Below are 114,335 nucleotides of genomic sequence, written 5' to 3' on the forward strand. Positions count from 1 at the left end.
AGGCGAAAACCGCGTCCAAGCCTCAAATGTGTAAACCATGTCCCCGGTTTACTATGTAAACGATGTCTCCGGTCGTACACCCGCGAAGAGGCCGGATCAGGCAATAAAGAATCAGGCGTAAAAATCAACCGCACTGTCGCCAATTACCACCTGTTGCTCATCAGGCCGGGCAGCATCGGCAACCTCCCCCTGCCCCCCCCCACCGCCACTCTGCGCCCGCCGCGCTGCCACCCCGGACAACTGCGAGCCCTCCTGCTGAGCCTGCTGCTGTTGCTGCCCACGCGACTGGTCCGCCACGTTGACATCCGGCTGTGCCAGCCCCTGCTGGGCAAACAGTTCACGCAGGCGATGCATCTGGCTGTCCAGCGCATCACGCACACCCGCGTGACCGCTGATGAACGTCACCTGGGTGGCTTGGTCCGCCGCCACATTGACGCGAATGTCCAGGCGCCCAAGTTCAGCCGGCTCCAGCTGGATATCCGCCGACTTGAGGTTTTGGCTGGACAGGTACATGACCCGATTGACCAGGCCTTCGGTCCAGGCGCTCTGGTTCATCGGCAGGGGCTGGTGCAGTGGGCTACTGCTCACGGGCACGGCATTGGCGGTCTTCGCCGTAGCAGCCTGGGTCAGGCTGGCCAGGCGGTTGGCGAAGTCATCGATACGCGTATCGCTACTTGCCTGCTTGGTGTCTTTCAGGCCGTCTTCAAGCAATGCGCCAAATGCCTTGTCGCCGGTCTCGGATTGCCCGGCCTCGGCATCGACCTGTTCCATCAAGGTCGCCAACGGATTGACGGCCGGTTGACCATCGTCGGGCTGGGGTTGGGCAGCATGGGTAGAGGTGGTGCCTTTGGCCTGGGCGCTTTGCTCCAGCGCCAAGCGCAAGGTCGGCAAATTGGCCAGCGGGTCGGCGTCGGGATCGAAGGCCTCGACTGCCGGATCCTCCGGCAATGGCTCGGAGATGTTCGTTGGCGGCTGCTGGACAGCAGCCTGCAGCACCGGCGCCACCGCTTCGGCCTGGGCTTGCAGCAGTTGCGCCCCCGGCTGCGCATCGGTCACCTGACCGGCTACCAGGCTGGCATCCAACGAACTCGAATCACTGCTCGCCGCATCGCTATTGGCTTGTACCTGATCGTCGGCTGGCAACTTGTTGCCGTCATCGGCAACCGCCGGTTTCTCGGCAGTGTCTTTTTTGCCGCCCTGGGCGTGCTCCGGCTTGTCCTTGGGCTTGGCCTGGGCGACTTTGTCATCGCGTACCGGCACCTTGTCACGGGCCTGGCTGGTCATGACCTGATCGAAGCCGCCGCCCTGCACGCCCGCCCCTTGCGACGGTTTATCCGCCATCGAGACACCCGCGCGCGACGGCTTGCTCAGGGTGTTGGCTTGCAACAAAGGATTGGGTGCGACAGGCATTGATGGGTCTCCGCGCCAGAAACAAAGGTATCGTCTGGACACAGACAGGCAAAAGTCGCGCCAATTGGCAGATCAGCCTGCGGAAACCCGCTCGCGTTCACCCCGGTAGAAACGCTGCACCTCCAGATACTCCTGGTCGATGCGGTTGACCAGGTCTTCGATGCCATACAGCGGCCGCTCCTTGACCCGCTCCTCCAGCTGATGGCACAGCTGGGCAAGGCCGACAGCCCCCATGTTGCTGCTGCTGCCCTTGAAGCTGTGCGCAGCCATGCCCAGCTCGTCGGCATTACGGGCGCCGTGCAACTGGCTCAAGCGCCGCTCGGAGTCTTCCAGAAAGGTCTCCAGCAGCTGCAAATAGCCATCTTCCATGACCTCCTGCAGGTCACTGAGCACTTTGTGGTCAATATGCTTGTCAGTCACTTGCTCACTCCTTGATCAAGCCAGATTATGCCTCAGCCGCCAAACAGCTCACCAATCGAACTGTACCCAAGCGCAACGGCCGCCTTCTCGCCACCCGGCGTCACTGCCGAGGCGCCTTACCAGATGCAGGCCGCGACCACTCAAACCCTGCTCGCTGGCCGGTCTCGCCAGCACACGCTGCACGTCGAATCCCGCACCACTGTCGCGGACCTCGATCATCAGACGCCCACCTGCGGCCAGCGGTTCCACGTTCAAATCGATACGCACAAAACCTTCGACCAAAGCAGCCAGACGCCGGGCGCGCTCCTGATAATAGTCGGCAAACCCGTGCACATCACGCTTGAGCCGCGAATCCAGGCCCAGCACGCCATGTTCCAGGGCGTTTGAATACAACTCGCTGAGTACGCTGTGCAGGGCGCCGGTACGTGGACGCAGGCCATGAATTTCCTGCAACAACTGCACCAGGTACGGCACCGGATTGAAGCGCTTGAGGCTTTCGCTGCGCAGCTCGAACCCTAGCGACCAGTCCAGCGGGCTGGAGCGCCCACTGTCAGAGTAGATGGTCGGCGCGGGCACTCGCTCCTGGGCGGTAAACATGCGGATGTCGCACAGGCTGATATCATCCCGGGGGCTGCCGCCAAAACGCTCCAATGCCAGCATCACTTCGTCGAACAACTGCACCGGATCGCGATTGGCAGCCAGCACAGCACGCAGACGCTCGACGCCGAACAAGCATTCCTGCTCGTCCGCCGTGTCTACCACGCCATCGGACAGCAGCAACAACCGCTCGCCCGCCGCCATTGGCAGTACCTCGGTACTGTCGTCGAAGCGTTCCGCCGCGAGAATGCCCAATGGCAGATGACGCGAAGGCAGGCTCGACAGCACTTCGCCGCCCGCCGAAAGCCGGTAACCGTCCGGCATGCCGCCATTCCATATCTCCACCGTACCGCGCTGCACACTCAGGCTGAGCAGTTGCGCGCAGCAGAACATGTCCACCGGCAGGATGCGTTTGAGCTTGGCATTCATCTCGCGCAACATTTGCGCCAGGCCATGGCCCTTGGCCGTCATGCCATAGAACACTTCCGCCAGAGGCATGGCGCCGACTGCGGCGGGCAGCCCATGGCCCGTGAAATCTCCGAGCAGTACATGCATGTCGCCTGACGGGGTGAAGGCTGCCAGCAGCAGGTCACCGTTGAACAGGGCGTAGGGCGATTGCAGGTAACGAATATTGGGCGCCGTGATGCAGCCGGAATGGGCAACCTTGTCAAACACCGCCTTGGCCACCCGCTGCTCGTTCAGCAAGTGGTGATGGTGCCGGGTGATCAGGTCACGCTGCGCCAGCACGGTCGCCTGCAGCCGCCGCAGACGGTCCATGGCTCGGATCTTGGCGCCGAGTATCACCGCGCTGTACGGCTTGGCCATGAAATCGTCGCCACCGGCCTCCAGGCAACGCACCAAAGCATCCTCCTCGTTGAGCGACGTGAGAAAGATGATCGGTACCAGCGCTTCGCCAGCCAGCACCTTGATCTGCCGCGCCGCCTCGAAACCGTCCATCACCGGCATCAAGGCATCGAGCAGTACCAGTTGCGGACGCTTTTCGGCGAACAGCGCCACCGCCTGCTCGCCGTTTTCCGCCGTGTACACGTGATGCCCCTGGCGCCGGACGATTTGCGCCAGCAACAGGCGATCCGTGGCCCCATCTTCGGCCACCAGTACGGTCAGCGGCTGATCAGCCGGCATCTGGGCGCTCAACTGATATCGAACAGTTTTTCGAAATTGGAGATCGCCAGGATCTTGCGCACGTCGGAGCTGGCATGCACCACACGCACGTCCGATTCGTCGCCGCCGGCGTGATCGCGCAACAACAGCAACATGCCCAACGCCGAACTGTCCAGGTAAGTGGTGTCTTTCAGGTCGACGACCACCGAGTCGGGCTTTGCCATCTGACGTTCGTAGGCATCGCGAAACTCCTGATGCTTGCCGAAATCGAAGCGCCCCTTGATCTTGATCGTGAGCTTTTTCCCGTCCTGCGAAAAATCAGTCTCGACTGCCATGCTAGCGATTCCTTCGATGATGGCGAATGCAACTCTTCAAGGTTTAGCAGGCGGTGGGAGCCGCTGCAAGCTAGAGATGCCCCTGCCGGGGCAAGCGCTGCGACAGCTCGTCGAGCAAGCGCTGTTCGCGCTTGTCTTCCGCCCGCCGCGCCTCGTCCATGTAGCGCTGCACCAGCTTGCGCAGCCCCTCCACGCGGGCATAGGCCTGCTGCCAGGTGCCACGGGCATTGTTCAGGTTGTTCTGGTGCCAGGTCAGGCTCTGGCGCTGCTGGGTCATGGCCGTTTCCAGCTGCCCCAGAAAGCGCTGGTAATTGACCAGCCAGCTGCCGTTGACGCCCTGGCCACCGCGGTTAATCCACTGCGCCTGGTACCCCTCGCGAAAGGATTCAAGCTCCGCCAGCTTGGCCTGGGCCTGTGCCACCAGCTGCTGGAAATGCCCAAGCCGCTGCGCTGCCTTGCGCTCAGCCTCTTCGGCCATGTTCACCACGGGCGCCAGGCGCGCGGCACGGCTGGGTAAGCTCATGGCTTATCAGCCGTTGGCCGGCGGCATGAACACTGCCCCCAGCTGCTGACGGCTCTGACCCATGCCAACATTTTCGTCCAGCCCCTGGCGCAGGAAGTCCACCAGTTTAGGCTGCAGGGCAATGGCCAGGTCGGTTTCCGGGTCACCACCGGCCACGTATGCGCCGACGCTGATCAGATCGCGGCTCTGCGACAAGCGCGACCACAGCTGTTTGAACTTCTGCGCCTGACGCAGGTGGTCGGCATCCACAACCTGCGGCATGACCCGGCTGATCGAGGCCTCGATGTCGATGGCCGGGTAATGGCCTTCTTCAGCCAGGCGCCGAGACAATACGAAGTGGCCGTCGAGCACGCCGCGCGCCGAGTCGGCGATTGGGTCCTGCTGGTCGTCGCCCTCGGACAGTACCGTATAGAACGCGGTGATCGAGCCGCCACCCGCTTCGCCATTGCCGGCACGCTCGACCAGCTTGGGCAGCTTGGCGAACACCGACGGCGGGTAGCCACGGGTGGCAGGCGGTTCACCGATGGCCAGGGCGATTTCCCGCTGGGCCTGGGCGAAACGGGTCAGCGAGTCCATCAGCAGCAGGACGTTCTTGCCCTTGTCGCGGAAATATTCAGCGATGCGCGTGCAATACATGGCCGCGCGCAACCGCATCAACGGGGCATCGTCAGCCGGCGATGCAACTACCACCGAGCGTTTGAGGCCCTCCTCACCGAGAATGTGCTCGATGAACTCCTTTACCTCGCGGCCCCGCTCGCCGATCAGGCCGACCACGATGATCTCGGCCTCGGTGAAGCGGGTCATCATGCCCAGCAGCACCGACTTACCCACACCGGTACCGGCGAACAGGCCCAGGCGCTGGCCACGGCCTACCGTGAGCAGGCCGTTGATGCTGCGGATGCCCACGTCCAGTGGTTGGCTGATCGGATCACGGTTGAGCGGGTTGATGATTGGACCGTCCATCGGCACCCAGTCCTCGGCCTTCATCCCGCCCTTGCCGTCCAGGGCACGGCCGGCGCCGTCCAGCACCCGGCCGAGCATGCTCATGCCCATCGGCAGGCGGCCGCTGTCGTCCAGCGGCACCACCCGCGCGCCCGGCGCGATGCCGGCGATGCTGCCGACCGGCATGAGGAATACCTTGCTGCCGGCAAAGCCCATGACTTCGGCCTCGACCTGCACCGGGTGGTAGGTGTCGTCATTGATCACCAGGCAGCGCGCGCCCACGGCGGCGCGCAGGCCTTCGGCCTCCAGAGTGAGGCCAACCATACGCAGCAGGCGGCCTTCGACCACCGGCTGCACCGGCAGCTCGATGGCCTCGGCGTAGCCGCCCAGGCGCTTGCCAAAACTGGTCCGTTCAAGGCGCATCGGTGGCGCCCAGTTCGATCGACATATCCGGCGCTGCCGGGTGCAGGCCCTGGTCGTGCAGCTGGTCGAACAGCTGGGCCACGGCCTTTTCGATACGGGTTTCCATGGTCGCGTCAATGCGACTGTGCGCGGTCTCAATGCGGCAACCGCCCGGCAACAGAGCGTCATCTTCGAGCAACTTCCAGCTTTCCTCATGACGTTCGCGCAAGGCCTTGGCCAGCTCGAAATCCTGCGGATTGAGATGAATGCGGATGTTGTCCGCGCCCATCGGCAGCAGCTTCAAGGCTTCACGCAGCACCTGGGTGATCTGGCTGGAATCGCTGCGCAGCTCGCGGCCAATGACCTGGCGGGCCATGTGCGCGACTAGGTGCACGACGGTTTTCTCGATCTGCGCGTCCTGCTCGGCGATCGGCTCGAGCAGGTGCGCCATCACTTGCTCCAGGCCGGCCAGCTTGGCGTTGAGCGCTTCCTCGGCCTCCTGGCGCACCTTCAGCTGGGTGCTATGGAAGCCCTCGCGCTCTCCGGTGGCGAAGCCTTCGTTGTAGGCTTCCTGACGGATCGCTTCGAGCTCTTCGAGGGTCAGCGGCTGGACTTCCTCCAGCGGCACTTCCTCGACTTCTTCCTCGATGACCTCGGGCTCAGGCTCCGGCTCCGGCTCCGGCTCCGGTTCCGGGTCGAAGCTGGGCAATGCCCAGACATCGACGCCTTCCAGGTCACGGGCACGAATCAGGTCGCTGGGGTGGTGTTCTTTGCTGGACATGTTTTCAGTACTCGACAACGACCGATACAGTCTCTGTGGGAGCGGGCTTGCCCCGCGAACACCGGCGAAGCCGGTGCCATACCCTGCTTCGCGGGGCAAGCCCGCTCCCACAGAGATGAATGCTGCCTACGGAGTTAGATCATTTCCTCGGCACCCTTGCCACCGAGCACGATCTCGCCGGCCTCGGCCATGCGTCGGGCGATGGTGAGGATTTCCTTCTGCGCCGTTTCCACGTCGCTCACGCGCACCGGGCCTTTGGCTTCCAGATCGTCACGCAGCAGCTCGGACGCACGCTTGGACATGTTCTTGAAGATCTTGTCCTTGACCCGCTCGTCGGCGCCCTTGAGCGACACCACCAGCACATCGGAGGACACTTCGCGCAGCAACGCCTGGATACCGCGGTCGTCGACATCGGCCAGGTTGTTGAAAACGAACATCAGGTCTTCGATCTGCTCCGACAGGTCGTTGTCGATCTCGCGGATCGAGTCCATCAGCGCACCTTCCACGGAGCTGTCGAGGAAGTTCATGATGTCGGCGGCACGCTTGATGCCACCCAGGGTAGTGCGCGCGGCATTGGAGTTGCCCGAGAACTGCTTCTCGAGGATTTGGTTCAGTTCCTTCAGCGCCGCCGGCTGCACGGTGTTGAGCGAAGACACGCGCAGGATGATGTCCAGGCGTACCTTGTGGTCGAAATTGCTCAGCACTTCACCAGCCTGGTCGGGGTCGAGGTAGGCAACCACGATGGCCTGGATCTGCGGGTGCTCGAAGCGGATGACGTCGGCCACGGCACGCGGCTCCATCCACTTGAGGCTGTCCAGGCCGCTGGTGTTGCCACCGAGCAGGATGCGGTCGATCAGGCCGTTGGCCTTGTCCTCGCCGAGGGCCTGGTTGAGCATCTTGCGGATATAGCCGTCGGAGCCCACGCCCAGGCTGGTCTGGTCGCCGACGATCTCGACGAACTCGCTCATCACCTGCTGCACCTGCTCGCGGTGCACGGTGCCCATCTGCGCCATGGCCACGCCGACCCGCTGCACTTCTTTCGGGCCCATGTGGCGCAGCACCTGGGCAGCATCGGTCTCACCCAGCGAGAGCAGGAGGATCGCCGCCTTGTCGGTGCGGCTCAGCTTGGCGGTAACGGCTCGGTTGTCACTCATCGGCGTTGATCCACTCTTTCACGACCTGGGCCACACGGCCTGGATCTTCGGCCACCAGGCCTTTGATTGCGTTGAGCTGTGCCTCGTAACCCTCGCTTGGGCTTGGCAACAGAATGCTTGTCGGGCCACCCAGACTGACGCGGTCATTGGCCAGTTCGCCATCCAGACCGATCATCCCGCCCAGCTCCATGTCGCTGTCCGTCGCAGCAGCTTGCTTGCCGCCGCCAGTGATGTTGTTGAGTACCGGGCGCAGCACGCCGAACACCAGCACCAGGATGAACACCACGCCCAGCACTTGCTTGACGATGTCCCAGAACCACGGCTGCTGATAGAACGCGATGTCGGCGATCTCTTCGCCACGGTCGGCGGCGAACGGTACGTTGATCACCGTCACGCTGTCGCCACGGCTGGCATCGAAGCCCACCGCGTCCTGCACCAGGCGGGTAAAACGCGCCAGGTCTTCGGCAGCCCAGGGTGCGCGGGTGGCCTCGCCGCTGGCGTCGAGCTTGACCTGGTCATCGACCACGACCGCCACCGACAGGCGGCTCAGACGACCCTGCTGTTGGCGGGTGTGGCTGATCGAACGGTCCAGCTCGAAGTTCTTGGTGGTTTGCACACGCTTGTCAGCCGGGTACGGTGCCAGCATCGGCTGACCGGTGGCCGGGTCCATGATCTGCTGGCCGTTGGCATCCACCAGCGGCTGCCCGGGTTGAATGGCACCAGCAGCCGGCGCGGCGGTGGTGGCATTTTCCGGCGCCGAAGCGCCGGCCGGTGGCTGGTTGCTCAGCGCACCGGGCACGCCTTGCGGGCCCGAGCTGCTGGAACGTTGCTCATTGACCGCCTGCTCGCTGCGCAGCGCCCCCTGGTCCGGGTTGAACTGCTCGGACGTGGATTCGGTCGCGCTGAAGTCGAGGTCGGCGGAAACTTCTGCCTTGTAACGGTCGTTGCCTAGCACCGGCTGCAGAATGTTGTGCACGCGCTGGGTGAGCATGCTCTCCATGCGGCGGCTGTAGTCGAACTGCTTGCCGGCCATGGTCAGCGCGGTGTCCTGCAACTGCTCGGAGAGCAGGTTGCCTTTCTGGTCGACCACGGTGACTTGCGATTTGTCCAACTCAGGGACGCTGGTAGCGACCAGGTTGACGATGGCCATCACCTGCCCGGCTTCCAGGGCGCGGCCTGGGTACAGCTCGACCAGTACGGAAGCACTTGGCTTGCGCTCGTCACGCACGAACACCGAGCTTTTCGGGATTGCCAGGTGCACGCGCGCAGCCTTGACGTTGTTCAGGCTCGAGACGGTACGGGCCAGTTCGCCTTCGAGGCTGCGGCGATAACGGGTGGCTTCCATGAACTGGCTTGTGCCCAGGCCTTGCTCCTTGTCGAGCAGCTCGAAGCCGACGTTGCCGTCACTCGGCGCCACGCCCGCGGCCGCCAGCTTCAGGCGCGCCCGAGAGAGGTCGTCGGCCTTGACCAGCAGAGCACCGGAGTTGGGCTCGACATTGTAGGGAATGTCCGCAGCGGCCAGGGTATCCATGACCTGCTTGGTGTCCATGCCAGCCAGGCTGCCATACAGCGGACGGTAGTCCGGCTGCTGCGACCACAGCACCACGGCGAAGCCGATCGCCACGCTCGCGGCCAACCCGACCAGCAGGCCGACCTGACGCAGCATGGGCATCTGCGAGATGTTTTCCAGAAACGCCATGCCGAACAGCGGCGGCTTGGACGCTGGCGGGCCACTCTTGGCGGGTGCGTTATCGACGACTGCTTCAGCCATGACTTACTTCCGTCCTCAAACCGGCATCTGCATGATGTCCTGGTACGCCTGGACCAGCTTGTTGCGTACCTGGGTCAGCGCTTGCATGGACACACTGGCTTTCTGCGAGGCAATCATCACGTCGGTCAGGTCGACACCGCTCTTGCCGATCTCGAAGGCATTGGCGAGCTGGGTCGACGCCTGCTGGGTTTCGTGCACCTTGCCGATGGCCTGGCCGAGCATGTCGGCAAAGCTGCTTTGGCCTGGGGCCAGCTCAGGCGCAGCAGCGGCTTTGGGCAACGACATGGCATCGGCCTGCATGGCCCGCATGTCCAGCATCAGACGGTTGAATTCAACACCTTGGCTCATGAACTTCTCTCTCCGGCGGCCGCATTTTTTTGACACTCATGCGGCGGATAGCCCAGAACTAGCAACAAGAGTGCCAGCCCGCTCCGTGCACCATTAATTTGCTGGATCAGCCGTACAGGCTGGCTTCCACATCGAGCCCGGCATCGCGCATCTGCGCCAGCTTGTAGCGCAGGGTGCGGGGGCTGATGCCCAGACGTTCGGCTGCCTCTTTGCGTCGACCGCGCTCGGCGCGCAGGGTGTCGATGATCATCTGGAACTCGTGGCGGCGCAGGTCGTCGCCCAGGCCACTGGAATCGCCAGCCTGCTCGACGACAACTGGCACTACTGCCGACAAGGGAATGACGCCCGCCAGACAAAAATCCGCCGCTTCGATCACACCGCCCTGCTGCAGGATCAGCGCCCGCTGCAGGGCGTTGTCCAGTTCACGCACGTTACCCGGCCAGGCATAGGCCTGCAGGCAGGCCTGCGCAGCGGCGGAAAGGCGCACCGGCGCATGCTTCATTTTCGCCACGTGCCGCGCGAGAAGGCGCTCGGCCAACGGCAGGATATCGCCACTGCGCTCACGCAGCGGTTGCCAGGCGAGCGGGAACACCGAGAGTCGGTAGAACAGGTCCTCACGGAACCGCCCCGCCGCTACCTCACCCGCCATGTCGCGGTTGCTGGTGGCCACGACGCGGATATCCAGTGCAATCGGCTTGCGCCCGCCCACCCGCTCCACTTCGCGTTCCTGCAATACGCGCAACAGCTTGGCCTGCAGGCCAAGCGGCATTTCGGAAATCTCGTCAAGCAACAAGGTGCCACCCTCGGCCTGCTCGAACTTGCCAGCCTGCGCAGCGATGGCACCCGTGAAGGCGCCCTTCTCATGGCCGAAGAGGGTGGCTTCGAGCATGTTGTCCGGAATGGCCGCGCAATTGATCGCGACGAAGGGCTGCGCTGCCCGTGGCGACTGCTGATGGATGTAGCGCGCGAGGACTTCCTTGCCGGTACCCGACTCACCCGAAATAAGCACGGTCGAATCGCTGCGCGCGACACGCGACGCCAGCTCCAACAGTCGTCGGCTGGCCAGTTCGCAGGCCACCGGGCCTTCACTATCGGCCCCACCCAGACGCCCGGCAGCATGGCGCTCGACCAGGCTCAGCAGCGCATTGGGCTCGAATGGCTTGACCAGGTAATCCACAGCGCCCTGGCGCATGGCTTCTACGGCGCGCTCCACCGCAGCGTGGGCAGTCATCAGCAGCACCGGCAATTGCGGATGGTGGCGGCGCAACTGCGCCAGCAGTTGGTGCCCGTCCATTCCCGGCATGTTCACATCGCTGACCACCAGGCTGTACGCTTCGCTTTCCACGGCGTCCAATGCCTCTTCGGCACTGCCCACGGCACGATAATCGAAGCCACCGATTTCCAGGGTATCGCCCAGCGCCTGGCGCAACACGCGATCATCTTCGACCAGCAGCACCTTGATGACCATTACACGACCTCCACAGGCTGCCCGCCAATCAACGGTAACTCAACCGTGACACAGGTGCCGCGCCCCACCTTCGAACGCAGCTGCATTGCGCCCTGATGCGCGCGCACTACGGCCTTGACCACCGCCAGGCCGAGACCAGTGCCGGTGGCCTTGGTGGTCAGGAACGGCTCACCCAGACGCCCTATCAGATCTCCATCGATACCGCTGCCAGCATCGCTGACGCACAGCCGCAGAGCGTGCCCGCGACGGAACAGGTGCACCTTGAGCCGCGCCGCGCCATCGCTTGCCTGCAGCGCGTTCTCGATCAGATTGAGCAAGGCGCCGACCAGGGTGTCGCGATTGCACAGCAATTCACCCAGGTGGCTGTCGCACTGCCAGCGCACGGCATGCCCCTGCACGTGCGGCTGGGCTGCTTGCTGCAAGGCCTGGAACAGCCCCTTGGGCGTCAGCCGATCACCCAGCGGCAACTCACCGCGGGCAAACACCAGCATATCGCGCACCTGGTGCTCCAACTCGTGCAGACGCTCCTTGAGGCTGCCGGCGAAGCGCTGGCGGGTCTCTGGCGCCAGTTCGCGCTCGGCATCGGCCAGGTGACTGGCGTACAGCATGGCTGCCGACAGCGGCGTGCGGATCTGGTGGGCCAGCGAGGCGACCATGCGCCCCAGCGACGACAGACGCTCGTGCCGCGCCAGCTGGTCTTGCAGGCGACGGGTTTCAGTCAGGTCGTTCAGCAACACCAACTGGCCGGGCTCGGCGTCCAGCGAGCGGGTGGCAATCGACAGACGCCGGCCATCGCGCAGCGAAACCTCGTGGCCATCGTCCTTGCGCGGGGCGAAACTGCGGGCGATCACTTCGCGCCACAACTGGCCGAGCAACGGTTCACCGAGCAGTTCGCAGGCCGCCGGATTGGCCTCGCGCACCCGGCCCTGGTCATCGATCACGATGACTCCGCCAGGCAGCAGGTCGAGCAGGTTTTGCAGGCGATTGGCCAAGCGCTCCTTCTCGTTCAGCTCGGCCATGCGCTGGGCGCCGACCACCGCCAGCTCGCCCTTGAGCTCGCTGACACGGGCTTCGAGCAGGCTGTAGGACTGGTTGAGCTGAGTGGACACCTGGTTGAACAGGGCGAATGCCTGCTCCAGCCCCTGTCGACTCTCCTGTTCGACCGGGGTGCGCCCCTGCGGATCAGGGACTCGGGAAAAGTGGGCGGCCTGGGGCATCGTGCTCTCTCGTGTGGCTGACCGTCATAAAAACGGTGTGATGAGAGCGGTGTAGCAATAGCCGTGCCGGGGATGGGGGTTTATTGGGGGAGTGTTGCGGCGGGTGCGTGACTTGGGATTTGCAGTGATGCACAAATCGAGCGCCGCCCGCGCGGCGCTTCGCGGGGCAAGCCCGCTCCCACAAGTCTACCTTTGGCCAGTTATGTGTGGCATCGCCACTACCAGCCTGGTGCTTGACTTGGCATTGAGTAGACTCGAATAGCGCCTGACTCAATATCGAGCCGGGCAAACAAGGCGGACAGTGGAGATACCACAGAAATAACTGGCCAGAGGTAGACAGTGGGAGCGGGCTTGCCCCGCGAAGCGCCGCGCGGGCGGCGCTCGATCTCAAGGGCGCCAGAGCATTCGCGACTAGCCCCACCTAAACCCCACCTCAATCTTCCGCCTGGTCCTCGCCACCCTGCCGGCTCATGCCGTACTTGCGCATCTTCTCCACCAGCGTCGTACGACGAATACGCAAACGTTCAGCGGCACGCGCCACAATACCGTTGGCATCGTCCAGCGCCTGCTGGATCAACCCCTGCTCCAGGCTGCCCAGATAGTCCTTCAGGTCCAACCCTTCAGGCGGCAACATGGCATGGCTGGAGAAATTCGGCGCATGGCCGTTGATCGCTACGCGCTCTTCGAGGTCGCTGCGCAGGCTGTCGACCAGCTGCTCGTCCTCGTCGTCGATGTAGCGGAATTTCTTCGGCAGCTCCGACACGCCGATCACACCATACGGGTGCATGATCGCCATACGCTCGACCAGGTTGGCCAGCTCGCGCACGTTGCCCGGCCAACCATGCCGGCACAGCGACATGATCGCAGCGGAGTTGAAGCGGATAGAACCGCGCTTTTCGTGCTCCATGCGCGAAATCAACTCGTTCATCAGCAGCGGGATGTCTTCCACGCGCTCTCGCAACGGCGCCATCTCGATCGGGAACACGTTCAGGCGGTAGTACAAGTCTTCGCGGAAGGTACCGTCCTCGATCATGCTTTCGAGGTTCTTGTGCGTCGCGGCAATGATGCGCACGTCGATGCTCTGGGTCTTGTTGCTGCCGACCCGCTCGAAGGTACGCTCCTGCAACACGCGCAGCAGCTTGACCTGCATCGGCAGCGGCATGTCGCCGATCTCGTCGAGGAACAGCGTACCGCCGTTGGCCAGTTCGAAGCGCCCGGCACGGCTGGTGATGGCACCCGTAAAGGCGCCCTTCTCATGGCCGAACAGTTCGCTTTCGAGCAACTCGGCCGGGATCGCCCCGCAGTTGACCGGTACGAACGGCGCTTCGCGGCGCTTGGAGTGATAGTGAAGGTTGCGCGCCACCACTTCCTTGCCGGTGCCGGACTCACCGAGGATCAGCACGCTGGCGTCGGTATCGGCCACCTGCTGCATCATCTGCCGCACATGCTGGATGGCACGACTGGTGCCGACCAGGCTGCGGAACAGGTTAGGCTCGCGCTGGCGACCGCGCTCACGGGCCTGGTCGTACATCTCGCGATAGACCTGGGCACGGTGCAGCGAGTCGAGCAGTTGGCTGTAGCTCGGCGGCATCTCGAGATTGGACAGCACGCGACGGCGCAGCTCTTCCGGGAAGTCCGCAGAAGAAATTTCGCCAATCAGCAACACCGGAAGGAACTCATCCCACCCGGCCACTGTCTTAAGCAACCCCAGCACATTGCCTGGAGCATTCACGGTTCCAATCAGCACGCAGAGGACTTCACGGCTCGAAGACAACGACTCCACCACCTGCTGCCAGTCCTGGCTCGAGCAGGGCAGGTTTTCTTCGCCGAGAAAGTTCAGAACCACCGCCAGATCGCGGCGGCGGGTGCTGTCGTCATCGATCAGGAGAATCTTGGTTTCACGCCACATGCAATAGCAACTTCCCTAGTCATATCGGCGCCCGAAGGCATGCTCGACATCATTCTGACTGAATGGTCAGTGTTCGGACGTCTGAAATTCGAATACAGCCACTAGTAAAGTCAAAAAAAAGCACACAGTCAAATTAATGGCGCACGACTTTTAGGACATCTGTGGTCAACTGAACAGATGGTATACCTTGGCAGCGTTTTTCGCCTGACGGATTTGCGTCATTTCATCGACTATGGATTGACGTTCGCCACTTGCAACCTCGATTAGTTGGCGGTAGACGCTCAGCAGCTGCTCGAGACTCTCGCGCACTTCTGCTTCATTTTCACGTGCCTCGACCAGCACATCCTCTACGCATAGGCGACACTCGAGGTCGAGCTCGCTCACCGCATCCCAATTTCGCCCTGCCAATGCCACAAGCAGCGCTTCACGGGTGTGCTCAATGCGCTCGATGACCTCGCTCATGTCATTCTCCTTGATCAGCCTTCTGGCTGCTGGTCGGCGATCGCATCCCAGCCCTCTTTAACCGTGATCAACAACCTCGCCACTTCGTCGATGATCGCCGGGTCGCTCTTGGCATTTGCCTCGATCAGCCGGCGACTCATGTAGGTGTACAGGTTATCGAGCTCGGAAAGGCTGTCCGCGTGCTTTTCGAGATCCAAACCTTCGCGCAGACCGCCGATGATGTCGATCGCCTTGCCGATCAGAATGCCCTTTTGTGGGATATCGTTGCGCGCAATGGCGCCCTTAGCCTGAGCCAAGCGATCGAGACCGCCCTGCAGGAGCATTTGCACCAGGCGGTGCGGACTGGCTTCGGACGTTTGGGCAACACCATTGACTTTCTGGTACTGCCGAAGGGCCAACATCGGGTTCATGGATCTACCTCGTTGCCGCGAAAAAGGTTGCTTGTATCCTGTGTATCGCCGGTACGTCAAAAAACTTTAGGCCGAAAACAAAAAGCCCGGCGCGCTGATGGACGCTGCCGGGCTTTTGTCACTCACATTCGATCAGGAGTTTTTAGCCTGGGCATTGATTGCCTCGAAGATCGAAGTGATCTGGTCAGCCTGGGCTTTCATCTTGCCCAGCGCCGTGTCGAGCGCCACGTATTTCTTGGTCAGCGACTCGGTCAGCGACTCGGTACGTCGATCAAGGGCAGCCTGCTGATCACTCAAGTTCTTGGCGACCTTGTCCAGACTGGCCTTGCGTGTTGCCAAGCTACCGTCGACAGCATTGTAGGGGTCGATGGCCTTGTTCATTCGCTCGAAGATGCCATCGGTCCCGGTAAAGAGGTTTTGCACCTCACCACCCAGTTTCTTGTCATTCAATGCAGCCGTGAACTTGGTGCTATTGAATTCCAGGGTGCCATCTTTCTGAGTGTTGATGCCCAGTTGACTCAAGGTAGTCAGCTGATCGCCCGCCCCCACCTCCGAAAGCACACCACGAATATCGCGCAATAATGAACGGGTGGTCGGGTCGTTGGTCAGCGAACCCAGTACCGTATTGCCATCGTCATCGGTACTGGTACTGGTCAACGAGGTGATAGCTTTCTGCAACGTGTTGTAAGCATCTACGAAGCCTTGTACCGAGGCCTTCAAACCATCGTTGTTGGCAGCCACAGTCACTTTGGTTGCCACGCCAGCGGCGCTGGCGCCTGTCAGTTCAAGCTTGATACCACTGATCGCATCGCTGATGGTATTTGAGGCGCTCTTCACCTCAAGACCGTCGATCATGACCACAGCATCCTTGGCGACGGCGGTGATATAACCGGCGCCGTTATCGGCCATGGATTGGGTACCGTCGATCTTCAGCTCGTCGATACCACTTACCGAGATATCCGATTTTGCACCTGTGGTTGTAGAACCCAGCACCAAGCGCGCACCGTCGGCACCGGTGATGATGTTCGCGGAAAGACCGTTGGCACCTAGCTCCTTGTTGATCTGGTCACGCACACTCTGAAGAGTGGCATCAGGCCCCACCTTGATGGTGTAATCCTTACCGCCCTGATTTATAACCAGGTCCCCTTCAGGAATGATGGCATCGGGACCACTGAAGGCCTGGCTGGCGACCTTGGAACTAGTGGCCAGATTCTTGACTTCGACGTTATAGGTGCCCGCCACTGCGGTGTTACTGGCAGTAGCCTTGACGACAGTATCGCTGGCGGAAGTCGCCGCGAAGGCATTGAACGACGGCGCAGTCTTGTCGTTCAGCTTGGTCATGGCTGCAGTGAAAGCCGTGAGCGCGCTGCGAAGCGCACCAACCCCGGAAATGTACGCAGTATTGTTACTGGTCTGCCGAGTGATCTGCGCCTGTTTGGCGGCAGTGTCGGAATTGACCAGGGCGGTTACGATCTCGGTGATATTAAGACCGGAACCCAGGCCTGTACTGGAAGTAATCGGGCTTGCCATGCTGTAGTCCCTCTCGTCAACGCGTCCACCCCACTCCTGCAGGGTCGACATGCTTCACTTCATTGGTGCTCGCCGCCATTCAGACCTTGGCGTCGAACAGAACACTATTGACATCACTCAGGCTGTGAGCGATGCGCAGCGCCTCTTCCGAGGGCAACTGCCGAATCAGCTCACCGCTATCGCTGGCGATGACTTTGACAACGATTTTGCCGGACTCTTCGTCCGTGGAGAATTCCAGGTTGCGTTGGGACGCCTTCAGGAATTTCTCGATTTCCGAGACAGCACTCTTGACCTTGGCGGCGTCTTGTACCGCATGGGAGTCTTTCTGCTCATCGACGGCCTTGCTTGCTTGCGTCGACCGATTTACCGACTTGTCGGTAACTTGCTCGGTCGGACGTGCGACCGGATAAGACAGGTTCAGCTTGGCACTCATGTCCATGCCCACCACCTCGCAATGAAAAGGCGGGGAAGCGCCTCATTGTGCACTCCCCCGCCGACGACCATCAACGATTACTGAAGCAGCTTCAGAACGGCGGATGGCAGCTGGTTGGCCTGGGCCAGAACAGCGGTCGAAGCTTGCTGCAGCGTCTGCTGCTTGGTCATTTGAGCAGTTTCAGCGGCGAAGTCGGTGTCTTGTACACGGCCACGGGCGGCTTCGGCGTTTTCGTTGATGTTCTGCAGGTTGTTGATAGTGCTGGTCAGACGGTTCTGGGCGGCACCGAGGTCAGCACGGGTGCTGTTGATGGTCTGCAGAGCGGAGTCGATTGCGTTTACGGCGGCGCTGAATGCGGCACTGATAGCAGTGTCATCACCAGAGATGGCGATCGTGCCACTGTCTACGGACAGGGTGGCAGCGGTCAGGTCAGCCAGGGTGATGGTGATCTGGTTCTCAGAGCCGGTGTTCGAGCCAACCTGGAAGCTCATGGTAACGCCGCTGTTCAGCAGGTTTTTACCGTTCAGCTGGGTGCTATTGGCAATACGGGTCAGCTCGTCCGACATCGAAGCGAACTCTTTGTTCAGAGCGGCACGGTCTTCGGTGCTGTTCGACGAGTTGTTGGCCTGTACTGCCAGTTCACGCATACGCTGCAGGATGTTGGTCTGCTCTTGCATCGCGCCTTCAGCGGTCTGGGCGATGGAGATACCGTCGTTGGCGTTTTTGATCGCCATGGTCTGGCCACGGATCTGCGAGGTCATGCGGGTAGCGATCTGCAGGCCTGCAGCGTCGTCTTTGGCGCTGTTGATTTTCAGGCCGGAGGACAGACGGGTCATCGAGGTGCTCAGCGCATCGGAAGCACGGTTCAGGTTTTTCTGAACGCCCAGAGAGGTGGTGTTGGTGTTAACAGTCAAAGCCATGACGATTTCCTCGTAAGTTGGGTACTACGGCTTCCGGCCTTGGCAATTCGCCGGGTGTGGCACAGAGAACCTTCGTAATAGTTATCGTCGTCAGGGCGAGTTGCTTTAGGGAATTTTCAAACTTTTTTGCTGGCACCCTGCCAGCCCAAAGAAATCAAGGAGTTGACGCCAGATTACAGGCGTCACTACCGCGCATCTTGGAAATAAAAACGCCGCCATCGGGCGGCGGCGTCAAATACGCGATGAACGGTCATTCACGCCGCTCGATGATTGCCGAACCCCACGACAACCCCACACCAAAGCCACTCAGGGCAACACGCTTGTGCTGCGATCCGAGCACGTGCTTCTCCAGCAGCAGCGGGATGCTCGACGACACGGTGTTGCCAGTCTCGACCATGTCCTTGACGAACTTCTGCTTGTGCTCGCCCTCAATGAAGCGGGCCGAGACGGCATCGACGATTGCCGCACTGCCCTGATGAAGGCAGTACAGGTCGATGTCGCTTGCCTGCAACGCGCTCGCCTCAAGCAACTGCTGCAGATGCGCAGGGACTTTGACCAAGGCGAAATTGTAGACCTGACGGCCATTCATGAAAAACTTGCCGTCTGTCGTACGCAAATGCTCTGCACCACCACCATCACTGCCGAACAGCGATTTGCCCAACTGCCATGAGGCATTCTCACCCATCCAGGTAGCAGTAGCAGCATCACCGAACAGCATGGTGGTATTGCGATCTTCCGGGTCGACGATCTTTGAATACGGATCAGCCGTAATCAGTAGGCCGCTCTTCAACCCCGCGGCCTCCATGAAACCTTTCATCGCATACAGGCCGTACACATAGCCGGAGCAACCCAGCGAGATATCGAAAGCGGCGATAGCGGTCGACAGGCCCAGCTTGTGCTGCACGATCGCAGCGGTGTGCGGCAGGCCTTCGGCATCACCATTCTGGGTAACGACGATCACGGCGTCGATGCAGGCCGGGTCCAGCGATGAATTGGCAGCGAATAGGTTTTTGGCAGCCTCGACGCAAAGGTCGGAGGTTTCCTGAGCAGAATCCATCCGTGGCAAAAAAGTCGAACCGATCTTGCCGAAGATAAAATCCTGGTCTTTGCCGAATTTCGCGCCCTGGGCGTAGTTGTCCAGGCCCTCGGTAGGCACGTAACTCGCAATGCTTTTGATGCCAATCATTGTGGCTTCCCAGTAAATATGGCGGAATTTCAGGGTTGCGGGGACCGCGACAACCGGTCGCCTGCCACGCCATGGCAGCACCCTATAGGTTCAATAGATTAAAGATGCACGTTTCGACTGCCAAGTCACGGTTGCAGGCACAATCGCAAAAATGCAGCCGGGGCACCAGCAAGATCGCGTAAAAGCCCATCCACTCGTGGCATTTTTTTTGCTTTGACCGGGCTTTGCGCCAATACATTGTGGCTCACTACCCTGAGTCACCATTACAGCGATTAGGCTGGCAGGCGCCATCAAGGAAGCCTCACTCATGAGAGTTGCGAACATCATTATCGGCTCGCTCAGGGAATTCCCATGACCGAATCGAACACGGTCAACCTGCCTTGCGACGATTCGACAACCCGAAGCGTTCGCCCCAAGCCCGTATTTTCCGTTGTCATAACCACCTACAACAGACCAGACCTGCTCGGCGACGCACTGGCAAGCTTGTCCAACCAGGCATTTAGTGACTTCGAAGCGATCCTGGTGAACGACAAAGGCTCCCCGGTTGAGTCCCTGCTGGTCGGGCTGCCCTTCCCTATTACCTATGTTCGTCAGGCGCACAACCGGGGGCCCGCCGCTGCTCGAAATACGGCGCATCGCCTGGCCCAGGGCGATTACATCGTTTATCTCGACGACGACGACCTGTTCAAACCCGACCATCTTGAAACGCTCGCCCAGGCCATCGAGCACTACCCCACCCAAGTGATCTACAGCGATGCCATCTTCATCATCGAGGACCTGGTTGATGGGGAACGAATCGAGCGGCACCGGGAACAGCGCTATACACATGGCGCGTTTTGCAGAGAACGACTCCTGATCAACAATTACATCCCGGTCAATACCTTTGCCTTCCCTCGCCGGCTGCTGGAGTTATTCAACGGCTTCGACGAGGATTTGGAGGGCTTGGAAGATTGGGATTTTTTGATGAATCTGTCCAACCACGCCCACTTTCGCCACATTGCACGAGAAACTGTCGAGGTTCGCATGCGCAGCCCCAAGCCGGTTGCCGTTCGCCGCTCGGAAGTCGCAATGCGTCATTACCCCGCCCTGCATAGACTGCTTTACGCACGCCACCCGGCCCCTGCCAGCGAGACTGTCAGCAAAGGCAGAGCGGCCTTGCTTCGTCACCTGGACACACGGTTCAGCCAAGGCCATCATTTGAACAATTGGCTTGAGCGCCGCGCATTGACGCCCGTTCAGAATGAATTGGTCAGGTCCCGCTTGGCCTCCCGCGAGGCCACACCCAGGTTCGTGTTTGCGGTAATCGACCTGCACGCCGACCTGACCAGATTGACAGCCACCCTGGATTCATTGGAGCTTGCAAGAGCGCAGTACCCTCAACTGCAGCCGATGGTACTGTCCGTGTCGGGCGAGGCAATTGAACACTTTGCCGAAATCGCCGTGCATGTCACGCACGGCAACTGGATAGAGACCCTCAACCAATTGATCGTCCAGACCGACTTCGATTGGCTGGGCCTGATCCACGCCGGGGATGAACTCATCGCTGGCGGGCTGTTGCTCAGCAGCCTGGAGCTGCTGGAAGCGCCGGATTGCCGCGCTTTGTATTTCGACCTGATGTATCGCCAGGCAGATGGCGGACTGGGTTTGGCGCTTAGACCTGACTTTAACCTGGATTATCTGCTCAGCTTGCCTTCGGTCATGGGGCGTAAGTGGTTTTTTCAGCGAGACACGTTAATTGAAAGTGGCGGCTTCCATGCTTCTTTCAGTCAGAATCCTGAATTTGAACTGATAGTGCGATTGATATCCGCTGCAGGCATGCACGGACTCGGGCACATTGCAGAGGTGGTGCTAAAGACGGACCTGCCGCCGATTCAAGCATTGGCGGAGGAAAAGCAGGCGATCCTCGAGCACTTGTCAATTCGCGGATACGAAAACGCTAAGGCGCAATTCGAGCAAACCGGCCATTACCGCATCAACTACGGCCATACCGCGCAGCCGCTGGTATCCATCCTCATTCTGGCCGGTAGTAGGCTCAACCCCTTACAGCGATGCGTGGAAAGCCTGCTGGAGAAGACTCAATACAGTCACTATGAACTGCTGCTGATCCGAGACAAGCCAGCGGCGAGCGACGTCACTGGCTGGCTGCAAGCGCTAGAAGGGCTGGGGGAAGCCCGCCTGCGCGTGATCAATTCCCCTGCGCTCACCTCGGCCGCTGCTCTGGATGATGCCCTTGGGTACTCCAACGGCGAGTACGTATTGATGCTTTCGCCAGACACCGTGATTATCGAGGGCGGTTGGCTGGGTGAACTGCTTAACCATGCGCAACGCCCGGAAGTTGGCGCGGTGGGGGCGAAACTGGTATCGCCTGAAGGGACCGTCGTCCATGCCGGCATGATTCTGGGCCTGGAGGGTATCGCAAGCCCTGCGTTCGCAGGTGAGCCAGTTGATTCTGCTGGATACCTTCAACGCCTGCAGGTCGATCAGAACTACAGCGCAGTCAGTAAAGACTGCCTGATGATTTCCCGCGAAACGCTCAACTCCGTAGAGGGCATCAATAAAAGCCCATCGACGCACTACTTCGATGTCGATCTTTGCTTGAGGCTCAGGGAAGCAGGATTCTTGAACGTATGGGCCGCCAACGCGTTGCTTTTATCAACTGCAACCCGTCAGCCAGCGCCTGCCGATGATGACACTGCCATGTACCAGCAATGGCTACCCGAACTTGCTCGCGACCCCGCTTACAACCCAAACCTTGCACTCTCCCACGTAGGGGGCTTTAGCCTGACCGACAACGCCCTCTCCTGGCGCCCTTTGTCATCATGGAAGCCACTCCCCACGGTACTCGCTCACCCCACCGGCCCTGCTGCCGATCGCCACTACCGCGTGACCAAGCCATTGCAGGCGATGACCGCAAGCGGGCTCATTGAAAGCGTCTCTTCGCAGACATTTTTGCAACTCAGTGAGCTGGAGCGCCTGCGGCCGGACAGTATCATCGTGCAAGGTGGACATGACGATAATCCGCTGCAAAGACTGCAACAGATCAAAAAGTTCTCGGGTGCATTCAAGGTGCTGGACCTTGGAGAATGCTCGGCTTCCTGGCTGTCTGAGCCCGCACTCAAAGCCAACGTGGTTAATGCGCTGACTTTCGCTGATCGCATACTTGTACCCGACGAAACAATGGCAGAGGCGATCAACAACACCTCAAGTGAGGTCATGATTGTATCGAGCCGCTTGCCCGGCCTCGAATGGGGCGCACTGAACAGCGTTCGCGATGCAGGGCACCGGCCACGAATAGGGTATGCGGCCAATCCTCAGTCAAGAACAGATTTGCAGCTGATCACGGAGGTGATCAGGGATCTTGCACAGGATGTGGAGTGGATCATCATTGGCCCCTGCCCCTCTGATTTGCGCCGTTATGCCCACGAGGTTCATGATGAAATTCATCTTGAGCAGTTCGCGCTCAAGCTCGCCCAATTGAACTTGGACCTGGCGCTGGTGCCCTCCAACGAAAGCCTGGTCAACCCCTGCAGAAACCAATTGCAGACACTTCAATATGGCGCCTGCGGGTATCCAGTAATTCGCAGCAAGCTGGTCACTGCTCGCGATAACCTGCCCACTGCCTCAGCCATCAACACCAGCGCAGCCTGGATCAGCGCGATTCGGATGCATTTGAGCGAAAAAGATGCTTCAGCGCAGCTAGGGCAGTATTTGCAAGGCATCGTTCGAAGTGAGTGGCTGCTGCAGGGGCCAGTATTGGAAACGTGGAAAAAGGCCTGGCTACTCAGGTGACAACCTCCCGCCCCCGGCATTCTTTTGGGAACTGCCGGGGCGGGGGTAGTTAAAAACAACGCCGGATCAATCGGCCAACCAACCCCACTCCCAGTGTTTTAGATTTTCACCACGCAGGACGAAGTCTTGCATGACTGCCGCGTGCAACTCATCACCCATGCGATAGCTGGCTACAGGGTCGGCGAGGTGCGAACGAATGGCCTCGACCCATTCTTGGGTACTGTTGCTGTAAATCCGCGTACACGGCAGCGCGCCACGGTAGGCCTCGGTATCCGTGCAGATCACTGGATACCCACAAGCCCCATACTCCAGCAGGCGCAGGTTGCTCTTGCAATCATTGAAAATATGAAATTCCAGGGGCGCCAGCGCCAGGTCCAGATTTAAACTGGCAAGCTTCGCAGGGTAGTCAGCAAGGCTGACCAATGGATGGAATTCGTGAATATACGGACGGAGCTCATCGGGGCACATACCGAAGAATACCCAATGAACTTCATTGGCGAGGTGCCGAACGGTTTCGGCAATTATTTCCAGATCACCACTGTGGCTGGTACCCCCACCCCATCCTACACGGGGTTTGGGGCCTGTTGCTCTCTCACTTTTGAGGTGAGCCCAGGCATGCGGGTTTAGCATGTTCGGGACAACGCGGAAATCATGGTGCATCGATGCCAGTGCATCGGCCAGCGCCTGGGTTGTTATCACGACGCGATCGCAAAGGCCGATTGCGCCACGCAGATGTTTTTCTATATTGGCCGATTTGTTACGGGCATGTTTATTTTTCTTCGGCGCTTCGAGCACATAGTCGTCGATTTCATAAATACGACGCGCATCGGAATATCTCGCGAGGCGCTCGATGTCACGAACGGACTCTTCGTTATGCCGTAGCTGGACCACGATGATGTCCGGGTTCATCCGGGCGAGCTGTATGGTCCCCGGCATTTCATAAGCAACCCGCCCAACGACACGCCCTGCTGCTTCAAGCGTGTTGAAAGGCTCAGTGACTCTGTACCCTCCCACCGCCGAAGCATTCACCGGCAGGGCAAGAACCGAAGGAAGCGTTCGTGCGCAAAACGGATCCCAGCTACCTTGCGAGCTCGGGTCCAAACTGAAGTTAACGCGCCCAAGCCCTAAGTTAGGATTATAGGCAGGGTCGCGGACGACTCTTGATCGCCACCGCTCGAAAAACGCCGACTGCTGATTGAGGGTTGCATTGGCATGCGGATCCGCCGATACAGCGCCCATCGCCCGCAGGCACGCATGCGGCGTCCATACCACCAGATATCCTTGGCCTGCGGATCTCAGGCAGAGGTCGACCTCACCCAGACCACTGGCAAACTGGGCACAATCCAGGCCACCCAGGGAATCGAGCACAGACTTACGCACCATCAAGCAATCACCTGATACCGCCGTCCAGTTCTGCACAACCTGCAGTCGCTGTAAGTAGCCACGGCTTTCGCCGTCCTCGCCTGCACAAACCAGCCCCACCCCACCGTTGCCCCCCAGTACTAGACCGGCGTGCACCACCCTGTCATGCACGTCCAATACCTTGGCACCCACGATTGCAACTTCTGGGCGCTGGGCATGGTTGAGCATCTCGCCCAGCCAATGGCTATCGCAGACCTGCAGGCTTGCTGAAAGCATCAAGAGGTATTCACCTCGCGCAACGACGGACGCTTCGTTGATCATGAGCGCTGCGTCTGGATCACCTTCCAGACGCAGCACGCGCAACATGGCCCCACCCACTTCTTCCATGGCCTGCAGCCAGTCATTGAGCTCCGGCGCTACAACGTCCGACCCAACCACCAACAACAACTCATAACGTGAATAGGCTGTATGCTCCATGACAGACATGATGCAGCGCTGCAAGACGTCCAGCCGCTGATTGCACGGCACCACAAGCGTGACCATCGGCGTGTCGGCATGCGTGTAATCGATCCGGTTCAGTACGGCCACTTCATCTTGACGAATTTGATGCTCGATACCTAGCCGCTCAAGATGCTCACTCACCACACGCGCGCTCTGTGCCACCACTGCCGGCTGTGACAACCATTGAGCAAAACCGACACTGGAATGCACCTGGATCTGAGCAATGTGCTCAACGACCTGCGGCCCCTTGCTTTCGACCAACCGCCAGAGCAAGTCATGACTGGCGAGGTCTGCAAAGCGGGCGTCCAAGCCGCCGACAGCGAGGGCTTCGGCACGATCGAACGCCAGCGTGCGACCCGTGTAGGGGTAGCTGCGCATCAGATCGATGTTGAAATCCGGTTTGAATATCGGTTCACAAGGCTCGCCGTCGACCCACACATCTTCATCACTGTAGATACATGCAAGCCCCGGCAGCACGGCTATACGCTCGGCCAGGAGCAACAGATTAGAGTCGACAAGCCTATCACCCGCCTGCACCAGGTATACCCAGTCGCAGTCGTGCAAGCCTGCAATCACTTGATTGAGTTGCGCAACCCAGTCCGCTTCCGGCGCGTAATGGATAACACCCGGCCAATCGCAGCCGTCGGTGTTGGAGAACACGACACAGTGCTGGGCCGGATAGTGTTGTGCTTGAACGCTGCGCAGGGTGTGAGCCAGTTCATCAGCGCTGGCAAAAGGATCCAGCACCAGCACGCTGATTCTGGGAGCACTGCCGCATGCCTCCAGGGTGCGTGGAAGCAACTGGATCTGAGCAGGGCTCAGCTGACGCTCGGCGATCCACTCCCGGTAGAGCTCAGCGTAACTTTCACTCGCGCTACCGATGCGGCGGTCCATGGTGTTCTGCCAGTTGCCCACCACCAATACCAGATTGATTTCTTTCCACTCATCCGAGACCTGAGATACTCCAGTCAGCTGCTTGTAGCGCACCCAGCCTTGCGCTGGCGCCGCCTCTCCACCGCGGATCTGCAGCATCTGCCGCAACCATCCCCACTCCAACACCAGCGTGGACTGGACCTCAGGCTGCTTGCTCAGACGCCCTTCATGTAAACGCTCTATGAGCAATACATCACTGACCAACGCCAGTGGACCTGCTCGCATCAAGCAGCAGAAAAGCGCCATATCCAACAAGGCCACGAACCCCAGCGCATCCTGAGTCAATACGCCCAGCAATGCCAGCGTCTGATCTTTACGCATCAACGCAGAAGAAAAATTGCCCAGAAAATTGGCAGGGTGATCATTGAGTACCGACAACACATCACTGCCATTGAACAAGCAGTCATGATTGACGAATCGTGCGTTGGCCAGCCTCATTGGGAGAATGTAGTTGTTCTCATCTGCGAACATGCGCTGGGCGAGTACGAGGGTAACGTCTGGGTGATCGACAAACACCTGAGCCTGGCGCGCCACACAAAGAGGGAAGAGCCGATCGTCATCGCACAGCACCTTCACCAGCTCACCGCTCGCCGCTTCCACCGCCTGTACCAGGTTGCTGACAAAACCCAGCCGCTGGGGGTTGCGAATGTAGCGTATCGATTTGCCGCTCTGCTCCTGTACCGACTGCACAATCGCCTCGATCTCACTCCCCTCGCTGTCGTCGCATACGACCACCTCAAGCGCTTCGTAGGATTGCCCCAAGGCACTTTGCAGCGCCATGGCCAAGAAGCGGGGATTAAAAGCCGGGATAACGATGCTGACGAGAGGCTGGGCGTTCACGTTTGGGCCTTGAAGAGATCCCACGCCAGCTCGGGTGCTCTGGCGTGGCGAGACAGAAGGAGACAGCAGGAGGGAGAATCAGATGTAGTTGACCAACGACAACCCGGCAACTTTAGCGTACGCCTGCAACGACGCCTGCAGCATGTTGGTTTGCATCTGCAGACGCAGCATCACTTCAGCCGGATCACTTTCCCGGATCGAACTCTGCGTCTTGGTATTTTCGGTGCCCAATGCTTCGTTGGTCTCAGCCTGCACATCCAGCGCCGCACCGCGACCACCAATGGCACTGACCGACGATGAAACCTGGTTGATTGCACTGCCGATGTTGCCGACTGCCGAGTCGAGGGAAGCCAGGAAATTCTGCCGGGCGACCGGGTCACTGTCCTGCGGGGTCGTCAACGCAGTACGCAGCTTGCTGATCGTATCGAGCACGTTCTGCGTCTGATGGGTATCAACTTTGACCCCGAACGAATCACCCGCACTCGGCACGCCGGAAAGCTCGAAGCTGACACCCGCTGCCGTTGCAGTGGTGCCATTCGGCCCGCCCAGCGCGCCAGAAGCCACCGGACGGCTATCAGCCGTAACGGGGGAGGCATAGAGCTCGAATGTACTGGCACTGGTGAATTTCAGCACCGCGCCGCCCGTAGGGAACGCGGCCTGGTACCCGGCCTGGTCGGTAATGGTGGCGCCGGTCACTTGTTCCGTCGACGTGTTACCAGCACTACGCGTACCGGAAATGGCATCGGCCCTGGAGCTCAAGTTGAAGGTATGACCGGCGATAGCGGCATCTTCATTACCCTTGTCGGCGTCCTTGAATGTGATATCCAGGCGCAAGTCGACACCTCGAAAGTTCACCGACAGATTGTCGCCGCTAGGGTCGAACTTGCCACCCTGGCTCGCCTCGAGCGTCACGTCATTCCCACTGGCGTCGAGGACCTTGAACTGGGTGCTACTGGTGAACTCGATGGTGTACGGTTCGCCGCTGCGGAACCGATCGTTGTAAGCGCTGCTGCCCGATACCTGGCCATTGGACAGGCTCACGCGACCATCGTCAGGGGTTGGCGCTGTTTGAGCCGTTTCGCTGCGGCTGGTATTGAGCGCCTGCTCGAAGGCGTCATAGCCGGTCTCGTTGGCCGCAAGGCTGAGCATGTCACCTACTTGAAGGTTCAACTTACCCTGGTCGCCCTGGTAGCTGTAGGTACCATCGGCATTGCGCACATAAGGCGCGGTGTCGCCTTTGGATCCGGAGAACAGGTACTTGCCGTTCTCATCCTTGCTGTTCATCAGCGAGAAGAGTTGATCCTCAAGCGAAGCCAGCTCATCAGCATTGGCCTTGCGATCAGAGTCAGTGAAGGCACCGTTACCCGAACTCACCGCCAGTTCGTTGACCCGCTGCAGGATAGTGCCAATGGAATTCAAAGTGCTCTCGGCGGTACCCAGCGCATTACGCACATTGGTAATGTTGCCCGAATACTGCTTGAGCATGTTCTGCTGCTGCTCCAGCTGCAGCAGCCGCGCCGCGCCCACCGGATCGTCCTTGGCAGTACGCACGCGGATGCCATCGCTGGCTTCCTGCTGGGTCTTCACCGTGTTGGCGAAGTTCTTCTGATAGTTGGCGCTGTTGGTGTTGTAGAACTGCGAAGTAGAGATGCGTACGCTCACGATCTACGGCTCCTTAAAGACTGTTGATCAGGGTGGCGAAAGTTTCCTGGGCCGCCTTGATGATCTGCGACGACGCGGTGTAGTACTGCTGGAACTTGATCAGGTTGCCGGTCTCTTCGTCGATCGACACGCCCGACAGGCCGTTTCGGCTGTCTTGTGCAGAGGTGTGCAAGGCCGTGGTGGCATCGCTGTCCATCTGCGCCTGTCCAGCCTTGCCGCCGACGTTGGACACCAGCTTGGCGTAGGCATCGGTGAAGCTGATGCCCTTGCCATCGGCGCCGACCTCGACGGTGGACTTGGTCTGCAGGTCGAGCACCGACTGGCCGTTGCGGTTGTCCGCCGAGCCTGCGCCGGTCAGCGCCACGGTGTAGCTGTCGCCGTTCTTCGGGGCGCCGGAGACGCTCATCTCGAAGGTGAAGTTGCCGCCCAGCGAGTTGCCGTTGCCATCGACCATCGGCACCGACAGCTGCAGCTTGTTTTCCTGGCCCGGCACGATGGTGCCGCTGCCAATTTCGGTGCCCTTGGCGTCGTACATCTTGTACGCCTGGGGCGAGGTGGTTTCGTCGCCGAACACCAGCTTGACCGGGGTCGAATATTTCAGGCCGTTCTGCAGCTGGGTACGCTGCGCGGCGTCGTAAATGTCCAGCTCGGAGGTCAGCGTCGGCTGGGTGATCACGCCGGTGCCCTTGTTGCCGGAACCGCTGGTGGCGGTCAGCGGCGAGGCCAGCGCCAGGCGCTTGGGGTCGGTGAGCACGGTGTCGATGTTCGCTGCGGCATTGCGCGTCGGGGTGATCTTGAAGCTGTCACCGGCGCTCAGGCCGCCGCCATTGAGCGACAAGGTGAAGCCATCGATCACCGGCGGCGGGTTGGTACTGAGGTCGAAGCTGCCCATGTCGGTGCCGTCGGGCAACTTGCGCACGTTGTAGCCGGTGGCGCTGGTGAAGGTCACCTGGTAATCGCTGGTGGACAGCTTGCCGGTGTCCTTGATGGTCACATCGAGGTTGCCGGAGCCTGCGCTGTTGCCGGTCTTGGCGATGCTGCGCTGGGCGATGGCGGCGGCGCTGTTGATGTCGCCGAACAGGGTGGCGCCGAAGTCGCCATTCTTGTCGATGCCTTGGGCCAGCTGGCTGTTGATTGCATCGGCCACCACCAGGGCCACGCGACCCAGCTCGTTGAGCGCAGGATCGAGGGTTTCCTTGCGGTAGCGCAGCAGGCCGCCGATTTCACCACCGCTGGTGCTGCTGGTGATGTCCATCTTGGTCGAGCCGCGATTGAGGATCAGGCTCATGCGGGTCGGGTCGGTGGCACTCGGCTCGACGCCGATCGTCTGGGTGGTGTTACCCAGCACCAGCGCCTGGCCGTTCTTCAGGTAGATGTCGTAGTTGCCGTTCTTCTGCTCTACCACATCGGCGCCGATCAGCGCCGTCAACTCGCGCACCGCGCCATCGCGCTGGTCGAGCAGGTCGTTGGGCTGGCCATTGATGGCGGTCAGCTTGGAGATCTGGCCGTTGAGGTCGGCGATGGTCTTGGTCAGGTTGTTGACCTGGTTGGCCATCGACCCCAGGTTGGCGTTGATGTTGCTGTTCTGCTGGTTGAGCTGCGACGCCAGGGTATTGAAGCGCTTGGCCAGGGACTGGGCGCTGGTCAGCAGCAGCTGGCGCGAGGCGTCCTCGGTCGGCTTGGCGGCGGCATCCTGCATGGCCGTGAAGAAGCTCTGCAGCGCGGCGGTGATGCCGGTGTCACTGCTGGACAGGGCGGTATCCAGCGGCGTGATCTGGTCGAGGTACGAGGAGGCTTCGCTGCTCAGCGAAGTGGTGGTACGCAGCTGGTTCTCAAGGAACGCGTTGTACACCCGGCGCACATCGGCCAGCGTGGTACCGCTGCCGATGAAGACCTGGCCGACCTGCTGGCCACCCTTGGTCTTCTGCACGTTCTGCTGGCGCGAGTAGCTCTCGACGTCGGCGTTGGCGATGTTGTTACCGAGGGTGTACATCCCCGATTGCGCGGCGCCAAGCCCCGACATACCAATGTTGATCAAACTCGCCATGGTTCCATGCCCTTAAAGTTTCGTTGTGGTACCGAGCGCTGCGTATTGCTCGTACGACTGCATCTGTCTTGCTATCTGCGAGATCTTGCTGGCGTAATTCGGGTCGGTGGCGTACCCGGCCTTTTGCAACTCTTGCACGAACTGTTCTGGTTTATCGGCTGCCTTCACCGCATCTTGATAGCGGGAATTGTTCTGCAGCAGGCTGACCAGGTCGTGGAAGCTGTCCTGGTAGGAATCGTAGGAACGGAACGCTGCGGTCTCTTTGACGAACTGGCCGTCGCGGAACTCGCTGGTGATCGCCCGCGCCGAATCGCCTTGCCAGTTGCCGCTGGCCTTTATGCCGAACAGGTTGTGGCTGCTGCTGCCATCGCTGTTGCGCATCACCGACTTGCCCCAGCCGGTTTCCAGCGCCGCCTGGGCCACCAGGTAGCGGGGGTCAATACCAATGCGCTTGGCCGCCTGCTCGGCCATCGGCAGCATGGTGGCGACGAATTCGTCGCTGTCGGCAAAGGCCTTTTTCGGCGCCAGCGGTGGCTGCGCCACGGCGCGGCCAGTAATGCGCAGGCCGTTGTCCGGGACGGCGATGGCCCTGGCCACTTGCTGCCCGTCCCGCGCCGGCACGGCAGCAGTATTGGTGCTGGCAGCCGGGTTGCTGGCCGACGGGACGATACCGGCCAGCAGGCGGTCGGTGAGTTTGCCCGGCAAGGCCAGGCGTCGCGAATTAAGCGCGGCGACGTCGTTGCGGCTGGCCGACTGGGCGGCGTGCACCGGCTCGGCCACCTTGTTGCCCCACAGCGTCGGCGCATTACCCTCGATGCGCGGGAATGGGCTGGTGTTCGCGGGGGTGCTCTTGTTCTTCGAGAGCTGGCGCACTAGCACGTCCTGCAGGCCGATACCGCCGCCCTCGCGGGACATGCTCACGGCCAGCTGCTGGTCGTACATGTCGCGGTACTGCTTGACCGTCTCGCTGTTCATCGGGTTGTCGTCGGCCAGCACATCGCTGGCCTTGCGCGAAGCCTTGAGCATCTCGCTGATGAACAGCGACTCGAACTCCTGGGCCACCTTGCGCACGTTGGCGTCGCTGTCGCGGTCGCCGTGCTTGAGCGAACTCAGGCGATTGAGGTCGGTGTAGGCGCCGCTGTCGGCGGTGCTGGAAACCAGGCTTTTCGAATTCATCCGTGGCGTCCTCAGATCACGATCAGGTCGGCCTGCAAGGCGCCGGCCTGTTTCAGGGCTTCGAGGATCGCCATCAGGTCGCTGGGCGCCGCGCCGACCTGGTTCACCGCGCGGACGATTTCATCCAGCGTGGTGCCCGGGCCGAACTTGAACATCGGCTTGGCTTCCTGTTGCGCATTGACTCGCGAGCGCGGCACCACGGCGGTCTCACCGTTGGAGAACGGCCCCGGCTGGCTGACGATCGGGTCTTCGGTAATGGTCACGGTCAGGCTGCCGTGGGTCACCGCCGCTGGCGAGACCTTGACGTTCTGGCCAATGACGATGGTGCCGGTCCGCGAGTTGATGATGACCTTGGCCACGGCCTGGCCTGGGTCGATCTCGAGGTTCTCGAGGATCGAAAGGTAATCCACGCGCTGGCTCGGGTCCATCGGTGCACTGACCCGTACCGAACCGCCATCCACGGCCTGGGCAACACCGGGGCCGAGCAGCTCGTTGACCTTGTCGACGATGCGCTTGGCGGTGGTGAAGTCGGGGCGGTTGAGGTTCAAGGTCAGGGTATTGCCCTGGTTGAAGCCGCTCGGCACGGCACGCTCGACCGAGGCGCCGCCGGGGATACGGCCCGCCGACGGAACGTTGACGGTGATTTTCGAGCCGTCGCGGCCTTCTGCGTCGAAGCCGCCGACCACCAGGTTGCCCTGGGCGATCGCATAGACGTTGCCGTCGATACCCTTGAGCGGGGTCATCAGCAGGCTGCCGCCCCGCAGGCTCTTGGAGTTACCGATCGACGACACGGTGATGTCGACGACCTGGCCGGGTTTGGCGAACGCCGGCAGGTCGGCGTGCACCGACACCGCGGCGACGTTTTTCAACTGCACGTTGCCGGAGCCGGCCGGCACCTTGATGCCGAACTGCGACAGCATGTTGTTGAAGGTCTGCAGGGTGAACGGCGTCTGGGTGGTCTGGTCACCCGTGCCGTTGAGCCCCACCACCAGGCCGTAACCGATCAACTGGTTGGAACGCACGCCAGAAATGCTGGCGATGTCCTTCAGGCGCTCGGCATGGGCACCGAACGCACAGGACAGAAGCAAGGTTGCGGCAATCAGCTGCCTGACGTTGAACATGTTCATCCGTACTCAGAATGGCCAAAGCGGGCTGATGAAGAAGCGGTCCAGCCAACCGGGCTGGCTGGCATCGGCGAACGAGCCGGTGCCCGAATAGGTGATGCGCGCGTCGGCCACACGGGTGGACGGCACGGTGTTGTCGGTGGCGATGTCGTCGGCGCGGATCAGGCCGGCGATGCGCACCAGCTCCTCGCCGGTGTTCAGGGTCAGCCATTTCTCACCGCGCACGGCAATGATGCCGTTGGGCAGCACTTCGGCGACGGTCACGGTGACCGAGCCGGTCAGGGTGTTGCCCTGGGTGGCCTTGCTGTCGCCCTTGGTGGTGCGGTCACCGCTGTAGCCAGCTTCGAGCGACAGGTCGCCACCACCGAACGGGTTGTTGGTGTTCGGCGTGGCGCCGAACAGCGAGGTCAGGCCGATGTCTGCCTTGCTGTTCTTCTGGATCTGCGAGCCTGCGTTCTTGCTCGCCGAGGTTCGTTCGTTAAGGGTGATGGTGATGATGTCACCCACCCGGAACGCCTTGCGGTCGGTGTACAGGTTCTGATCGAAACCGGCCTGGTAGATCGAACCGTTGTTGGCCGCGGCCGGCAATGGGGTGCGCGGCAGGACCGGCGCATAGTACGGGTCGTTGGGCTTGGGCGTCGGCGCGACGCAACCAGCCAGAACCACCACCCCCCCCAGGGCGAATACGGACAACAAACGCTTCATGACGCATACCTCACGGTGTAACGGAACCTGGTGGGCTTACAGCTGCTGGGTGACGAACGACAGCATCTGGTCGGCAGTGGAGATGACCTTGGAGTTCATCTCGTAGGCACGCTGGGTGGTGATCATGTTCACCAGCTCTTCCACGGTGCTGACGTTGGAGTTTTCCAGGGTCTGCTGCAGGGTGGTGCCGAAGCCGTTCAGGCCCGGGGTACCGACCTGCGGCGCGCCGCTGGCGGCGGTTTCCAGGAACAGGTTTTCGCCGATGGCTTGCAGGCCGGCCGGGTTGATGAAGTCGGCGGTCTGGATGTTGCCGATGACCTGCGCGGCCGGGTTGCCGGCGGTGGTGATCGACACGGTGCCGTCCTGGCCGACGGTGAAGGTCTGGGCGTCGTTTGGCACGACGACCGCAGGCTCCAGGGCAAAGCCGTTGGCGGTGACGATCTGGCCATCGGAGTTCAGGTGGAAGGTACCGTCACGGGTGTACGAGACGGTGCCGTCCGGCTGCAGAACCTGGAAGAAACCACGGCCATTGACCGCCATGTCCAGCGGGTTTTCGGTGGTCTGCAGGCTGCCGGTCTGGAAGTTCTTCTGGGTGCCGACGATGCGCACACCGGTACCGACCTGCAGGCCTGACGGCAGTTCGCTGTCCTGGGTGGACTGCGCGCCTGGCTGGCGTTTGATCTGGTACAAAAGGTCCTGGAATTCAGCGCGGTCGCGCTTGAAACCGGTGGTCGAAACGTTGGCCAGGTTGTTGGAAATGACCGTGAGGTTGGTGTCCTGGGCGGACAGGCCGGTTTTAGCGACCCAAAGAGCCGGAAGCATCAGTATTCTCCTCGTGCGCCTGTTTTACGGCACCCGTTCAAGTGTGGTTAGCCGATTTGCAAAACACGCGCCATGGCTTCATCGCCTTCCTTGGCCGCGTTCATCATCTTCACGTGCAGTTCGAATTGGCGGGACAGCGCCAGCACCGAGGTCATTTCCTCGACGGCGTTGACGTTGCTGCCTTCGAGGAAGCCCGACACCACCTTGACATTGACGTCGGCTGCCGCTGGCTGGCCATTGGTGGTGTGGATCAAGCCGTCGAGGCCCTTGGTCATGCCCTTGGTATCCGGGTTGACCAGCTTGATGCGGTCGACCTCGGCCATCACCCGCGGGTCTTCACCCATGGAGCGGATGCTGATGGTGCCATCGGAGCCGACTTCGACTTTCTGCTCCGGCGGAATGGCGATCGGGCCGCCGTTGCCGATCACTGGCATGCCATTGCCGGCGCGCAATACGCCGAGGGCATCGATGTTCAGGCTGCCGGTGCGCACATAGGCTTCGCTGCCGTCCGGGGCCTGCACGGCGATGAAGCCCTGGCCGCTCACGGCCACGTCCAGGTCACGCCCGGTCTCGATCATCGGCCCTTCGCTGAAGTCGGTGGCGGGACGCTCGGTCATGGCAAAGGCCCGCGACGGAAAGCTGTCGCCGAACACCGGCATCGAGCGCGCCTGCTCCAGGTCACGCTGAAAACCATTGGTGGAAATGTTCGCCAGGTTGTTGGCATGGGCCTTCTGCGCCAGCGCGTTCTGGCTGGCGCCGGTCATGGCCACGTAAAGCATCTTGTCCACAGTCATCCTCCGCTGCACTGGCGATCGCTTGCCGCTCGCCGTTGCTGTGCAGGCACTAAAGCAAGTTCCGAACCAACTTTTATATATTGAGAAAAAGCCCGTGAATACGGGCTTTTGCGGGATAGGGCACTCAGGGCAACGCCGGTTATCCGGCGCCAGGTTGCCGATTGCGGCAAACCTGTACCGGCCTCTTCGCGGGGCAAGCCCGCTCCCACAGGTTTGATGGCGCAACGCGATTCCCTGTGGAAGCGGGCTTGCCCCGCGAAGAGGCCGGCACCGATTTCACCGATCCCGGCACCCACCATTGTTGTAAGGGCCGGCAAACCGCTTCCAGCCCTCCCCCGGCGGCCACTGCGAGCACACCAGGCGCCCATCCACCTGACTCTCCCAGCGCCACCACGGCGCCGGGCCGGCCTGGACCTGGTACAGACAGAACATCGCCAGCAATGCCACAAACCACTTCTTCATGCTGCCTCCGGCAAAAACGACGAACCCCTTCACGACAAAGGGGTTCGCCTTCACGCCATCAACCCGCGACCATCAGGTCATCTGGATGATGGTCTGCATGATGGTGCTTTCGGTGGAGATGGTCTTGGCGTTCGCCTGGTAGTTGCTCTGCGCCTTGATCAGCTCGACCAGCTCCTGGGTCAGGTTGACGTTGGAGCCTTCCAGCGCGTTGGACTCGACGCCACCCAAGGTACCGGTCTTCGGCGCATCGATGCCGGGAATACCGGACGAGTAGGTTTCAGTCCAGCGAGTACCACCAATCTGCTGCAGGCCCTGCTCATTGGCGAAGCTGGCCAGGGCCACCTGGCCGATGGCACGCGACTGCTGGTTGCTGAAGCTGGCGAACAGCACACCGGTGGAGTCGATGCTCAGGCTCGACAGGATGCCGGTGGCGTAACCGTCCTGGGACTGCGACATACGCGCGGTCTCGGTGTTGTAGGACGTGGTGCTGTTCATCGACAGCTTCATGCCGTCGGCATTGCCGGTCGCACCATTGGACGCCCAGTTGCCCGACGCATCTTCAACCGCTGGCACCCAACCGGTCATGGTGAAGGTGTTGTTGGTCACGGTGAACGACGAACCTGCCGGGTGACCCGTGTTGTCAGCCGACATGCTCTTCACCGAGCCATCGCTGTTGAAGCTGATGGTGCCGGTCAGCGGCGTGGTGGAGGACGGATCGAACGGGTTGCGACCGTCGACCAGGGTGTACATGGTCCACTCGTTGGTGCCGGTCTTGCGGTAGTACTGCTCCATGGTGTGTTCGTTACCCTGGCTGTCGTACACCTTGGTCGGGAACGACTTGCTGTAGGTCGTCTCGTCGGTCGGATCGAAAGTCAGGTTGGGGACCATGTTGCCGGTGCCATCGTCGATTTCCAGCGGGATGTCTTTGGCCGAGGAATTCAGGTTGATACCTTGGTCGATCAGGCTGGTGGACTTGGGCTGCAATGCCGAGGTGTCGATCTGCAGGTCGGTCAGCACGCCCTTGGCGATCTTGCCGGTGGAATCAGCGGCGTAGCCTTGCAGGCGCAGGCCGTCCGAAGTGACCACGAAGTTGTCCTTGTCGGCCTGGAAGGCACCGGCACGGGTATAGACGCGCGAGCCGTTGTCGGACAGGACGAAGAAGCCCTGGCCCTGGATGCCCATGTCCAGCACGTTGCCGGTGGTGTTGACGTCACCCTGGGTGAACTGCTGCGACACCGCCGCCAGGCGCACGCCGTTGCCGACCTGATTCTTGCCCACGCCCAGGCGGTTGGCGCCGGCGTAGACGTCGGCGAACTCGGCGCGCGACGATTTGAAACCGGTGGTGTTGACGTTGGCGATGTTGTTGCCGGTAACGTCCAGCTGCTTGTTGGCTGCGTACAGACCGCTAAGGCCGATATTGAAAGACATGAATTCGCTCCTGTGCCGCGCTAGCGGGCCTTAGATACCGATGGTTTGTACGTCGGAGAGGGAAACCTTGCCGACACCCGCGAGGTTGAGGACCATTTCGCCGGTGGCGTTGAAACTGACGCTGGTGACCTTGGCCGGCAGCAGGGTGTTCATCTGCACCGACTGGCCATCCACGGTGGTGCTGGCGGTGAAGGTGTAGGTGCCCGGATCGACCTTCTCGCCGCTGTTGTTGGTGCCATCCCAGATGAAGTCGGCATAACCGGCTTTCTGCTCGCCCAGCTCGATGGTCTTGACGGTGTTGCCGTCCTTGTCCTTGATGGTGACCTTCGCTTCGCCGATCGCCTGCGGCACCACGAACTGTGCATTGAAACTCTCGGCGGTATCGACCACGGCCTTGTCGTTCTGCACGACCACCGAACGGCCGACCAGCGACGACGCCTGCAGGGCCTGAGACGAGGCCATGGCGTTGGTGATGCTGGTGACCGAATCGTTCAGCGAGGTGATGCCTTCGAGGCTGCTGAACTGCGCCAACTGCGCCACGAACTCGCCGTTGTCCTGCGGGTCCAGCGGGTTCTGATGCTGCATCTGGGTAACCAGCAGCTGCAGGAACGCGTCCTTGCCGAGCGTGTCGGTACCGGTCTTGGACGCGGTATCGGCGGTTTTTTTGGTGGTACTGCCTACACCCGATGCCGTCAGGACATCGTTGAGGTTCACACCGCTGGTGCTATCGACTGCCATGGTCTGGATTCCTTATCACTGACCCAGGGTCAGGACTTTCTGCATCATGTTCTTGGCGGTGTTCATCAGCTCGGCGTTGGTCTGGAACGCCCGGCTGGCGGAGATCATGTCAGCCATCTCCTCGACCACGTTGACGTTCGGGTAGTAGACGTAGCCGTCCTTGTTCGCCGCCGGATGATTGGGCTCGTAGCGCGCTTCCAGATTGCTCTGGTCTTCGATGATGCCCTTGACCTCCACGCCCTGCCCTGCCTCGCCCTGATCTTCGAACAACGACTGGCTGCCGCCGGCCTGGGCATTCTGGAAGGTAGTGGCGAACACCGGGTGGCGCGCACGGTAGGTCTGGTCGATGCTCGACGAGACGGTCTCGGCGTTGGCGATGTTCGAGGCGACGGTGTTGAGGCGGGTGTTCTGCGCACTCATGCCGCTACCGGCAATGTTGAAAACGCTGGACAGGGACATGGTTATTCTCCGCGCAGGGCCGATACCAGCCCTTTGAATTTGCTGTTGAGCAGGGTGAAGCTGGCCTGGAAGCCCATGGCGTTTTCCGTGTAGTTCGCTTGCTCGATCTGGGCGTCCACGGTGTTCTGGTCGATCGACGGCTGGCTCGGCGTGCGGTACTGCAGCGTGTCGTCGGCCATCGCCAGGCCTTCAGCCTCGATGTGCCGGCTGTTGGTGCGGTCCATGGCGAAGCGGCCACCGGTTTGCTGCTTCTGGCTTTCGGCGGCGAGCACCGAAGAGAAGTCCATGTCACGCGCCTTGTAGTTGGGCGTGTCAGCGTTGGCGATGTTGTTGGCCAGCACTTCGGCGCGCTGGGCGCGGAAGCCCAGGGCCTTTTCATGGATGCCAAGCGCCTTGTCGAAACTGATGCTCATGTCGGGGAAACCTTCGAAGGTTGACCGGAAACTTGTTGGCCAAGCTATAGCAAGGGCTGTGCCAACAGCTTGGAAGCCCGAAAATACTGGGCCACGACACGCATCATTGACTGGGTGCTGCCAGAAAAGCGGCAAAGTGCTTCCGCATGGCGGGAGGAAAGCGGCAATTGCCGGGTGGCAAAAGCGGCAAAACAAAAAATTGACGTCAGAGGGCGTGGGGTGGGCAAAAGCGCCTGCCGGGAGGTTTTTGCGCTCTTGAGATCGAGCGCCGCCCGCGCGGCGCATCGCGGATGAATCCGCTCCTACAGTCTACCTCCGGCCAATTTTGTCAGTGATATCACCGCTGTCAGCCTTGGTGGATGGCTTGATATCGAGTTGTACACACAAGACGGACAGCGAAGATGCCACAGACATAACTGGCCGAAGGTAGACCGTAGGAGCGGATTCATCCGCGATGCGCCGCGCGGGCGGCGCTCGATCTCATGGGCGCTAAAACAATCACGCCAAGCACACCAGAACACAGCACAATCCCCACCATTCAGCGACGATATAGACTTTTCCTACAGCTTTCTCAGAAATGATTACGCTCGATCCATGATGTGATTCCCCCTGCACAAACTTGTCAGGGAGACACACATGCTTCTGAACCACCTCGTGCCCTCATGGCACGAGATCGAATCACGCATCATCGATGAAATGGGCTATCAGGGAGGCGCCCATTTCGTCGATCAGTACAACCAACCGGTCGCCTCACTGGCACTCAACATTCGCCGCATCAGGGCCGTCCAATCCGCTTTCAACCAAGCCGAATGGCAAGCCGCGCACCTCTTGCGCCAACGCTTCGCCGACTTGGAAATCGCCAGCATCCTCGACGAACTATTGGTCGTAGTCCGGCAGATGGCGATGATCGTCGTCGGCAGTGCCGTTACCGGCGGCGCCATCGGTGCCGGCATCGGTGCCTTTGGCGCAGGTGCCGGGGCTCTTCCCCTCGCCGGGGTCGGTGCCGCGATGGGCCTGAAGGTCAGCGGCTGGATCCTCGGCGTACTCGGCCTGTCCTCCATCGCCGAGTTCTTCATCGAAGGCTTGCCGCGCATAGGCGAGTACTACCTGGACGGCATCCGCAGCGCTTGGGAAGGCACGCACGACGAAGGCTTGAGCCCGTTCGGCCGGGATGATCCGAATGCGATATCGCGGGCCGCGCATTCGATTGCCCTTGGCCATGTGGAAGTCGTTGTGCTGTTGCTGGGGGCGATTGTTTCGTACCTCACACGGGGACGCGGCGATGCCCGGGTGCTGGCGCAGGAAATGGCGGCCAGCAACAAGGGTGCGCGGCTTGGGCAATGGATGCTCAAGCATGAAGAGGGGTTGAAGAAGCGGCCGGATTTGCAGGTGCCGGAGCGGCGCAAGGGAGCGGTTAATGATCCACAGCCCGCGCCGACTAATCGGCCTGCGGGGAAAGACAAGGAGCCTTCGACAGCCAAGCCCGGTAGCATGCCGCTGCATACGGTGGCTTGTTTCAAAGCGGACAATTTGCCGGCTTCCAAGCATGGGGAATTTGAACGGCAGTTGAAAGGGCAGCAGGATGGACTGAACCGGCTGACGGTAGACGAGTTTCTGGAAAATGTTGCCAACCCGGTGAAGCGTGATCCAGCTGTCGCACGCAAGGCTCGGCGAGAGTTGAAAAAAAGCCTGGAGGAGAGAATTCAGGAAGAACTATCCAACACAATGAGTCATGCCGACGCTAGAAAAGAGGCCATCAAGCAAGCTAAGGAAACAATGACAACCCTCGCCGCGCTGCATAATCCAGACTTAAGCGCAGGCGGCAAAGACGTGATATCTGGCTTCGGCGATAGGCAAGTCAATTCGACCATCGGCCCTCAATGGAAGACCAAATTGAGCAATATGAAAACTGCAGCTGAGCAGATGGCGAACCTCGACAGACGTACAGCACTGATGAACGTCAAACTCCATAAATGCTGATTTAAGGTGGCAACTTACGATGGACGAAGCATTCACTATTTTTATCGAATCAATGGGGCACCCCATCTATCGGCAGGAGGTTCCCACATCAAGCATTGAGCGCTACAAAGGAAAACTGCCAAATCAACTATTGGAGTATTGGGCAGAACATGGGTGGTGCGGGTATGCCGACGGATTATTTTGGACAGTTAATCCTCAAGAGTATGAAGGCGTGACCGCTTCATGGATCGAGGGAACGAACTTAGGTGAAAGAGACAAATACCACCTGATTGGCAGAAGCGCTTTCGGCGACCTTTATTTCTTCGGAGAGCAAACGGGATTTTCGTTAAAAATTATCGGTTACTATTCTTTCTACAATGGCATACATAGAAAACTAACGGACATGGACCGGCATGTGCAAAGCTTTTTCGCTATGAAAGATAGAGAAATTGATGACTTTGAGGATATGTTTGAGCCTCTCAAGAAAAGGCTCGGCGCACCTAAGCATGACGAGATGTATGCTTTTGTTCCAGCATTGCTGCTTGGTGGGACAGCCAAGGTTGACCATGTCGAAAAAGTGAAAGCGGTGGAACATCTTATTTTCCTATCACAGCTTTCCCCCCTTGAGCCCTATAGCTTCTCGGACTTCTGATCCAGCATCAGAGCCTTGTGAATAGGGGCTGCCAAGCAGCCCCTCGGAAATTCTAACAATGCCCTACTTAGCCTGGTAGATGATCCCCGGACTGCACTGCACCATCTGATAATGATCCGGCAACCCATTCAGCGCCTCGGAGGCCCCCAGGAACAGGTACCCCCCCGGCTTCAGGGTGCTATGTATCCGCAGCAGAATGTCCTTCTTCACCTGCGCCGAGAAGTAGATCAGCACATTGCGGCAGAACACGATGTCGAACTTGCCCAACGCCGCATAGCTATCGAGCAGGTTGAACGACCGGAATTCAACCCGGCTGCGAATGGCCGGCTTAACCGCCCAACGTCCCGGCCCCTTGGTGTCGAAATAGCGCTGCAAACGCTCCTGGGACAGGCCGCGGGCAATCGCCAGGCTGTCGTACTCCCCGGTCTTGCAGTTGTTCAGCATCGAGCCGGACAAGTCGGTGGCGACGATCTGCGCGCCCATCTTCAACTGGCCGAGATTGCTGCGCTCGAACTCGTCGATGGCCATCGAAATGGAATACGGTTCCTGCCCCGACGAACAGGCCGCCGACCACATGCGCAGGCGCTGACCAGGATTGTTCTTGATGAACTCGGGAATGACCTTGTTCTTCAGCACTTCGAACGGATAGGTATCGCGAAACCACAGGGTTTCGTTGGTGGTCATCGCATCGACCACCTGCTCGCGCAGGCCGCCACGCGGCTGGGCCTGGATGCGTTGCACCAGTTCGCCCAGGCTCTTGATGCCCTGCTGCTCCATCAGCTTGTTCAGGCGGCTGGCCACCAGGTACTGCTTATTCTCGCCCAGCAGGATGCCACAGGCTTTCTCCAGGAAGACCCGGAACTGTTCGAAATCCAAATTACCCGTAGACACTACTGCGGCCTCTTTTCAATCACTGGTGCCGGGAGCAAGCCCCCGGCGGCTTCAATGCGTTGCCTTGATCCGGTCGACCACGCGCTGGGCCAGGTCGTCCGGCTTGAACTTGGCCAGGAAGTCATCGGCGCCGACTTTCTTCACCATCGCCTGGTTGAATACCCCGGACAGCGAAGTATGCAGGCAGATATGCAATTTTTGCATGCGCGGATCGCTGCGGATCTCCGCCGTCAGCGTGTAGCCGTCCATTTCCGGCATTTCAATGTCGGAAATCATCATCAGGAATTCTTCTTCCGGCTTCTTGCCCTCGTCCACCAGCTTGCGCAGGTAGTCCAGGGCCTGGCGGCCGTCATTGAGCGCCACCACGTCCACGCCCACGGTCTGCAGGCAGCGGCTGACCTGCTTGCGCGCCACCGACGAGTCGTCGACGGTCAGCACCCGCAGCAGCACGGCCTTGTCCTGGGTCTCGGCATCGACCACGCCGACAGAGACCTGCTCGGACGACGGCGCCACCTCGGCCAGCACCTTTTCCACGTCGATGATCTCGACCATGCGGTCGTCCACCCGGGTGACCGCCGTCAGATAGTGGTCACGGCCAGTGCCCTTGGGTGGTGGATGGATCGCTTCCCAGTTCATGTTGACGATGCGCTCGACCGAATGCACCAGAAAACCCTGGGTCTTGGTGTTGTACTCGGTGATGATCACGAAGCTGTTGCGTGTTTCTTCCTTCAACCCGGGCAGCCCGGTGGCCATCGACAGGTCGAGGATCGGGATGGTCGCGCCGCGAATGTTGGCCACGCCGCGCACCACCGGGTGGGACTTGGGCAGCACGGTCAGTTCCGGGCACTGCAACACCTCGCGAACCTTGAACACGTTGATCCCGTACAGCTGCGCGCCATTGAGGCGGAACAGCAGCAATTCCAGGCGATTCTGCCCAACCAGCTGTGTGCGCTGGTTGACTGAATCCATTACCCCCGCCATGCCTGACTCCTTCTTCTCTGTGCCATTTCGTAGCAACTCTTACAGCGAGTCGGCACGGGCTTTGCTTTTTTGAGCGCCATGCATATGAAAACGACAATTTTCCGACGACTGACGCGCCTGCTGAGTGGCTCACTGGCCGTGCTCTGCCTGCTGGCGCCCGGCGCGCGTACGCTGGCGGACGCGGTTACCTTGCCTGAACAGCTTATCGGTGTCACCCAAGGGTTTCTTGAATTTACCGTCGAGGATTACCTGGCGACCACCCAGACGCCGGGGCGCTACGAGATCCAGGTCAACCCGCTGGACCCGCGCCTGCGCATGCCGCTGTGCAGCCAGCAGCTGGACGCCTCGCTGGAAAGCCCGGCGCAACCCCTGGGCCGGGTGACCGTGCGGGTACGCTGCGATGGCAGCGCACCGTGGACCATTTTCGTTCCGGCAACCGTGCGGCTGTTCCGCGACGTGGTGGTGGTGACCCGCCCGCTCAGGCGCCAGGATATCGTCGGTGAAAATGACGTGGCCCTGCGCGAACGCGATGTCGGCACCCTCACCCAGGGTTTTCTCAGCGAGCTCGATCAGGCCGTGGGCATGAAGATGCTGCGCCCGACCGTGATCGACCAGGTACTCACCCCGCAACACCTGGAACAGGCTGAAGTGGTGCGCAAGGGCGACCATGTGGTGATCACTGCCCGCAGCGGCAGCCTCAGCGTGCGCATGCCCGGTGAGGCCTTGAGCAAAGGCGGCCAGAACGAACAGATCCGCGTGCGCAACCTCAATTCGCAACGGGTGGTAAAAGCCCGGGTTACCGGCCCTGGACAGGTCGAGGTGGCCATGTAGATTCAGCTGGCAGTGTGGAACCGCTTTTCCTAAACTGTGTCAGAACACGGGTTCGCGAGCTTGCCGACAGGCGTGAGCATTTGTGCCTAAAGTTTATTTCGGGCTGGCCGAAAACAAGGTAAGCGTCCAAATACCCAGAGGTTTCTGATCATGGTCATCGACTTCAGTCGTTTGAATAATTCTCCGTCCGTCACGGGCGGCGTTCGCGGCAATGCCGCACCCGGCACCGCCGAGAAGCCTGGCGAAACCGGTGAAGCGCCGAAAAGCGCCAGCGCCAGCGCCAGCGGAGAAGCGGTACACCTCAGCCAAGAGGCCCAGCAGTTGCAGAAGATCAGCGACAAGCTGCGCGACCAGCCCGTTGTCGACAATGCCCGCGTGGCACAGTTGAAACAGGCGATCGCAGACGGCAGCTACCAGGTCGATGCCGGCCGGGTCGCCAGCAAACTGCTCGATTTCGAAGCCCAGCGCTGACCGTTCGGCGCGCTGACTTCACGGACGCTATAAAAGCCAAGAGTTAGCCATGCACGACATCACATTGCTGCAACTGATCGAAGACGACATCGCACCGACTCAGGAACTGCTCGACCTGCTACAACAGGAAGCAGTCGCCCTGCACGGCCGCGACATGGCACCGCTGGAGGGCATCCTGGCCCGCAAGCAATCGCTGATCGTCCTGTTGGAGCAGCAAGGCATCCGTCGCAACAACCTGCTCGCCAGCCTCGGCTTCAGCGCCGACCGCGCCGGGGTGCAGGCCGTGGCCGCGCAGTCGCCCAATGGTGAAGTGATCATGCAGCAGCTCAATGCGCTGACCCAGTTGATGGACGCCTGCCAGAAGGTCAACGAGACCAATGGCCGGATCATCCAGGTTCAGCAACACGTCACGGCCAACCAGATCAGAATCCTCATGGGCGGCGATTCGCCGTCGCTCTACGACAGCCGTGGCGCCACATCACCACTGGCCAAGCCCCGGGCGCTCAGCCAAGTGTGATTAGTTCTATCAAGGCACGGAACATACTGGCAAAATGCCGTTACTTGCGTGTGCCGTTTTTGCCTGGAGATTGATAACCCGTGTTCAATGAGACCGATGCCCCGCAACCGCCGAAGGTGCTGAACACGCCTTTGGAGATCGCGGCCAACCTGCGCCAGCTGCAGGACAGCCACGACCCTCTGATCATCACCTTCCATGAGCGCAGCCAGCGATTCCAGAGCTACGTGGTGCACGTGGACCGTGACAGCAATACCTTGGCGCTGGACGAGATGATCCCGCGCGATGGCGAAAAGTACATCGAGAACGGTGAACCGTTCCGCGTCGAAGGCTTTCATGACGGCGTGCGTATCGCCTGGGAATGCAACCACGAACTGAAGGTTACCGAAGTCGACGGCCACCGCTCGTACCGTGGGGCGATGCCCGAAGAGATGACTTACCACCAGCGGCGCAATGCCTTCCGCGCTGCGCTGAAGCTGTCGCAATTGGTCGATGTGATCCTCGACGGCGCCCACCTCAAGGGCAATGGAGCCCTGCGCGGCAAGCTGCTGGACATCTCCGCCACCGGCTGCAAACTGCGCTTCGATGGCAATGTCGAAGACCGCCTGCAACTGGGCCAGGTGTACGAACGCTTCAAGGCCGGTAACCCGCTGGGGCTGGTCGACACCATGGTCGAACTGCGTCACTTGCACCATGAAGAACGCATCAACACCACTTTCGCAGGCGTGCGCTTCCATAACCTCAATGGGCAGGCGCAGCGCAAGATCGAGAGTTTTGTGTACCAGCTGCAGCGTGAGGCGCGGCGGTTCGACAAGGACGATTATTGATCGTTGGCTGAATGTGCGAACGCCACCCATTGGGTGGCGTTTTTGTTTGTTAAGTGCCTGTGCCGGCCTCTTCGCGGGGCAAGCCCGCTCCCACAGGTTCACTGCAGACTTAACTGTGGGAGCGGGCTTGCCCCGCGAAGAGGCCGGCACAAGGCTCAAACCGACTTACTGACCTCATCCCCCGCCGGGGCCTCAGCCACAGGCTCAGCCTTCTCCTCCACCTCAGTATCCTCAGCCGCCACCGGCGCCTGCATCACGTCCTGCACGGTCTGCTCATCCACCCGTGGGTCCAATGCCGCCGACAATGGCGAACCCGCCGCCGGCATCGCCACGTGCCCCAGCGGCGCATCCTGAACCTGGTGCAACCCGGTAACGGCTTTCGGCCGAATCCGCCACACCAGCACCAACGCGAAAAACACGAAGAAGGCATAGAGCATCTGAGGACCCAGCACCTTCATCAGCACCCCCGCCGCCAGCGGCCCGATGCACGCCCCCACGCCGTAGGTGACCAGCAGCATGGCGGTCAACGAAACGCGCCGCTCGCTTTCCACATGGTCATTGGAAAACGCCACCGCCAGTGGGTAGAGGCAGAACTGCAGCAGCGATATCACGAAACCGATGCCGAACAGCGCCTCAAGCGGCACGTTGGGAAGAAACGCCAGCGGCGCCGCCGCCAACGCCAAGCCCACCGCCACACTGCGAATCAGCACAGCCCGGTCGTAACGATCAGACAGCCAGCCCAGCGGCCACTGCACCACCAGCCCGGCAAAGATGCAACTACCCATGAACAGACCGATCTGCTCGGTCGACAGCCCCTGACTGCTGGCATACAGCGGCGCCAGGCCGTAGAACGAGCCAACGATCAACCCTGAACCGAGCACCGTGCTCAACGACTGTGGCACCCGCTTGATGAAGAATTTCGGCTCCATTGGTGCCGGACGCAACGGTGCCGGGTGAATGCGCCGGGTCATCGCCACCGGCACCAGGCACAGGGCGAAGCACATGGCAACCAGCATCAACAGTTCAGGACCCAGCTCGGGGTGCACCACCAGGATCAACTGGCCGAGCACCAGCCCCAGGTAGGAGGCGATCATGTAGCCACTGAATACCGCGCCGCGGTGCTTGGCATCGGCCTGTTCGTTGAGCCAGCTCTCGATGACCATGTACTGGCACATCATCCCCAGGCCAACGATCATCCGCAGCCCTACCCAGGCCGGAAGCCAGTTGGTCATGCCATGGCCGAGCACCGCCGCGCAGACGATGCCGGCACAGGTGGTGTAGGCGCGAATATGGCCAACCCGGCCAATCAGCCGATGGCCGACCTTGCCACCCACGGCCAGGCCGAAGTAGTTGGCCGCCATCAACGCACCGACCCACAGGCTGTCGACGTGATCGGCCGCCAGGCGCAGGGCCAGGTAGGTGCTGAGCAGGCCCGACCCGATCAGCATCATCAAGGCAGCGAAATACAGCGACTGAAACGGCTTCCAGATGTTTCGCATACGTCCCCTCGGGCTCCCTGGTCAGGTGGCGTTGGCCTGGCAAGCATAAAAGCAATTGTGCCGCAGTGCAGTCCCCCGCCAGCGAAATCGCCGAGCCGGGGCGTGTCCAGTGCCGGTCGTGTCGCGATCAGGCCTGAGCGGCCAACACGCGGCGCTCCCATGGCGTGATCTCGTCGAAGAAATCGGTCAGTTCCAGCGTCTTGGTGGCAACGTAGCCTTCGATGAACTCACTGCCGAACAGTTCCCGTGCCAGCGCGCTGCGCTTCAGACGTTCCAGTGCAGCATGCAGGGTGCACGGCAGGCTCAGGTGTTCGGGCACCTCGAACTCGCCTTGGATGGCCGCTGCCGGCTGCAGGCACTGTTCGATGCCGTGCAGGCCGGCGGCCAGGCTGGCGGCGATGGCCAGGTAAGGGTTGGCGTCGGCGCCTGGCAGGCGGTTTTCGACACGCCGCGCCACCGGCGCACTGGCCGGGATGCGTAGACCCGCGGCGCGGTTGTCCTCGGACCAGCAGGCATTGTTCGGCGACGCGTAGGGATGGCAGAGCCGCTGATAGGAATTGACGTTGGGCGCGAACAACGCGGTGAAGTCGGCCATGCACGCCTGCAGGCCACCGATGAAGTGGTAGAAGGTGTCGGTCGGCTGTCCAAGGTCATCCCTGAATACAGTACGCCCTGTGGCGATCTTCACCAGGCTCTGATGAATATGCATCGAACTGCCCGGGGTATGCGCCAGCGGCTTGGCCATGCACACCACGCTCAGGCCGTGCTTGAGCGCAACTTCCTTGAGCAGGTGCTTGAACAGGAAGGTCTGGTCGGCCAGCAACAATGGGTCGCCGTGCAGCAGGTTGATCTCGAACTGGCTGACGCCCATTTCGTGCATGAAGGTGTCGCGCGGCAGGCCAAGGGCTGCCATGCACTGGTAGACCTCCTGAAAGAACGGCCGCAGGCCGTTGTTGGAACTGACGCTGAACGCCGAGTGGCCGAGTTCGCGGCGGCCATCTTTACCCAGCGGCGGCAAAAACGGCTGCTGCGGGTCGCTATTGGGGGCGAAGACGAAGAACTCCAGTTCGGTCGCCACCACTGGCGCCAGGCCGAGGGCTGCGTAACGGGCGACCACCGCCTGCAACAGCCCACGGGTGGACAAGCCCGAGGGGCGGCCATCAAGCTCGTTGGCATCGCAGATCGCCAGGGCCAGGCCCTCATCGCCCCAGGGCAGCCGATGGATCTGCGTCGGCTCGGCCACCAGCGCCAGATCGCCGTCGTCGCTGCCATAGAACCGCGCAGGCGGGTAGCCACCCATGATGCATTGCAGGAGCACGCCGCGCGCCATCTGCAGGCGACGGCCTTCGAGGAAGCCTTCGGCGGTCATCACCTTGCCGCGGGGTACACCATTGAGGTCGGGGGTGACGCATTCGATCTGATCGATGCCCTGGAGTTGCTCGGCGAGCGAGCGCTGGGCTGCGGTGGTCATGACGCTTGTCCTTGTTGTTGTCGGCTGACCACAACATAGGCTGGGGGTGTTTAAAATATCAAGCACCTGATGGTGTGTCAGTGCCGGCCTCTTCGCGGGGCAAGCCCGCTCCCACAGGAATTTGCGTTGCCTCCCTCAACCTGTGGGAGCGGGCTTGCCCCGCGAAGAGGCCGGGACATTCAACGATCACTCGCGCAACGTCATCCCGTTTGCAGGCAACGGCAGTGCCGTTTTGTAGCGCACCTGCTTCAAGGCAAAGCTCGAGCGAATGTTCGCCACCCCCGGCAAACGCGTCAGGTAATCGAGAAACCGCTCCAGCGCCTGAATGCTCGGCAACAGCACCCTCAGCAGGTAGTCCGGGTCGCCGGTCATCAAGTAGCACTCCATCACTTCGGGCCGCTCGGCGATTTCTTCCTCGAAGCGGTGCAGCGCGGTTTCAACCTGCTTCTCCAGGCTGACGTGAATGAACACATTGACGTCCAGCCCCAGCACTTCTGGCGAGAGCAAGGTCACCTGCTGGCGGATCACCCCCAGCTCCTCCATGGCCTTTACCCGGTTGAAACAAGGGGTCGGCGACAGGTTCACCGAACGCGCAAGCTCGGCGTTGGTGATGCGGGCGTTGTCCTGCAGGCTGTTGAGAATGCCGATGTCGGTACGATCGAGTTTGCGCATGAGACAAATTCACCGGTTTTTTGTGTTTATGCGGAATGTTTATCTGCGCCGTGCGCCAAAGGCAACAAACTTGAGAGAAAAATTCTCCCCAGCTGTCACTACTATGTAATTGACGCTGACCTGCCAGTCACAAGCTGGCAATCAGCGGCGACCGCTTCAGAGCTCACAAAAACAACATCCGAGCGAGCGTAAAAAGCATGAACGAGTACGCCCCCCTGCGTTTGCATGTGCCCGAGCCTACCGGCCGGCCAGGCTGCCAGACCGATTTTTCCTACCTGCGGCTGAACGACGCGGGTCAAGTCCGTAAACCTCCCATCGATGTCGACGCTGCCGACACCGCCGACCTGTCCAACAGCCTGATCCGCGTGCTCGACGCGCAGGGCGATGCACTGGGCCCCTGGGCCGAGGACATCGACCCGCAGGTGCTGCGCCAAGGCATGCGCGCCATGCTCAAGACGCGCATTTTCGACAGCCGCATGGTGGTTGCCCAGCGCCAGAAGAAGATGTCCTTCTACATGCAGAGCCTCGGCGAGGAAGCCATCGGCAGCGCCCAGGCGCTGGCCCTCAACCGCACCGACATGTGCTTCCCCACCTACCGCCAGCAGAGCATCCTGATGGCCCGCGACGTGTCGCTGGTGGAAATGATCTGCCAGCTGCTGTCCAACGAGCGCGACCCGCTCAAAGGCCGCCAGTTGCCCATCATGTATTCGGTGCGCGAGGCCGGCTTCTTCACCATCAGCGGCAACCTGGCGACGCAGTTCGTGCAGGCCGTCGGTTGGGCCATGGCCTCGGCGATCAAGGGCGATACCAAGATCGCCTCGGCCTGGATCGGCGACGGCGCCACCGCCGAATCCGACTTCCACACTGCGCTGACCTTCGCCCACGTGTACCGCGCCCCGGTGATCCTCAACGTGGTCAACAACCAGTGGGCGATCTCCACCTTCCAGGCCATCGCTGGCGGTGAATCGACCACTTTCGCCGGCCGTGGCGTCGGCTGCGGCATCGCCTCCCTGCGCGTCGACGGCAACGACTTCGTCGCCGTGTACGCCGCCTCGCGATGGGCCGCCGAGCGTGCCCGCCGTGGCCTTGGCCCGTCCCTGATCGAGTGGGTCACCTACCGCGCCGGCCCGCACTCGACCTCCGACGACCCGTCCAAATACCGCCCAGCGGACGACTGGAGCCACTTCCCGTTGGGCGATCCGATCGCCCGCCTGAAGCAGCACCTGATCAAGATCGGTCACTGGTCCGAGGAAGAACACCAGGCGGTCACCGCCGAGTTCGAGGCCGCGGTAATCGCCGCGCAGAAGGAAGCCGAACAGTACGGCACCCTGGCCAACGGCCACATCCCGAGCGCCGCCTCGATGTTCGAGGACGTGTACAAGGAAATGCCCGACCACCTGCGCCGTCAGCGCCAGGAACTGGGGGTTTGAGATGAACGACCACAACAACAGCATCAACCCGGAAACCGCCATGGCCACCACCACCATGACCATGATCCAGGCCCTGCGCTCGGCCATGGACGTCATGCTAGAGCGCGACGACAACGTGGTGATATACGGCCAGGACGTCGGCTACTTCGGCGGCGTGTTCCGCTGCACCGAAGGCTTGCAGAACAAGTACGGCAAGTCGCGGGTATTCGACGCACCGATCTCCGAGAGCGGCATCGTCGGCACCGCCGTCGGCATGGGCGCCTATGGCCTGCGGCCGGTGGTGGAAATCCAGTTCGCCGACTACTTCTACCCCGCCTCGGACCAGATCGTCTCCGAGATGGCCCGCCTGCGCTATCGCTCGGCCGGCGAGTTCATCGCCCCGCTAACCCTGCGCATGCCCTGCGGCGGCGGCATCTACGGCGGGCAGACGCACAGCCAGAGTCCAGAGGCGATGTTCACCCAAGTGTGTGGCTTGCGCACGGTGATGCCGTCCAACCCGTACGACGCCAAAGGCCTGCTGATAGCCTCGATCGAGTCTGACGACCCGGTGATTTTCCTCGAACCCAAGCGCCTGTATAACGGCCCGTTCGATGGCCACCATGATCGCCCGGTAACGCCTTGGTCCAAACATCCACACAGCGCCGTGCCGGATGGTTACTACACGGTGCCCCTGGACAAAGCCGCCATCACCCGCCCCGGCAACGACGTCACCGTGCTGACCTATGGCACCACCGTGTATGTGGCCCAGGTGGCCGCCGAAGAAACCGGCGTCGACGCCGAAGTCATCGACCTGCGTAGCCTCTGGCCGCTGGACCTGGAGACCATCGTCGCATCGGTGAAGAAGACCGGCCGCTGCGTGGTCGTGCACGAAGCCACCCGTACCTGCGGCTTTGGTGCCGAACTGGTGTCGTTGGTGCAGGAACATTGCTTCCATCACCTTGAAGCGCCGATCGAGCGCGTCACCGGCTGGGACACCCCCTACCCCCACGCACAGGAATGGGCTTACTTCCCAGGCCCTTCGCGGGTAGGTGCGGCATTGAAACGGGTCATGGAGGTCTGAATGGGCACGCACGTCATCAAGATGCCGGACATTGGCGAAGGCATCGCGCAAGTCGAGTTGGTCGAGTGGTTCGTCAAAGTTGGCGATGTGATTGCCGAAGACCAGGTGGTAGCCGATGTCATGACCGACAAGGCCACCGTGGAAATTCCCTCGCCGGTCAGCGGCAAGGTGCTGGCCCTGGGCGGCCAGCCAGGTGAAGTGATGGCGGTCGGCAGCGAGCTGATCCGTATCGAAGTGGAAGGCAGTGGCAACCATGTGGATGTACCGCACGCCAAGCCAGTGGAAGCGCCGGTCGCGGCCAAGCCAGTACCGCAAGCCGAACCACAGCCAGCGGCGCACCAAGCGCCCGCAAAGCATGAGCCGGCCCCGATCGTACCGCGCCAGGCCGACGAAAAACCGCTGGCCTCGCCGGCCGTGCGCAAGCGCGCCCTGGATGCCGGTATCGAACTGCGTTACGTGCACGGCAGCGGCCCGGCCGGGCGCATCCTGCATGAAGACCTCGACGCCTTCATCAGCAAACCGCAGAGCGCTGCCGGGCAGGCGCCTGGCGGCTATGCCAAGCGCACCGACAGCGAGCAGGTGCAAGTGATCGGCCTGCGCCGCAAGATCGCCCAGCGCATGCAGGATGCCAAACGCCGCGTCGCGCATTTCAGCTACGTCGAGGAAATCGACGTGACGGCGCTGGAAGCCCTGCGCCAGCAACTCAACAGCAAGCACGGCGACAGCCGCGGCAAACTGACCCTGCTGCCGTTCCTGGTCCGCGCCTTGGTCGTCGCCTTGCGCGACTTCCCGCAGATCAACGCCACCTACGACGACGAAGCCCAGGTCATCACCCGCCATGGCGCAGTGCATGTGGGCATCGCCACCCAGGGCGACAATGGCCTGATGGTGCCGGTGCTGCGCCACGCCGAGGCCGGCAGCCTGTGGGGCAATGCCGGCGAGATTTCCCGCCTGGCCAATGCCGCCCGCAACAACAAGGCCAGCCGCGAGGAACTGTCCGGCTCGACCATCACGCTGACCAGCCTCGGCGCCCTCGGTGGCATCGTCAGCACGCCGGTGGTCAATACCCCAGAAGTGGCGATCGTCGGCGTCAACCGCATGGTCGAAAGGCCAATGGTGATCGACGGCCAGATCGTGATTCGCAAGATGATGAACCTGTCCAGCTCGTTCGACCACCGGGTGGTCGATGGCATGGATGCCGCGCTGTTCATCCAGGCCGTGCGTGGCCTGCTTGAGCAACCCGCCTGCCTGTTCGTGGAGTGAACATGAGCCAGACTATCGACACCACGCTGCTGATCATCGGTGGCGGCCCTGGCGGCTACGTGGCCGCCATCCGTGCCGGGCAACTGGGCATCCCCACCGTGCTGGTGGAGGGGCACGCGCTGGGCGGCACCTGCCTGAACATCGGCTGCATTCCGTCCAAGGCATTGATCCATGTGGCCGAGCAGTTTCACCAGGCCTCCCGATACACCGCCCCTTCCGAACTGGGCATCAGCGTTGCCTCAGCACAGCTGGACATTGGCCGCAGCGTGGCCTGGAAGGACGGCATCGTCGACCGGCTGACCACTGGCGTCGCCGCACTGCTGAAAAAGCACGGCGTCAAGGTGATCCACGGCTGGGCGAAGATCCTCGACGGCAAGCACGTCGACGTCGACGGCCAGCGCATCCAGTGCGAACACCTGCTGCTGGCCACCGGCTCGAACAGCGTCGAACTGCCGATGCTGCCGCTCGGCGGGCCGATCATCTCTTCGACCGAAGCCTTGGCCCCACAGACACTGCCCAAACACCTGGTGGTGGTGGGCGGCGGCTACATCGGTTTGGAGCTGGGCATCGCCTACCGCAAACTGGGCGCGCAGGTCAGTGTGGTGGAAGCACGCGACCGCATCCTGCCGACTTACGACAGCGAGTTGACTGCGCCGGTGGCCGAGTCATTGAAGAAACTGGGCATTGCCCTGCACCTGGGGCACAGCGTCGAAGGCTACAGCGACGGGTGCCTGCTGGCCAGCGATGGCCAAGGCGGGCAATTGCGCCTGGAAGCCGACCGGGTGCTGGTGGCCGTGGGCCGTCGCCCGCGCACCCAGGGTTTCAACCTGGAAAGCCTGGAACTGAAGATGAACGGTGCCGCGATCGCCATCGACGAACGCTGCCAGACCAGCATGCGCAATGTTTGGGCCATCGGTGACGTGGCCGGTGAACCGATGCTGGCTCACCGGGCCATGGCGCAGGGCGAGATGGTTGCCGAGATCATCGCCGGAAAGGCGCGACGCTTCGAGCCCAGCGCGATCGCGGCGGTGTGCTTCACCGATCCGGAAGTGGTGGTGGCTGGCAAGACACCGGACCAGGCCAACGAGCAAGGGCTGGACTGCATCGTCGCGCAGTTCCCGTTCGCCGCCAACGGCAGGGCCATGAGCCTGGAGTCGAAAACCGGTTTCGTGCGGGTGGTGGCACGCCGTGACAATCACCTGATCGTGGGTTGGCAGGCGGTGGGCGTGGCGGTTTCGGAGCTGTCCACCGCCTTTGCCCAGTCGCTGGAAATGGGCGCTCGCCTGGAAGATATCGCCGGCACTATCCATGCTCACCCAACCCTTGGCGAGGCGGTACAGGAAGCGGCATTGCGCGCGCTGGGCCACGCCCTGCACATCTGACCTTTCATTCAGTGCCGGCCTCTTTGCGGGGCAAGCCCGCTCCCACAGGTACACCACTGGCTTCAAGGTCAGTGGTGTACCTGTGGGAGCGGGCTTGCCCCGCGAAGAGGTCGGTACAGACTCACTCGGAAATCGCGTCTTTGCCCGATCCCTTGGCCCGGTACAAAGCCTTGTCAGCCCGCCCGAGCAGATCATCCTGATCCTCCCCTTCCTGCCACTGCACCACCCCATAACTCAAGGTCAGCCGGCACTCGCCGATCGGCTCGACCTGAACCATTGCTCGACGTAACTGCGCCGCCACCTCCAACGCTTCGCCCAGCGTGGTCTGCGGCAACACCATGACGAACTCGTCCCCGCCCCAGCGCGCCAGCAGATCCTGGTCGCGCAGGCAGGTACGCAAGTTCTCCACGACGCTGACCAACGCGGCATCGCCCTGGGCATGGCCATACCGGTCATTGATCGGCTTGAAGTCGTCCACATCCATGGCAATCACCGCCAACGGCTCACGGAAGCGTTGCGCGCGCCTGCACTCCTGCTGCAGCGACTTTTCCAACCGGTAACGATTGGCGATGCGGGTCAGTGCATCGCGCTCGGCCAGCTCGCGATTTTCGTCCAGCTGACGCTGCAACTGCTGGTTGACCCAGGACAGCTCGCGGGTGCGCTCGGCCACCTGGGCCTCCAGCGACTGGTTTTTTTGCTCAAGTTCGGCCACCAGGCGCTTGCCGGCGTCGATGTTGCGATGCGCGCCGAGCATGCGCGCCACCGAGCCGTCGTCGTTGCGGGCGATGATGTGGCCGCTGTCCTCGATCCACAAGTAGCTGCCATCTTGGCAGCGGCAACGGTATTCGATGAGGTAGCGCTCGTTGCGCTGGTTGATGTACGCCTCGAAGTGGGCCATCACCCGTGGGTAGTCCTCGGGGTGGATCACGCTTTCCCAGGTCAGCACGCTGTTGGCCATCGAATGACTGGCGTAACCCAGCATGGCGTACCAGCCGGGGTTACGATAGACGTAGCCGGTGTTGGCATTCCAATCCCAGATGCCATCGCTGATCAATTCGAACAACATCTGTAGCTGCTGTTCACTGAAGCCGGCGGGCACCGGCCTGGATTCGTTACTCATGGACGCTCTCCCTGATGTCCAGCAACTGCGCTCCCGATCAAGGTGCTGCCGACGGTGTTCGTAGATTGCCGCTGGCGGCAATATCGTTCCTCTGCCGGGTGAGCATATTCCGTGTACAAGGCAAGCGGAATAGCCCAGGCGCCCTAATTTACCGATGCGCCGTTCACGCCAACTGCAAGAGGGCCTCTTCCACCGCCGCCACCCGCTGGTTGCCAGCCGCGCCGGGCAGCCGCCAGGCAGCAATGGTCAACCCCAGCGGCACCGGTCGATCAAGGGGCGCAACCAGTTCACCGCTGTCCAGGTAAGGTTGCACCAGGCTTTTGCGACCGATCAGCACACCCGCCCCAAGCAAGGCTTGCTGCAACGCAATCGAGTACAAGGAAAAACCGGGGCCTTGGGCGACGAAATGCTGCTCGGGCAGGACGGCCTCGGACCACACATCCCAATCTCGCCAGCCAACATCCTTGATGCAACGAGCACTGGCCAAGTCTTGCGCGCCCCTGATCCGCCCGGCCAGCGCAGGGCTGCAGACCGGCAGCACCTGCTCCTCGGCGAGGCTGCGCTGGCTGCGCTCCAGCCGCTCGACATAAAACAGGCAGAGATCAAACGGGCTGCGCTTGAGGTTGGGCGGCTCATCGACCGCCGTGACCGAAATTTCAATGGGTGCGAGCATTTCGGTCAGACGCGGCAGCCGGGGCCCGACCCACAATTGCGCCAAAGCCGGCGACGTGACGATATGCACCCGCTGCGGGGCCGACAGCTGACGCAGCGTGCGTGCAGCCGATTCAACGGCATCAAATGCCTCGGTGAACTGGGCACTCACGCTCTCGCCCAACGGGGTTAACCTCACGCCCTTTGCATGACGCTCGAACAGGGCCGCGCCGTACTGGGCTTCCAGCGTTTTGACCAGCGCTGCAATGGCACCGGGGGTCACTTTCAATTCTTGGGCGGCACGGGAAAAACCGCCGAGTCGAGCGGATGCTTCGAATGCCCGCAGGGCGTTGAGCTGCAAAATGTGCCGCGTGGGGGAATCTAGAGACATGTTCTGAGCCTGAGTTTTTCTAGGCCTAATATTTCAGAAATCTGCGTTGTTACCAAGTGTGTAAGCGCTTTACCTTGAAGCGACCACACAAAGGCTTTCGCAGTTATTCTCAAGGACCTCTCATGCATTATCGAAGTGGGATGCACGCGTTCGTGGACGGTGCCCGCGGTGTTCTCCCATTGACCACCGGCGTGGTGCCGTTCGGCCTGATCACCGGCGTTACCGCAGTCGGCATGGGCATGTCGCCGCTAGACACCCTGGGGATGACCTTGCTGTTCTATTCGGGCTCCGCGCAGATGGTCGTGCTACAGCTGATGCAAAACGGCGCGCTGCCCATGACCATGGTGGTCACAGCCCTGGTGATCAACCTGCGCTTTTTGATGTACAGCGCTGCGCTTGCCCCTCACCTTAGCGCCCAGCCTCGGCGCCGTACGTGGCCATTGGCCTACCTGCTTTCAGATCAATCGTTCGCCCTGTGCAGCCTGAAATTCGCAGCGGGTGGTTTGGGTCGCTTCGCGTTCCCCTATTACGTAGGGACCGCAGTACCGATGTGGCTCGGCTGGAACCTGGCGGTGCTGGCAGGCGTGTTCCTGGGCAGCGGGATACCTGAGTCATGGTCATTGGGTTTTGCCATTCCCTTGTCTTTTCTGGCGCTGCTCATCCCCGGTATCCGTAACCCAGCCACCCTCGGCGCTGCGTTGGTCGGTGGCGCATTGGCGGTGCTTGCGCACGACCTGCCCTACAACCTGGGGTTGCTGGTTGCTTCCATCGGCGGCGTGGCGACCGGACTGACCCTTGAGCAATGGCGCAAAGGCGCGCCCGTTACGCACAACGACGATGCCGAAGCGGAGGCACCATGAGCGAACTGGCGCAATGGACCACCTTCTTGCTGATCGGCGCAGGCACCTTCGCCATCCGCCTGTCTTTCATCGAGTTCTACGGCGCCCTGCGCCTGCCGCCCCCGCTCAGGCGCGCACTGGTGTACGTACCGGCCAGCGTGCTGGCCGCGCTGGTGCTGCCAGCAGTGGTGTTCCAGGACGCGCACAGCGGGCTCGCCTGGAGCAATCCGCAGATTCCTGCAGCTGTCGTCGCCGGAGTGGTGGCCTGGCGCACGCGCAGTACGCTGCTGACCTTGGGTGTTGGCATGGCGGCGCTGTGGGGACTCCAGCATTTGGGTCTGTAGGCGTGGCACCACAATTTTAGGGCATTAATCGACGTGGGGAGGCCGTATAATCGCGCCCCCCTGTAATCCGATGATGTTTTCTCATGAAGAAACTGCTGTACGTCGTTACCCTCGCCCTCGCTGCCATCCCCAGTGCCTTCGCCAACCCTCCCGCGACTTTTACCGAAGCCAAGGCCATCGCCAAGCAGAAGATTTACCAGGACCAGGCCAACAGCTCGATGGGCGAGTTGTACTGTGGCTGCAAATGGACCTGGGTTGGCAAGTCCGGTGGCCGAGTCGATGCCAAGTCTTGCGGCTATGAAACCCGCAAGCTGCAGACCCGGGCCGAGCGCACCGAGTGGGAACACATCGTGCCGGCCTGGACCTTCGGCCACCAGCGTCAGTGCTGGCAGAATGGCGGGCGCGAGCAGTGCGTCGACAAGGACCCGACCTTCCGCGCCATGGAGGCCGACCTGTTCAACCTCTACCCGTCCGTGGGTGAAGTGAACGGTGACCGTAGCAACTTCAACTACGGCATGGTCTCGGGTGTCGCTCCACAGTACGGCCAGTGCACCACCAAGGTCGACTTCCAGCAAAAAGTTGCCGAACCACGCGATGAGGTGAAAGGCCTGGTTGCCCGCACGACGTTCTACATGTTCGATCGCTACCAGCTGAACATGTCGCGCCAGCAGCAACAATTGCTGATGGCCTGGAACAAGCAGCACCCGGTATCGGCGTGGGAAAAGCAGCGAGACCAGCGCATTGCCGCGATCATGGGTCACTCCAACCCCTTCGTCACCGGCGCAAGGACGTGGACACTGGGTTACAAGCCTGCGGGCGCAACCGGCATTACCGCATCAGCAGCCCCGAAGAACGTCGTGAAGGATGTGACCGCTCCGACCCTGGCGAACGCGTCGATCGACGCTGCGATCTTGGGAAATCGCAACAGCCATGTGTATCACCTGGCGAGTGGTTGCCCGGGTTACAGCCAGGTTTCGCAGAAAAACCAGGTGGCATTTGGCACCGAGGCCGAGGCGCAGGCGGCGGGGTATCGCAAGGCGGGTAACTGCAGGTAGCAAAAATATGGCGTCCCAGGGCCGGTTCGAACGGCCAACCTTCCCCTTAGGAGGGGGATGCTCTATCCAATTGAGCTACTGAGACACAAGAACCGGCAGCGAGCGCTGCACAGCTGGATGGCAAGCATGTTAACCAGCGGACTGCCGTTTGTCATGCATCAATCGGGCTTTTTGCACGTAGGGGCTTTCCGGCGCAATCAAACCGGCAGCCCCTCCTTGCGCAGCAGGTCGAGCAAGGCGCACACGGCCGTCACCAACGCTCCCGAGTTGTCCAGCCGGTGCACCGCCGAATCAGGTTCTGCCTGCAGCCGGGCACTGCGTGCCAGACGTTGATCGACTTCAAGCGGAGTCTCCCGCCCTCGGGCGAGCAAGCGTTCGCGTAATACCTCAGGCCGGACCTCAAGGCAAACGGCCAGAAGGTCCGGATAGTGCCGGCGTGCTTCCGGCAAGTAGGCCCTCGAACCATTCACCAGTACCGATCGCCCTTGCCCAAGCCATTTATCTACTTGCGCGGGGATGCCGTACTCCAAGCCATTGGCTTGCCAGCACATGGCGAACTCCCCGGCCGCACGCATCGCCGCGAATCGCTCTGACGTAACGCCATGTGCCGCTTCCCCTTTGGCCTCGGCGGAACGGGTAATGACCCGGCGGGCGATTTCCACACCCGCTGTAGTCAGCTCCGCACGAGCTGCATCGATCAGGGAATCTTTTCCCGAACCCGACGGTCCTATCAGAAATATCAGGCGGCCTGAGGCTTTAGTCTGAGCGCTTGCGTCATGTTGCATAGCCACTATGCTCTATGAAAGGAAACCCGCGCATTTTAGTGGTTTTCTGTGACCTTTGCTGCGTTTTACAGGTTTTTGACGGCAAAGGTCTGACGGTACGGTGAACCTGGGAATGCAAAACTTTTCAAACCAGTACTCATTTCTGATAATTGGTACTGGCAAAAAGCCTTTACCGGGATCACTATTTGTCACAGAATTGACGCCAAGGAAACGGCGACCTTGAGGCAAGATGAGCACCAAATTTTCCTGTCGGTTGAACATTTTGTCGTCGCCACGGTCGTACCACCATCCCGTGCGGCCAATTTGAGAACCGCTTCCCCTGAACCAAAAACCGGTCAATTTATATGCGCCCAATGAAACAGGCTATCTATTCGAGCCGCACCGCTGACAAGTTCGTCGTCCGCCTGCCAGACGGAATGCGTGAGCGCATTGCCGAGGTATCGCGCAACCACCACCGCAGCATGAACTCCGAAATCATCGCACGCCTGGAACAAAGCCTTATCCAGGAAGGTGCGCTGGGTGACGAGCTGAGCATGCGCCTGGACAGCCCTGAACTGTCCCTGCATGAGCGCGAGTTGCTGCAACGCTTCCGCCAACTGTCCCACCGCCAGCAGAACGCGCTGGTCGCTCTCATCGCTCACGATGTGGAAATGGCCGCCGACGCCTCCTGAGGCGCTTAGCGAGCACAAAAAAGCCAGCGTAAGCTGGCTTTTTTCGTTGTGTCATGGGGACTGTATCCAGCCCCCACTGCAGGTGTGATCAAAGCAGGAACAGCGTTGCCAGCCCCAGGAAGATGAAGAAACCACCGCTGTCGGTTACCGCAGTGATCATCACACTGGACCCCATGGCCGGGTCGCGACCCAGGCGCGTCAGGGTCATCGGGATCAGTACGCCTAAAAGTGCCGCCAGCAGCAAATTCAAGGTCATGGCCGCAGTCATCACCAATCCCAGTGACCAGCTGCCATACAACCAGAACGCCACGACCCCGATAACGCCACCCCAGATCAGGCCGTTGAGCAACGACACCGCCAGCTCTTTGCGCATCAGACGGCTGGTGTTGCCCGGCGACACCTGATCCAGCGCCATGGCGCGGACGATCATGGTAATCGTCTGATTGCCGGAGTTACCGCCGATACCCGCCACGATCGGCATCAACGCAGCCAAGGCCACCAGCTTCTCGATCGACCCCTCGAACAGGCCAATGACCCGAGAAGCGATGAATGCGGTAATCAGGTTGATCGCGAGCCACGCCCAGCGGTTGCGCAGCGAACGCCAGACTGAAGCGAAAATGTCTTCCTCTTCGCGCAGACCTGCCATGTTGAGGACTTCGCTTTCGCTCTCCTCACGAATCAGGTCGACCATTTCATCGATGGTCAGACGACCAATCAGGCGGTCACTTTTGTCCACCACCGGCGCCGAAACCAGGTCATAACGCTCGAAAGCCTGCGCAGCGGCGTAGGCATCTTCCTCGGGGTGGAAGGACACTGGGTCAGTCGCCATGACCTCCGCCACCTTCTTGTCCGGGTCGTTGACCAGCAGGCGCTTGATCGGTAGCACACCCTTGAGGATGCCGTCGTAATCGACCACGAATAGCTTGTCGGTGTGGTTGGGCAGCTCTTTCAGGCGGCGAAGGTAGCGCAGGACCACTTCCAGGCTGATGTCTTCGCGGATGGTGACCATCTCGAAGTCCATCAGTGCACCGACCTGCTCTTCGTCGTAGCTCAGCGCCGAACGCACACGTTCACGTTGCTGAGCATCGAGCGTTTCCATCAGCTCGTGAACGACGTCACGCGGCAGCTCCGGCGCCAGGTCGGCCAGTTCGTCGGCGTCCATCTCCTTGGCTGCGGCGAGCAGCTCGTGATCATCCATGTCGGCGATCAGCGATTGGCGAACCGAATCGGAAACCTCAAGGAGGATATCGCCATCACGATCCGAGCGCACCAGCTGCCAGACCGTCAGGCGGTCGTCCAGGGGCAAGGCTTCGAGGATGTATGCGATGTCGGCAGGGTGCAGGTCGTCGAGCTTGCGTTGCAGCTCGACCAGGTTCTGACGGTGGACGAGATTCTCCACCAGGTCATTATGTTGACCTTCCTGACGGTGGGTCAGGTCTTCCACTACGCGCTGGCGATGCAACAGGTCGACCACCTGGGCCAGGCGATCCTGCAGGCTCTCTTGCGCTTTCTTTACTTCTACTTCAGTCATAGGCGAACTCCACTCCCAGCAGCGGAGCACGCCGAGGGAGTCAATCGGTCAGATCAAGTCGTATGAATCGTGTTAAGGAGTAACTACTGGGTAAGTCCATGGTGGTGTTCCACAAGCCCCGGCGGGGCTGACGGGCGCAATCATACACTGCCTAAGCTGTCAGATCGCTTAAATTTTTGGCCAGAACAATCGTTTGCGCGATAAAGCTAGGACAACGCTCGAAGCCGTAGGTGCGATGATGCAAATCGCAACTCCTTCTAGAAGGATAGGCCAGGGCTGACAACCATGGCGCAACTGGAGGGGTACGTTTGCACCAAATGTAGGAGCGAATTTATTCGCGATGCGCCGCGCGGGCGGTGCTCGATTTCGGAGGCACAGAATGACTGACGACGAATACAGCAGAAAACAAAAAGCCCGCTCAAATGAGCGGGCTTCTTGATGTATGGCGGACTCAGCAGGATTCGAACCTGCGACCGCTCGGTTCGTAGCCGAGTACTCTATCCAGCTGAGCTATGAGTCCGTGGTGGTAGTTTTAGACCAGGTTACCACTGGTTTACTGAAGCCGCCTTGCAAGCAGAGCCACTTCAAAAAGTGGCGGACTCAGCAGGATTCGAACCTGCGACCGCTCGGTTCGTAGCCGAGTACTCTATCCAGCTGAGCTATGAGTCCGCAATGGTAGTTTTAGACCAGGTTACCACTGGTTATTCGAAACAGCTTTGTAAGCAAAGCCACTTCAAAAGTGGCGGACTCAGGAGGATTCGAACCTCCGACCGCTCGGTTCGTAGCCGAGTACTCTATCCAGCTGAGCTATGAGTCCGTGTCTTGCCGCGCATTATAGGTCGCTGAAACATTTTTGCAAGAACTTTTTTCGTTTAAAATCAACTACTTAGCGTTCTTACCGTTTACAGCGCTCTAAGCGAATAATGGCGGTGAAGGGGGGATTCGAACCCCCGATACCCTTATGAGGTATACTCCCTTAGCAGGGGAGCGCCTTCGGCCACTCGGCCACCTCACCGCAACACGAGGCGAATATTAAAGAACCTCTTTCACCTTTGCAACCCTTTTTTTGAAAAAAACTTCAAAAAAATTAAAGGCTTGGCTCTTCATCCTTCTCTTTCTTGATACGCAGGTAGATTTCCTCGCGGTGAACGGCCACTTCCTTCGGAGCGCTGACGCCGATACGCACCTGGTTTCCTTTCACGCCAAGTACCGTCACGGTGATCTCGCCGTCTCCAATGATCAGGCTCTCGGCGCACCGACGAGTCAGAATCAACATAGCTTTCTCCTTACGCAAACATTCAGGGATAACAGTCAGGGAACAACCGGACCTGGTCGTGGACAGCGACGCAGGACCTTGATGCGGGCCACGCTGGCAGGACAGGGCCTGCGTAACCCACAGAAACGCGAAGGGCGCGGCAAGCCGCGCCCCTCAAGGCAATGCCTTACTCGCCCTGTCGGGCAGGCGCGTCGAGTTCGAACGCGGTGTGCAGCGCGCGTACGGCCAACTCCAGGTACTTCTCTTCGATAACCACCGAAACCTTGATCTCGGACGTGGAGATCATCTGGATGTTGATGCTCTCCTTGGCCAGGGCTTCGAACATGCGGCTGGCCACACCTGCGTGGGAACGCATGCCAACACCGACGATCGACACCTTGGCGATCTTGGTATCGCCAATCACTTCGCGGGCACCAATTTCACGTGCGGTGTTTTCCAGCACGCTGTGAGCCTTCTCGTACTCATTGCGGTGCACGGTGAAGGTAAAGTCGGTGGTGTTATCGTGCGAGACGTTCTGCACGATCATGTCCACTTCGATGTTCGAGGCGCTGATCGGGCCGAGGATCTTGAAGGCGACGCCTGGGGTGTCCGGCACGCCGCGAATGGTCAGCTTGGCTTCATCACGGTTGAAGGCGATACCGGAAATGATCGGCTGTTCCATGGATTCCTCTTCATCAATGGTAATGAGGGTACCTGGACCCTCCTTGAAGCTGTGCAGCACGCGCAGCGGAACGTTGTACTTGCCGGCGAACTCCACCGAACGGATCTGCAGCACCTTGGAACCGAGGCTGGCCATTTCCAGCATCTCTTCGAAGGTGATCTTCTCCAGGCGGCGAGCCTGCGGCACGACGCGTGGATCAGTGGTGTAGACGCCGTCGACGTCGGTGTAGATCTGGCATTCGTCAGCCTTGAGCGCAGCCGCCAGGGCCACGCCGGTAGTGTCGGAACCACCGCGGCCGAGGGTGGTGATGCTGCCGTGCTCGTCGACACCCTGGAAGCCTGCCACGACCACCACGCGCCCTTCCTTGAGGTCAGCGCGAATCTTCTGGTCGTCGATCTGCAGGATGCGCGCTTTGTTGTGCGAGCTATCGGTGAGGATGCGCACCTGGTTGCCAGTGTAGGACACCGCTGGCACGCCACGCTTGATCAAGGCCATGGTCAGCAGGGCAATGGTGACCTGCTCGCCAGTGGACACGATCACATCCAGCTCACGCGGGACCGGCTGATCGGTGATCTGCTTGGCCAGGTCGATCAGGCGATTGGTTTCGCCGCTCATGGCCGACAGCACAACCACCAGGTCGTCGCCCGCTTCACGGTGTTTCTTGACCTTTTCGGCAACCTGCTCGATCCGCTCGATGGAACCGACAGAGGTGCCGCCAAATTTCTGTACGATCAACGCCATTTCAATGGTGCCTCAGCCCATACAGGGCCCCAAAAAAACCATCCAACATGAAGGGGCGAGTGACTAGACCACTCGCCCCTTCATCTCAAAGTCCCTGCTCTGCGAACGGCACGGCCAGCGCCAAGGCCTGGTCCAGGGCGGCGACGTCTACGCCACCACCCTGGGCCATGTCCGGACGGCCACCGCCCTTGCCACCTACTGCAGCAGCAGCTTGTTTCATCAGGTCACCAGCCTTGAGTTGGCTGGAGAGGTCCTTGGTCACGCCGGCCACCAGCACGACCTTACCCTCATGCTCGCTGCCCAGCAGGATCACTGCGTGGCCGAGCTTGTTCTTCAGCTGATCGACCAGGGCCAGCAATGCCTTGCCATCCTGCCCATCCAGGCGGGCAGCAAGGACCTTGGCGCCCTTGACCTCAACGGCCGCGTTGGAGAGATCATCCCCTGCGGCGCTGGCGGCTTTGGCCTGCAGCTGTTCCAGCTGCTTCTCCAGCTGACGGTTGCGCTCGAGCACAGCCGACAACTTGTCGATCAGGTTGTCGCGGTTACCCTTGACCAGCTGCGCGGCTTCCTTGACCTGCTCTTCGGCAGCGTTCAGGTAGGCCAGCGCGGCGGCGCCGGTCACCGCTTCGATACGGCGCACGCCAGAAGCGACGCCGCCTTCGCTGATGATCTTGAACAGGCTGATATCGCCGGTGCGCTTGGCATGGATACCGCCGCACAGCTCGACGGAGAAATCGCCGCCCATGCTCAGCACGCGCACGGTATCCCCGTACTTCTCGCCGAACAGGGCCATGGCGCCCTTGGCCTTGGCGGTTTCGATATCGGTCAATTCGGTTTCAACTGGGGTGTTCTTACGCACTTCACGGTTGACGATGTCTTCCAGGGCCTTGATCTGCTCCGGTTTCACCGCTTCGAAGTGGCTGAAGTCGAAGCGCAGGCGCTGGCTGTCGACCAGCGAGCCCTTCTGCTGCACGTGCTCGCCCAGCACCTGGCGCAGCGCTTCGTGCAGCAGGTGAGTGGCCGAGTGGTTCAGCGAAGTGGCGTGCTGCACGTCGGCATCGACTTTGGCCTCGACCGGCGAACCGATGACCAGCGCACCGCTGGCGACCACACCGTGGTGCAGGAAGGCACCGCCGGTCTTGGTGGTATCGCGCACGTCGAAGCGTGCTGCGCCGGCCTGCAGGAAGCCACTGTCACCCACCTGGCCACCGGACTCGGCGTAGAACGGCGTGCGGTCGAGGACCACGACGCCCTGCTCGCCTTCACCCAGCTGGTCGACGGACTGGCCATCCTTGTACAGGGCGATGATCTTGCCCTGGCCTTCAGTGGCGTCATAACCGAGGAACTCGGTGGCAGTGTCAACCTTGACCAGGCTGTTGTAGTCCATGCCGAAGGCGCTGGCGGAACGCGCACGCTCACGCTGGGCGTCCATCTCGCGCTCGAAGCCGGCCTCGTCGATGGTCAGCTCGCGCTCGCGGGCGATGTCGGCGGTCAGGTCCATCGGGAAGCCATAGGTGTCATACAGCTTGAACACCACGTCGCCCGGTACCACGTTGCTCTGCAGCTGGGCGAGGTCCTGTTCGAGGATGCGCAGGCCCTGCTCCAGGGTCTTGGCGAACTGCTCTTCTTCGGCTTTGAGCACACGCTCAATGTGCGCCTGCTGGTTTTTCAGCTCAGGGAAGGCCTCACCCATCTCGGCAGCCAGGGCGGCAACGATCTGGTAGAAGAAGCTGCCCTTGGCGCCCAGCTTGTTGCCGTGACGGCAGGCACGGCGAATGATGCGGCGCAGCACATAGCCACGGCCTTCGTTGGACGGCAGCACGCCGTCGGCAATCAGGAAGCCGCAGGAACGGATATGGTCCGCCACGACTTTCAGCGATGCCTGGGCGTCGTTGCTGCAACCGATGGCCGTGGCCGCGGCGCACAGCAGGTTCTGGAACAGGTCGATCTCGTAGTTCGAGTGCACGTGCTGCATGACCGCACTGATGCGTTCCAGGCCCATGCCGGTATCCACCGACGGCGCTGGCAGCGGGTGCAGCACGCCGTCGGCGGTGCGGTTGAACTGCATGAAGACGTTGTTCCAGATCTCGATATAGCGGTCGCCGTCTTCTTCAGGCGAGCCGGGTGGGCCGCCCCAGATGTCGGCGCCGTGGTCGTAGAAGATCTCGGTGCACGGGCCGCACGGGCCGGTGTCGCCCATGGTCCAGAAGTTGTCGGAGGCGTATGGGGCGCCCTTGTTGTCACCAATGCGCACCATGCGCTCGGCCGGCACGCCGACTTCCTTGGTCCAGATGTCGTAGGCTTCGTCGTCGCTGGCGTAGACGGTCACCCAAAGCTTTTCCTTGGGCAGGTTCAGCCATTTGTCGGACGTCAGGAAGGTCCAGGCGAAGGTGATCGCATCGCGCTTGAAATAGTCGCCGAAGCTGAAGTTGCCCAGCATTTCGAAGAAGGTGTGGTGACGCGCGGTGTAGCCGACGTTTTCCAGGTCGTTGTGCTTGCCACCAGCACGCACGCACTTCTGGCTGCTGACCGCACGGGTGTAGGCCCGCTTCTCGGCACCGAGGAAGCAGTCCTTGAACTGGTTCATCCCTGCGTTGGTGAACAGCAGGGTCGGGTCGTTGTTCGGGATCAGCGAACTGGAGGCGACTCGGGTATGGCCCTGCTCTTCGAAGAAGCGAAGGAAGGCTTCACGGATTTCTGCGCTTTTCATAGGTTCTTCCACGGAAACGGCGGCCCTTTGGGGGCAAACGCGTCGACGAAACGACGGCAAAGGGCCGCATTATATCGGTCCTGCAATCTAGGTGCAGTGTGTTTATGCGATAGAAAGCGTCGATCTGGCGGTTTTTCGATCCCGAACAGATCAGAAGGCATAAGCGTGATGCTAAAGGCAGCCTTTCGTGGCTGGCAAGCGAATTACCGCTCAACGTAGCGGAAAACGGAACAGCCGGTTAATCAACGGTTTCCAACCCCTGAAAGGGCACATACCACTACCAGCCGACGCCATCGGTGCTACCCCTGCACCACTGAGCGACGAAATTATTCGCGACCCTGCGGACCCGTATGTCAATGGAATGCTACGACATGAGCCCGCGCACCCTCACTATTTCCCGAGGCAACTTGCCTTCAACCCGAAAACCCCTGCCCTACAGCGACAACCAAGTATCGATCAAGAATGCGCCGTTCACAGTCATCGTCGAGGTACTGATTGAAGGTGTCGATGTGATTGTTCAGGCCTCACCCCCAGGACTTGGCATACAGCTTGGCGACCTCCGGTACGACACGCTGTTCTTATCCACCGATATCGCCTACATCAGGACAGGCAGCGGCAACGACAACGTGCAAATTGCAGCCGAGGGCAATGCACGGGTCGTCGTCGAGACCCTAGAGGGTAACGACCAGGTCACTCTGAACTACTCACCGATGACCGAAGAAGACTGGGCGCGAATGGTCGTGGACGCTGGGCCAGGCGACGACACAATCAGTGCCCATGACGTGCAGGAGGCGGAGCTGGACGGCGGGCCAGGCAATGACGAGATTTACAGCTCAGCCACCTATGGCATGCTCTACGCTGCCACCGGGGACGATACGCTGACCGTCGAGGCTGGTCGCGCCATCATCGAGGCGATGAGCGGAATTAACGCCATCGCCAACGGACCACTCGACGATCGAATCTACGGTCATGCCGAAAGCGTCGTCGCCACCGCCGGGCATGATGCACCGCTGTTGCTGGAAGCAAGGAACGAGCCGCTTGCCGGAGCCTATGCTGCGACGTTCGTTATCCAAGGCGATGGCTATTACGTAAACAAGATCACCGTACTGCTCAACTTGCTCAAAAGCAGCCAGACCGCCTCAGTCTTGCTCGCCGACCTCGTGGCGAAACAGGCCAAGGTGAGCATTCGCAATACGCCGGATCTGTACAACGCCCATACCCGCAGCAGTGGATTGCTCCAAAATCCTCGCGTCCATGGGAGGAAACGCGGTGATCGAGTCCTTGAGTGCGTGATCGAATTCAACCCTTTGATCAACGTCCGCCGGGAGCCAGCGGTGGTAGCCCTGTACCACGAGCTCTGCCACGCCTGGAACCTGGCCACCGGCAGCATGCTGGGAAACCGAGAGCACCAAGCCGTAGGGCTCGACAGCGGAGAAGCGTTCGATTTCGACGATGATCCCTCGACGCCTGCGAACAGAACCAACCCGGCCCCGTTCAACGAGAATGCCCTACGGCACGAACTTGGGCTGCCACCTCGCCTGAAGTACTAAACCATCAAGCCAATCGGTCGCCGCTGTCAGGCACGATGAGAATTCCCGCCCGCAGACCATTCTTCACCTTCGGGTTTGGAAAAATGATACGCGCGCCCTCCTCCTCCACCACCCAGCGCGTCTCGGACAGGTCTTCGGCCAGCAGGTAACCCTTGCTCAGCTCGGAGAAGTTTTCGATATCTGCTGGCAGGTGCAGGCGGAAGCCCTCGCTATGCTTAATGATCTCGCGCGAGACGCTGAACAGTTTCAAGCCATCCAGCGAACTTTCGGTTTCGGGCTCGGTGCCTTCGATGATCTGAATCAGGCGATCTTCAAGCTTGTCCAGGTTGACCTGCTCGTTCTGCCCGAACGGCCGCGCCTTGCCAAGCTCCAGCGTGAAGGCCTCCGCAGCGAGCTGCTCATAGGTGAAGGCACTGAAAGTGATCGACGACTTGCTCTGCAGCAGTACCGCTTCCATGCCGGCAGCCGCCAGGCGAGCCAATTCGCGCCGGGAATGCTGACGCCCCTCTTTATAAGGGTACAAGGCGAACTGCTCGATTTTGGAGCCACGAATGGCGGTATGCAGGTCGTAATGTAGGCGGGTGCGCTCCGGTTTACTGAAGAACACCCGGGCAAACTGTTCAAGCTCGGCGGCGCGCAGCGCCTCGAAACCACTGGAGAGTTCGTGGCGGCCATTGAACAGGCGGTTGATATCCTGCTCGATGAAGCGCTCGCCCTTGCGGATGGCCACCGGGTTGCCGAACAGGAACAGCACCCGCGCGCGCGGTTTGATCTTGCCGTTGGCGACGCCGTGCAGCAAGCGTTCGAGCAACTCGATCGGTGCTGTTTCGTTGCCATGGATGCCCGCCGACAACAGCAGGTCCAGCCCGCAATCCTCGGCGTCCGGGGGGCGAACTTCCAGTGCGCCGTCCCCCAGCCAGCGCAAACGCGCGCCCTTGGGTGTTACTTGGGTTTTCTCGGCCGGCTCGTGATCGGTCAGGGTCAGCTCAAGCAATTTGCCAAGGGCGAGCATAGGCGCTTCCTTAGTGGTGGTGGCCGCAGTCGGGGCCATGGACATGGTCGTCATCTTCACCGACTTCTGCCGGCTCCATCTCCAGTTGCAGGCTGACCAGGTTGGTAGCCATCGGGCGCAGCAGCAGGTTGGCGTACTCGGTGTCGTTCTCGTCGACGTCGACCCCGATCAGCAGCTGGCCACGGCCATCCTGCTGAATCCACACTTCCTTGCCTTGCCAGACCACGGCAAAACGGGTGCAAGAGGTTTCCAGCTGGGTACCGTCTTCATCTTCAAGGATCAGGCGCAGGGCGTCGGTCATTACAAACTCTCTCTTCAAGGTTGGCGTTGGAACGGATAGACCGAACCCAACTTCAGGATCTGGGTCAACTCATCCAATGCCGTACGGCATTCGACCAGCAATTGTGGGTCGGCAAGGTCCGCCTCGCCCAAGCGATCGCGGTAGTGCTTGGCGACCCACTGCAACAGTGTGTCGTACAGCGGGGCGGTCATGATAACGCCTGGATTGACCGCCGCCAGTTCCGATTCCTGCAATGCCACACGTAAGCGCAGGCAAGCCGGGCCGCCGCCGTTCTGCATGCTCTGCTTGAGGTCGAATACCTTGACCTCCTTGATTGCGCCGCCTTGGCTGGACAGTTGCTGCAAGTACGCCCAGACACGTTCGTTGTTGCGGCACTCTTCCGGCACTACCAAGAGCATCGAGCCATCGTCACGGCTGAGCAACTGGCTGTTGAACAGGTAGGAACGCACTGCATCCTCTACTGCCACCGCTGCCCGCGGTACCCGGATGGGCTGGAAGTTGCCACCCTTGCTGGCCAGTTTAGCTTGCAGCTGGCCAAGCACCGCGTCGGTCTCGAGGAAGGCATCCTCGTGGTAGAACAGCACCTCGCCGTTGCCCACCGAAATCACATCGTTGTGGAACACACCCTGGTCGATCACTGCCGGATTCTGTTGAGCGTAGACCACTCCGCCCTCACTCAGGCCATGCAGGCGCGCCACCGCTTGCGAAGCCTCGAGGGTTTGCCGCGCCGGGTATTTCTGCGGCGCAGGGAAGCGGCTGTCGAAGGCGCTGCGGCCATAAACGAAGAACTCGACGCCAGCCTCGCCATAGCGACGGCAGAAACGCGTGTGGTTGGCCGCGCCCTCATCGCCGAACTGTGCCACGGCAGGCAGCGCCGGGTGATGGGCAAAGTGTTTCTCATTGTTGAACATCGCGGCCAGCACACGGCTGGTGGTCGGATGCTCGATGCTGCGGTGGTACTTGCAGTTCAGGTTGGCGGCGGTGAAATGCACGCGGCCATCGGCGGTATCGGCGCTGGGGCTGACAGTGGCGGCGTTGGCCACCCACATGCTCGACGCCGAGCAACTGGCGACCAACAGCGGCATGGCCTCCCTGGCGGCACGCTGGATCACTTCGGCATCGCTGCCACTGAAGCCCAGGCGGCGCAGCGCGGCGACATCCGGACGCTCCTGCGGTGCCAGCACGCCTTGCTTGAAACCAAGGTCGGCCAGCGCTTTCATCTTCGCCAGGCCCTGGCGCGCCGCTTCACGCGGGTTGGACGCCTGCTGGCTGTTGCTCTGCGAAGCCACGTTACCGTAGGACAGGCCGCCGTAGTTGTGGGTCGGCCCCACCAGGCCATCAAAATTCACTTCATGGGATTTCATCGGCTAGGCTCCGTGACCTGTTGTTATAGGGTGACGCCCGGCGTCAGGGTTGCCGGCAAGGCAAGGCTGGCGGTCTCCAGCGAAGCCACGGGGTACGCGCAGTAATCGGCGGCGTAATAGGCACTGGCGCGGTGGTTACCACTGGCGCCAACGCCCCCAAACGGCGCACTGCTGGCGGCACCGGTCAGCTGCTTGTTCCAGTTGACGATGCCGGCGCGGCTGCGCAGCCAGAAGTACTGGTAGCGAGCACGCGAATCGGACAGCAGGCCGGCGGCCAGGCCGTACCGGGTGTTGTTGGCTTCATCGATGGCGGCATCGAAGTCGGCGTAACGGATCACCTGCAGCAGAGGGCCGAAGAACTCTTCGTCGTGGCGATCAGCGACCGCGGTGACATCGATGATGCCCGGAGTCAGTAATGCGGCATTGGCTTGAGGCTGAGTCATCTGCAGCAGGCAGGTGGCGCCCTTGCCAAGCAATTCGGCTTGCGCCGCCATCAGCGCCTGCGCTGCCTGCAGCGAGATCACCGCGCCCATGAAAGGTGCAGGCTGCTGGTCGAAGGCGCCGACCGTGAGGGTCTTGCACACCTCGACCAATCGCGCGACCAAAGCATCACCCCAGGCGCCCTGCGGCACCAGCAGGCGGCGGGCACAGGTGCAGCGCTGGCCGGCTGAGATGAATGCCGACTGGATGATGGTGTACACCGCTGCATCGAGGTCCTTGACCTCATCCACCAGCAGGGGGTTGTTGCCACCCATTTCCAGCGCGAGGATCTTGTCCGGGCGCCCGGCGAACTGCTGATGCAGCAGGTTGCCGGTACGGCTGGAGCCGGTGAAGAACAGGCCATCGATACCGGCATTGGCCGCCAGCGCCACGCCCGTCTCACGCGCGCCCTGGACCAGGTTCAGCACACCGGCCGGCAGGCCAGCGGCAATCCAGCAATTGACGGTCAGCTCCGCAACTTTCGGAGTCATCTCGCTGGGCTTGAACACCACACAGTTGCCCGCCAGCAGCGCTGGGACGATATGGCCGTTTGGCAGGTGGCCGGGGAAGTTGTAGGGGCCGAACACGGCGACCACTCCATGTGGCTTGTGCCGTAGCACGGCAGTAGCGTCGGCCAGCGGGCCGCTTTTCTCACCGGTGCGCTCACGGTAGCTCTGCACCGAGATCGCCACCTTGTTGACCATGCTGGTGACTTCCGTGGCCGATTCCCACAGCGGCTTGCCGGTTTCCTCACCGATACAGTGAGCCAGCGCTTCGGCGTGTTGCTTGAGCTGATCGGCGAACTTTTCCAGCACGTCGATGCGAGCTTCCAGGCTAAGTTGCGCCCAGGCCGGAAATGCCTGACGGGCAGCCTTGACCGCCGCATCGACTTGACCAGCATCGGCACCCTGCCCCGCCCAGACAATGGATTGGCTGACCGGGTTTAGCGATTGCAGGGTTTCACCCTGGCCGGCCTGCCAATTGCCGGCGATGTAATGTGTGGTCATTTACTGGACCTCCCGACTTGCCGACAGCGGCACCGCGCGCACGTTGTCGCCAGCCCCCATGCGCAGGCGCTTGGCAGTCAGTGGGTCGACCACCAGGGTCCCGGCGGCCAGGCGTGCGGGCGCGGCGGTAATGCGGCAGTCATCGCGTTTGCGGTTGTGGATGATGTAAGGAGTGGCGTCATCGCCCGGCGTGCCTACAGCCAACACCAGCGCCTGGCTTTCGCGCACGGCGCGAATCTTCGAGGTTTCGCATTCGATCGCCGGTCCTGCGTCGAAGATGTCGACATAGCCCTGGTAGTTGAAGCCTTCCTGCTTGAGCATGGCCAGCGCCGGCTCCGTGTCGGTGTGCACCCGCCCGACGACGTCGCGCGCAGCCTCTGACAGGAAGCAAGTGTACAGCGGGAACTTGGGCATCAGCTCGGCGATGAACGACTTGTTGCCCACGCCGGTGAGGTAGTCGGCCTGACTGAACTCCATCTTGAAGAAGTGCCGCCCCAGGCTTTCCCAGAATGGTGAGCGGCCGTGCTCGTCAGACATGCCACGCATCTCGGCAATGATCTTGTTGCCGAACAGCTCGGGAAACTCGGCGATGAACAGCATGCGCGCGCGCGACAGCAAGCGGCCATTGAGCCCGGAGCGGTAGTCGCTGCGCAGGAACAGAGAGCACAGCTCGGAGTTGCCAGTCAGGTCGTTGGCCAGGAACAGGGTGGGGATTTCGCGGTAGATGCCCAGTTCCTGCGAAGCACTGACGGTCAGACCGACCCGGTAGTTGTACCAGGGCTCGCGCAGGCCGACGGCGCCGGCGATGGCACTGATACCGACCACCAGGCCTTCATCGTTTTCCAGCACGAACAGGTAGTCGGTGTCGCCACGCTCAGCTTCGCCACGGAAACTCTTCTCGGCCCAGCCGACCCGATGCCCGAGGCGCTCCTCGTTGGCTGGCAAAGTGGTCAGCCCAGTGGTACCGGTGCTGCGTGCCAATTCGATCAGCGCAGGTAAATCGCTGCTGCGTACAGGACGAACGATCATGCTATCTCCTTGTGCGGCAGCTGCGGCCACCGCAAAACTCTCTGTTCCCAGGCTTCAGACCGCGATCAGACGCACGCTGGCGCCCTCGCCCACACCCAATGCTTCGGCTGCCTCGGCACTGAGGCTGACCGGTTTCCCCGGCACCCAGTCCAGCTCCACCAGCACGGCCCGGTAATCCTGCAGCTGGCCATTGCACACCAGGTACGGGCGGCCACCCTTGACCGGCGTCTCATCCAGCCTGACCGGCACCACGCGGCTCTGGGCGATCGAGCGAATGCCCGAGGCACGCGCGTGCAAGGTCGGGCCGCCGTCGAAGATGTCGATATAGTGCTCAGTCTCGAAGCCTTCACGCATGAGGATGTCGAAGGTGATCTGCGCCCGCGGGTGCACCTGGCCCATGGCTTCTTGCGCGGCATCGGGCAGCAGCGGCACGTAGATCGGGTAGTGCGGCATCAGTTCGGCGAGGAAGGTACGGCTCTTGAGGCCGCAGAGGCGCTCGGCATGGGCGTAGTTGAGGTCGAAGAAGTTGCGACCGATGGCGTCCCAGAACGGCGATTCGCCCTGTTCGTCGCTGTACCCGACGATCTCGGTGACTACCGAGTCGGCGAAGCGCTCCGGGTGCGCGGCCATGAACAGCAGACGACCGCGCGAATTGAGTTCAGCCCAGCCACTGTCGACCAGTTCGGGCAGTACATAGAAGCTGGTCAACAAGCTGTTGCCGGTAAGGTCGTGGCACAGCGACAGGACGTGGATCTTGTTGTGGATCTTCAGTTCGCGCGACGCGTGCACGAAGGTTTCGTTACGGAAACTGTAGAACGGCTCGGAATAGCCGGCTGAAGCGACGATGGCCGAGCAGCCGGCCAACCTGCCGGTCTTGCTGTCTTCGAGCACGAAGAAGTAGCTCTCTTCACCGTTGAAGCTGACTTCGGCGGCGAACGATGTTTCCGAGGCAGCGATCTTGTCGCCCAGGCGGGCGCTATCGTCCGGCAGCGAGGTGACACCAACGGGGCTGTCTGCAGCCATGCGCTGCACTTCGTTCAGATCAGCCATTTGCGCGGGGCGCATCACCAGCATGGTGTCACTCCTTTGGAAAAACGGGCCGTTCAGGACGGCACGGAAAAACGGCGGGCGCGTGAATGAATCTGCAAGCACGCACCGGCACTGGAATTCTGGTATCGCCGGCCCGCTCAGGGCCAGCGAAAGGACCGCAGGCGGATCAGCCCTGGATCAGTTTGGCCACGGCGCGCTCGAAGCGCTCCAGGCCTTCGTCGATGTCGGCGTCTTCGACCACCAGGCTTGGCGCGAAACGCACCACATCCGGGCCGGCCTGCAGCACCATCACACCTTCCTTCTCGGCGGCATTGAGGATGTCCTTGGCCTTGCCCTGCCAGGCTTCGGTCAGCACACAGCCGATCAGCAAGCCGACACCGCGCACCTGGGAGAACAGGCCGGTCTGTTGGCCAATCTTTTCCAGACGGGTTTTAAAGCGCTCGTGCTTGGCGTTGATGCCAGCCAGGGTTTCAGGGGTATTGATAACGTCCAGCACGGCGCAAGCAACGGCACAGCCCAGCGGGTTACCGCCATAGGTGGTGCCATGGGTGCCGACGGCCAGGTGCTTGGCCAGTTCGGCAGTGGTGAGCATGGCGCCGATCGGGAAACCACCGCCCAGGCTCTTGGCGCTGGTCAGGATGTCCGGGGTCACGCCGTAGTGCTGATAGGCATACAGCGAGCCGGTACGGCCGACACCTGTCTGCACTTCGTCGAAGATCAGCAGGGCGTTGTGCTCGTCGCACAGCTTGCGCGCGCCTTCCAGGTACGCCTTGTCGGCCGGCACCACACCGCTCTCGCCCTGGATCGGTTCGATGACCACAGCGCAGGTCTTGTCGGAGATCTGCGCCTTCAACGCTTCCAGGTCGTTGTAGGGCACATGGCTGATGCCGGTGATCTTCGGGCCGAAACCGTCGGAGTATTTCGGCTGACCACCGACGCTGACGGTGAACAGGGTGCGACCGTGAAAGCTGTTCACGGTGGCGATGATTTCATGCTTTTCGGGGCCGAAACGGTCATGGGCGACCCGACGGGCCAGCTTGAAGGCGGCCTCGTTGGACTCCGCACCGGAGTTGCAGAAGAACGCACGGTCGGCAAAGGTGGCGTCGACCAGCTTGTGCGCCAGGCGCAGGGCCGGCTCGTTGGTAAAGACGTTGGACACGTGCCAGAGGGTATTGGCCTGGTCGGTCAGGGCCTTGACCAGAGCCGGGTGGCAATGGCCCAGGGCGTTCACCGCGATGCCGCCGGCAAAGTCGATGAGCTCGCGACCCGACTGGTCCCAGACGCGGGAACCCTCGCCTCGCACAGGAATGAAGGCCGCCGGAGAATAGTTGGGGACCATGACCTGGTCGAAATCGGCACGTTGCACCGGGGCTTGCTCAACGGACATCTGAGTCTCCTGAAGAGGAACGCTGGCCTGGAAGTGGCAAGCGATGGGGGGATTGTAAGGACTGATCAGCGCCTGTCCTTGCGGCCAAGCGACAACTTGTTACAGCGCAAAACCCAGTTTTAACCAGGCTTTCGGCAATGCGACAAACACTGTCGCAATCGCGCAGTGTACCGGCAGAGAGAGACTGGGTGAACGGCTGTTCACATATGAAGGGAAGTTGCTTCTACCGACCTTTTCAGGGGACAAGCCCGCTCCCACAGAGCCGGCGCTCACCTCAACCTGTGGGAGCGGGCTTGCCCCGCGAATGGGCCGGCACTGATAACCAAGATCTCAGCCCTTTTCGGCAGGCGCCGAGCTCAATTCGAACGGGCTGCTGCTGCGCCGCTGATTCCGATCTTCCCGCGGCGTTGCGCCAAAGAAGTTACGGTAGGCGCTGGAGAAATGCGGACCGGACGAGAAGCCACAGGACAACCCGATCTGAATGATCGACTTGCTGGTCTGCATCAGCATCTGCCGAGCCTTGTTCAGGCGCAATTCCAGGTAATACTGGCTCGGCACACGATTGAGGTACTGCTTGAAGATGCGCTCCAACTGCCGGCGCGACACGCAGACATGCTGGGCGATTTCGTCGGTGGTCAACGGTTCTTCGATGTTGGCCTCCATCAGCAGTACCGCCTGGGTCAGCTTCGGATGACTGGAGCCTAAGCGGTTCTGCAAGGGAATGCGCTGACGCTCGCCGCCCTCGCGAATGCGCTCGACCACCAGCTCTTCGGACACCGCCCCGGCAAGCTCCGCACCATGGTCGCGTGCCAGTACCGCCAACAGCAAATCGGTCACGGTCATACCGCCACAGGCAGTCAGGCGATCACGATCCCAGTCGAACAGGTGGCTGGTGGCAATCACTTTTGGGAAGCGCTCGGCAAAGTCGTCCTGCCAGCGCCAGTGCACCGCCGCACGATAGCCATCGAGCAGGCCGAGCATGGCCAGCGGGTACACGCCAGCGGAAAGACCGCCGATCATGCAACCGCTGCGAGCCAGCTGCTTGAGCGCCGTCGACAGGGTAGAACCGACCGCCTGCGGCAACTCATCGGCCAGCAAAAACAGCTTGTGACAACCTTCGAGTCGCCCACTCCACGGCTCACCTGGCAGCCGCCAGGCGCCCTCCTCGACCGGCTCGGCCTGCAGGAAGGCCAGTTCGTAGACCACGTCGGGGTGTACCCGCTGGGCAACCAGCAACACTTCCTCTGCCAGCGCCAGAGTCAAAGGCTTGGTGCTTGGCCAGATGAGAAAACCGATACGCTGGGTGGTCATAGGGTGCGGTCCGAAACCTGAGTTCGTTCGAGTCTGTGGCGCCGGGTCAGGCTGCGCTTGCTGCGCAGCATGCCCTACTTTGGTGCAAAGGTGCAGCCTTTACTTCAGGCTGCCGGAGAGAAACTGCTTGAGCCGCTCCGATCGCGGGTTGGCCAGCACTTCACGCGGGCAACCGGTTTCTTCAACCAGGCCTTTGTGCAGGAACACCAACTGGTTGGACACCTCGCGGGCAAAGCCCATCTCGTGCGTTACCACCACCATGGTCCGGCCCTCCTGGGCCAGCGCCTGCATGACCTTGAGCACATCACCGACCAACTCCGGGTCGAGTGCCGAGGTCGGTTCGTCGAACAGCATAACCTCAGGTTCCATGGCCAGCGCGCGAGCAATTGCCACACGCTGTTGCTCACCACCGGACATGTGCCCGGGGAAGGCGTCCTTGCGGTGCGCCACGCCTACTTTGGCCAGGTAGTGCTCGGCCTTCTCCAGGGCTTCCTTTTTACTCACGCCCAGTACATGAACGGGTGCTTCGATGATGTTTTCCAGCGCGGTCATGTGCGACCACAGGTTGAAGTGCTGGAACACCATCGACAGGCGCGAGCGCATGCGCTGCAGCTGGCGGGGGTCGGACGCCTTCAGCGCGCCGTCCTTGCCGGCGACCAGCTTCAGCTCTTCATTGTTAAGCAGGATCTTGCCGGCGTGCGGCTGCTCGAGCAGGTTGATGCAACGCAGGAACGTCGACTTGCCCGAACCGCTGGAGCCGATGATGCTGATCACATCGCCTGCCTTGGCCGCCAGAGACACGCCCTTGAGGACTTCATGGCTGCCGTAGCGCTTGTGCAGGTCTTGGACTTCGAGTTTGTACATGCTGTCGGTTCTCACAGAGCGTTCAGTGCTTGCGCGGCGCCAGGTAGCCGAGCCAGCGGCGTTCGGCCATCTTGAACAGGCGCACCAGGATGAAGGTCAGGCACAGATAGAACACGCCCGCCGTGATGTAGGCCTCGAAAGGCAGGTAGTACTGGGCATTGACCGTACGTGCAGCACCGGTGATGTCGATCAGGGTGACGATGGACGCCAGACTGGTGGTCTGCAGCATCATGATCACTTCGTTGCTGTACTGTGGCAACGCGCGGCGCAGGGCCGACGGCAACAGGATGCGGCGGTACATCTTCATGCGCGACATGCCCATGGCCTTGGCCGCCTCGATCTCGCCATGGGGCGTGGCCTTGAGGCTGCCGGCGATGATTTCGGCGGTGTAGGCGCTGGTGTTGACGCCGAATGCCAGGCAGGCACAGAAGGTCGCGCTGGACAGCAATGGCCAGAAGATACTATCGCGCACCGCCTCGAACTGAGCCAGGCCGTAGTAGATCAGGAACAGCTGCACCAGCATTGGCGTACCGCGGATCACGTAGGTATAAAGCCAGGCCGTGAAGTTCACCACCGGTTGCTTGGACACGCGCATCAGACCCAGCGGAACAGCCGCCAGCAAACCGAAGAACAGCGATATCACCAGCAACTTGAGGGTCGTCAGCAAGCCGCCAAGGTACAGCGGCATGGCCTCCCAGACGACGTTGTAGTCGAAGATCATAGTTCAGCCACCTTGACGCCCACCGAGTAGCGCTTCTCGAGATACTTCAGGGCCAGCAGCGAGACACTGGTCAGCACCAGGTACAACGCCGCCACTGCCAGGAAGAAGGTAAAGGGTTCGCGCGTGGCATCTGCCGCCTGCTTGGCCTTGAACATCATGTCCTGCAGGCCGACCACCGAGATCAGCGCAGTGGCCTTGGTCAGCACCAACCAATTGTTGGTGAAGCCCGGGATCGCCAGGCGGATCATCTGCGGCACCTGGATGCGGAAGAATACCTGACGGTTGCTCATGCCATAGGCCACGCCTGCTTCGGCCTGACCCTTGGGAATACCGAGGAAGGCGCCACGGAATGTCTCCGACAGATACGCGCCAAAGATGAAGCCCAGCGTGCCGATACCGGCGACCAGCGGGTTCAAGTCGATGTAGTCGTCGTAGCCGAGCAGCGGCGCTACTCGGTTGATGATGTCCTGACCGCCATAGAAGATCAGCAGGATCAGCACCAGGTCCGGAATCCCACGGATCACCGTGGAATACATATCGCCCAACCAGGCCAGCCAGCGCACCGGCGACAAGCGCAGCGCCACGCCGATCAGGCCGAGCACGATGGCCAGGGCCATCGACGACAGGGCGAGCTGCAGCGTCAGCCACGCCCCGTCGAGGATGACTGCCCCGTAGCCTTTCAACATGATGAGGTCCTCGACCTAGAGAATGAAAAATGGTGCAAACCTCAGAGCCTCTGCTGTTTGCACCATTGCACAGGTGAAACTCGACGACTTACTTCGAGTCTGGACCGTAGATGTCAAAGTTGAAGTACTTGGCTTCAATTTGCTTGTACTTGCCGTTGGCACGGATCGCATCGATAGCGGCATTGATGCGCTCGGCGTTGGCCGTGTCACCCTTGCGCACTGCGATGCCGACGCCGTCACCGAAGTACTTCACGTCGGTGAACGATGGGCCCACGAAAGCAAAGCCTTTGCCGGCGTCGGTTTTCAGGAAGCCGTCTTCGAGCAGCGTGGCATCGGCCACGGTGCCGTCCAGGCGGCCAGCAGCGACATCCAGGTAGATTTCGTTCTGGGTGCCGTAAGGCACGACGGTGGCGCCTTGAGGGGCCAACACTTCTTTGGCGAAGCGGTCATGGATCGAGCCGCGCTGTACGCCGATTTTCTTGCCTTTGAGTTCAGCCAGGCTGTCGCTCACGGCGGTACCTTCCTTCATCACCAGGCGGGCCGGAGTCAGGTAGTAGCGCTTGGTGAAGTCGACCGATTTCTTGCGGTCGTCGGTGATCGACATGGACGACAGGATCGCGTCGATCTTGCGTACTTTCAGTGCCGGGATCAGGCCATCGAATTCCTGCTCGACCCAGGTGCACTTGGCTTTCATTTCTTCACACAGGGCATTGCCGATGTCGTAGTCGAAACCGGCGATGCTGCCGTCAGGCTGCTTGAAGGCGAAGGGTGGGTAAGCCGCTTCGATACCGATTTTCAACGGTTTTTCTTCGGCCTGCGACACCAGGGAAAACACGGAAAGCGCCAGGGCGCCAAGCAGTGCGAGCTTCTTCATCAGGTAACTCCATCGGTACGGGGCAATACAAGGCAGGGTAACGGCTGCCCGATATGCGAATGGGTACAACGCAAGCCGCGCAAGGTCGGTCGATGACCACGAGCGAGTGAGTGGCATTTTAACGACAGCCCGATAGTCGATATTTCTTCAAAGCGACAACTACTTACAGAAGCGCTTGAAATCGCAGCGAGCCAGGTTGACAGCCTTTGCAAATTATGCAAATGCGAGGGAAATAGAACCCATAGAACTAGCAATTACTGGGCCTATTATTGGCAAAGCCTTGTGCTACGGCAAGTGCAGCGTGCTGTGCTGCACAAAATGCCGAGAAAAACGCACCCAAAGGGCGCTCGACTGTTTCTCGGCGCCCCGTTTTCGTGCGAATGCGGTGACAGAAGAGTTACCGATGAATGTCGGGTAACAAAGCAAGATTTGGAATTGCTCCTGAAACCATTCGCGGGCAAGCCCGCTCCCACAGGTATAGCGCCATTCTCAGAAAAGCGCTGTAGCGGTGGGAGCGGGCTTGCCCGCGAATGGGCTGCAGCGCAGCCCTAGCATCTATCAGGCCGAAGCCAGGTTCATCGCCTTATGGGTGTCGATCAGGTGCTGCACCACCCCCGGATCAGCCAAGGTCGAAATATCACCCAGCGCATCGTATTCACCGGTGGCGATCTTGCGCAGGATTCGTCGCATGATCTTGCCCGAGCGGGTCTTCGGCAGCCCCGGCGCCCACTGGATCACATCCGGCGAAGCGATCGGACCGATCTCCTTGCGCACCCAGCTCTTGAGCTCCAGGCGCAATTGTTCGCTCGACTCGACACCGGCATTGAGGGTGACATAGACATAGATGCCTTGCCCCTTGATGTCGTGCGGCACCCCTACCACTGCGGCCTCGGCCACTTTGGCATGGGCCACCATGGCGCTCTCGATCTCGGCGGTGCCCATGCGGTGACCGGACACATTGAGCACATCATCGACTCGCCCGGTGATCCAGTAGTAGCCATCCTCGTCGCGGCGCGCACCGTCACCGGTGAAATACATGCCACGGAAGGTCTTGAAGTAAGTGTCGACGAAGCGGTCGTGATCGCCGTACAGCGAACGCGACTGGCCCGGCCAGGAATCGAGAATCACCAGGTTGCCTTCGGCTGCGCCGTCGATCAGATTGCCCAGGTTGTCTACCAGCGCCGGTACCACGCCAAAAAACGGACGGGTCGCCGATCCCGGCTTGAGGCCAGTGGCGCCCGGCAGCGGGCTGATCAGGATGCCGCCGGTTTCGGTCTGCCACCAGGTGTCGACGATTGGGCAGCGTTCCTTGCCTACGGTCTTGTAGTACCAGTTCCACGCTTCGGGGTTGATCGGCTCGCCCACCGAGCCCAGCAGGCGCAGGCTGGAACCGTCGGCACCGGCAACGGCTGCCTCGCCCTCGGCCATCATCGCGCGGATGGCGGTCGGTGCGGTATAGAGGATGTTGACCTTGTGCTTGTCGACGATCTTCGACACGCGGGTGATGTCCGGGTAGTTCGGTACGCCTTCGAACAGCAAGGTGGTCGCACCATTGGCCAGCGGGCCGTAGACGATATAGCTGTGGCCGGTGACCCAGCCGACGTCTGCGGTGCACCAGTACACTTCGCCCGGGCGGTAGTCGAACACGCGCTCATGGGTCAGTGCGGCATAGACCAGGTAGCCGCCCGTGGTATGCAGCACGCCCTTGGGCTTGCCGGTGGAGCCGGAGGTATAGAGGATGAACAGCGCTTCCTCGGCGCCCATCTCTTTCGGCGCGCAATGGCTGGAGGCAACCTTCATCAGGTCTTCGTACCAGATGTCGCGGTGCTGGTGCCAGGCGATGTCGCCACCGGTGCGCTTGCACACGATGATCTTCTGCACGCTGCTGGTTTCCGGGTTGGTCAGCGCCAGGTCAACGTTGGCCTTGAGCGGGGTACGACGCCCCCCACGCACGCCTTCGTCAGCGGTGATCACCACCTTGGATTTGCAATCGATGATCCGCCCCGCCAGTGCCTCCGGCGAGAAACCACCGAACACCACCGAGTGGATAGCGCCGATGCGGGCACAGGCCAGCATGGCCACGACGGCTTCCGGAATCATCGGCATGTAGATGGTCACCACATCGCCTCGGTGCACGTCCTGGCCACGCAGGGCGTTGGCGAACTTACAGACTTGCTCGTGAAGCTCGCGGTAAGTGATGTTGCGGTGTTCAGATGGGTCGTCGCCTTCCCAGATGATTGCCAACTGGTCGCCGCGCTCTGCGAGATGGCGGTCCAGGCAGTTGGAAGACACGTTCAGCGTGCCGTCGGCAAACCACTTGATATCGACATGATGGTCATCGAAGGAGGTCTGCTTGACCTTGCTGAAAGGCCTGATCCAGTCAATACGCTGGGCCTGCTCACGCCAGAAGCCGTCCGGGTTGATCACCGATTGCTGGTACATGGCCTTGTAGGTGGCCTCGTCGGTCAGGGTAGTGGCCGCAACCTCGGGACGAACGGGATACAGTGGAGCCGCACTCATCTGTGTTACCTCGGTGTAATAGTTGTTTTTGTATGGAACCGTTTGTAACTGTACCAGAGCGGCAAAAGCCATACGACGATGGTAGTAACGCGACCGAATGCGAACGCAGCAATCGACGGGAAAGGCTCTAGGCCGCAGCCGGTGGCCCGACGAGGGGGAAAAATGGAAGATTTTGCCGGGGGATTGTTACAGATTCTGTCAAAAGGCGAAAAAACTTTATCAAAACGCCCTCTGTTTCCCTTAGTAAGCCAGGCATAAGATTCACCTCGCCAACAACGGCACGGGATTAATAACTGGTAACAGTATCAGCCCCCACGAAGGCATTCGGTTAATCCCACTCTAATCCGATAGTTGAAAACTTGGCTGCATTCGCGGTGCCACAAGCGCCGCGCGCCCCCTCACGACCTTAGACAGGTAAATAGAAAATGAAAGCTTTACTGGCATTGGTACTTGGCAGTCTTTGCAGCGCGGCGATGGCCGGCGAGGCGAATAATGCCGAGCAGATTCCGGTTGAACAGTACAGTTACTCGCAGCACCTGGACATCGCTCGCGTCATCTCCATGAGCGAAGTACCGAATGTCTGCGAAGTGGTGCCCGCCCGCATGACCTATGAAGATTCCCAGGGCCAGAAGCACATTCTCGAATACCGCGTGATGGGGAACGGCTGCTCCAACGGCTGATCGCTTCGACTGAACAGGGCCCCGCGGGGCCCTGTCGCGACTCAATTAATCGGCAGACTTGCCAAGCGAATAGTCTCTTAACTTGTTAGCGATCGTTGTATGGGATACACCCAGGCGTTTACCCAGTGCGCGGCTGCTTGAATATTCCCCCAGCAAACTTTCCAATACCGCCTTTTCAAACCGCCCAACAATTTCCGCAAGCGTTCCGTCCAGGGAAAACTCACCCAACGGTTGCCGCACACCATAATCCGGCAAGCGGATATGTTCGCTCTTGACCACCCCGCCTTCACATAACGATACGGCCTGGAACAATACGTTTTCCAGTTGCCTTACATTGCCCGGCCAGTGGTAATGCGCAAGTTTGTCCATCGCCGCCGGCGCCAGGCGCGGCATGGCGCAACCAATCTGTCGGCTGGCCTGATCGAGAAAGTGCTGCACCAACCCCTCCAGGCCATCCATGCACTCGCGCAACGGCGGTATGTGCAACGACAGCACATTGAGGCGGTGATAGAGGTCCTGACGGAACTCGCCACGGGCGCACAATTCAGAAAGGTCCACCTGGGTTGCGCAGATCACCCGAACATCCAGGTACACCTCTTCATCGCTACCTACACGCCGGAAGCAACCATCCTGCAGAAAGCGCAGCAGTTTTACCTGCAGCCGGGGGCTCATTTCCCCTACCCCATCGAGAAACAGCGTGCCGCCAGCGGTCAGTTCCAGCAGCCCCAGCTTGCCTTCGGCGCGCGCACCCTCGAAAGCTCCAGGGCCATAACCGAACAGCTCGGTTTCAGCCATGGATTCCGGCAGGCCGGCACAGTTGAGTGCCATCAACGGCGCTTGGCCGCGCGGGCTGGCCAGGTGACAGGCACGCGCCAGCAACTCCTTCCCCGTGCCGGTCTCCCCCTCGATCAGCAGAGGCGCATCCAGAGGCGCCATGCGCCTCGCCTCGCGCACCACCGCCGCCATCACCCGCGAACTCTGGAAAATGCTGTCGAAGCCGCGCAGCTCCTGCTTGCGCACGTTATAGATGCGCTCGCCGATACGGTCAGCGCGGTGCAGGGTAAGCACGGCGCCAGCCAACGCCTCGCTCTCATCGTGTTCAGACTGCAAAGGCGCGATATCGGCCAGGAACACATCACCCTTGACCTTCACCCGCAGGCCATTGATGCGCGACTGGTTGGCCCGTACCAGTTCCGGCAGGTCGAAGTCCTCGACGTAGCGCGCCAGCGGCATGCCCGGCACCTCGTCAACGCGCACGCCAAGCAACTGCGCGGCAGTACGGTTGGCGGCCACGATGCTGCCGCCCATGTCGACCGACAACACCGGAAAATCCAGGGCACCGAGCAGCGCATTGAGTTCCATGTGCCGCCGCTCGCTGGGCATCAGGCCGACGCGCTTGACCCCGAACACCCCGGCAATCGACTCGAATTTCGGCCGCAGTGCCTGGAACTGCAGATTGATCAGGTTCGGGCAGTGCAAATAGATGGCGTTACCATGGTCGCCTCCCACCTCGCCACGCAACACGTTGATACCGTACTCCACCAGCAGGTTGAGGATGTCGCGAAGGATGCCGATTCGGTTCTGGCAGTGCACTTTGATTCGCATGAAAGCTCTCGAAGCAGCGAAGTTTTTTAACCTCGCGCAGAAAAGTCGTAAATATAAGCTGACAAAATAAGCACTGACGCCAGCTAGACGAGCCGAATTTTCCGTGACGGCGGGCTTTTTGTAAAATTATCGTTACGAAATGCTCGAAAAAATCTCGCTTGGTACCGTGTGGCCCCCGTGCATTTGGGCGAGTGAAGGGATATTTCTAGGGTATGTCGTGGACATAACAAGAAAGCCCTCACCAGGAGAGCCACATGAAACAGACGCAGTACGTGGCGCGCGAGCCCGATGCGCATGGTTTTATCCACTACCCGCAGCAAGAGCATGCGGTGTGGAACACGCTGATTACCCGCCAGCTGAAGGTCATCGAAGGTCGCGCCTGCCAGGAATACCTGGACGGTATCGACCAGCTCAAGCTGCCCCATGACCGCATCCCGCAATTGGGCGAGGTCAACAAGGTACTGGGCGCCACCACTGGCTGGCAGGTTGCCCGCGTGCCAGCGTTGATCCCCTTCCAGACATTCTTCGAACTGCTGGCCAGCAAACGCTTTCCGGTCGCCACGTTCATCCGCACGCCAGAAGAACTGGACTACCTGCAGGAACCGGACATCTTCCACGAGATCTTCGGCCATTGCCCGCTGCTGACCAACCCTTGGTTCGCCGAATTCACCCATACCTACGGCAAGCTTGGCCTGGCCGCCACCAAGGAACAGCGCGTATACCTGGCGCGGCTGTACTGGATGACCATCGAGTTCGGCCTGATGGAGACCCCGCAAGGTTGCAAGATCTATGGCGGCGGCATCCTCTCCTCGCCCAAGGAGACCGTCTACAGTTTGTCCAGCGAGCCTGAGCACCAAGCCTTCGACCCGGTCGAGGCCATGCGCACCCCGTACCGCATCGACATTCTGCAGCCGCTGTATTTCGTGCTGCCGAACCTCAAGCGCCTGTTCGACCTGGCCCACGAAGACATCATGGGCATGGTCCAGCACGCCATGCAGCTGGGGCTGCATGCACCGAAGTTTCCACCCAAGGTCGCCGCCTGAGCGGCCTTGCGACAACAACTCGAATCGGAAAACAAGCCATGAATGCCTTGAACCAAGCCCACTGCGAAGCCTGCCGCGCCGACGCGCCGAAAGTCACCGACGACGAGCTGGCCGAACTGATCCGCGAGATTCCGGACTGGAACATCGAAGTACGCGACGGCCACATGGAGCTGGAGCGCGTGTTCCTGTTCAAGAACTTCAAGCATGCCCTGGCCTTCACTAACGCCGTGGGCGAAATCGCTGAAGCCGAAGGCCACCACCCAGGCCTGCTGACCGAATGGGGCAAGGTCACCGTGACCTGGTGGAGCCATTCGATCAAGGGCCTGCACCGCAACGATTTCATCATGTGCGCGCGCACCGACAAGGTGGCCGAAACGGCCGAAGGGCGTAAGTAAAGACCACCGACAGGGCCGCAACGGCCCTGTTTTTTTGCCCGATAATGTCCGGTATCCGCCCGCAAAACCGACAAGCGACCGGGAAAAAATCCAAACTGTCATCCAGACTTGTGTATCCTGCCCCAGCTTTGCAAAGCTCCAAACGCGCCTGGCGCAGACTTTTCACTCACACTTGCGAGGACGACGAGATGCACGAAATCCCGAATCTTCCCTTCCCAAGCCTGAACCCAGAAGAGCAGACCGTTGCTGCTCACTCCGAACCGACGCCTGCCGTCGAGGATGGCGACGATCAATCCAGCGCTGACCAGGAATAAACTGCGCATCCCCCCGACAGTGTGAAAACGGCTGATCTGCGGACTACCGCCTTCATCACGTTTTCACACCGTCCAGAACAGCTGCCACGTAGGCCCCCATGCCCGACTCACCGCGCCCCCTTGCGGTCACCCTGCAAGTCGTCTCCATCGTTCTATTCACCTTCATCGGCTACCTGAACATCGGCATCCCCCTGGCGGTGCTGCCCGGCTATGTGCACAACGACCTGGGCTTCAGCACCGTGATCGCGGGCCTGGTGATCAGCGTGCAATACCTGGCTACCCTGCTCAGCCGTCCTACTGCAAGCCGCATCATCGACAACCTGGGCAGCAAGAAGGCGGTCATGTATGGCCTTGCCGGATGTGGCCTGAGCGGCGTGTTCATGCTCGCCTGCGCTTACCTCACCCACCTGCCGTGGCTGAGCTTGGCCTGCCTGCTGGTCGGCCGTCTGGTGCTGGGCAGCGCCGAGAGCCTGGTGGGCTCAGGCTCAATTGGCTGGGGTATCGGCCGGGTCGGCGCCGACAACACGGCCAAGGTGATTTCCTGGAACGGCATCGCCAGCTACGGTGCCCTGGCCATCGGCGCCCCGCTGGGCGTGCTGATGGTCAAGCAACTGGGGCTATGGAGCATGGGCGTGAGCATCATTCTGCTGTGCGTGCTCGGGCTGCTGCTGGCTTGGCCAAAACGGGCGGCGCCAATCGTCAGCGGCGTGCGCCTGCCGTTCCTGCAAGTGCTGGGCAAAGTATTCCCACATGGCTCGGGGCTGGCGCTGGGCTCGATCGGGTTTGGCACCATCGCCACCTTCATCACCTTGTATTACGCCAGCCAAGGATGGGCGAATGCAGCACTGACCTTGAGCCTGTTCGGCGCCAGCTTTATCTGCGCGCGGCTGTTGTTCGGCAACCTGATCAACCGGATTGGCGGGTTTCGCGTGGCGATTGCTTGTCTTTCAGTGGAAACCCTGGGCTTGCTGATGCTGTGGCTAGCGCCCAACGCCGAGATGGCATTGGCCGGGGCCGCACTTAGCGGCTTCGGCTTCTCGCTGGTGTTCCCGGCACTGGGGGTGGAGGCGGTCAATCAGGTATCAGCGGCCAACCGCGGGGCGGCGGTGGGCGCGTATTCCTTGTTCATCGATTTGTCACTGGGGATCACCGGGCCACTGGTGGGCGCGGTGGCGTCCGGGTTCGGGTTTGCTTCCATGTTCCTGTTTGCGGCAGCGGCTGCATGTTGCGGGCTGGTGTTGAGTTTATACCTCTTCAGGCAGGCGCGGCTCTCTAGGAATTCCCTGCAGCAAGGCTGACCCTGCTGGCCCTTTCGCGGGGCAAGCCCGCTCCCACAAGTCAGCGTGGGAGCGGGCTTGCCCCGCGAAAGGGCCGGTATTGACCTACCGCTGCGCGTACTGCAGCACCACTTCCAGCGGATGGCGCATCTGCCGCTCGGTCATGCGCTTGACCTGGCTGCGGCACGAATAGCCCGTGGCCAGCGGCTCGCCCTCCTTGTCCAGCTTGGTCGCCCACGACTGCTCGAAAATGGCCCGCGAGGTTCCCTGGTTACGCGCCTCGTGCCCGTAAGTACCGGACATACCGCAGCATCCCGTGGCCTCGGTTACCAACTTCAGGCCCAGGCGCGCAAAAACCAGCTCCCATTGGCGAGTACTGGCCGGCACGTTGGTCTTCTCGGTGCAGTGCGCCATCAGGCGGAAGTTGCCGGGTGCGGTCGGCGCCTGCTCGGGCAGCACGTCCATCAGCCATTCCTGAGGCAACAGCACCTCCGGACACCCGTCCAGGCCTGGGACTTTCTGGTATTCCTGGCGATAAACCAAAGTCATCGCCGGATCCAGCCCTACCAGCGGTACGCCGCAATCGGCCAGGGCCTTGAGTTGAGTGGCATTGCGAATCGCCGCCTTGGCGAAGGCGCCGAGGAAACCCTGCACGTGCAGCGGCTTGCCATTGGCACTGTAGGGTGCCAGGAATACGCGATGACCAAGGCGATGCGCCAGCTCGATGAACGCGGCCAGCAGCGGCGTCTCGAAATAGCGGGTGAAGGCGTCCTGCACCAGCACGATACTGCGCTCGCGCTGGGCCGGGGTCAGTTCACGCAGTGCCGGCACGCTGGCCACGCCCACGCGGCAGCGGGTCAAGGTGGCCTGGAAGTTGAAACGGCTGATCAGCGGGCTGTCGACCATGCCGACCTTGTCCGCCAGCAGTTTACTCACCCACTTCGAGCCCATCACCGCGTTATACAGCCCGGGTGCGTGGGCCAGGTACGGGATGGTGAACTCCAGGGAGCCGATCAGGTAATCGCGCATCGGGCGCTGGTAGCGGCCGTGGTACAACTCAAGGAAGCGCGAGCGGAAATCCGGCACGTTAACCTTGATCGGGCACTGACCAGCGCAGGACTTGCACGCCAGGCAGCCGGCCATGGCGTCATAGACTTCGTGGGAAAAATCTTCCTGGCCTTGGCTGCGGGCGCGGTTGTTGCGCAGCCTGGCAGGCAGCCCCTTGAGCCAGGACACCTTGTTGCGCGCCGCCGCCAGTACGTCGATGTTCGCCGCGCCCTGCAGACGCAGCCATTCGCGCATCAGCGACGCACGGCCCTTGGGCGAATGCTGGCGTTCGCGGGTGACTTTCCACGACGGGCACATGGCGTCGTTGGGGTCGTAGTTGTAGCAGGCACCGTTGCCGTTGCAGTGCACGGCGCTGCCGAAGTCCTGCCACACACGCTCGTCGATGGCGCGGTCGAGGTCGCCACGCAACGTCACGCCATCGACCTTGGTCAGGCCTTCTGCGCTGTCCGGCGGGGTGCAGATCTTGCCAGGGTTGAGCTGGTTGCACGGGTCGAACGCACCTTTGAGGCGTTGCAACGCTGGATACAGCTCACCAAAGTACTCCGGCACGTATTCCGAGCGCAGGCCCTTGCCGTGTTCCCCCCACAGCAGGCCACCGTAGCGTTTGGTCAACGCCGCCACGGCATCGGAGATCGGCTTGACCAGCGCGGCCTGGGCGGGGTCTTTCATGTCCAGGGCCGGGCGCACATGCAGCACGCCGGCGTCGACATGGCCGAACATGCCGTAGGCCAGGCCGTAGCCATCGAGCAAGGCGCGGAACTCGGCGATGTAGTCCGCCAGTTGCTCTGGCGGCACCGCTGTATCTTCCACGAACGGCTGCGGGCGAACCTCGCCCTCGACGTTACCCAACAAGCCCACCGAGCGCTTGCGCATGGTGTAGACGCGGGTCACCGCCTCGGCCCCTTCGGCCAGCGTGTGACCCAGGCGCTCGACGCTGGTATCGCGCTGCAGGTGATCGACGAAAGCTTCGACCCGGGCATTCACTTCGGCCGGTTCATCGCCGCAGAACTCCACCAAGTTGATTCCCAAGGTCGGGCGCTCGGCGTCGGCCGGGAAGTATTCGGCAACGCTGTGCCAGACGATGTCCTTCATCGCCAGCATCAAAACCTTTGAGTCCACCGTCTCGATCGACAGCGGCTTGTGCGCCATCAGCGCGTTGGCATCACGCAGCGCGTCCATGAAGCTGGTGTAGCGGACGTTGACCAGCACCGCATATTTCGGGATCGGCAGCACATTGAGCTTGGCTTCGACCACATAGCCCAGCGAGCCCTCGGCGCCGCACAGCACGCTGTTGAGGTTGAAGCGGCCCTGCTCGTCGCGCAGGTGCGCCAGGTCGTAGCCAGTCAGGCAGCGGTTGAGCTTGGGGAACGTCGTTTCGATCAGCTCGGCCTGGGTTTCCTGGATCTCACGGGCCGTGCGATAGACCTCGCCGACCCGGCCAGGCGCGGCGCAGGCCTGCTCCAGCGCGGCGCCGTCGATCGGCAGGCTGTGCAGGCGCTCGCCACCGAGCAGCACGCTGTGCAGCTCCAGCACGTGATCGCGGGTCTTGCCGTAGGTGCAGCTGCCCTGGCCGCTGGCGTCGGTGTTGATCATGCCGCCGACGGTGGCGCGGTTAGAGGTGGAAAGCTCTGGAGCGAAAAACAGGCCGTGGGGCTTGAGCGCGGCGTTGAGCTGGTCCTTGACCACACCGGCCTGCACCCGCACCCAGCGTTCCTCGACGTTGATTTCGAGGATGGTGTTCATGTGCCGCGACAGGTCGACGATGATACCGTCGGTCAGCGACTGCCCGTTGGTGCCGGTGCCGCCGCCGCGCGGGGTCAGCTTGACCTCTTGGAAGCGCGCTTCGCTCATCAGCGTGGCGACCCGTGCCACGTCATCGGCGTCCAGCGGGAACACGGCCGCCTGAGGCAGGCGCTGGTAGATCGAGTTGTCGGTGGCCAGCACCGTACGGGTGCCGTAGTCGGCACTGATCTGGCCACGGAAGCCGCTGCTGCGCAGGGCTTCGAGGAATTCGGGGTAGTTGGCGCTCGGTGCAACGGTCGGCAGCTGGGCGATCATCGAAGGATGGCCTCTTGATATGGGCTAATTCACGGAATTCCTGTCGTGCCGGCATGGGTCAAGCCATGCAGGGATGACGTATAGGCCAATGTTCCTGTAGTTTCGCTCCAGGGGCAAACGGATAATCCTGCCGCTATCAATGACTTTTATGAATGAATTACCGCCACCTGACACCGTCCATGTCGCTGCTACTGGCTTTCGAGGCCGCTGCCCGGCATGAAAGCTACACCCGCGCCGCCGCCGAGCTATCCCTGACCCAGAGCGCAGTCAGCCGCCAGGTGCAGGCGCTGGAGCAGCAGCTGGGCCTCACCCTGTTCCGCCGGGAAGGCCGCCAGGTGCAACTCACCGATGTTGGCCGGCTATACCAGCGCGAGCTCAGCGAAGCCCTGGGGCGCATCCGCAGTGCCACCTTGCAGGCGCTGGCCTATCAGTCTGGGGTCGGCACCCTGCGCCTGGCGACTTTGCCCACGTTCGGTTCAAAGTGGCTGTTGCCGCGCCTGCACGCCTTCTACAGCGCCCATCCAGGGATGCTGGTGCATATTCATTCACGCATCGAAGCGATCAACTTCGACACCAGCGAGATCGACGCGGCCATCGGGGTGGCCAGCCATGACCTGCCTGGGCTGATCTGCCATCGCCTGCATGCCGAGGAACTGGTGGTGATTCTGCCTCCAGAAGCCGGTGGCGATGCCCAAGGTTGGGATCCGACGCGGATCAGCGCCGAGGTGCTACTCAATGTCGCCAACAATCCGCATGCCTGGGGCGAATGGTTTTCGCACCATGGCTTGGCGCACCGATCGATGCGTCTGGGGCCGAGCTTCGAGCTGACGTCACACCTGATCCAGGCGGTGCGCGCCGGGATCGGGATCGGCTTGGTGCCACGGATACTGGTGGAAGAAGAGCTGACCAAAGGTGAGCTGTTCAGCCCCGGGGTAGCGATTGCCAGCCAGCGCAGCTACTACCTGATTTATCCGCCAAGGAACGAGGCGCTGCCTTCGTTGCGAGCGTTCCGCAGCTGGTTGCTGGAACAGATCTGAATCTTAGGCTGTCCCTACCGGCCTCTTCGCGGGCAAGCCCGCTCCCACAGATGCCGACGCAGAACCTGTGGGAGCGGGCTTGCCCCGCGAAGAGGCCGTTACAGCGCTTACTTGCTCACCGCCCCAGCAGCAACCAACTGACGGCGCTTGGGCTTGATCAGGTAGAGCACGAACATCGCCAGGATCCACACCGGCATCGCATACACCGAAATCCTGATGCCGTCGATCTGCAGCATGATGCCCAGGATCAGCACCACGAACGCCAGGCAGATGTAGTTGCCATAGGGGTACCACAGCGCCTTGAACAGCGGCTTCTGGCCGGTGCGGTCCAGGTGCTGGCGGAACTTCAGGTGCGAGTAGCTGATCATCGCCCAGTTGATCACCAGGGTCGCCACGACCAGCGACATCAGCAGCTCCAGCGCATTTTGCGGCATGAAGTAATTGAGCAGAACGGCGATCACGGTCACCGCGGCCGACGCCAGGATCGAACGCACCGGCACACCGCGTTTGTCGACCTTGGCCAGGGCGGCCGGGGCGTCACCTTGTTCAGCCATGCCCAGTAGCATGCGGGCGTTGCAGTAGGTGCCACTGTTGTACACCGACAGCGCCGCAGTCAACACCACGAAGTTCAGCAGGTGCGCGGCTACATCGCTGCCCAGCAGGGAAAACACCTGCACGAACGGGCTGCTGCCGTAACTGCCGCCGGAGGCGTCGATGCTGGCGACCAGGTTGTCCCACGGGGTCAGCGACAGCAGCACGACCAGCGCACCGATGTAGAAGATCAGGATACGGTAGATGACCTGGTTGATCGCCTTGGGGATCACGGTCTTTGGCTTGTCGGCCTCGGCCGCAGTGAACCCGAGCATTTCCAGGCCACCGAAGGAGAACATGATGAACGCCAGGGCCATGACCAGGCCACTGACGCCATGCGGGAAGAAGCCGCCGTGCGCCCACAGGTTGGTCACCGAGGCGTCGGGGCCGCCGCTGCCGCTGGTCAGCAGATACGCGCCCAGGCCGATCATGCCGACGATGGCCACGACCTTGATGATGGCGAACCAGAACTCGGCCTCACCGAACACCTTCACGTTCATCAGATTGATGAAGTTGATCAGCAGGAAGAAGCCTGCAGCCGTCACCCAAGTTGGGATCTCCGGCCACCAGTAGTGAATGTACTTGCCGACTGCGGTGAGCTCCGACATACCCACCAGGATGTACAGCACCCAGCAGTTCCAGCCCGACATGAAGCCGGCGAAACCGCCCCAGTATTTGTGGGCAAAGTGGCTGAACGAACCGGCCACCGGCTCTTCGACGATCATTTCGCCGAGCTGGCGCATGATCATGAAGGCAATGAAGCCGCAGATGGCGTAGCCGAGGATCATCGACGGGCCGGCGGATTTCATCACGCCTGCCGAGCCTAGGAACAGGCCTGTACCAATTGCGCCGCCGAGGGCGATCAACTGGATATGGCGGTTCTTCAGGCCCCGCTTGAGCTCGCCTGAATGCATGTTGTGTTCACTCATGAACGGAGTCACCTGCATTGTTTTTATCTGTGACGGAATCGGACCCACCGCGCTCGTGGCGCAGCGGAATGGGCAAGGTGGTTACCTTGGATTTCTTGAACACAGGTGCCGCCAGAGCGGCTCAGCCGGGTGTGAGCAAGAGTGCGCGGTACGCAAGAGGGTCACAGGTAAAACGCGGCGCACTGTATACCCCTGCAAGCGCGCAGGCGTCAACGCGTTGCGTTGCTCCCTTGGGAAAAAACGCAGCGATCCTGTGGTAGATGCCCGTTGAGGCGGCGTGATCGGCGTACATGGCGCCTCCATTTGTTGTTTTGTCAGCCCGGCTCTGTGGACAGGCTCTTTGCACACGGCAATGGCCGCAATATCCCCGTGGCACAGGGGTTTGAGCAATAGGGGGGCTGGCTGGGACGGGAGCCTGCAGAAGTTGATGCGGCAAGATCTGTTTACAGAAAATCATCATGACCCACGAAATCTGGCAATTTCGTATAGATTTCTTTACAAGCCGGTTTGAAAACTTGCCAGTCGTCCGAAAAAATCTTTTTGTTCAATGTCTTGGCGCTGCGCCGCTAAACCGCAGGCACAAAAAAGCCAGCCCGAAGGCTGGCTCATTCATCACTGGCGAAGCAGATCAGCCACGCGGCTTGCCGCGACCACCGCGACCTGCCGGCTTGTCACCATCAGGCTTGGACGGGCGTTTGCGCATATCGCTCGGGCGCTCGGCCACGGCGCTGCCACGGCTGCCTTTACGCGGCGCTTCTTCACGCGGCTGGCGTGCAGGGCGCTCGGCGGTGCCAGCGTCCTGCGCCGGGCGCAGGCTGCGTACACGCTCGTTGCGGCCCATCGGGCGAGTGGACTTGCGCTGCAGGCGCTCCATCTTGTCTTTGGACTTGAGGTTCATGGCAGGCAATGCAACCGGCTGCAGGCCCACTTCAGCGGCCAGGATGTCGATTTCGCCCTGGGTCATTTCACGCCAGCGGCCCATCGGCAGGTCGGAGTTGAGGAACACCGGGCCGAAGCGCACGCGCTTGAGGCGGCTGACGACCATGCCCTGGGATTCCCACAGGCGACGCACCTCACGGTTACGCCCTTCCATCACCACGCAGTGGTACCAGTGGTTGAAACCTTCGCCACCCGGCGCCTTCTGGATGTCGGTGAACTTGGCCGGGCCGTCTTCGAGCATCACGCCCGCCTTGAGGCGATCGAGCATCTCGTCGTCGACTTCGCCACGCACACGCACCGCGTATTCGCGGTCCATCTCATAGGATGGGTGCATCAGGCGGTTGGCCAGTTCACCGTCGGTGGTGAACAGCAGCAGGCCGGTGGTGTTGATGTCCAGGCGGCCGATGTTGATCCAGCGGCCTTCCTTCGGCCGCGGCAGGCGGTCGAACACGGTCGGACGGCCTTCCGGGTCGTCACGGGTGCAGATCTCGCCGTCGGGCTTGTTGTACATGATCACCCGGCGGGTGGCCTCGGCGGCCTCTTCGCGCTTGATCAGCTTGCCGTCGACGGTGATGGCATCGTGCAGGTCGACGCGCAGGCCGAGGGTAGCGGCGACGCCGTTGACCTTGATGCGGCCCTGGCTGATCCAGGCCTCGACGTCACGACGCGAACCGACGCCAATGCGGGCCAGCACTTTCTGCAGCTTTTCGCCGGCTGGCGGGGTGATTTCGGTATTTTGCAGGTCTTGCTCACTCATCTGGGCACCTCCCGGTGTAGGAATGAAAACAGAGTTCTGGCGACGAACGTGCCAAAAGGCCGCGCATCATACGCGGTTCGGTGAGGGAACGCACTGCAGCTTAGGAGGTTTTGTGGGGGTGGAGATGGAATTCTGCCAGGTGGTGCTTTTGCAGTCAGTGCCGGCCCTTTCGCGGGGCAAGCCCGCTCCCACAGATTCCGAGCTGGCCGCAGAAACCGTGGGAGCGGGCTTGCCCCGCGAAAGGGCCGGTACTGACCACCATAGGCCTCAGTGCTAAACCTCAGGCTCTTCCTCACGCAAATCATCGAAATCGGTCTTCAGCCCCTCCTCCATGGCATCCAGTTCAACCAGGAGGCTGCGGAAGCTGGTTTCCTCCTTCGGCTCGGCCACCTCATCTTCCTCACCTAGGCTGGCATCGGCCAGCGCCTGCAGGTGTGCCGGCACCGGCGCTTCATCCGGGTCATCGAGCATTGGCGCGGGCTCCATTTCACGCAGCTCGGCCAATGCCGGCAACTCGTCCAGGCTCTTGAGGTTGAAATGGTCGAGAAACGCCTTGGTGGTGGCGAACATGGCCGGCCGCCCTGGTACCTCGCGGTAACCGACCACGCGGATCCACTCGCGCTCAATCAATGTCTTGACGATGTTGCTGTTAACCGCCACCCCGCGCACGTCCTCGATCTCGCCACGGGTAATCGGCTGACGGTAGGCGATCAAGGCCATGGTTTCGAGCAGCGCACGGGAATACCGCTGCGGGCGCTCTTCCCACAGGCGGCCCACCCAAGGCGCGTAGGTCTCGCGGATCTGCAGGCGGTAGCCGCTGGCCACTTCCTTCAATTCGAAAGCACGGCCGCTGCAGGACTTGCCTAGTACTTCCAGGGCCTTCTTGAAGACCTGAGGTTCCGGGCGTTCGGCCTCCTCGAACAGCTCGTACAGGCGCTCGAGGGATTGCGGCTTGCCCGAGGCGAGCAGAAAGGCCTCGATAAGCGACGCCAGGTCGCGGGGTTCATTCAGATTCATCAGCTTCTTCGACAGGCTCGGCACGCACCCGGACATGGATCGCGGCGAAAGGCTCATTCTGCACCAGTTCGATCAACGACTCCTTCACCAGCTCCAGAATCGCCATGAAGGTCACCACCACGCCCAGCTTGCCCTCTTCGGCGGTGAACAGCTCGACAAAGGGCACGAAACCGCCGCCTTTGAGGCGCTCCAGCACGTCGCTCATACGCTCGCGGGTGGACAGGGTCTCGCGGGAAATCTGGTGGCTTTCGAACAGGTCGTTGCGGCGCATGACTTCGGCCATGGACACCAGCAGCTCCTCCAGGCTGACCTGGGGCAGCAACTTGCGCACTTTGGCCTGCGGCGCCTCCAGGCGCGGCACGACCACGTCGCGCCCCACCCGCGGCAGCTCATCGATACCCTCGGCGGCGGCCTTGAAACGCTCATACTCCTGCAAGCGGCGGATCAGTTCGGCGCGGGGGTCGCCTTCCTCCTCCTCGATTTCGGCCGAACGCGGCAACAGCATGCGCGACTTGATCTCGGCGAGCATGGCAGCCATCACCAGGTATTCGGCGGCCAGTTCCAGGCGCACGCTTTTCATCAACTCGACGTAGCCCATGTACTGGCGAGTGATTTCCGCCACGGGGATATCGAGGATGTCGATGTTCTGCTTGCGGATCAGGTAAAGCAGCAGGTCGAGCGGGCCTTCGAAGGCTTCGAGGATGACTTCCAGGGCGTCCGGTGGGATGTACAGGTCCACCGGCATCTCGGTCAGCGCTTCGCCGTAGACCAGGGCCAACTGCAATTGTCGGGGCGTTTCGGCATCGATACTCGGTGCCTCGGGGGTCTCTACCTGGCTCACGCGTTGACCAGGAAGGGCGTCGGGTCGCCGCAGCCTTCGCGAATCAATGCAGGTTCATCGCCGGTCAGGTCGATTACCGTGGAGGCCTTGAGGTCACCGAAGCCACCATCGATGATCAGGTCGACATGGTGCTCCAGGCGTTGACGGATCTCGTACGGGTCGGTCATGGGCTCTTCATCGCCCGGCAAGATCAGGCTCACGCTCATGAGCGGTTCGCGCAATTCTTCGAGCAACGCCAGGACGATGGGATTGGAGGGTACACGCAGGCCTATGGTACGGCGCTTTTCATGCATCAGCAGCCGTGGCACTTCACGGGTGGCATTGAGAATGAAGGTATAAGGGCCGGGGATATGGGCCTTGAGCAGGCGGAAGGTCGAGGTATCGATCTTGGCGAACAGGCCCATCTGCGACAAGTCGCAGCACAACAGGGTGAAATTGTGCTGTTTGTCCAGCTGGCGCAAGCGGCGAACCCGTTCAATGGCGTTCTTGTCACCGATCTGGCAGCCCAAGGCGTAGGCCGAGTCGGTGGGGTACACCACCACGCCGCCCTTGCGAATGATCTCGACGGCCTGTTTTATCAGGCGCGCTTGCGGGTTTTCCGCGTGAATCTGGAAAAATTGGCTCACGAAGTCGTCCTGTTCATATCGCCATAGGCTGTTCATGGCTGAATCGACGCCACAGAGGTGGCAGATCCTCAGGCAATGGCCGGTAGGCACCGATCTCGCCCCAGGTGCCGGGGCCGTGGAAATCGCTGCCAGCGCTTGCCAGCAGGCCGAACTCACGGGTGAGGATGGACATCGTGCCCACCTGCTCGGCCGGCATCATCCCGTTGACCACCTCAAGCGCCTGCCCGCCTGCCTCAATATAGTTGGCAATCAGCCGCCTGCGCTTGCTGCGGGTCAGATCGTAGTGCATCGGATGGGCCAAGCTCACCCAAGCGTTGGACTGCCGCAAGGTGGCAACGGTTTCTTCCAGAGTCGGCCAATGCAGTTTGACGTCGCCCAGCTTGCCGGCGCCCAGCCACTTGCGGAAGGCTTCACCCCGGTCCTTGACGTACCCTGCACGCACCAGGTACTCGGCAAAATGTGGGCGCGCCGGGGCGTTGCCGCTGTCGCCGAGTTCCTGTTGCACAGTGCGGGCACCGTCAAGCGTGCCAGACATGCCCTTGGCCGCCAGCCGTTTGTCGATTTCCTCGGCACGCAGCCAGCGGCCATGGTGAAGCGCCTCGATGGCTTTGAGCAGCGGCGGCGCATCGAGCGGGAAGTCATAGCCCAGCACATGGATGGTCGCGCCCCCCCAGGTGCACGACAACTCCACCCCGCTGACCCAGCGCATGCCGCGCTCGGCGCAGGCCTGGCGGGCTTCGGCCAGCCCTTCGAGGGTGTCATGGTCGGTCAGTGCCAGCGTCTGTACCCCGTGCTCATGGGCCCGGGCGACCAGGACCGTGGGCGACAGGGCGCCGTCGGAGGCCGTGCTGTGACAGTGCAGATCAACATTCATGGAGGAGCGCTACCGCTGGAATCGATGTTTGTTATTATGCCGTCACATCCCGATTCTGGCTGCCATTGTGAAACAATTCATCGATTTCATCCCGCTGCTACTGTTTTTCATCGTCTACAAGCTCGACCCTCGACCCATGGAGGTCGCCGGCCACAGCTTCGAATTCGGCGGCATCTACAGCGCCACGGCCATGCTGATCATCAGCTCACTGGTGGTCTATGGCGCGCTGTTCCTGCGCCAGCGCAAGCTGGAGAAAGGCCAGTGGCTGACCCTGGTCGCCTGCCTGGTGTTCGGCGGCCTGACCCTGACCTTCCACAGCGAAACGTTCCTGAAGTGGAAGGCGCCGGTGGTCAACTGGCTGTTTGCCCTCGGCTTCGCTGGCAGCCATTTCATCGGCGACCGGGTGTTGATCAAGCGCATCATGGGCCACGCATTGGCCCTGCCCGATGCCGTCTGGGCCCGCCTGAACGTGGCCTGGATCGCGTTTTTCCTGTTCTGCGGTGCGGCTAACCTGTTCGTCGCATTCACCTTCCAGGACTTCTGGGTCGACTTCAAAGTGTTCGGCAGCCTGGGCATGACCGTGATTTTCCTGGTGGCGCAGGGTGTTTATCTCTCGCGTCACCTGCACGACGACCCTTCCACCACCAAGACCAAGGATTGACATGCTTTACGCCATCATCGCCAGCGACGTCGCGAATTCCCTGGAAAAACGCCTGGCCGCACGCCCGGCCCACATCGAGCGCCTGCAGCAGCTCAAGGCCGAAGGCCGCGTGGTGCTTGCCGGCCCGCACCCAGCCATCGACAGCAACGACCCGGGCGAAGCCGGCTTCAGCGGCAGCCTGATCGTTGCCGAGTTCGAGTCGTTGAGCGCCGCCCAGGCCTGGGCCGATGCCGACCCTTACATTGCCGCAGGCGTGTACGATAAGGTCATCGTCAAACCCTTCAAGCAAGTCTTGCCTTGATCGATACATAAATTGGCGGCGTCTGCGGTATCTTTGCCACTGGCGAGCGCGTCAGACGCCGTCGATTTGAATTGAGTGAGTCATGAGCGAGCTGTTACTGATTGATGATGACCAGGAACTCTGCGAGCTGCTCGGCAGCTGGCTGACCCAGGAAGGTTTTGTTGTACGCGCCTGCCACGATGGCCAGAGCGCGCGCCAGGCGCTGGCCGAGCACGCACCGGCAGCGGTGGTGCTGGATGTGATGCTGCCCGACGGCAGCGGCCTTGAACTGCTCAAACAGCTGCGTAGCGAGCATGCCGAGCTGCCGGTACTGATGCTGTCGGCCCGCGGCGAGCCGCTGGACCGCATTCTCGGCCTGGAGCTGGGCGCCGATGATTACCTGGCCAAACCCTGCGACCCCCGTGAACTCACTGCGCGCCTGCGCGCGGTGCTGCGCCGCAGCCACCCGACCGCCACCACCACCCAAGTCGAGCTCGGTGACCTGGCCTTCAGCCCGGTGCGCGGCGTGGTCAGCATCGACGGCCGCGAGATGAGCCTGACCCTGTCCGAAAGCCGTATCCTCGAAGCGTTGCTGCGCCAGCCAGGCGAACCGCTGGACAAACAGGATCTGGCGCAGATCGGCTTGGGCCGCAAGCTGACCCTTTACGATCGCAGCCTGGACATGCACGTCAGCAACCTGCGCAAGAAGATCGGCCCCCACGCCGACGGCCGCCCGCGCATCGTCGCGCTGCGCAGCCGCGGCTATTACTACAGCCTGTAATCAGGCACGGCGCTGCAAGCGAGAGCGACTACGTGTTTTCCTTGCAGTTTACCGCCACGTTCTTTACCCAGCCTTTACCCTTCACTGACTGCGCTTGACCTCCATCTCCCTAGACTGAGCTCATCCGGTAACCACCGGCCCATGACAGGAGAGACACCATGCGCAAGACCCTAATCGCCCTGATGTTCGCCGCCGCCCTGCCGACCGTGGCCATGGCCATGCCCGAAGGCGGCCCGCGTCACGACGGCCCGCATCATCGCGGTGACGCGCCTTTCGCCCAACTGGACCTGAGCCGCGATCAGCGCCAACAGATCGGCAAGCTGATGGGCGACCAGATGAAAAACCGCCGCGACATTACCGAACGCTATCTGGCCAAGCTGCCAGCTGCCGACCAGAAGGCCATGAAGGACGAGCTCAAGGCCAGTCACGACAAGACCGACAACCAGGTGCGCGCCCTGCTCAAGCCTGAGCAACAGAAGAAGTTCGACGAGCTGCAAAAAGAGCGTGAAGCACGCAAGGCCGAATGGAAGGAATTCCAGGCCTGGAAAGCTGAAAAAGCTGGCAAGGCCCAGTAAACTTTGCCCCCACTGCCCGGCCCGCCTACCCGCGGGCCGGGCTTTCCCCGTTTACAGGAGGTGCTCTTGCGTTCTCTGTTCTGGCGCATCCTGGCCAGTTTCTGGCTGGCTATCACCCTGGTCGCAGGCCTGTCGATCCTGCTGGGCCACATGCTCAACCAGGATGCCTGGATCCTCAGCCGTCACCCGGGCCTCAACACCCTGGCCAGCCACTGGGCCAAGCACTATGAACAGGAAGGCCTGGAGTCGGCGCAAAAGTTCCTGGAGCGCCGCAAGCAGCGCTTCAAGATCGACGTGCAGGTGCTCGACGACAGTGGCGAGGCCGTGGTGCCCGGCACCTTCCCGCGCCGTGCCGCCGCTTTCGAGGCGCGCCAGCACAATGATGAGCGCCGCCTGCCGTGGCGCCGCCTGACCGAGGAATACACCAGCCCCGACAGCGGTGAAACCTACCTGCTGATCTACCGTATTCCGCATCCGGAGCTGGATGCCTGGCACCGTGAAAGCCTGCTCTGGCCGCTGAGTGCACTGGGTATAGCCCTGGTCGTGCTAACCCTGTTCAGCCTGCTGGTAACCCTGTCCATCACCCGCCCGCTGAGTCGCTTGCGCAGTGCGGTGCACGACCTTGGCCAGGCCAGCTACCAGCAGAACAGCCTGGCCCGTCTGGCCGCCCGCCGTGATGAATTCGGCGTGCTGGCCAAGGACTTCAACAAGATGGGCGCACGTTTGCAAAGCCTGATCGGCAGCCAGCGCCAGCTGCTGCGTGACGTTTCGCACGAACTGCGTTCACCGCTGGCGCGCCTGCGCATTGCTCTGGCCTTGGCTGAGCGTGCCGAAGCAGAGCAGCGCCAGGCCCTCTGGCCGCGCCTTACCCGCGAATGCGACCGCCTGGAAGACCTGATCAGCGAGATTCTCACCTTGGCCCGGGTCGATGCCGAGCAGGCACATGCTGAATCTGTCGACCTCAATGCCCTGCTCGGCAGTGTGCGCAAAGACGCCCAGCTCAGCGCACCGGAGCAGGAAGTACGCCTGGAGGCGCAACCGGGTTTGACGCTGCAGGGCTGGCCGACATTGATCGAGCGTGCCGTGGACAATCTGCTGCGCAATGCACTGCGGTTCAATCCGCAGGGGCAGCCGATCGAAGTGCGCGCCGGGCGTGAGCAGGAACGTATCGTCGTGAGCGTGCGCGATCATGGGCCGGGGGTGTCGGCGGAGCACCTGGCACAATTGGGTGAGCCGTTCTTCCGGGCGCCGGGACAGGAGGCCGCGGGGCATGGCCTGGGCCTGGCGATTGCGCGCAAGGCGGCGGAGCGGCATGGCGGGAGCTTGGTGCTGGAGAATCATCCCCAAGGTGGGTTTGCGGCTCGGTTGGAGTTGCCGCTAGTGGTGGAGATCGGCAGTTGAATTGAGGCTGGGCTTACCGACCTTTTAACGGGCAAGCCCGCTCCCACAGGTTCAGCGCTGCCCGTGAGCATGACGCTTGAGTTGTGGGAGCGGGCTTGCCCGCGAAGGGTTCACCGCATCACTCGCCCCAGACGCTGACGTACTCGGCGGTATCCAGAATCGGCGCCGTGCGCGGCTCGGCCATCGGTGTACCGACATACAGGTAACCGATCAATTCCTCGTTCTCTGCCAGCCCCAGCCCCTTGTGCACGTGCGCATCGAAGGCCATGTCACCCGTGCGCCACACCGCACCAATCCCCTGTGCATGCGCCGCGATCAGAATGCCATGCGCCGCACACCCGGCCGCCAGCCGTTGCTCGGACTTGGGCACCTTGTAGTGGTCCTGCAGCTTGGCGATCACCACGATCAGCAACGGTGCGCGCAGCGGCATGGCACGTGCCTTGTCCAGTGCCGCCGGGGTCGCGTCACCCTTTTGCTGCACCGCTTCGGCGAACAGCTCCCCGAGTTTATCGCGCCCCTGGCCCTCGATGGTCAGGAACCGCCACGGCCGCAGCTGGCCATGGTCCGGCGCGCGCAGCGCCGCCTGGAACAATGCCTCGCGCTGGGCGTCATTGGGCGCCGGCTCGGTCAGGCGTGGCACGGAAACACGGTTGAGCAATGCGTCGAGAGCCTCCATCGGCTACCCTCCTGGCAGGTGAATGTGCGGCCATTCTAGCGTTTACATCACCAGACCCATAGGTAGAATGGCGCCCTTCCGTTCAGAGTCAGAGCAGATCACATGGCGTTGCCGACCTTAAGGATCATTGGTTTCATCATCGGCATCTTCCTGATCACCCTGGCGGTCAGCATGGTCGTACCCATGGCGACCCTGGTGGTCTTCGAACGCACCGGCGACATGCCGTCGTTCCTCTGGGCCAGCCTGATCACCTTCGTCGCTGGCCTGCTGATGGTGGTCCAGGGCCGCCCCGAGCATGTCCACCTGCGACCGCGCGACATGTACCTGCTGACCGTGTGCAGCTGGGTCGTGGTGTGCGTGTTCGCAGCCCTGCCCTTTTTGCTGACCCAACACATCAGCTACACCGACGCCTTTTTCGAAAGCATGTCCGGCATCACCGCCACCGGCGCCACGGTGCTCAGCGGGCTGGATAACATGTCGCCGGGCATCCTGATGTGGCGTTCGATGCTGCACTGGCTCGGCGGCATCGGCTTCATCGCCATGGCGGTCGCGATCCTGCCGCTGCTGCGCATCGGGGGCATGCGCCTGTTCCAGACCGAATCGTCCGACCGTTCGGAAAAGGTCATGCCGCGCTCGCACATGGTCGCCAAGTCGATCGTCGGCGTATACGTCGGCTTCTCGGTGCTGGGTGCGCTGGCCTTCTGGTGGGCTGGCATGAGCCCGTTCGACGCCATCAACCACGCCATGTCGGCCATTTCCACCGGCGGATTCTCCACCTCGGACCAATCACTGGCCAAATGGGACATCCCGGCGGTGCACTGGGTCGCGGTGGTGGTGATGATCCTTGGCAGCCTGCCGTTCACGCTGTACGTGGCCACCCTTCGCGGCAACCGCAAGGCACTTATCCGCGACCAGCAGGTGCAGGGCTTGCTGGGTATGCTAGTGGTGACCTGGCTGGTGCTCGGCACCTGGTACTGGTACAGCACCAACCTGCACTGGTTGGATGCCCTGCGCCATGTGGCGCTGAACGTGACCTCAGTGGTCACCACCACCGGTTTCGCCCTGGGCGACTACAGCTTGTGGGGTAACTTCTCGCTGATGCTGTTCTTCTACCTGGGCTTTGTGGGTGGCTGCTCCGGCTCGACCGCCGGCGGCATCAAGATTTTCCGCTTCCAGGTGGCCTACATCCTGCTCAAGGCCAGCCTCAACCAGCTGATCCACCCGCGCGCGGTGATCAAGCAGAAGTACAACGGGCACCGCCTCGACGAAGATATCGTGCGCTCGATCCTGACCTTTTCGTTTTTCTTCGCCATCACCATCTGCGTAATGGCCTTGCTGCTGTCGCTGCTGGGCGTCGACTGGATGACCGCGCTGACCGGCGCCGCAGGGACCGTTTCCGGCGTTGGCCCAGGCCTGGGCGAAGTGATCGGGCCGTCAGGCAACTACGCCACGCTGCCGGACGCCGCCAAATGGATTCTCGCCGGCGGCATGCTACTCGGCCGCCTGGAGATCATCACGGTGCTGGTGCTGTGTATGCCGGCGTTCTGGCGTCACTGACGCCTTCGCTGTCCCCGCCCAGGCGGGCACGGTACTCGCTGGGGGTCACGTCGAACCAACGGCGGAAGGCGCGGTAGAAGTTGCTCGGGTCGGCGAAGCCCAGCAGGTAGGCGGTTTCCAGTAGGGTCATGCCGGGCTGGGCAAGGTATTGTTCGGCCAGTTCGCGACGGGTGTCGTCCAGTAGAGCCTGGAAGCTGGTGCCCTCTTCCTGCAGGCGCCGCTGCAGGGTGCGCTGGGACAGGTGCAACGCCTGGGCCAGGGTTTCCCGCTTGGGTTCGCCTTGCGGCAGGATGCGGCACAGCACCTGGCGGACCCGGTGGGTTACCCGGCTTTCCGAGAAACGCGCCAGATATTCCCCAGCGAAGCGGTCATGCAGGATGGCCATGGCCTCGTTGGCGGTCGGCAGTGGGGCTTCCATGTCAGAGCGTTCGAACACCAGGGCGTCGTGGGGTGCGCCGAACTCCAACGGCGAATGGAACGCCACCTTGTAAGGCTCGATGTTCTTTGGTTGCGGGCCCTGGACCAGTACCCGCCGGGGTTGGATCGCCCGGCCACTGAGCCACTTGCACAACGCCAGGGCGCAGGCCAATGAAGCCTCGGCGCTGTGCCGGGTAGGCGGCAGGTGATCACCGTGCACGGTGAGAATCAGCGAATATCCTTCAGTCCCCAGGCGGAAACTCAGATCGGAACTTTCGGCAATGATGCGTTGATATCGCACCAGGCGCTCGAAGCCTTCAGCCAGGGTACGGCTGGACATCAAGGCGTAACCCACCACATGGAACGAAGCGGGGCGCACCACTCGCGCCATGTTCAGGCCAATCGCTTCATTGCCGGACAGCTCTACGGCCAGCTGCCAGAGGCGGGTCATGGCGTCTTGTGGGAAACGGGCGTCCGGGTCGTCAAGGGCGGCGAAATCCAAACCGAGCTGCCTGAACATGGCCGGGCAATCGAGCCCTTCCAGCTCCAGCGCTTTCACAATCCCTGATGCCCAGCTGGCAGACGTTGTTCTCTCACTCATGACGGGCTTCTTCTTACCGCTTCATGCGGTGAACTCCAAGGATACTCAAATGGCACCCGTAGTCACTGGCGGGCCCCGTCAATGACTCTAGACTCGATTCAGGCTCCACGCCGTGTATCCTGTCAAAAAGTGTTAATCCCGGAGCACTGCCCATGAACAGCACAGCGCAGTTTCGCAGTTTTGCCGAGTTCTACCCCTACTACCTGGGGGAGCACAACAACCCTACCTGCCGGCGCCTGCATTTCGTCGGCACCAGCCTGGTCATCGCCCTGTTGGCGTACACGATCGGTAGCGGCAAATGGTTGCTGCTGTTGGCGGTACCGCTGTTCGGCTATGGCTTCGCCTGGGTCGGCCACTTCTTTTTCGAGAAGAACCGCCCGGCGACCTTCAAGCATCCGCTGTATAGCTTGATCGGCGATTTCGCCATGTTCCGCGACATCCTGCTCGGCCGGATCAGCCTGTAACTACTTAGGCAGGCTCGCGCAGCGCTGCATCAGCTTCAGCCTGCCGCGCCTGCGCATCGGCCAGCCGGTAAAGCTCGATGCTGCCGTCCCAATGTTCGATCAGCGCCGTGCACGACTCCACCCAATCGCCACAATTGAGATAATCCACCTCGCCGACCTTGCGGATCTCCGCATGGTGAATGTGCCCGCACACCACGCCATGAAAGCCCCGCTTGGTGCACTCATGGGCGATGGCATCCTCGAAGTCGCTGATGAAGTTCACCGCGCCCTTGACCTTGTGTTTGAGGTACGCGGACAACGACCAGTAGCCATAGCCGTAGCGCGCACGCCAATGGTTGAGCCAGCGATTGAGCACCAGGGTGAACTCGTAGGCGCGGTCGCCGAGGAAGGCGAGCCAGCGGTGATAGCGGGTGATCACATCGAACTGGTCACCATGGATGACCAGCAGCCGGCGGCCATCGGCTGTCAGGTGCTCGGCTTCGTCCACCAACTGGATGTTGCCCAGGATCAACTTGGAGTAGCGGCGCAGGAACTCGTCGTGGTTGCCAGTGACGTAGATCACCTCGGTACCGCGCTTGCTCAGGGTCAGCAGACGGCGGATCACATTGGTGTGGGCTTGCGGCCAGTAGATGCCGCTGCGCAGTTTCCAGCCATCGATGATGTCGCCGACCAGGTAGATACGGTCGGCCTGGTAGCCCTTGAGAAACTGCGACAGGTGTTCGGCCTGGCAATCTCGGGTGCCCAGGTGCACGTCGGATATCCACAGGGTGCGCACGCGTTGCTTGCGCGACGGACGAGAGAGTTCGGCATGGCTCATGGGCGGGCTCCGGCGCTGTTTGCTGGAGACTGGCAGGCATACATGACAGGTTGGTGGCAGCGATGTGACCGGTGATGGTCAGCCCACAATGCGGCACAATGGTGCGCTTTCGGCGGCGATGCTGCGCGCGTTCGGGTGTTCGCCGGGGGCCTTGCGCCGAGAGTCTGGCGATAAAGAGTGCTAGATGGGCGACAGACCTGTTTTGTCTTCAGCTTTACACTGTTCCTGTTCCGGCCCTTTCGCGGGCAAGCCCGCTCCCACAGGTACAGTCCAGGCTTCGCGATCGCAACATTCCTGTGGGAGCGGGCTTGCCCGCGAAGAGGCCAGGACTGACTAAAAAAATCTCAAAGGACCAGCATGAACCACCGCACCGCCCTCGGCGCGCTGCATATCGGCGCACTGTTCTTCGGCCTCACCGGCGTTTTCGGCAAACTGGCCGCCAGCGCCACCCCATCCATCATCGTGTTCGGGCGCGCCGCCTTCGCAGTGCTCGCTCTGGCCCTGTTCGCCAGCCTGGCTGGCCCGGGCTGGCAGCGTCTGAGCGGCCAGGACATACGCCGCCTGCTGCTCGGCGGGATACTGCTGGCCGGCCATTGGGTCAGCTTCTTCATCGCCGTCAAAGTCAGCGGCGTGGCCATTGCCACCCTGGGCTTTGCCAGCTTCCCGGCCTTTACCGTGATCCTCGAAGGGGTACTGTTCCGCGAACGTATCCGCCGCAATGAAGCCGTTCTGGTGATTCTGGTGAGCCTCGGCCTGGTGCTGGTGACCCCATCATTCGACCTGGCCAGCGAAGCCACCAGCGGCCTGCTTTGGGCACTGTTGTCCGGCCTGCTGTTCTCGCTGCTGTCGCTGACCAACCGCGCCGGCTCCGGCCGCTTGCCTGCCGTGCAGGCAGCGTTGTGGCAGAACCTGGTGGTCGGCCTGTGCCTGCTGCCGTTCGCCACCCCAGGCCTGGGTGCCGTGGCAGCCATGGACTGGCTGTGGATCGCCCTGCTCGGCATTTTCTGCACCGGCGTCGCCCACAGCCTGTTCGTAGCCAGTCTTGCCGTGATCAAGGCGCGTACCGCTGCGGTGGTGTTCGGCATGGAGCCGGTCTATGGCATTGCCGTGGCCTGGGTGGTGTTCACCGAGACGCCCACCCTGCGCATGCTGCTGGGCGGTGCGCTGATCATCTTCGCCATCGTGTTGTCCAGCCGCCTGGCTGACGAACAACCACCCAAGCAGCGCGAAGTGGCCGAGGGCGTCTGATCAGCGATCGTTGTGGCCCAGGTCACGCTGCGGGTCGATCTGGTCACGCACGCGCTGCTTGAGCACCTTGGCTTCGGGGAAGCCCCCATCGGCCTTGCGCTCCCAGATCTGCGCGCCGGCGCAGGTGATGCGAAAGACACCGCCGGTTCCCGGCTCCAGCGCCACCCGGGCCAAGTCGTCGGCGAAGGTGCTCAGCAGCTCCTGGGCCAGCCAGGCGGCGCGCAGTAGCCATTGGCACTGGGTGCAATAGGTGATGACGATTTCCGGCTTGCTGTCAGCCATGTTGGGCGATCTCCAGGTAGGGGGCCGCTTATACTAGCGGTCTTTAGCCCTCGGTTTGAGACTCACGATGCGCCGCCTGCTGTTCTGCATCCTAACGACACTCACCTCGCTCACCGTGCTTGCCGCCGAGCCGCCCCGCCCCAAGGTCGGCCTGGTGCTCTCCGGTGGCGCCGCGCGTGGCCTGGCCCACATCGGCGTGCTCAGAGCATTGGAAGAACAAGGCGTGCGCATCGACGCCATTGCCGGCACCAGCATGGGCGCCGTGGTAGGCGGGCTGTATGCATCGGGCTACAGCGTCGATGAGCTGGAAAAACTCGCCACCACCCTCGATTGGCAGCAGGCACTGTCTGACGCGCCGCCGCGCAAGGATGTACCGTTCAGGCGCAAGCAGGATGACCGCGACTTCTTGGTCAAGCAGAAGCTGAGCTTTCGCGACGACGGCAGCCTGGGCCTGCCTCTCGGGGTGATCCAGGGCCAGAACCTGGCCCTGCTGCTGGAAAGCAAGCTGGCCCACACCGCCGATACCCGCGACTTCGACAAATTACCAATCCCGTTCCGCGCCGTGGCCACCGACATCGCCAGTGGCGAAAAAGTGGTATTCAGCCGCGGCCACCTGCCCCAGGTAATCCGCGCCAGCATGTCGATACCGGCAGTGTTCGCCCCTGTCGAGCTGGATGGCCGCCTGCTGGTCGATGGCGGCATGGTCGACAACATCCCGGTCGACGTGGCCCGGGAAATGGGCGTGGACCTGGCCATCGTGGTCGACATCGGCACTCCGCTGCGCGATCGCAAACAACTGGCGACGGTGGTCGATGTCCTGAACCAGTCGATTACGCTGATGACTCGGCGCAACTCAGAAGAGCAATTGGCCAGCCTGCACCGCGACGACATCCTCATCCAGCCGCAACTGGCCGCCTTCGGCGTTACCGACTTTGGCCGCGCCCACGACATGATCGACGCCGGCTACCGCGCCACGCGCCTTCTCGACCCGCGCCTGGCCGCGCTGCGCCAGCCCGAGGGTGACGCCGAGCTGGCCGTGGCCCGCTCGCCACGCCAGCGTACCCCGGTGATCACCGCGATCAGGGTGGAGAACGATTCCAAGGTCAGCGACGACGTGATCCGCTACTACATCCGCCAGCCACTCGGCGAGCCTCTGGAACTGGACCGCCTGCAGACCGACATGGGCACCCTCTACGGGCTGGACTACTTCGACCGCGTGCAATACCGCGTGGTGCACAAGGGCGACGACCATACCTTGGTAATCAACGCCCGTGGCAAACGCGGCGGCACCGACTACCTGCGCCTGGGCCTGAACCTGTCCGACGATCTGCGTGGCGACAGTGCCTTCAACCTGGGCGCCAGCTACCGCGTCAATGGCATCAACCGCCTGGGCGCGGAGTGGCTGACGCGTGCGCAGATCGGCGACCAGCAGGAGCTCTACAGCGAGTTCTACCAGCCGCTGGACGTGGGCTCGCGCTACTTCATCGCGCCGTATCTGGACTTCGGTTCGCAGAACATCGAGGCCACCCTGGACAACGACCCGGTCGCCGAATACCGCCTGGAACGTTACGAGTTCGGCCTCAACGTCGGCCGCCAGATCGGCACCTACGGCGAAGTTCGCCTGGGCGCGGGCAAGGCCTGGGGCGAAGCCGAGGTGCGCATCGGTGACCAGGATTTGCCCAATGTGAGCTTCAATGAAGGCTTCTATGAGCTGAAGTACTCGTTCGACACCCTCGACAATGTGTATTTCCCGCACAGCGGTGAAGACCTCGGCCTGACCATGCGCAAGTACGACAAATCGCTCGATTCGGACGAAGATTACCGGCAGTGGCTGCTCAACCTCGACAAGGCCATCAGCAGCGGGCCGAACACCTGGGTGTTTGGCGGGCGTTATGGACGCACGCTGGACGATACCGAAGTGGTGACGTCCAGCTTTGTGATGGGCGGTGCGCGAGAACTCTCCGGGTTCCGACAGGACTCGGTGTCAGGGCAGAACATCAGCCTGCTGCGCGTGGTTTATTACCGGCGCCTCACCCCGCGTGGCTACCTGCCGCTGGACTTCCCGCTGTACATCGGCGGCTCACTTGAGCGTGGGCGGGCGTGGAACAACGACAATGAGTTCGACAGTGGCTACATCAATGCGGCGAGTGTGTTCCTGGGGCTGGAAACACCGCTGGGGCCGTTGAACCTGACTTACGGGGCCAACAGTGCGCATGAGCAGGCGGTTTATCTGAACCTGGGGCATACCTTCTAGATTGCCGGGGCCGCTTCGCGCCCCATTCGCGGGGCAAGCCCGCTCCCGCAAATGCTCGGACCAGCGCGGAACCTGTGGGAGCGGGCTTGCCCCGCGAATGGAGCGCAAAGCGGCCCCGGCCTTTCAAGACTTTTCCAGGTTCGCAAGAATCTTCGCATGCACGCGCATGCACACTTCCAGATCCGCCTCGTCCACCCCGGTGAACAACTCCAGGCGCAAGGCATTGGCGATGGTCTCGATCTGCTCGATCAACGGCTTTGCCGGTGGGCACAGCTGAATCTTCTTCGCCCGCCGGTCTTCCAGCACCGCCTGGCGCCGGACCAGGCCCTGGCTTTCCAAGCTGTCGAGCAGGCGCGCAAGGGTCGGGCCTTCAACCCCGACGCTCTGCGCCAGTTCACGCTGGGTCGGCGCTTCTTCGAAACGCGCCAGGTGCAGCAACACCAGCCAGCGCGCCTGGGACAGGTTGAGCCCGGCCAGGCGGCGATCCAGCTCGGCGCGCCAGCCGCGGGACATCTGCGCCAGCTGCATGCCGAAGCGGTGTTGATTGTCGGTCAGGGGCATAAGCAACTCATTGACTAGAACTAATTATTAGTCAGCTAACCATGGCCCGGACCATCAGGCAAGGCTGCCTGATGCGCAAACGTCCGATAATCGTCAAAAAGGATGACAACGGTCAGAGGATGTCCGAAATGTCCCAGCTTAAAGCTCGAATTCTGCCGCCAGCGCCGCGCGCACACAGTAGAGCACTCCCTCGGGGACACGCGCACCGAATAGCGGCGCGATGGTCGACACCGGCGGCAACTCCCCTTCGCCGTCGAGGAAGGCATCTTGAATTTCCGCCATCAGGTCTTCGGGCAAGTCCAGCGCCTGGTCCAGGCTCAGTTCATGGCGACCGATGGCTTCGGCCAGCAGGCTGTAGACATTCTTCTCGCTGCAATTGAGCTGGCCGGCGATCTGTGCCGGGGTCATGCCGGCACGGGCCAGGCTGACCAGTTCATGGCGCAGGTCGAGGACCACCTTGGGCGCCTCCTGCGTGCCACCGGCGCCATTGAGCACTTCCAGGAACGCCTGGCCGTAGCGCTCCAGCTTGCGCGCACCCACGCCGCTGACCTGGGCCATGTCGCTGAGGCTGGTCGGCTGGCTGCGCAGCATCTCCAGCAAGGTGGAATCGGGGAAGATGACGTAGGGCGGCACACTGTGCTCCTCGGCCAGTTTGCGCCGTAGCGTGCGCAGTTCCTCCCACAGTTCGCGCTCTTCGGCGCGCACCAATTGGCTGGCCGGGCTGCCGCCGCTGGAGGAGGACTTGGCCACGGTCTGCGGCTTGAGGTCGCGGCGCAACTGCAAAGTCACCTCGCCGCGCAGCAGTGGCCGGCAACTGTCGGACAGGCGCAGGCCGCCATAACCCTCCAGGTCGATGTCCACCAGGCCCCGCGCCACCAGCTGGCGGAACAATGAACGCCATTCCACCTCGGCGATCGCCTTGCCCACCCCGAACACCGCGAGTTTCTCGTGGCCGAAATTGCGCACTTTCTCGTTATCTTTGCCCAGCAGCACGTCGATCAGGTGGCCAACACCGTAGCGCTGCCCGGTACGGAAGACCGCCGACAAGGCCTGGCGTGCAGGCTCCGTGGCATCCCAGGTCTGGATCTGGTCGACGCAGTTGTCGCAATGCCCGCACGGCTGTTCGAGCACTTCGTCGAAATACGCCAGCAGCGACTGGCGGCGACAGCGAGTTTCTTCGCACAGCGCCAGCATGGCGTCGAGCTTGTGTTGCTCTACGCGCTTGTGACGCTCGTCGCCTTCTGAGTTCTGCAGCATCTGCTTGAGCATCACCATGTCCTGCAGGCCGTAGGCCATCCAGGCATCGGACGGCAGGCCATCACGGCCGGCGCGACCGGTCTCCTGGTAGTAGGCTTCAAGCGACTTGGGCAGGTCGAGGTGGGCGACGAAGCGCACGTTGGGCTTGTCGATGCCCATGCCGAAAGCGATGGTGGCAACCATGATCAGGCCTTCCTCGTTGAGGAAGCGGTGCTGATTGGACGAACGGGTTTCCGCCGCCAGGCCGGCATGGTAAGGCAGCGCCGGGAAGCCCTGTTCGCACAGGTAGGCAGCGGTCTCGTCGACCTTCTTGCGTGACAGGCAATAGACGATGCCGGCGTTGCCACGGCGCTCGCCGAGGAACGCCATCAGCTGCTTGCGGGGCGACTCCTTGGGCACGATGCGATAAAAGATGTTCGGCCGGTCGAAGCTCGACAGGAAGCGCTCGGCGCCCTGCAGGTGCAGGCGCTGGACGATCTCCTCTCGGGTGCGCATGTCGGCGGTGGCGGTCAGGGCGATGCGCGGCACGTGCGGGAACAACTCGGCCAGCTGGCCCAGCTGCAGGTATTCCGGGCGGAAATCATGGCCCCATTGCGAGACGCAGTGCGCTTCGTCGATGGCGAACAGAGATACGTCCAGCCCGCTCAAAAAGTCCAGCATGCGCGGCTGCACCAGGCGCTCCGGCGCCAGGTACAGCATCTTCACTTCACCACGGCGCAGGCGCCCGGCCAGGTCGCGCTGCTGCTCCGCGCTCAGGGTGGAGTTCAGCGCAGCCGCCGCGACGCCGAGTTCGTCGAGGGTGGCGACCTGGTCGTCCATCAGCGCGATCAGCGGCGACACCACCACGGTCAGGCCCGGGCGCAACAACCCCGGCACCTGGAAGCACAACGACTTGCCACCGCCGGTGGGCATCAGCACCAGGGCATCGCCGCCATTGGCCACGCATTCGATGATCGCTGCCTGGCGCCCACGGAAACTGTCGTAGCCGAAGATATCCTTGAGAACGCGCTGAGCCTGTTCGAG

Annotated in this window: 102 protein-coding genes and 5 tRNA genes (1 of these 107 running past the window's edge); 31 read left to right on the forward strand and 76 right to left on the reverse strand. The window is 61.5% G+C overall.

The features are described from left to right. Positions 1-111: 111 nt before the first annotated feature. The 19 genes from ACZ6YA_RS14770 to ACZ6YA_RS14860 all read right to left on the reverse strand — a co-directional run bounded on the left by ACZ6YA_RS14770 (position 112) and on the right by ACZ6YA_RS14860 (position 19,340). Positions 112-1,410, reverse strand: a complete 1,299-nt coding sequence (locus ACZ6YA_RS14770; RefSeq protein WP_465897865.1) for a flagellar hook-length control protein FliK — start codon at positions 1,408-1,410, stop codon at positions 112-114. 72 nt (positions 1,411-1,482) lie between these two features. Further along, the gene (locus ACZ6YA_RS14775) at positions 1,483-1,830 is read right to left on the reverse strand and encodes an Hpt domain-containing protein (RefSeq protein WP_400795119.1); all 348 of its coding nucleotides are present in this window, start codon (positions 1,828-1,830) and stop codon (positions 1,483-1,485) included. 48 nt (positions 1,831-1,878) lie between these two features. Continuing rightward, the gene (locus ACZ6YA_RS14780; protein WP_465897867.1) at positions 1,879-3,570 is read right to left on the reverse strand and encodes an ATP-binding SpoIIE family protein phosphatase; all 1,692 of its coding nucleotides are present in this window, start codon (positions 3,568-3,570) and stop codon (positions 1,879-1,881) included. Positions 3,571-3,578: 8 nt separating this feature from the next. Beyond that, positions 3,579-3,884: an STAS domain-containing protein gene (locus ACZ6YA_RS14785; RefSeq protein ID WP_465897868.1), complete on the reverse strand. Its 306-nt coding sequence runs from the start codon at positions 3,882-3,884 to the stop codon at positions 3,579-3,581. A 70-nt stretch (positions 3,885-3,954) separates the two neighbouring features. After that, on the reverse strand, positions 3,955-4,407 hold the full coding sequence (gene fliJ / locus ACZ6YA_RS14790) for a flagellar export protein FliJ (RefSeq protein WP_400795125.1): 453 nt from the start codon (positions 4,405-4,407) through the stop codon (positions 3,955-3,957). 6 nt (positions 4,408-4,413) lie between these two features. Beyond that, complete coding sequence (gene fliI / locus ACZ6YA_RS14795) at positions 4,414-5,772, reverse strand: flagellar protein export ATPase FliI (protein ID WP_465897869.1); 1,359 nt, start codon at positions 5,770-5,772, stop codon at positions 4,414-4,416. Then, a complete protein-coding gene (gene fliH, locus ACZ6YA_RS14800; protein WP_465897870.1) occupies positions 5,762-6,532 on the reverse strand; it encodes a flagellar assembly protein FliH in 771 nt (256 codons plus the stop codon). Before fliH ends, fliI begins: the two co-directional genes overlap by 11 nt. 134 nt (positions 6,533-6,666) lie before the next feature. Next, positions 6,667-7,686, reverse strand: a complete 1,020-nt coding sequence (fliG, locus tag ACZ6YA_RS14805) for a flagellar motor switch protein FliG (RefSeq protein WP_401071782.1) — start codon at positions 7,684-7,686, stop codon at positions 6,667-6,669. Beyond that, positions 7,679-9,457 carry a flagellar basal-body MS-ring/collar protein FliF gene (fliF, locus tag ACZ6YA_RS14810; RefSeq protein WP_465897871.1) on the reverse strand — a complete coding sequence of 593 codons (1,779 nt, stop codon included), beginning with the start codon at positions 9,455-9,457 and terminating at the stop codon, positions 7,679-7,681. The genes fliG and fliF overlap by 8 nt, the downstream gene beginning before the upstream one ends. 15 nt (positions 9,458-9,472) lie before the next feature. Further along, complete coding sequence (fliE, locus tag ACZ6YA_RS14815) at positions 9,473-9,805, reverse strand: flagellar hook-basal body complex protein FliE (RefSeq protein ID WP_465897872.1); 333 nt, start codon at positions 9,803-9,805, stop codon at positions 9,473-9,475. 106 nt (positions 9,806-9,911) lie between these two features. Continuing rightward, positions 9,912-11,273 carry a sigma-54-dependent transcriptional regulator gene (locus tag ACZ6YA_RS14820; protein ID WP_465897873.1) on the reverse strand — a complete coding sequence of 454 codons (1,362 nt, stop codon included), beginning with the start codon at positions 11,271-11,273 and terminating at the stop codon, positions 9,912-9,914. After that, positions 11,273-12,490, reverse strand: coding sequence for a sensor histidine kinase (locus tag ACZ6YA_RS14825; RefSeq protein ID WP_465897875.1), 1,218 nt, complete (start codon positions 12,488-12,490; stop codon positions 11,273-11,275). Before ACZ6YA_RS14825 ends, ACZ6YA_RS14820 begins: the two co-directional genes overlap by 1 nt. 433 nt (positions 12,491-12,923) lie before the next feature. Next, entirely contained in the window at positions 12,924-14,399 is a 1,476-nt protein-coding gene (gene fleQ, locus ACZ6YA_RS14830; RefSeq protein ID WP_465897877.1) for a transcriptional regulator FleQ, read from the reverse strand. Positions 14,400-14,564: 165 nt separating this feature from the next. Next, complete coding sequence (gene fliT / locus ACZ6YA_RS14835; RefSeq protein WP_465897878.1) at positions 14,565-14,861, reverse strand: flagellar protein FliT; 297 nt, start codon at positions 14,859-14,861, stop codon at positions 14,565-14,567. A gap of 14 nt (positions 14,862-14,875) precedes the next feature. Further along, complete coding sequence (fliS, locus tag ACZ6YA_RS14840) at positions 14,876-15,271, reverse strand: flagellar export chaperone FliS (protein WP_465897880.1); 396 nt, start codon at positions 15,269-15,271, stop codon at positions 14,876-14,878. A 132-nt stretch (positions 15,272-15,403) separates the two neighbouring features. Then, complete coding sequence (gene fliD, locus ACZ6YA_RS14845) at positions 15,404-16,801, reverse strand: flagellar filament capping protein FliD (protein ID WP_465898042.1); 1,398 nt, start codon at positions 16,799-16,801, stop codon at positions 15,404-15,406. Positions 16,802-16,880: 79 nt separating this feature from the next. Further along, positions 16,881-17,240, reverse strand: a complete 360-nt coding sequence (locus tag ACZ6YA_RS14850; protein WP_465897881.1) for a flagellar protein FlaG — start codon at positions 17,238-17,240, stop codon at positions 16,881-16,883. Positions 17,241-17,311: 71 nt separating this feature from the next. Next, positions 17,312-18,154, reverse strand: a complete 843-nt coding sequence (locus tag ACZ6YA_RS14855) for a flagellin domain-containing protein (protein WP_465897883.1) — start codon at positions 18,152-18,154, stop codon at positions 17,312-17,314. 250 nt (positions 18,155-18,404) lie between these two features. Further along, positions 18,405-19,340, reverse strand: a complete 936-nt coding sequence (locus tag ACZ6YA_RS14860) for a ketoacyl-ACP synthase III (RefSeq protein WP_465897884.1) — start codon at positions 19,338-19,340, stop codon at positions 18,405-18,407. A gap of 351 nt (positions 19,341-19,691) precedes the next feature. Between ACZ6YA_RS14860 and ACZ6YA_RS14865 the strand changes: the two genes are divergently transcribed. After that, on the forward strand, positions 19,692-23,129 hold the full coding sequence (locus ACZ6YA_RS14865; protein ID WP_465897885.1) for a glycosyltransferase family 2 protein: 3,438 nt from the start codon (positions 19,692-19,694) through the stop codon (positions 23,127-23,129). 66 nt (positions 23,130-23,195) lie between these two features. On the opposite strand, the gene ACZ6YA_RS14870 is transcribed toward ACZ6YA_RS14865, so the two are convergent. The 13 genes from ACZ6YA_RS14870 to flgB form a co-directional block, all read right to left on the reverse strand. Beyond that, entirely contained in the window at positions 23,196-26,765 is a 3,570-nt protein-coding gene (locus ACZ6YA_RS14870) for a glycosyltransferase (RefSeq protein WP_465897886.1), read from the reverse strand. 78 nt (positions 26,766-26,843) lie between these two features. Further along, the gene (locus tag ACZ6YA_RS14875) at positions 26,844-28,427 is read right to left on the reverse strand and encodes a flagellar hook-associated protein 3 (RefSeq protein ID WP_465897888.1); all 1,584 of its coding nucleotides are present in this window, start codon (positions 28,425-28,427) and stop codon (positions 26,844-26,846) included. Between the two features lie 13 nt (positions 28,428-28,440). Next, positions 28,441-30,474, reverse strand: coding sequence for a flagellar hook-associated protein FlgK (gene flgK, locus ACZ6YA_RS14880; protein WP_465897889.1), 2,034 nt, complete (start codon positions 30,472-30,474; stop codon positions 28,441-28,443). A 12-nt stretch (positions 30,475-30,486) separates the two neighbouring features. Beyond that, positions 30,487-31,650 (reverse strand): flagellar assembly peptidoglycan hydrolase FlgJ, encoded by a 1,164-nt coding sequence (gene flgJ / locus ACZ6YA_RS14885; protein ID WP_465897891.1) that lies wholly within the window; start codon positions 31,648-31,650, stop codon positions 30,487-30,489. 11 nt (positions 31,651-31,661) lie between these two features. Then, positions 31,662-32,771: a flagellar basal body P-ring protein FlgI gene (locus tag ACZ6YA_RS14890; RefSeq protein WP_403136088.1), complete on the reverse strand. Its 1,110-nt coding sequence runs from the start codon at positions 32,769-32,771 to the stop codon at positions 31,662-31,664. Positions 32,772-32,783: 12 nt separating this feature from the next. Then, positions 32,784-33,479, reverse strand: coding sequence for a flagellar basal body L-ring protein FlgH (gene flgH / locus ACZ6YA_RS14895; RefSeq protein WP_400795169.1), 696 nt, complete (start codon positions 33,477-33,479; stop codon positions 32,784-32,786). Positions 33,480-33,515: 36 nt separating this feature from the next. After that, a complete protein-coding gene (gene flgG, locus ACZ6YA_RS14900; protein WP_346615052.1) occupies positions 33,516-34,301 on the reverse strand; it encodes a flagellar basal-body rod protein FlgG in 786 nt (261 codons plus the stop codon). Positions 34,302-34,348: 47 nt separating this feature from the next. After that, positions 34,349-35,089: a flagellar basal-body rod protein FlgF gene (gene flgF, locus ACZ6YA_RS14905; RefSeq protein ID WP_400795171.1), complete on the reverse strand. Its 741-nt coding sequence runs from the start codon at positions 35,087-35,089 to the stop codon at positions 34,349-34,351. Between the two features lie 282 nt (positions 35,090-35,371). Continuing rightward, positions 35,372-35,557 (reverse strand): hypothetical protein, encoded by a 186-nt coding sequence (locus ACZ6YA_RS14910; protein WP_400795173.1) that lies wholly within the window; start codon positions 35,555-35,557, stop codon positions 35,372-35,374. A gap of 72 nt (positions 35,558-35,629) precedes the next feature. Continuing rightward, positions 35,630-36,985, reverse strand: a complete 1,356-nt coding sequence (gene flgE / locus ACZ6YA_RS14915) for a flagellar hook protein FlgE (protein WP_465897892.1) — start codon at positions 36,983-36,985, stop codon at positions 35,630-35,632. 30 nt (positions 36,986-37,015) lie between these two features. Continuing rightward, positions 37,016-37,723, reverse strand: a complete 708-nt coding sequence (gene flgD / locus ACZ6YA_RS14920) for a flagellar hook assembly protein FlgD (protein ID WP_465897893.1) — start codon at positions 37,721-37,723, stop codon at positions 37,016-37,018. Positions 37,724-37,738: 15 nt separating this feature from the next. Beyond that, complete coding sequence (flgC, locus tag ACZ6YA_RS14925) at positions 37,739-38,182, reverse strand: flagellar basal body rod protein FlgC (RefSeq protein WP_465897894.1); 444 nt, start codon at positions 38,180-38,182, stop codon at positions 37,739-37,741. Positions 38,183-38,184: 2 nt separating this feature from the next. Further along, positions 38,185-38,595 carry a flagellar basal body rod protein FlgB gene (flgB, locus tag ACZ6YA_RS14930; RefSeq protein WP_465897895.1) on the reverse strand — a complete coding sequence of 137 codons (411 nt, stop codon included), beginning with the start codon at positions 38,593-38,595 and terminating at the stop codon, positions 38,185-38,187. A 636-nt stretch (positions 38,596-39,231) separates the two neighbouring features. Between flgB and ACZ6YA_RS14935 the strand changes: the two genes are divergently transcribed. After that, positions 39,232-40,575, forward strand: a complete 1,344-nt coding sequence (locus ACZ6YA_RS14935) for a DUF6861 domain-containing protein (RefSeq protein WP_465897896.1) — start codon at positions 39,232-39,234, stop codon at positions 40,573-40,575. A gap of 19 nt (positions 40,576-40,594) precedes the next feature. Then, on the forward strand, positions 40,595-41,206 hold the full coding sequence (locus ACZ6YA_RS14940; RefSeq protein ID WP_465897897.1) for a GAD-like domain-containing protein: 612 nt from the start codon (positions 40,595-40,597) through the stop codon (positions 41,204-41,206). Between the two features lie 63 nt (positions 41,207-41,269). Here ACZ6YA_RS14940 and cheR read toward each other — a convergent pair whose 3' ends face one another. After that, positions 41,270-42,097, reverse strand: a complete 828-nt coding sequence (gene cheR, locus ACZ6YA_RS14945) for a protein-glutamate O-methyltransferase CheR (protein WP_416466411.1) — start codon at positions 42,095-42,097, stop codon at positions 41,270-41,272. Positions 42,098-42,148: 51 nt separating this feature from the next. Then, positions 42,149-43,078 carry a chemotaxis protein CheV gene (locus tag ACZ6YA_RS14950; RefSeq protein ID WP_465897898.1) on the reverse strand — a complete coding sequence of 310 codons (930 nt, stop codon included), beginning with the start codon at positions 43,076-43,078 and terminating at the stop codon, positions 42,149-42,151. A gap of 78 nt (positions 43,079-43,156) precedes the next feature. On the opposite strand from ACZ6YA_RS14950, the gene flgA reads away from it, so the two are divergent. From flgA to ACZ6YA_RS14970, 4 genes are all read left to right on the forward strand, one after another. Beyond that, positions 43,157-43,909 carry a flagellar basal body P-ring formation chaperone FlgA gene (gene flgA, locus ACZ6YA_RS14955; RefSeq protein ID WP_465897899.1) on the forward strand — a complete coding sequence of 251 codons (753 nt, stop codon included), beginning with the start codon at positions 43,157-43,159 and terminating at the stop codon, positions 43,907-43,909. Positions 43,910-44,059: 150 nt separating this feature from the next. After that, complete coding sequence (flgM, locus tag ACZ6YA_RS14960; RefSeq protein WP_465897900.1) at positions 44,060-44,380, forward strand: flagellar biosynthesis anti-sigma factor FlgM; 321 nt, start codon at positions 44,060-44,062, stop codon at positions 44,378-44,380. 49 nt (positions 44,381-44,429) lie between these two features. Then, the gene (locus ACZ6YA_RS14965; RefSeq protein ID WP_465897901.1) at positions 44,430-44,897 is read left to right on the forward strand and encodes a flagella synthesis protein FlgN; all 468 of its coding nucleotides are present in this window, start codon (positions 44,430-44,432) and stop codon (positions 44,895-44,897) included. Between the two features lie 80 nt (positions 44,898-44,977). After that, the gene (locus ACZ6YA_RS14970; protein WP_465897902.1) at positions 44,978-45,721 is read left to right on the forward strand and encodes a flagellar brake protein; all 744 of its coding nucleotides are present in this window, start codon (positions 44,978-44,980) and stop codon (positions 45,719-45,721) included. A gap of 155 nt (positions 45,722-45,876) precedes the next feature. Here ACZ6YA_RS14970 and ACZ6YA_RS14975 read toward each other — a convergent pair whose 3' ends face one another. The 3 genes from ACZ6YA_RS14975 to bkdR all read right to left on the reverse strand — a co-directional run bounded on the left by ACZ6YA_RS14975 (position 45,877) and on the right by bkdR (position 49,363). Then, positions 45,877-47,220 carry an MFS transporter gene (locus ACZ6YA_RS14975; protein WP_465897903.1) on the reverse strand — a complete coding sequence of 448 codons (1,344 nt, stop codon included), beginning with the start codon at positions 47,218-47,220 and terminating at the stop codon, positions 45,877-45,879. 127 nt (positions 47,221-47,347) lie between these two features. Next, a complete protein-coding gene (locus ACZ6YA_RS14980; RefSeq protein WP_465898043.1) occupies positions 47,348-48,589 on the reverse strand; it encodes a glutamine synthetase family protein in 1,242 nt (413 codons plus the stop codon). A 288-nt stretch (positions 48,590-48,877) separates the two neighbouring features. Beyond that, on the reverse strand, positions 48,878-49,363 hold the full coding sequence (gene bkdR, locus ACZ6YA_RS14985) for a Bkd operon transcriptional regulator BkdR (protein ID WP_400795195.1): 486 nt from the start codon (positions 49,361-49,363) through the stop codon (positions 48,878-48,880). Between the two features lie 197 nt (positions 49,364-49,560). On the opposite strand from bkdR, the gene ACZ6YA_RS14990 reads away from it, so the two are divergent. Genes ACZ6YA_RS14990 through lpdA form a run of 4 tightly spaced genes read left to right on the forward strand, consistent with a single transcriptional unit; the run spans position 49,561 to position 54,498 of the window. Next, positions 49,561-50,793: a thiamine pyrophosphate-dependent enzyme gene (locus ACZ6YA_RS14990; RefSeq protein WP_465897904.1), complete on the forward strand. Its 1,233-nt coding sequence runs from the start codon at positions 49,561-49,563 to the stop codon at positions 50,791-50,793. Between the two features lies 1 nt (position 50,794). Then, positions 50,795-51,853: an alpha-ketoacid dehydrogenase subunit beta gene (locus ACZ6YA_RS14995; protein WP_465897905.1), complete on the forward strand. Its 1,059-nt coding sequence runs from the start codon at positions 50,795-50,797 to the stop codon at positions 51,851-51,853. Further along, the gene (locus ACZ6YA_RS15000) at positions 51,854-53,116 is read left to right on the forward strand and encodes a dihydrolipoamide acetyltransferase family protein (RefSeq protein WP_465897906.1); all 1,263 of its coding nucleotides are present in this window, start codon (positions 51,854-51,856) and stop codon (positions 53,114-53,116) included. It begins immediately after the preceding gene. A gap of 2 nt (positions 53,117-53,118) precedes the next feature. After that, complete coding sequence (gene lpdA / locus ACZ6YA_RS15005; RefSeq protein ID WP_465897907.1) at positions 53,119-54,498, forward strand: dihydrolipoyl dehydrogenase; 1,380 nt, start codon at positions 53,119-53,121, stop codon at positions 54,496-54,498. A gap of 121 nt (positions 54,499-54,619) precedes the next feature. Here the strand turns inward: lpdA and ACZ6YA_RS15010 are convergent, their stop codons facing one another. Next, the gene (locus tag ACZ6YA_RS15010; protein ID WP_465897908.1) at positions 54,620-55,618 is read right to left on the reverse strand and encodes a sensor domain-containing diguanylate cyclase; all 999 of its coding nucleotides are present in this window, start codon (positions 55,616-55,618) and stop codon (positions 54,620-54,622) included. Positions 55,619-55,781: 163 nt separating this feature from the next. Then, positions 55,782-56,660, reverse strand: a complete 879-nt coding sequence (locus ACZ6YA_RS15015; RefSeq protein ID WP_465897909.1) for a LysR family transcriptional regulator — start codon at positions 56,658-56,660, stop codon at positions 55,782-55,784. Positions 56,661-56,782: 122 nt separating this feature from the next. On the opposite strand from ACZ6YA_RS15015, the gene ACZ6YA_RS15020 reads away from it, so the two are divergent. The 3 genes from ACZ6YA_RS15020 (at position 56,783) to ACZ6YA_RS15030 (ending at position 58,898) form a co-directional block, all read left to right on the forward strand. Next, positions 56,783-57,520, forward strand: coding sequence for an AzlC family ABC transporter permease (locus tag ACZ6YA_RS15020; RefSeq protein ID WP_465897910.1), 738 nt, complete (start codon positions 56,783-56,785; stop codon positions 57,518-57,520). Continuing rightward, positions 57,517-57,843 carry an AzlD domain-containing protein gene (locus ACZ6YA_RS15025; RefSeq protein WP_465897911.1) on the forward strand — a complete coding sequence of 109 codons (327 nt, stop codon included), beginning with the start codon at positions 57,517-57,519 and terminating at the stop codon, positions 57,841-57,843. The genes ACZ6YA_RS15020 and ACZ6YA_RS15025 overlap by 4 nt, the downstream gene beginning before the upstream one ends. An 83-nt stretch (positions 57,844-57,926) precedes the next feature. Next, positions 57,927-58,898, forward strand: coding sequence for an endonuclease (locus ACZ6YA_RS15030; RefSeq protein WP_465897912.1), 972 nt, complete (start codon positions 57,927-57,929; stop codon positions 58,896-58,898). A gap of 8 nt (positions 58,899-58,906) precedes the next feature. Here ACZ6YA_RS15030 and ACZ6YA_RS15035 read toward each other — a convergent pair. Beyond that, a tRNA-Arg gene (locus ACZ6YA_RS15035) sits at positions 58,907-58,983 on the reverse strand. Between the two features lie 112 nt (positions 58,984-59,095). Then, entirely contained in the window at positions 59,096-59,683 is a 588-nt protein-coding gene (phnN, locus tag ACZ6YA_RS15040) for a phosphonate metabolism protein/1,5-bisphosphokinase (PRPP-forming) PhnN (RefSeq protein ID WP_465897913.1), read from the reverse strand. A gap of 344 nt (positions 59,684-60,027) precedes the next feature. On the opposite strand from phnN, the gene ACZ6YA_RS15045 reads away from it, so the two are divergent. Further along, entirely contained in the window at positions 60,028-60,354 is a 327-nt protein-coding gene (locus ACZ6YA_RS15045; RefSeq protein WP_400795218.1) for an Arc family DNA-binding protein, read from the forward strand. A gap of 88 nt (positions 60,355-60,442) precedes the next feature. Here ACZ6YA_RS15045 and mgtE read toward each other — a convergent pair whose 3' ends face one another. The 8 genes from mgtE to alaS all read right to left on the reverse strand — a co-directional run bounded on the left by mgtE (position 60,443) and on the right by alaS (position 67,273). Further along, positions 60,443-61,885: a magnesium transporter gene (gene mgtE, locus ACZ6YA_RS15050; protein WP_465897914.1), complete on the reverse strand. Its 1,443-nt coding sequence runs from the start codon at positions 61,883-61,885 to the stop codon at positions 60,443-60,445. A gap of 443 nt (positions 61,886-62,328) precedes the next feature. After that, positions 62,329-62,405, reverse strand: a tRNA-Arg gene (locus ACZ6YA_RS15055). A gap of 72 nt (positions 62,406-62,477) precedes the next feature. Next, positions 62,478-62,554 (reverse strand) — tRNA-Arg (locus ACZ6YA_RS15060). A 71-nt stretch (positions 62,555-62,625) separates the two neighbouring features. Continuing rightward, positions 62,626-62,702, reverse strand: a tRNA-Arg gene (locus tag ACZ6YA_RS15065). Positions 62,703-62,809: 107 nt separating this feature from the next. Continuing rightward, a tRNA-Ser gene (locus ACZ6YA_RS15070) sits at positions 62,810-62,900 on the reverse strand. A 72-nt stretch (positions 62,901-62,972) separates the two neighbouring features. Beyond that, on the reverse strand, positions 62,973-63,161 hold the full coding sequence (gene csrA, locus ACZ6YA_RS15075) for a carbon storage regulator CsrA (RefSeq protein ID WP_003254503.1): 189 nt from the start codon (positions 63,159-63,161) through the stop codon (positions 62,973-62,975). Positions 63,162-63,327: 166 nt separating this feature from the next. Beyond that, on the reverse strand, positions 63,328-64,563 hold the full coding sequence (locus ACZ6YA_RS15080; protein WP_465897915.1) for an aspartate kinase: 1,236 nt from the start codon (positions 64,561-64,563) through the stop codon (positions 63,328-63,330). A gap of 85 nt (positions 64,564-64,648) precedes the next feature. Further along, the gene (alaS, locus tag ACZ6YA_RS15085; RefSeq protein WP_465897916.1) at positions 64,649-67,273 is read right to left on the reverse strand and encodes an alanine--tRNA ligase; all 2,625 of its coding nucleotides are present in this window, start codon (positions 67,271-67,273) and stop codon (positions 64,649-64,651) included. Positions 67,274-67,644: 371 nt separating this feature from the next. On the opposite strand from alaS, the gene ACZ6YA_RS15090 reads away from it, so the two are divergent. Continuing rightward, a complete protein-coding gene (locus tag ACZ6YA_RS15090; RefSeq protein WP_465897917.1) occupies positions 67,645-68,823 on the forward strand; it encodes a M91 family zinc metallopeptidase in 1,179 nt (392 codons plus the stop codon). A gap of 4 nt (positions 68,824-68,827) precedes the next feature. On the opposite strand, the gene astE is transcribed toward ACZ6YA_RS15090, so the two are convergent. The 13 genes from astE to acs all read right to left on the reverse strand — a co-directional run bounded on the left by astE (position 68,828) and on the right by acs (position 83,429). Beyond that, complete coding sequence (astE, locus tag ACZ6YA_RS15095) at positions 68,828-69,835, reverse strand: succinylglutamate desuccinylase (RefSeq protein ID WP_465897918.1); 1,008 nt, start codon at positions 69,833-69,835, stop codon at positions 68,828-68,830. A gap of 10 nt (positions 69,836-69,845) precedes the next feature. Next, positions 69,846-70,136 carry a topoisomerase II gene (locus ACZ6YA_RS15100; RefSeq protein ID WP_274909289.1) on the reverse strand — a complete coding sequence of 97 codons (291 nt, stop codon included), beginning with the start codon at positions 70,134-70,136 and terminating at the stop codon, positions 69,846-69,848. Positions 70,137-70,150: 14 nt separating this feature from the next. After that, the gene (gene astB, locus ACZ6YA_RS15105) at positions 70,151-71,500 is read right to left on the reverse strand and encodes an N-succinylarginine dihydrolase (protein ID WP_465897919.1); all 1,350 of its coding nucleotides are present in this window, start codon (positions 71,498-71,500) and stop codon (positions 70,151-70,153) included. A gap of 23 nt (positions 71,501-71,523) precedes the next feature. Next, entirely contained in the window at positions 71,524-72,987 is a 1,464-nt protein-coding gene (astD, locus tag ACZ6YA_RS15110) for a succinylglutamate-semialdehyde dehydrogenase (protein ID WP_465897920.1), read from the reverse strand. Beyond that, positions 72,988-74,016, reverse strand: coding sequence for an arginine N-succinyltransferase (gene astA, locus ACZ6YA_RS15115; RefSeq protein ID WP_465897921.1), 1,029 nt, complete (start codon positions 74,014-74,016; stop codon positions 72,988-72,990). Positions 74,017-74,070: 54 nt separating this feature from the next. Beyond that, entirely contained in the window at positions 74,071-75,090 is a 1,020-nt protein-coding gene (aruF, locus tag ACZ6YA_RS15120; RefSeq protein ID WP_465897922.1) for an arginine/ornithine succinyltransferase subunit alpha, read from the reverse strand. A 142-nt stretch (positions 75,091-75,232) separates the two neighbouring features. Further along, positions 75,233-76,453 (reverse strand): aspartate aminotransferase family protein, encoded by a 1,221-nt coding sequence (locus ACZ6YA_RS15125; protein WP_465897923.1) that lies wholly within the window; start codon positions 76,451-76,453, stop codon positions 75,233-75,235. Between the two features lie 330 nt (positions 76,454-76,783). Continuing rightward, positions 76,784-77,764: a transcriptional regulator ArgR gene (argR, locus tag ACZ6YA_RS15130; RefSeq protein ID WP_465897924.1), complete on the reverse strand. Its 981-nt coding sequence runs from the start codon at positions 77,762-77,764 to the stop codon at positions 76,784-76,786. A gap of 99 nt (positions 77,765-77,863) precedes the next feature. Then, the gene (locus ACZ6YA_RS15135; protein WP_465897925.1) at positions 77,864-78,628 is read right to left on the reverse strand and encodes an ABC transporter ATP-binding protein; all 765 of its coding nucleotides are present in this window, start codon (positions 78,626-78,628) and stop codon (positions 77,864-77,866) included. Between the two features lie 22 nt (positions 78,629-78,650). Continuing rightward, positions 78,651-79,349 carry an ABC transporter permease gene (locus tag ACZ6YA_RS15140; protein ID WP_465897926.1) on the reverse strand — a complete coding sequence of 233 codons (699 nt, stop codon included), beginning with the start codon at positions 79,347-79,349 and terminating at the stop codon, positions 78,651-78,653. Continuing rightward, on the reverse strand, positions 79,346-80,035 hold the full coding sequence (locus ACZ6YA_RS15145; protein WP_400795245.1) for an ABC transporter permease: 690 nt from the start codon (positions 80,033-80,035) through the stop codon (positions 79,346-79,348). The genes ACZ6YA_RS15140 and ACZ6YA_RS15145 overlap by 4 nt, the downstream gene beginning before the upstream one ends. An 88-nt stretch (positions 80,036-80,123) precedes the next feature. Continuing rightward, positions 80,124-80,909: an ABC transporter substrate-binding protein gene (locus tag ACZ6YA_RS15150; protein WP_465897927.1), complete on the reverse strand. Its 786-nt coding sequence runs from the start codon at positions 80,907-80,909 to the stop codon at positions 80,124-80,126. A gap of 558 nt (positions 80,910-81,467) precedes the next feature. Continuing rightward, complete coding sequence (acs, locus tag ACZ6YA_RS15155; RefSeq protein WP_465897928.1) at positions 81,468-83,429, reverse strand: acetate--CoA ligase; 1,962 nt, start codon at positions 83,427-83,429, stop codon at positions 81,468-81,470. A 425-nt stretch (positions 83,430-83,854) separates the two neighbouring features. On the opposite strand from acs, the gene ACZ6YA_RS15160 reads away from it, so the two are divergent. Continuing rightward, the gene (locus ACZ6YA_RS15160) at positions 83,855-84,109 is read left to right on the forward strand and encodes a DUF2790 domain-containing protein (protein WP_465897929.1); all 255 of its coding nucleotides are present in this window, start codon (positions 83,855-83,857) and stop codon (positions 84,107-84,109) included. Positions 84,110-84,154: 45 nt separating this feature from the next. On the opposite strand, the gene ACZ6YA_RS15165 is transcribed toward ACZ6YA_RS15160, so the two are convergent. Continuing rightward, complete coding sequence (locus tag ACZ6YA_RS15165) at positions 84,155-85,714, reverse strand: sigma-54-dependent transcriptional regulator (RefSeq protein ID WP_465897930.1); 1,560 nt, start codon at positions 85,712-85,714, stop codon at positions 84,155-84,157. Positions 85,715-85,968: 254 nt separating this feature from the next. On the opposite strand from ACZ6YA_RS15165, the gene phhA reads away from it, so the two are divergent. The 4 genes from phhA (at position 85,969) to ACZ6YA_RS15185 (ending at position 88,764) form a co-directional block, all read left to right on the forward strand. Then, the gene (gene phhA / locus ACZ6YA_RS15170; protein ID WP_465897931.1) at positions 85,969-86,757 is read left to right on the forward strand and encodes a phenylalanine 4-monooxygenase; all 789 of its coding nucleotides are present in this window, start codon (positions 85,969-85,971) and stop codon (positions 86,755-86,757) included. A 38-nt stretch (positions 86,758-86,795) separates the two neighbouring features. Then, positions 86,796-87,152: a 4a-hydroxytetrahydrobiopterin dehydratase gene (locus ACZ6YA_RS15175; protein WP_008096719.1), complete on the forward strand. Its 357-nt coding sequence runs from the start codon at positions 86,796-86,798 to the stop codon at positions 87,150-87,152. A gap of 188 nt (positions 87,153-87,340) precedes the next feature. Further along, the gene (locus tag ACZ6YA_RS15180) at positions 87,341-87,466 is read left to right on the forward strand and encodes a hypothetical protein (protein WP_256215917.1); all 126 of its coding nucleotides are present in this window, start codon (positions 87,341-87,343) and stop codon (positions 87,464-87,466) included. 98 nt (positions 87,467-87,564) lie between these two features. Next, a complete protein-coding gene (locus ACZ6YA_RS15185; protein ID WP_465897932.1) occupies positions 87,565-88,764 on the forward strand; it encodes an MFS transporter in 1,200 nt (399 codons plus the stop codon). Positions 88,765-88,848: 84 nt separating this feature from the next. Here the strand turns inward: ACZ6YA_RS15185 and ydiJ are convergent, their stop codons facing one another. Next, positions 88,849-91,869: a D-2-hydroxyglutarate dehydrogenase YdiJ gene (gene ydiJ / locus ACZ6YA_RS15190; RefSeq protein ID WP_465897933.1), complete on the reverse strand. Its 3,021-nt coding sequence runs from the start codon at positions 91,867-91,869 to the stop codon at positions 88,849-88,851. Positions 91,870-92,021: 152 nt separating this feature from the next. Here ydiJ and ACZ6YA_RS15195 point away from each other — a divergent pair, with 152 nt between their 5' ends. Beyond that, a complete protein-coding gene (locus tag ACZ6YA_RS15195) occupies positions 92,022-92,906 on the forward strand; it encodes a LysR substrate-binding domain-containing protein (RefSeq protein ID WP_465897935.1) in 885 nt (294 codons plus the stop codon). 107 nt (positions 92,907-93,013) lie between these two features. Here the strand turns inward: ACZ6YA_RS15195 and ACZ6YA_RS15200 are convergent, their stop codons facing one another. The 6 genes from ACZ6YA_RS15200 to ACZ6YA_RS15225 all read right to left on the reverse strand — a co-directional run bounded on the left by ACZ6YA_RS15200 (position 93,014) and on the right by ACZ6YA_RS15225 (position 99,480). Continuing rightward, a complete protein-coding gene (locus tag ACZ6YA_RS15200) occupies positions 93,014-94,426 on the reverse strand; it encodes an amino acid permease (protein WP_465897936.1) in 1,413 nt (470 codons plus the stop codon). A 628-nt stretch (positions 94,427-95,054) separates the two neighbouring features. Beyond that, a complete protein-coding gene (gene rluB / locus ACZ6YA_RS15205; protein ID WP_403135858.1) occupies positions 95,055-96,122 on the reverse strand; it encodes a 23S rRNA pseudouridine(2605) synthase RluB in 1,068 nt (355 codons plus the stop codon). A 273-nt stretch (positions 96,123-96,395) separates the two neighbouring features. After that, a complete protein-coding gene (gene scpB / locus ACZ6YA_RS15210; protein WP_465897937.1) occupies positions 96,396-97,139 on the reverse strand; it encodes an SMC-Scp complex subunit ScpB in 744 nt (247 codons plus the stop codon). Next, positions 97,126-97,851 (reverse strand): segregation and condensation protein A, encoded by a 726-nt coding sequence (locus ACZ6YA_RS15215; protein ID WP_465898044.1) that lies wholly within the window; start codon positions 97,849-97,851, stop codon positions 97,126-97,128. Before ACZ6YA_RS15215 ends, scpB begins: the two co-directional genes overlap by 14 nt. Positions 97,852-97,976: 125 nt before the next feature. Then, positions 97,977-98,606 carry an L-threonylcarbamoyladenylate synthase gene (locus ACZ6YA_RS15220; protein ID WP_465897939.1) on the reverse strand — a complete coding sequence of 210 codons (630 nt, stop codon included), beginning with the start codon at positions 98,604-98,606 and terminating at the stop codon, positions 97,977-97,979. 13 nt (positions 98,607-98,619) lie between these two features. Continuing rightward, positions 98,620-99,480: a PHP domain-containing protein gene (locus tag ACZ6YA_RS15225; RefSeq protein WP_465897940.1), complete on the reverse strand. Its 861-nt coding sequence runs from the start codon at positions 99,478-99,480 to the stop codon at positions 98,620-98,622. A 67-nt stretch (positions 99,481-99,547) separates the two neighbouring features. Here ACZ6YA_RS15225 and ACZ6YA_RS15230 point away from each other — a divergent pair, with 67 nt between their 5' ends. From ACZ6YA_RS15230 to ACZ6YA_RS15250, 5 genes are all read left to right on the forward strand, one after another. Next, a complete protein-coding gene (locus tag ACZ6YA_RS15230) occupies positions 99,548-100,141 on the forward strand; it encodes a septation protein A (protein WP_465897941.1) in 594 nt (197 codons plus the stop codon). 1 nt (position 100,142) lies between these two features. Further along, on the forward strand, positions 100,143-100,442 hold the full coding sequence (locus ACZ6YA_RS15235; RefSeq protein WP_465897942.1) for a YciI family protein: 300 nt from the start codon (positions 100,143-100,145) through the stop codon (positions 100,440-100,442). An 82-nt stretch (positions 100,443-100,524) separates the two neighbouring features. Then, positions 100,525-101,202, forward strand: coding sequence for a response regulator transcription factor (locus tag ACZ6YA_RS15240; protein WP_465897943.1), 678 nt, complete (start codon positions 100,525-100,527; stop codon positions 101,200-101,202). A gap of 158 nt (positions 101,203-101,360) precedes the next feature. After that, positions 101,361-101,777, forward strand: a complete 417-nt coding sequence (locus tag ACZ6YA_RS15245; RefSeq protein ID WP_465897944.1) for a Spy/CpxP family protein refolding chaperone — start codon at positions 101,361-101,363, stop codon at positions 101,775-101,777. A 60-nt stretch (positions 101,778-101,837) separates the two neighbouring features. Next, complete coding sequence (locus tag ACZ6YA_RS15250; RefSeq protein WP_465897945.1) at positions 101,838-103,178, forward strand: sensor histidine kinase; 1,341 nt, start codon at positions 101,838-101,840, stop codon at positions 103,176-103,178. A 118-nt stretch (positions 103,179-103,296) separates the two neighbouring features. Here ACZ6YA_RS15250 and ACZ6YA_RS15255 read toward each other — a convergent pair whose 3' ends face one another. Continuing rightward, positions 103,297-103,854 (reverse strand): NAD(P)H nitroreductase, encoded by a 558-nt coding sequence (locus tag ACZ6YA_RS15255; protein ID WP_465897946.1) that lies wholly within the window; start codon positions 103,852-103,854, stop codon positions 103,297-103,299. Between the two features lie 102 nt (positions 103,855-103,956). Here ACZ6YA_RS15255 and ACZ6YA_RS15260 point away from each other — a divergent pair, with 102 nt between their 5' ends. Beyond that, entirely contained in the window at positions 103,957-105,411 is a 1,455-nt protein-coding gene (locus tag ACZ6YA_RS15260) for a TrkH family potassium uptake protein (RefSeq protein ID WP_465897947.1), read from the forward strand. Here ACZ6YA_RS15260 and ACZ6YA_RS15265 read toward each other — a convergent pair. Continuing rightward, the gene (locus tag ACZ6YA_RS15265) at positions 105,368-106,429 is read right to left on the reverse strand and encodes an AraC family transcriptional regulator (protein WP_465897948.1); all 1,062 of its coding nucleotides are present in this window, start codon (positions 106,427-106,429) and stop codon (positions 105,368-105,370) included. The genes ACZ6YA_RS15260 and ACZ6YA_RS15265 overlap by 44 nt on opposite strands. Positions 106,430-106,581: 152 nt before the next feature. Here ACZ6YA_RS15265 and ACZ6YA_RS15270 point away from each other — a divergent pair, with 152 nt between their 5' ends. Beyond that, a complete protein-coding gene (locus ACZ6YA_RS15270) occupies positions 106,582-106,893 on the forward strand; it encodes an Mpo1-like protein (RefSeq protein ID WP_400795286.1) in 312 nt (103 codons plus the stop codon). A 4-nt stretch (positions 106,894-106,897) separates the two neighbouring features. On the opposite strand, the gene ACZ6YA_RS15275 is transcribed toward ACZ6YA_RS15270, so the two are convergent. After that, complete coding sequence (locus ACZ6YA_RS15275; RefSeq protein ID WP_465897949.1) at positions 106,898-107,710, reverse strand: UDP-2,3-diacylglucosamine diphosphatase; 813 nt, start codon at positions 107,708-107,710, stop codon at positions 106,898-106,900. A gap of 357 nt (positions 107,711-108,067) precedes the next feature. Here ACZ6YA_RS15275 and ACZ6YA_RS15280 point away from each other — a divergent pair, with 357 nt between their 5' ends. Then, entirely contained in the window at positions 108,068-108,958 is an 891-nt protein-coding gene (locus ACZ6YA_RS15280) for a DMT family transporter (RefSeq protein WP_465897950.1), read from the forward strand. Here ACZ6YA_RS15280 and ACZ6YA_RS15285 read toward each other — a convergent pair whose 3' ends face one another. Further along, on the reverse strand, positions 108,959-109,240 hold the full coding sequence (locus ACZ6YA_RS15285; RefSeq protein ID WP_465897951.1) for an Rdx family protein: 282 nt from the start codon (positions 109,238-109,240) through the stop codon (positions 108,959-108,961). A gap of 67 nt (positions 109,241-109,307) precedes the next feature. Here ACZ6YA_RS15285 and ACZ6YA_RS15290 point away from each other — a divergent pair, with 67 nt between their 5' ends. Then, on the forward strand, positions 109,308-111,494 hold the full coding sequence (locus ACZ6YA_RS15290; RefSeq protein ID WP_465897952.1) for a patatin-like phospholipase family protein: 2,187 nt from the start codon (positions 109,308-109,310) through the stop codon (positions 111,492-111,494). A 123-nt stretch (positions 111,495-111,617) separates the two neighbouring features. Here the strand turns inward: ACZ6YA_RS15290 and ACZ6YA_RS15295 are convergent, their stop codons facing one another. Beyond that, the gene (locus ACZ6YA_RS15295; protein ID WP_400795295.1) at positions 111,618-112,055 is read right to left on the reverse strand and encodes a MarR family transcriptional regulator; all 438 of its coding nucleotides are present in this window, start codon (positions 112,053-112,055) and stop codon (positions 111,618-111,620) included. A gap of 138 nt (positions 112,056-112,193) precedes the next feature. Then, a protein-coding gene (gene recQ, locus ACZ6YA_RS15300) for a DNA helicase RecQ (protein ID WP_465897953.1) crosses the window boundary here: on the reverse strand, positions 112,194-114,335 show its 3' portion. 3 nt of this gene lie beyond the right edge of the window; 2,142 of the gene's 2,145 nt are visible here — the last part of the coding sequence; its start codon lies off the right edge, out of view; the stop codon is at positions 112,194-112,196.

This window comes from Pseudomonas sp. NPDC090752, assembly GCF_055584805.1.

Coding starts and splice junctions, on each gene's coding strand:
- ACZ6YA_RS14770 (WP_465897865.1), bottom strand. CDS start 1,410: ATGCCTGTCGCACCCAATCCTTTGTTGCAAGCCAACACCCTGAGCAAG.
- ACZ6YA_RS14780 (WP_465897867.1), bottom strand. CDS start 3,570: ATGCCGGCTGATCAGCCGCTGACCGTACTGGTGGCCGAAGATGGGGCC.
- ACZ6YA_RS14785 (WP_465897868.1), bottom strand. CDS start 3,884: ATGGCAGTCGAGACTGATTTTTCGCAGGACGGGAAAAAGCTCACGATC.
- fliJ (WP_400795125.1), bottom strand. CDS start 4,407: ATGAGCTTACCCAGCCGTGCCGCGCGCCTGGCGCCCGTGGTGAACATG.
- fliI (WP_465897869.1), bottom strand. CDS start 5,772: ATGCGCCTTGAACGGACCAGTTTTGGCAAGCGCCTGGGCGGCTACGCC.
- fliH (WP_465897870.1), bottom strand. CDS start 6,532: ATGTCCAGCAAAGAACACCACCCCAGCGACCTGATTCGTGCCCGTGAC.
- fliG (WP_401071782.1), bottom strand. CDS start 7,686: ATGAGTGACAACCGAGCCGTTACCGCCAAGCTGAGCCGCACCGACAAG.
- fliF (WP_465897871.1), bottom strand. CDS start 9,457: ATGGCTGAAGCAGTCGTCGATAACGCACCCGCCAAGAGTGGCCCGCCA.
- fliE (WP_465897872.1), bottom strand. CDS start 9,805: ATGAGCCAAGGTGTTGAATTCAACCGTCTGATGCTGGACATGCGGGCC.
- ACZ6YA_RS14820 (WP_465897873.1), bottom strand. CDS start 11,273: ATGGTCATCAAGGTGCTGCTGGTCGAAGATGATCGCGTGTTGCGCCAG.
- ACZ6YA_RS14825 (WP_465897875.1), bottom strand. CDS start 12,490: ATGCCCCAGGCCGCCCACTTTTCCCGAGTCCCTGATCCGCAGGGGCGC.
- fleQ (WP_465897877.1), bottom strand. CDS start 14,399: ATGTGGCGTGAAACCAAGATTCTCCTGATCGATGACGACAGCACCCGC.
- fliT (WP_465897878.1), bottom strand. CDS start 14,861: ATGAGCGAGGTCATCGAGCGCATTGAGCACACCCGTGAAGCGCTGCTT.
- fliS (WP_465897880.1), bottom strand. CDS start 15,271: ATGAACCCGATGTTGGCCCTTCGGCAGTACCAGAAAGTCAATGGTGTT.
- fliD (WP_465898042.1), bottom strand. CDS start 16,801: ATGGCAAGCCCGATTACTTCCAGTACAGGCCTGGGTTCCGGTCTTAAT.
- ACZ6YA_RS14850 (WP_465897881.1), bottom strand. CDS start 17,240: ATGGACATGAGTGCCAAGCTGAACCTGTCTTATCCGGTCGCACGTCCG.
- ACZ6YA_RS14855 (WP_465897883.1), bottom strand. CDS start 18,154: ATGGCTTTGACTGTTAACACCAACACCACCTCTCTGGGCGTTCAGAAA.
- ACZ6YA_RS14860 (WP_465897884.1), bottom strand. CDS start 19,340: ATGATTGGCATCAAAAGCATTGCGAGTTACGTGCCTACCGAGGGCCTG.
- ACZ6YA_RS14865 (WP_465897885.1), top strand. CDS start 19,692: ATGACCGAATCGAACACGGTCAACCTGCCTTGCGACGATTCGACAACC.
- flgK (WP_465897889.1), bottom strand. CDS start 30,474: ATGGCGAGTTTGATCAACATTGGTATGTCGGGGCTTGGCGCCGCGCAA.
- flgJ (WP_465897891.1), bottom strand. CDS start 31,650: ATGAATTCGAAAAGCCTGGTTTCCAGCACCGCCGACAGCGGCGCCTAC.
- ACZ6YA_RS14890 (WP_403136088.1), bottom strand. CDS start 32,771: ATGTTCAACGTCAGGCAGCTGATTGCCGCAACCTTGCTTCTGTCCTGT.
- flgH (WP_400795169.1), bottom strand. CDS start 33,479: ATGAAGCGTTTGTTGTCCGTATTCGCCCTGGGGGGGGTGGTGGTTCTG.
- flgG (WP_346615052.1), bottom strand. CDS start 34,301: ATGCTTCCGGCTCTTTGGGTCGCTAAAACCGGCCTGTCCGCCCAGGAC.
- ACZ6YA_RS14910 (WP_400795173.1), bottom strand. CDS start 35,557: ATGAAGAAGTGGTTTGTGGCATTGCTGGCGATGTTCTGTCTGTACCAG.
- flgE (WP_465897892.1), bottom strand. CDS start 36,985: ATGTCTTTCAATATCGGCCTTAGCGGTCTGTACGCAGCCAACAAGCAG.
- flgD (WP_465897893.1), bottom strand. CDS start 37,723: ATGGCAGTCGATAGCACCAGCGGTGTGAACCTCAACGATGTCCTGACG.
- flgC (WP_465897894.1), bottom strand. CDS start 38,182: ATGTCCCTGTCCAGCGTTTTCAACATTGCCGGTAGCGGCATGAGTGCG.
- flgB (WP_465897895.1), bottom strand. CDS start 38,595: ATGAGCATCAGTTTCGACAAGGCGCTTGGCATCCATGAAAAGGCCCTG.
- ACZ6YA_RS14935 (WP_465897896.1), top strand. CDS start 39,232: ATGCTTCTGAACCACCTCGTGCCCTCATGGCACGAGATCGAATCACGC.
- ACZ6YA_RS14940 (WP_465897897.1), top strand. CDS start 40,595: ATGGACGAAGCATTCACTATTTTTATCGAATCAATGGGGCACCCCATC.
- ACZ6YA_RS14950 (WP_465897898.1), bottom strand. CDS start 43,078: ATGGCGGGGGTAATGGATTCAGTCAACCAGCGCACACAGCTGGTTGGG.
- flgA (WP_465897899.1), top strand. CDS start 43,157: ATGCATATGAAAACGACAATTTTCCGACGACTGACGCGCCTGCTGAGT.
- flgM (WP_465897900.1), top strand. CDS start 44,060: ATGGTCATCGACTTCAGTCGTTTGAATAATTCTCCGTCCGTCACGGGC.
- ACZ6YA_RS14965 (WP_465897901.1), top strand. CDS start 44,430: ATGCACGACATCACATTGCTGCAACTGATCGAAGACGACATCGCACCG.
- ACZ6YA_RS14975 (WP_465897903.1), bottom strand. CDS start 47,220: ATGCGAAACATCTGGAAGCCGTTTCAGTCGCTGTATTTCGCTGCCTTG.
- ACZ6YA_RS14980 (WP_465898043.1), bottom strand. CDS start 48,589: ATGACCGCCGAAGGCTTCCTCGAAGGCCGTCGCCTGCAGATGGCGCGC.
- bkdR (WP_400795195.1), bottom strand. CDS start 49,363: ATGCGCAAACTCGATCGTACCGACATCGGCATTCTCAACAGCCTGCAG.
- ACZ6YA_RS14990 (WP_465897904.1), top strand. CDS start 49,561: ATGAACGAGTACGCCCCCCTGCGTTTGCATGTGCCCGAGCCTACCGGC.
- ACZ6YA_RS14995 (WP_465897905.1), top strand. CDS start 50,795: ATGAACGACCACAACAACAGCATCAACCCGGAAACCGCCATGGCCACC.
- ACZ6YA_RS15000 (WP_465897906.1), top strand. CDS start 51,854: ATGGGCACGCACGTCATCAAGATGCCGGACATTGGCGAAGGCATCGCG.
- lpdA (WP_465897907.1), top strand. CDS start 53,119: ATGAGCCAGACTATCGACACCACGCTGCTGATCATCGGTGGCGGCCCT.
- ACZ6YA_RS15010 (WP_465897908.1), bottom strand. CDS start 55,618: ATGAGTAACGAATCCAGGCCGGTGCCCGCCGGCTTCAGTGAACAGCAG.
- ACZ6YA_RS15015 (WP_465897909.1), bottom strand. CDS start 56,660: ATGTCTCTAGATTCCCCCACGCGGCACATTTTGCAGCTCAACGCCCTG.
- ACZ6YA_RS15020 (WP_465897910.1), top strand. CDS start 56,783: ATGCATTATCGAAGTGGGATGCACGCGTTCGTGGACGGTGCCCGCGGT.
- ACZ6YA_RS15025 (WP_465897911.1), top strand. CDS start 57,517: ATGAGCGAACTGGCGCAATGGACCACCTTCTTGCTGATCGGCGCAGGC.
- ACZ6YA_RS15030 (WP_465897912.1), top strand. CDS start 57,927: ATGAAGAAACTGCTGTACGTCGTTACCCTCGCCCTCGCTGCCATCCCC.
- phnN (WP_465897913.1), bottom strand. CDS start 59,683: ATGCAACATGACGCAAGCGCTCAGACTAAAGCCTCAGGCCGCCTGATA.
- ACZ6YA_RS15045 (WP_400795218.1), top strand. CDS start 60,028: ATGCGCCCAATGAAACAGGCTATCTATTCGAGCCGCACCGCTGACAAG.
- mgtE (WP_465897914.1), bottom strand. CDS start 61,885: ATGACTGAAGTAGAAGTAAAGAAAGCGCAAGAGAGCCTGCAGGATCGC.
- csrA (WP_003254503.1), bottom strand. CDS start 63,161: ATGTTGATTCTGACTCGTCGGTGCGCCGAGAGCCTGATCATTGGAGAC.
- ACZ6YA_RS15080 (WP_465897915.1), bottom strand. CDS start 64,563: ATGGCGTTGATCGTACAGAAATTTGGCGGCACCTCTGTCGGTTCCATC.
- alaS (WP_465897916.1), bottom strand. CDS start 67,273: ATGAAAAGCGCAGAAATCCGTGAAGCCTTCCTTCGCTTCTTCGAAGAG.
- ACZ6YA_RS15090 (WP_465897917.1), top strand. CDS start 67,645: ATGAGCCCGCGCACCCTCACTATTTCCCGAGGCAACTTGCCTTCAACC.
- astE (WP_465897918.1), bottom strand. CDS start 69,835: ATGCTCGCCCTTGGCAAATTGCTTGAGCTGACCCTGACCGATCACGAG.
- ACZ6YA_RS15100 (WP_274909289.1), bottom strand. CDS start 70,136: ATGACCGACGCCCTGCGCCTGATCCTTGAAGATGAAGACGGTACCCAG.
- astB (WP_465897919.1), bottom strand. CDS start 71,500: ATGAAATCCCATGAAGTGAATTTTGATGGCCTGGTGGGGCCGACCCAC.
- astD (WP_465897920.1), bottom strand. CDS start 72,987: ATGACCACACATTACATCGCCGGCAATTGGCAGGCCGGCCAGGGTGAA.
- astA (WP_465897921.1), bottom strand. CDS start 74,016: ATGATCGTTCGTCCTGTACGCAGCAGCGATTTACCTGCGCTGATCGAA.
- aruF (WP_465897922.1), bottom strand. CDS start 75,090: ATGCTGGTGATGCGCCCCGCGCAAATGGCTGATCTGAACGAAGTGCAG.
- ACZ6YA_RS15125 (WP_465897923.1), bottom strand. CDS start 76,453: ATGTCCGTTGAGCAAGCCCCGGTGCAACGTGCCGATTTCGACCAGGTC.
- argR (WP_465897924.1), bottom strand. CDS start 77,764: ATGACCACCCAGCGTATCGGTTTTCTCATCTGGCCAAGCACCAAGCCT.
- ACZ6YA_RS15135 (WP_465897925.1), bottom strand. CDS start 78,628: ATGTACAAACTCGAAGTCCAAGACCTGCACAAGCGCTACGGCAGCCAT.
- ACZ6YA_RS15140 (WP_465897926.1), bottom strand. CDS start 79,349: ATGATCTTCGACTACAACGTCGTCTGGGAGGCCATGCCGCTGTACCTT.
- ACZ6YA_RS15145 (WP_400795245.1), bottom strand. CDS start 80,035: ATGTTGAAAGGCTACGGGGCAGTCATCCTCGACGGGGCGTGGCTGACG.
- ACZ6YA_RS15150 (WP_465897927.1), bottom strand. CDS start 80,909: ATGAAGAAGCTCGCACTGCTTGGCGCCCTGGCGCTTTCCGTGTTTTCC.
- acs (WP_465897928.1), bottom strand. CDS start 83,429: ATGAGTGCGGCTCCACTGTATCCCGTTCGTCCCGAGGTTGCGGCCACT.
- ACZ6YA_RS15160 (WP_465897929.1), top strand. CDS start 83,855: ATGAAAGCTTTACTGGCATTGGTACTTGGCAGTCTTTGCAGCGCGGCG.
- ACZ6YA_RS15165 (WP_465897930.1), bottom strand. CDS start 85,714: ATGCGAATCAAAGTGCACTGCCAGAACCGAATCGGCATCCTTCGCGAC.
- phhA (WP_465897931.1), top strand. CDS start 85,969: ATGAAACAGACGCAGTACGTGGCGCGCGAGCCCGATGCGCATGGTTTT.
- ACZ6YA_RS15175 (WP_008096719.1), top strand. CDS start 86,796: ATGAATGCCTTGAACCAAGCCCACTGCGAAGCCTGCCGCGCCGACGCG.
- ACZ6YA_RS15180 (WP_256215917.1), top strand. CDS start 87,341: ATGCACGAAATCCCGAATCTTCCCTTCCCAAGCCTGAACCCAGAAGAG.
- ACZ6YA_RS15185 (WP_465897932.1), top strand. CDS start 87,565: ATGCCCGACTCACCGCGCCCCCTTGCGGTCACCCTGCAAGTCGTCTCC.
- ydiJ (WP_465897933.1), bottom strand. CDS start 91,869: ATGATCGCCCAGCTGCCGACCGTTGCACCGAGCGCCAACTACCCCGAA.
- ACZ6YA_RS15195 (WP_465897935.1), top strand. CDS start 92,022: ATGAATTACCGCCACCTGACACCGTCCATGTCGCTGCTACTGGCTTTC.
- ACZ6YA_RS15200 (WP_465897936.1), bottom strand. CDS start 94,426: ATGAGTGAACACAACATGCATTCAGGCGAGCTCAAGCGGGGCCTGAAG.
- rluB (WP_403135858.1), bottom strand. CDS start 96,122: ATGAGTGAGCAAGACCTGCAAAATACCGAAATCACCCCGCCAGCCGGC.
- scpB (WP_465897937.1), bottom strand. CDS start 97,139: ATGAATCTGAATGAACCCCGCGACCTGGCGTCGCTTATCGAGGCCTTT.
- ACZ6YA_RS15225 (WP_465897940.1), bottom strand. CDS start 99,480: ATGAATGTTGATCTGCACTGTCACAGCACGGCCTCCGACGGCGCCCTG.
- ACZ6YA_RS15235 (WP_465897942.1), top strand. CDS start 100,143: ATGCTTTACGCCATCATCGCCAGCGACGTCGCGAATTCCCTGGAAAAA.
- ACZ6YA_RS15240 (WP_465897943.1), top strand. CDS start 100,525: ATGAGCGAGCTGTTACTGATTGATGATGACCAGGAACTCTGCGAGCTG.
- ACZ6YA_RS15245 (WP_465897944.1), top strand. CDS start 101,361: ATGCGCAAGACCCTAATCGCCCTGATGTTCGCCGCCGCCCTGCCGACC.
- ACZ6YA_RS15255 (WP_465897946.1), bottom strand. CDS start 103,854: ATGGAGGCTCTCGACGCATTGCTCAACCGTGTTTCCGTGCCACGCCTG.
- ACZ6YA_RS15260 (WP_465897947.1), top strand. CDS start 103,957: ATGGCGTTGCCGACCTTAAGGATCATTGGTTTCATCATCGGCATCTTC.
- ACZ6YA_RS15265 (WP_465897948.1), bottom strand. CDS start 106,429: ATGAGTGAGAGAACAACGTCTGCCAGCTGGGCATCAGGGATTGTGAAA.
- ACZ6YA_RS15270 (WP_400795286.1), top strand. CDS start 106,582: ATGAACAGCACAGCGCAGTTTCGCAGTTTTGCCGAGTTCTACCCCTAC.
- ACZ6YA_RS15275 (WP_465897949.1), bottom strand. CDS start 107,710: ATGAGCCATGCCGAACTCTCTCGTCCGTCGCGCAAGCAACGCGTGCGC.
- ACZ6YA_RS15280 (WP_465897950.1), top strand. CDS start 108,068: ATGAACCACCGCACCGCCCTCGGCGCGCTGCATATCGGCGCACTGTTC.
- ACZ6YA_RS15285 (WP_465897951.1), bottom strand. CDS start 109,240: ATGGCTGACAGCAAGCCGGAAATCGTCATCACCTATTGCACCCAGTGC.
- ACZ6YA_RS15290 (WP_465897952.1), top strand. CDS start 109,308: ATGCGCCGCCTGCTGTTCTGCATCCTAACGACACTCACCTCGCTCACC.
- ACZ6YA_RS15295 (WP_400795295.1), bottom strand. CDS start 112,055: ATGCCCCTGACCGACAATCAACACCGCTTCGGCATGCAGCTGGCGCAG.